The sequence below is a fragment of the Cronobacter sakazakii genome, assembly GCF_000982825.1.
GTDB classification, from domain to species: Bacteria; Pseudomonadota; Gammaproteobacteria; order Enterobacterales; family Enterobacteriaceae; genus Cronobacter; species Cronobacter sakazakii.
Map to the genome: position 1 here is coordinate 284467 of NZ_CP011047.1, position 114701 is coordinate 399167.

The window sequence follows — 114701 nt, forward strand, 5'->3', positions numbered from 1 at the left end:
CGTCAGCCCGCCCCGTTACCTGTGGTAATGGTGGTGGTAGTAATAATGGTAGTCAGGCTGATGCGAATCATGGATGTTGTGTGCTCTGTACTTTTCTGTTTTCTGTCCTGTATCTCTATTGGTTAAAGTAATCGTCAGGTTAAGTCAACGAATATTTCATTTACGCACCGGCCGAAACTTTCCCCACGGATACCGATAAAAGCCGCACTCACGGCCCGAAAAACCGGCAAACGCCCTGCCTATTTAGCATTTAATGCTATTCAATGGAGACATGTCAGCATTTCAGCCCGCCACTTTTTTTTCGATATCATGCAGCAAACGATGCAGCATTGCGGTGTCGCGCTGCTCAAGCAGCCCCAGACGCTGCTGTAACCAGTCGGCCATTTTGAGGTCGTCTGCCACCCCGAGCGTCGCCAGCAAGGCATCAATACGCAGACGTAACGCTTTCAGCTGTTGCTCATCGGCGGCGGGTGCGACGGCAGGCGCGTTTTGCATCAGCGCGGTTAACTGATAGCAGTACACCATCACCGCCTGGCCCAGATTGAGCGACGGATAGTCCGCCACCATCGGCACGCCGGTCAGCACATCGGCCAGCGCCAGCTCGTCATTGGTCAGCCCCGAATCCTCACGGCCAAACACCAGCGCCGTGACCGGCAGCCAGGCCGCTTTCTCTTCAAGCAGCGGCAATAACTGTTGCGGCGTCGCGTAATAGTGAAATTTGGCGCGGCTACGCGCCGTGGTGGCGACAGTAAAATCCACATCTTCCAGCGCGGCGGCGAGCGTGTCGTAATGCCTTGTATTGTCGAGAATATCGCCCGCGCCGTGGGCAACGCGACGGGCAGCCGGGTCGAGATGAGCTTCACTGGCGACGATCCGCAGTTCGGTAAATCCCATGGTTTTCATCGCGCGCGCGGCGGCACCGACGTTTTCAGGTCTGGCGGGAGATACAAGAATAATGGGCAAACGCATAAGGCTTTTAATGATCCTGTTGTGGAGGTAAATATCAGCGCGCTAATTAATACGCGTCGCGAATTTACATTTTATATACAATTACAGCATGAAAGTGACGGTAAAAACGATAAATAATAGTTATGAATAATTCAGAAAAGCGCGGCTTAATTATGCTTTAAAAGCTGTCTTATGCGGCTGTTTAGCATCAAAAAAAGCCATATAAATTCCGCTTGCTTATCGGATTCACCTTGTTTATTAATTAGGATATGAAATTATCCGTATTGTTATTCAAATGTAACCAAAGTTAGTTCTTCGCTGCGACGATCTCATCAAACTGTTAACGTGCTACAATTGAACTTGATATATGTCAACGAAGAGTAGTTTTATTGGGTGTTGGTATCGTATCATCCTGTTATGTTGCTGTTAAAATGGTTAGGATGACTGCCGTTTTTGACACCGTCGGGTCCAGAGGGAAAAGTACCCACGACCGAGCTAATGATGTTGTTGACGTTGATGGAAAGTGCATCAAGAACGCAATTACGTACTTTAGTCATGTTACGCCGGGCATGTTAATTTATGGCATGCAGAAGGCAGGTCAGGGACTTTTGTACTTCCTGTTTCGATTTAGTTGGCAATTTTTAGGTAGCAAACATGCAGACCCCGCACATTCTTATCGTTGAAGACGAGTTGGTTACACGCAACACGTTAAAAAGTATTTTCGAAGCAGAAGGCTATGATGTCTCTGAAGCCACCGATGGCGCCGAGATGCATCAGATCCTGTCTGATAATGATATCAACCTGGTTATCATGGATATCAACCTGCCGGGTAAAAACGGCCTGCTGCTGGCGCGTGAACTGCGCGAGCAGGCGAACGTCGCGCTGATGTTCCTGACCGGCCGTGATAACGAGGTGGATAAAATCTTAGGCCTTGAAATTGGTGCCGACGATTATATCACCAAGCCGTTTAACCCCCGCGAGCTGACTATTCGCGCGCGCAACCTGCTCTCCCGCACCATGAATCTCGGTACGGTGAGCGAAGAGCGCCGCAGCGTGGAAAGCTACAAGTTCAACGGCTGGGAGCTTGATATCAACAGCCGTTCGCTGATTAGCCCTAACGGTGAGCAGTACAAACTGCCGCGCAGCGAATTCCGCGCGATGCTGCATTTCTGCGAAAACCCGGGCAAGATCCAGACCCGCGCGGAACTGCTGAAGAAAATGACCGGTCGCGAGCTCAAGCCACATGACCGTACCGTTGATGTGACCATCCGTCGCATTCGTAAACATTTCGAGTCCACGCCGGACACCCCGGAAATCATCGCCACCATTCATGGCGAAGGTTACCGTTTCTGCGGCGATCTGCAGGAATAAGGCGTTTCGGCGCCACGCAAAAAGGGCGGAATTTCCGCCCTTTTTTATTGCCCGCGTTTTACTTCCAGAGCCGGAACCGCTCCTCCTGCGGCGCAGGCGTCAGGCGCTGATAGCGTGGTTTCGCGGGCGTCAGCGTATACCAGTCGATATGGCGCGTCAGCAGCATCACCGCCGTGAGCGCGACGAACAACAGCCCGCTGCCGAGCAACAGCGCGAAATCCTGCGAGCGCAGCAGTTGCCAGAGCACGCCGTCGAGCGCCAGCAGACCACCGGCGAATATCAGGCTGCGCCGCCACCCTTTCAGTACCGCCTGAAGATAGAGCGCGTTCAGCCCCGCTCCCGCAAGGCTTGCGGCAAGCCAGGCCAGGTTAAAGCCGATGTGTTCTGAAAACGCCAGCAGCAGCAGATAAAACATCACCAGTGAAAGCCCCACCAGCAGATACTGCACCGGGTGCATCGTAATACCGCTGAGCGTTTCGCAGACGAAAAACGCCATATAGGTGAGCGCTATCAGCAGCACGGCGTATTTCACCGCCCGGTCGGTTAGCTGGTACTGATCCACCGGCGTTGCCACCGTCACGCTAAATGCAGGCAAGTTGCGAAGCGTCACGCTCTGCGCGTCATGAAATTCACTGTCGATATTGTTGGCATACCAGCTGCTGCGCCATTTCGCCGCAAAACCGCTGGCGGAAATCTCCCGCGTCGCTGGCAGGAAATTGCCATAAAAACCCGGATGCGGCCAGTTGCTGATAAGCGACAGCTCGCTGTTGCGGCCCAGCGGAACAACGGAAAACGCGCCGGTGCCGTTCAGCTCCAGCGAAAAACTGACCGTGAGCGTCGGGGCATTCAAAAGTGCCGCAGGCACGATGGCATGCAAACCCTGGCCGCCCTCTTCAAGCCCGGAACCGGGCTCCACCGCCAGCGCCTGCCCGTTGATTTTCAGCGCGCCCACGTTACCGATGCCGCGCGCATCGCCCACTGCCATCACCAGCCGCGCCTCGCCCAGCTGATACTGCGCGCCGGGGTTGAGCCCCTGTTCAGGCAAGGTAAAGCGCGCTTCCAGCGCGACATCGCTGCGCCAGATTTGCCCTTCGTAAATGCCGATATGCCGTGGCTCAACCGCCTGCTTTCCCGTGACCACCAGCGATTCCGGCAGCCAGTAGCGAATAAAACTGCGCGTTTTGGTGACGTCTTTGCCCCCTTCCGTCACGGTGGTGATTTCGGTTACCGGAATGGCGATAAGCGGCCCCACCAGCTTTTGCGGCCCGCTGGTGCTCTGCTCAAGCGAGCGGGACACATCGTCGCGGTAGTCGGCGCGCTCGCCGATAACCACGCTCAGAATACGCAGTGGAATTAACAGCAGCGCCATACAGCCCAGCAGCGCCAGCCCTTTTAATATCAGTGGTGATTTCAACATAAGCCTCTCCTCTTCGATGCTGCCGAAGATAGAGGGCTTATGTGGGGTGGAAATGAAGTTATGTGAAGCGTCGGTGAAGTCAGGCGGGCGGTAACGTCAGCCGCGCCTCAACGCCGCCTTCAGGGCGGTTAACAAGCGCTATCTCGCCCTAGTGAAGCCGCGCCACCTCCTGCACGAAAGCAAGGCCGAGGCCGCTGCTCTTCTGCCCGCTTGCGCGCGGCAGCGAATAGAACCGCTCGAAGATACGCGCCAGCGCGTAATCCGGAATACCGCTGCCGGTATCCGTTACGCGCACGATAACGCGCTCGCCCTCCTGCCACGCGCCAAGCGTTATCTCACCACCAGGCGGGGTGAAGTCGAGCGCGTTAACAAGCAGATTGCCGATGGCCTGCAGCAGCTCCTCATCGCCCGCCACGCGCAGGCTGCCAGGAGCGGGGTCGATAGTGAGCCGCACCGATTTTTGCAAAAGCGTCGAGGCATGCAGCTCCGCGAGCGTGGCGAAAAGCGATGCCAACAATACCGGCTCAGGCACGATCTCCAGCCGGTTTTCCAGCTTCGCCTGCTGCAATAGCTTCTCAACCAGCGCCTGCATACGCGCGTTTTGCTCAAGAATATTGTCGCAAAAGCGCTGTGCCACCGCCGGCGGTGGCGATTCACGCAGGATCTCCGCCGCGCCGCGAATACCCGCAAGCGGGCTTTTCAGCTCGTGCGTCAGCGCGTGGACGTACTGCTCGATATAGTTTTTACCCTCCAGCCGCACGCGCATGTTTTCCAGCGCCTGGGCGAGACGCCGCAACTCGCTGCTGCCGGGGTCCGGTAAGGGCAGCGGCGCGGCTTCGGTGACCGAATCGGCGTAACGCACCAGTGTGCCGATGGAGCGGTTGATCCACAGCACCATCACGATGCCGGTCAGCAGCGCGATACCGAGCAGCGCCACGCCCGCCATCATGATCCGGTGTTCGCTGCGCCGTATCACCGGCGCAAGCGCGATATTCGGCTTGCCCACGCTCAGTACGCCGATGATGCGCCCGGCCTCGCGCACAGGGGCCGCGACATACATTACTGTGCTGTCAGGGTCGTCCGGATGCAGCGGCGAACTGCGCGCGCCATACTTGCCGCGAAGCGTCAGCCAGACATCGTTCCAGCGCGAATAGTCCTGCCCGACTGCCGCGTCGCTGGAGTCAAACACCACGCGCCCCTGCGCGTCGGTCAGGTACACGCGGTATTCATTGCGCTCTTTTTTAATGCCGCTGATGTTGGCGTTGACCGGGTAATGATTTAACCGCTCAAAGGCCTGCGCCAGCTGCCCGTCGCGCGGATGGCCCGCCAGCAGATCGTCACGGGCGATTTCCGCCAGCAGCGTGGCGGTGTCATTAAGCGAGCCTTCCGTCGCACGCCGCACGCCGGGTTTGATCTCCTGCACGAAAATCGTGAGAACAAACCAGGCCGCCACGGCGACGATCAGAAAGTAGCCCAGTAGCAGCCGCATGCCGATACGCATCAGTTTACCGCCAGGCTGTAACCCAGCCCCCGATGCGTATTGACAGGCGACACGTCAGGATTGACCGCGCGCAGCTTGGCGCGCAGCGTTTTAATATGGGTATCGACGGTGCGATCGAAACTGTCGTTCGCATCTCCCCAGACGATATCCATCAGTTGCTGGCGCGAATAGACGCGCCCCGGCGCCAGCAGCAGCGTTTTCAGCAGCAGGTATTCATAGCGGGTGAGCGACAGCGGCTGACCACACCAGGCGATGTGCGCGGCCTCGTCATTGAGCTCGAAACGCCCCACCCGCACGACGGTCTGCGCGCCGCGCTGCTGCTTTTGCAGACGCCGCAGGATGGTACGCACGCGGGCGCAAACTTCCCGAGGCGAAAACGGCTTGGCGACATAATCATCCGCGCCGATTTCCAGGCCAATAAGCTTATCGACCTCTTCGCTGCGCGCGGTCAGAAACAGCACCGGCAGCGCAGGATGCGCCGCCAGAAGCTGACGACACAGCTCGAAGCCGCTGATATCCGGCAGGCCCACATCCAGCACGGCGAGATCGGGCAGCGTCTGGCGCGCGGCATCCAGCGCGGGCAGCCCGCGCTCAAACGTCCGCACCGTAAACCCTTCAAGCTGCATCACATATGACAGCGCTTCGCTGATGCTGGTCTCATCCTCCACCAGCCAGACGGTTGTCTGATTCATCCTGAATAGTCCTGTGAATTACCGGGCCTGACCCCACGGCATAATCGGTACGGCGCTCAGCGCGTTTTTCGGCGAGCCTTCGACGACTTTATCGGAATAGGTCAGATAGGCGAGCGTGTTGCGTTTCGCGTCGTAAAAACGCACCACCTGCAATTTTTTAAAGACCAGCGATGTGCGCTTCTGGAACACCACATCGCCCTGCGCTTTCCCGGCTTTGATTTTATCGCTCAGTTCAATGGGCCCGACCTGCTGGCAGGAAATCGCCGCATCGGACGTGTCTTCCGCAAGCCCCAGCCCGCCCTTGATACCGCCGGTTTTGGCGCGGCTCAGGTAGCAGGTCACATTTTTGACATCCGGATCGTCAAACGCTTCCACCACGATTTTGTGATCCGGCCCCAGCCATTTAAACACGGTATCAACCGATCCAATTTCTTCCGCACGTAAACCGCCGGTTAAAGCCATAAACAATGTCGGAATTAATAACAGCTTGTATTTCATATTGTTACCATTCATTAAAGGTTACGTTTAGTGATTATTCACCGTTAAAACAAAAAACCTTACAGATCACATTGTTACTCAAAAATCCTGTTTTGCAGCAGTCCGCTCCGCTTTAACCGCAAAAGAAAACACTGAATGCCAGAAGAACAAAAAATGCTACTATTCGCTACCCACTTTTTCAGGCACTGCGTTTAAGGATGAGGATTAAATATGGATCAGTCTGGGATCATTCGGGATCTGCTCGCCTGGCTGGAAAGCCATCTTGATCACCCCTTGTCTCTGGACAATGTGGCGGCTAAAGCCGGGTATTCCAAGTGGCATTTGCAACGGATGTTCAAAGAGGTGACGGGCCATGCCATCGGGGCTTATATTCGCGCGCGCCGCTTGTCCAAATCCGCCGTTGCGCTGCGTCTCACTGCGCGCCCGATTCTCGACATCGCGCTGCAATACCGTTTCGATTCACAGCAGACGTTTACTCGCGCGTTTAAAAAGCAGTTCTCGCTGACGCCTGCGCTCTATCGCCGCTCGGCGGACTGGAGCGCGCAGGGTATGCGCCCGCCGCTGCGCCTTGAGCCGTTCACGCCACCGCCGCATCAGTTTGTCACGCTCGCGCCGATGCACCTCACCGGCCTCACCCAGAGCTATACCTGCTCGCTTGAGCAAATCTCGGTGTTCCGCCAGCAGATGCGTGTCCAGTTCTGGCGCGAATTTCTCGCGAACTGTCCGACCATTCCACCGGTCTTTTACGGCCTGAATGAATCACGCCCGAGCGTCGAAAAAGATGACGAGCAGGAAGTCTTTTACACCACCGCGCTGCCGGAGCCGCTGGCGGAAGGCTGCGTGGAGCACGCCCATCCGGTGACGCTTGAAGGCGGCGATTATGTGCAGTTTACCTATGAAGGACCAGGCACCGGCGTTCAGGAGTTTATCCTGACCGTCTACGGCACCTGTATGCCCGCACTGGGGCTGACGCGCCGCCGTGGTCAGGATATCGAGCGCTATTTGCTTACGGAGGCGTCCGGTGCCCAGGAGGGCGACATCAACCTGCGCTGCGAGTACCTGATCCCCATCCGCCGTTAACGCTGTAGCTCATCCAGCGCAGGCGCATCGAGATGCGACACATCGCCTGCGGTTTCCACCACCCAGCCGGACGCCAGCCACGGGCTCTGCTGATAATCGACACGAGAGATTGAGCAGTTGCGCAGGCGCAGTCGGCGCTCCGCATACGCGGGCAGGCCAAGAATGGTGCTGACGAGGCAGCCAAGCGCCATACCGTGGCTCACCAGTAACGGGCGGCTTCCCGGCGGCAGATCGAGGCAGGCGTTCAGCGCGCCGTGCATGCGCTCGCTCACTTCCTGCATCGATTCCCCTTGCGGAATACGACCATCCGGCGTGCCGTTCACCAGCTGGCGACGCCAGCCTTCTTCTTCTTCGCTGAGGGTGTCGAGATGACGGCGCTCAAGGATGCCCATATCCAGCTCACGCAGGCGCGGATCGAGTATCACGTCGCAGCCGCAGCCCTGCGCGATAATCTCAGCGGTGCGCTGCGTGCGTCCCAGATCGCTGGTGATAATGTGCGTAATGCCAAGCGCTTTAGCGCGCTGCGCCACCTGCATGGCCTGGCGTTCCCCTTTTTCCGTCAATGGGCTGTCCGATTGCCCCTGGATGCGTCGCTCGGCGTTCCACTGCGTTTCACCGTGGCGAACCAGATATACCTGTAACATGCTTTTTATCCGTTATACTGCTGCGACTTTAAACGTCTGTGAGTGTGAATTGAATTATGTACCATGTTGTCTGCGCCACGACGAATCCAGCCAAAATTCAGGCGATTCTGCGTGCATTTAGCGAGATTTTCGGCGAAGCATCCTGCCATATTGACGCCGTCTCCGTCGATAGCGGCGTGCCGGAACAGCCGCTCGGCAGTGAAGAAACGCGCTCCGGCGCACGCCAGCGCGTCATTAATGCCCGCGCGCTGCGCCCGCAAGCCGATTACTGGGTGGCGATTGAAGCCGGTATTGATGACGACAGCACGTTTAGCTGGGTGGTGATTGAAAGCGCAGACCAGCGTGGCGAAGCGCGCTCGGCGACGCTACCGCTGCCTGCGGCGATCCTTAATGAAGTGCGCGCCGGGAAAGCGCTCGGGCCGGTGATGTCAGCCTGGACAGGCATTGATGAAATCGGGCGTAAAGAAGGGGCTATCGGCATTTTCACCGCCGGTAAGCTGACGCGCAGCAGCGTCTACCATCAGGCTGTGATCCTGGCCTTAAGCCCCTTTCATAACGCGATTTACCGCTGAGCCTGTAACAGCTCCTGTTCAAGCCACTGGCGCAGCTCCGGCGGCGCCGCTTTCAGGCTGTTAGAGCCGCGGGTGATCGTCGCGATCCCCGCGCCCAGTTCGCTTTTCAGCTCGCGCTGGCTCATCTCGCCGCGCAGCAGCTCTTCAATGATCCGCACACGCGTGCCGAGCGCGGCGCGTTCGTCCGGCGTCAGCAGCAGCGTCAGCAGCGGAAGATGCAGGTCTTTGTCGAAAGATTGTTTCAGGAGCGCCACAAAGCGCAGCCACTCCTGATTACTCTGTTCGGCCTGGGCCGCGGAATAGGTTGAATGTTGAGTCATCAGATGCCGCCATACTCGTTCACTAGTACGACAGAATAGCACAACGCCGCCGAATCAGTAACGGCGGCTCCACTCCGCATCGCTCATCAACACCGGCTTACCGCCCATGAAGTAACGGTAATAGGCATCATAAGCCAGCACGTTTTTCACATAACCGCGCGTCTCTGAGAACGGAATACTTTCGACAAACGCGACCGCATCGATACGCCCGGCGCTGTTGCCAAGCCAGGTGCGCACGCGCCCCGGCCCGGCGTTATAGGCGGCAGAGGCGAAAATACGGTTGTTGTCGAACATGCCATAGACATACTGCAAATAGCTGGTGCCTATCTGGATGTTGGTTTCCGGGTCGAGCAGCTGCGCGCTATTGCTGTAGCCTGGCAGATTAAACATCTTCACCGTGTGGGTGGCGGTGCCCGGCATTAATTGCATCAGGCCAGCCGCGCCTACCGGCGAGCGCACTTTCGGGTTCCAGGCGCTCTCCTGACGGGCGATCGCCATCGCGTAGCTCTGCGGAACGGCTTTGTCGCTCACGTAGCGGGCAAAGAGATCTTTATAAGCCAGCGGGAAACGCTCTTCGAGCTGATCCCAGAGCTTACCGGCGATCGTCGCCTGCACGCTCAGATCCCACCAGTTACGATCAAACGCGTAACGCGCCAGCGCCGCCTGCTCCTGCTTGCTGCGACTGGTGACGAGGTTCGCCCATTCGCTGCGCGCGGTGTTATCAAGGCCCCAGTACATCAGCTCGCGCACGCGCGCCATTTCCGGGCCTTCAAACAGCGCGGCGTTTACCGCTGGCGCTTTATCGACACGCAGCGGGTAATCTTCGCCAAGCCGCTGGGCCGCCGCCATCGGGTAGAAACCGCGCTGTTGCATCAGTGAATGCAGAATGGTTTTGGCCTCGTCGTCGCGCCCGCGCTCCATCAGGAGATCGGCCTGCCAGTAGCGCCATTCGTCTTTTTCTTTCGCCTCCATCGGCAGACGCGCAAGCCAGGTGTTCAGCCCGCTGCGATCGCCGGTGCCGAGCGCCATACGCACCCGACGCTCAATGAGCGATGTGGATTCTGAACGCATGATCGCGTCGTCGCGCCAGCGGGCCTGCTCTGCGGTGACATCGCTGCCCATGAGACGCCACGCCACGATATCGCGCAGCTCCTGCGCCTGGGCGTCGTTCAGTTGCTGCGCCTGGATGAGCGACGGGATCATCAGCCGCGCGTTTTCCACATCCTGACGGGCGACGCTTGCAAACGCCACCGCGGCCATCTGGCGCGTGAAATCGGTCGCGCCGACGCTGCGCACAAAAGTCATCACGCTGTTGGGATCGTTCGCCAGGCTCACCAGCGCGCTGCTGATGGTCTGATAATCCGGCGGCAGCTGGTTTGCGAGCGAGCTGACAAGCGACGTGTTGCCCTCTTTCATCGCAAGGCGAATGCGCTCAAGGTAAGCCAGCGGATCCTGCGCGCCGGACGTGCGCCACGCCTGGAAGAGACGCTCGCACGCCGCAGGCAGGTTTTTGCCGGTCTGCCAGAGATCTTTCGCGCCCTGCCAGGCGCCCTGCGCGTCACCGGTGTTCCACTTCGCGTAATAGTAGTTGCACTGCGCCTCGGTGCTGCCAGGCGGTTGCGGGCTGAACGCCAGCAGGCCGCGCCAGTCTTCGCGGCGCGCCAGTTCGTTGACAAACCGGGACGTCAGCGTGCGCGCCGGCGGCAGCGTCGGGTTTGCCTGAATAAACTGCTGTACCGCGATAGTCGGCTCGTTCATGAGATCGTCAGTGAGCTGGCGATACTGCAAATAGGGATAGAGCGGATAGGTTTGCAGGGTGGGCATCAGCTGCTCCACCACGTCCATCTGCCGGTTATCCCACGCTTGTTTGATCTGCGCATAGCGGCTGCGCTGCTCGTCGAGCGAATCGGCGCGTGCGGCCTGGCCGAGCGTCAGCAGGCAGACGCCCGCCGCCAGCCACCGCCAGACGACCTGTCTGGATGTTCCCACAATCCTTCCTCATGTTAATTGACTGACCGGCAGCCTCATGCCGCCTGAAATTCTCAGATACTTCATGCTAACCAGGCGAAGGCCGTTGCGCCATGTCGCGAACATTTTTTTACCATTCGCGCATTAATGCCTCTTACGCCGCATTCACGGCGTTGCTGGCTGGGATTAAGCGTTGAAAACAGCTAAACTCCGCAGCTGAGAAACCCTTAATCATGATAAGAGGCGAAGTCCAACGTGGCTCAATTCGTATACACCATGCATCGCGTCGGCAAAGTCGTTCCGCCGAAGCGACACATTCTGAAGAATATCTCTCTGAGCTTTTTCCCTGGCGCCAAAATCGGTGTGCTGGGCCTGAACGGCGCCGGTAAATCCACCCTGCTGCGCATCATGGCGGGCATCGATAAAGATATCGAAGGTGAAGCCCGTCCGCAGCCTGGCATCAAAATCGGCTACCTGCCGCAGGAGCCGCAGCTCAACCCTGAACATACCGTGCGCGAATCGATCGAAGAAGCGGTCGCGGAAGTCGTTAACGCGCTCAAGCGCCTGGATGAAGTGTACGCGCTGTACGCCGATCCGGATGCCGATTTCGATAAGCTCGCCGCCGAGCAGGGCAAACTGGAAGAGATTATCCAGGCCCATGACGGTCACAACCTGAACGTGCAGCTGGAACGCGCGGCCGACGCCCTGCGTCTGCCGGACTGGGATGCGAAAGTCGCGAATCTCTCCGGTGGTGAACGCCGCCGCGTGGCGCTCTGCCGCCTGCTGCTCGAAAAACCGGACATGCTGCTGCTCGACGAACCGACCAACCACCTGGACGCCGAATCCGTCGCCTGGCTGGAGCGCTTCCTGCACGACTTCGAAGGCACCGTTGTGGCGATTACTCACGACCGTTACTTCCTCGATAATGTGGCAGGCTGGATCCTCGAACTGGACCGCGGCGAAGGTATTCCGTGGGAAGGCAACTACTCTTCCTGGCTTGAGCAGAAAGATCAGCGCCTGGCGCAGGAAGCCTCTCAGGAAGCCGCGCGTCGTAAATCTATCGAGAAAGAGCTGGAGTGGGTGCGTCAGGGCGCGAAAGGCCGTCAGTCCAAGGGCAAAGCCCGTCTGGCGCGCTTTGAAGAGCTTAACAACACCGAATACCAGAAGCGTAACGAAACCAACGAACTCTTTATTCCGCCGGGACCGCGTCTGGGCGATAAAGTGGTGGAAGTCAGCCACCTGCGTAAATCCTACGGCGACCGCGTGCTGATTGACGATCTGAGCTTCTCCGTGCCGAAAGGCGCGATTGTCGGCATCATCGGTCCGAACGGCGCGGGTAAATCCACCCTGTTCCGTATGATGTCTGGCCAGGAACAGCCGGACAGCGGCACCATTACGCTTGGTGAAACCGTGAAACTCGCGTCTGTTGACCAGTTCCGTGACGCCATGGACAACAGCAAAACCGTCTGGGAAGAAGTCTCCGGCGGGCTGGATATCATGAAGATCGGCAACACCGAAATGCCGAGCCGCGCGTACGTTGGCCGCTTTAACTTTAAAGGCGTGGACCAGGGCAAACGCGTGGGCGAGCTGTCCGGTGGTGAGCGCGGTCGTCTGCATCTGGCGAAACTGTTGCAGGTGGGCGGCAACATGCTGCTGCTCGATGAACCGACCAACGACCTGGATATCGAAACCCTGCGCGCGCTGGAAAACGCCCTGCTGGAGTTCCCGGGCTGCGCGATGGTTATCTCGCACGACCGCTGGTTCCTGGACCGTATCGCCACACACATTCTGGATTATCAGGATGAAGGCAAAGTGGAATTCTTCGAAGGTAACTTCACCGAGTACGAAGAGTATAAGAAACGCACGCTGGGCGCCGAAGCGCTGGAGCCGAAGCGTATCAAATACAAACGTATCGCCAAGTAATTCCCGCAACGGCCTTCTTAATGAAGGCCGTTTTATTAGTGATTCCCCTCAGATAAATACCTGCCCTCAACTCCGATTTATTCATGACCAATTGTCCATTCACCCTTGTTATGGTAATTAATAAATCATATCCCTCCATTTTCATATGATGTTTCATGAACGAGGGTTTTTTATTATTAGCGCTATGATTTTCATGGAATGGAAATGTCACGGAATCGTTGTCAGGGTAAGCGGGCCGCCGCCTGCACGTCGTTAACGTCATCTCTCCTCGCTTTTCATCATTTTCAGCGTCAATACATAAAAACAACAGACAGTTTGTAGATTTACTACCGGCACGCGCCGTAGCCTCTCGCTATGCTTGGTTGCTTTCTTTATACCGGCAACGATAGCTCGGGCATATTGACGTTATTAAACGCGCAGGCAGCCGTTAAAACATTTTTTATATAAATATATATCCGTCATTTATTCATTATATTAATGGTCATCACACAGTGCTCACGAAAATAAAACGTTTTTCAGCATGGATGCGGCGTCAGGATTTTTCCCGCCTGCTTATTTTGTTTCAGCGCCACAGCGCGAAAATCGTCATTGGCGCGCCATTTCTGTTGCTGGTGATTTATCTGCTTATTTTCAGCCAGCCGCGTTATGTGAGCGAATCACAGGTCGCCATCAAACGCGCCAGTGATATCGAAAACGGCAGCCTGAATATTGGCCTGCTGATGGGTGCCTCTAACCCTACTTCTGCCGAAGATGCGCTGTACCTGAAAGAGTATCTGCACTCGCCGGATCTCTTAGCCGTACTCGATAAACAGCTCAATTTCAAACAGGCGTTTGGCGACAGCGGGCTGGATCTCTTCTATTACCTTTATGCCAGCGCGAGCGCCGAAGAATTTCTGGATTACTACCGTCACCGCATCACCATCAATTACGACAGCAAAAACGGCCTGCTGACTATCCAGACTCAGGGCTTCACGCCCGAATTCGCCCTGCGTTTCAACCAGGCGGTGCTCAAAGAGTCTGAGCGGTTTATCAACGAGCTTTCGCATCATATTGCGCGCGACCAGCAATCCTTCGCCGAAAGCGAGCTCGACAAAGCGCGCAAGCGCCTCGACGCCAGCAAAAGCGCGCTGCTCGCCTTTCAGAACCGCAACCAGATGCTCGATCCACAAGCTTCCGCCGTGGCCGCGAGCTCAGCGGTCAACAACCTGACCGAGCAAAAGATTCGCCTGGAAACGGAGCTGCGTACTCTGCTGACGTATCTGCGTGAAGATGCGCCGCAGGTCATCACGACGAAAAACACGCTGGCCTCCATTAACGCGCAAATTGAGAAAGAGAAAAACAACATTACCGCACCGGAAGGCGACCGCCTCAACCGTGTGGCGGCGGATTTCGAAGAGCTGAAATCGCGCGTGACGTTCGATACAGACCTGTACCAGCTCGCGCTCACGGCCATTGAAAAAACGCGCGTGGAATCGGCCCGCAAGCTGAAAAGCCTGGCGGTGATCAGTTCTCCCCAGCTTGCCGAGGAAGCCCGCTACCCCGAGACGCTCTACCTGTTAGCCAGCTGCCTGCTGATCTGCTGCCTGCTGTTCGGCACGCTCAGACTGCTGCTGGCCATTATTGACGATCACCGTGCTTAACCTTGCCGCTTTCACACCCGAGAGAGTTATGAAAAACGTTTCATCCGCCTCACTGATCTTTTTCTGTTTATCGGCCTGCGCCAGCGCGCTTGATCTCACCGCCGACCCGGCGCTGACCGGCGCGGCGCCCATTCTGTCATCGTCGTCATCGGCTCCGGTCAGCGCTGATGGCTTTGATAACACGCCGCCGCCCGCGCCCGCCACGGTCATGAGCCGCATGTTCGGCGCACAGCTTTTTACCGCCCAAAACGCGGAAGGCGGGGCTGGCATCGCCTTCAATCCCAATTATGTGATTGGCCTTGGCGACACCATTCAGGTGCGTCTGTGGGGCGCTTTCACGTATGACGGCACATTAACTGTCGACCCGAAAGGCAACATTTTTCTGCCTAACGTCGGCCCGCTTAAAGTTGCAGGTGTGACGAATAGCCAGCTCAACGCACTGGTTATCTCACGAGTGAAAGAGGTGTACCAGGCGAATGTGAATGTCTACGCCTCGCTGGTTCAGGCGCAGCCGGTGAAAGTGTTTGTCACGGGCTATGTCCGCACGCCGGGGTTATATGGCGGCGTGGCGTCCGATTCATTGCTTTCTTATCTCAGCAAAGCAGGCGGCGTGGACAGCGAACGCGGCAGTTATGTCGATATCACCGTCAAACGCGGCCAGAAAACGCGCTCGCATGTGAACCTGTATGATTTTCTGCTCAACGGCAGCCTCAGCCTGTCGCAGTTCGCCGACGGCGACACCATTATTGTCGGTCCGCGCCAGCACACCTTTGGCGTCGAAGGCGATGTCTTTAACAGCTACGACTTTGAATTTACCGATGAGCGTATTCCGGTTTCCGAAGCGCTGCGCTGGGCGCGGCCTAAACCGGGGGCCACGCATGTGACGCTGATGCGCCAGCAAGGCGCGATGAAGCAGAGCGAATATTTCCCGATTAGCGAAACCGCAGGCCGCATGTTGCAGGATGGCGATCGCATGGTGGTCAGCTCCGATCGCTATACCGGCACCATCCAGGTACGCGTGGAAGGCGCACACTCCGGCGAACATGCGATGGTATTGCCTTACGGTGCCACGCTGCGCCAGGTGATGGCGAAACTGCGCCCGAACACGATGTCGCAGTTAAACGCCATCAAACTCTATCGCCGCTCGGTCGCGCTGCGTCAGAAAGAGATGCTGGATCTGTCGCTGCAAAAGCTGGAGCAGGCTTCGCTCTCAGCGCAATCCTCCACACAGGAGGAATCGCGCCTGCGTATGCAGGAGGCGCAACTGGTCAGCCGTTTCGTGGCGAAAGCCCGCACTGTGGTGCCGCAGGGCGAAGTGGTACTGAATGAGAACAACCTTGATTCCGTGCTGCTGGAAGATGGCGACGTTATCACCATCCCGGAGAAAACGTCGCTCGTCATGGTGCATGGCGAGGTGCTGTTCCCCAACGCCGTCACCTGGGAGAAAGGGCTGGAGCCTGAGGATTACATCGCCAAATGCGGCGGCATGACGCAAAAAGCCAGCGGCGCGAAAGTCATCGTGATTCGCCAGAACGGCGAGGCGCTCAATGCCGAAGATGTCGATGACATGCAGCCGGGCGATGAACTGATGGTGCTGCCGAAGTATGAGTCGAAGAATATTGAAGTGACGCGCGGCATTTCGACCATCATGTACCAGCTGGCTGTCGCCGCGAAAGTCATCCTGACGCTGTAATCCCATGAAAAATAGCGTCACCGGCATTTTCTCGAAAGGCATCTGGCGTATTGCGGGCTTACATCACCTGCTGCCGATGCCTTGTCGAAAACTCGCGCCGCGTCGGGCTATCCCGGACGACGTTACCGCTATCGCCGTCTGGGGGAACCGCCCCAGCGCGGCGGCGGCTGTTGCCCGCGCCCGCAAGGCCGGGCTTACGGTGATTCGCCTTGAAGACGGGTTTATCCGCTCTTGCGGCCCGGCGGCGCACGGCCATCCACCGCTCTCGCTGGTTATCGATTACGACGGCATTTACTACGACGCCAGCCAGCCAAGCACGCTGGAGAACCTGATTCAGGACACCGCGGGCAACGCGGCGCTGCGCGAAGCGGCGCAGGAGGCGATGCGCCTTATCGTAGAAGGCGATCTGGCGAAGTATAACCACGCGCCGCCGTTTGACGGCTCGCCCGATGCCCGCGCGGTGCTGGTGGTGGATCAAACGGCGGGCGATATGTCTGTCACCTTCGGCAATGCCAGCGCGGCGTCGTTTCGGCTGATGCTGGAGAGCGCCCTTGCTGAAAACCCGGATGCCGAAATCTGGGTAAAAACGCATCCTGATGTCGTGCACGGCGGCAAGCGTGGCTATTTGCGCGATATCCGCGCGAATACGCGCCTGCGGCTGATAACCGAAGACGCCAGCCCGCAGTCGCTGCTGCGGTGCGTATCTCGGGTTTATACCGTGACGTCTCACTTCGGTTTTGAAGCGCTGATGGCGGGCAAGCCGGTGGTCTGCTTCGGGCAGCCGTGGTATGCCGGATGGGGGCTGACGGACGACAGGCATCCGGCGGCGGCCACGCTTGCCGCACGCCGCGGCGACGCCTCGCTGCTGACGCTTTTCAGCGCCGCCTATTTACGTTACGCCCGCTACCTCAACCCGCAAACCAATCAGCCCGGCACGCTGTTTGATGTGCTGACATGGCTGGCGCTGCAGCGGCGTCATCATCTGGCGCTGCGCGGCACGTTATGGGTACCAGGGCTGACGCTCTGGAAGCGCAGCGTCGTAAAACCTTTTCTTTCAACACCCCGTAACCGGCTGCGCTTTACGCGCCGCGCGCCGCAGGCTGATGCCTGCGTGGTGTGGGGAACCGCGGGTGAAGCGCGCTGGCAATCAACGGCACAGGCGCGTGGCATGCCCGTGTGGCGAATGGAAGATGCGTTTTTGCGCTCGGTGGGGCTCGGCTCCGATCTGTTCGCCCCGCTCTCGCTGGTGCTCGATAAACGCGGTCTCTATTACGACGCCACGCGCGCAAGCGATCTGGAAATAGCCCTGAACCGGGTGCATCTGACGCCAGCCGAAGAAGCGCGCGCCGCAGCACTGCGTCGACAGATTATCGAAAGCCGGGTCAGTAAATACAACGCGGGCGGCGCGTGGCGGCTGCCTGCATCGGCATGGGGGCGGCGTATTCTGCTGGTGCCAGGGCAGGTCAGCGACGATGCCTCGCTTGTCGGCGGCACGCAAGGCATCCGCACGATTGCCGCGCTCCTGCGCATGGTGCGCGCCAGAAATCCCCAGGCGTATATCGTCTTCAAGCCGCACCCGGACGTGGCCTGCGGCAACCGCCAGGGCGAACCCAGCGCGCGAGACGCGCTGCGCTGGGCGGATTGTCTCGCCACGCAGGCGGATATCGTCGATGTGCTCGAACAGGTAGACGAAGTGCATACGCTGACGTCGCTTGCCGGTTTTGAGGCGCTGCTGCGCGGCAAGGCCGTCTTCTGCTACGGCATGCCGTTTTACGCCGGCTGGGGCCTGACACACGACGAATATCCTTGCCCGCGCCGCACCCGGCGGCTCACGCTTAACGCGCTTATCCACACCACGCTTATCGATTACCCCTTCTACCTCCACCCAACGCGCAAAACGCCGATCGCTGCGGAGGAAGCGGTTGCCCTGCTCAGCGCATCGCCCCGACGCAACGTCACGCAACACCGCCGCCGTAAAACACTCACCCGGCTCGCCAATAAAGCCCGCAATCTCTTTCACGCGCTTTTTTATTCCCGGTGACCCAGATGAACTACAGCGCGCTTGATACCCTCCTTTCCGGCCAGAAATATTTGCTGCTGCAAGGGCCAATGGGGCCGTTTTTTCGAGACCTGGGAAACTGGCTTGAGACCAAAGGGCGCGAGGCGAAACAGGTGGTGTTTAACGGAGGCGACTGGTTTTACCGCCGCAAAGGGAAAAGCCTGTCTTATCAGGGCACGCCGGAGGGGTTTGGCGCGTGGTTAGCGGCAACGCGAAGCGCATGGCCGTTTGATACGCTGGTATGCTTTGGCGACTGTCGGCCTCTGCATCAGGCCGCGCGCCGCTGGGCGCAAGCGCAGGGGATACGTTTTCTGGTCTTTGAAGAGGGTTATTTGCGCCCGTGTTTTATCACGCTTGAAGAGAATGGCGTGAACGGGTTTTCCAGCCTGCCGCGGGAGGCTGGGTTTTATCGTGCCCTGCCTTTTCTGCCGGTTCCGGAAGTGCGGCGTATCACACCCTCGCTACTGCGGCGTATCGCTCATGCCGCCTGGTATTATCTGATGGGCTGCTACTATCAGCGCGCATTTCCACGCTACCAGCACCACAAAAGTTTTTCGCCCTGGTATGAAGGCGGCTGCTGGGTACGCGCCGCGATACGCAAAATCTGGTATCGCAATACAGAGCGGGGCATCCGCCGTTCGCTGTCTACAGACTATCACGGACGCTATTTTCTTGCGGTGCTTCAGGTGTTTAACGACAGCCAGCTTCAGCACCACAGCGATTATGGCGATATGCGGGATTTCATTAAGGAGACGGTCAGCTCATTCGCGCGTGGTGCGCCGCCCTCACGCATGTTGGTCATCAAACACCATCCGATGGACAGAGGGCACCGGCAGTATCGTTCACTGATTAAAACCCTCAGCAAACGCTATGGCGTCAGTGGGCGCATTGTTTATGTCCATGACTTGCCGCTACCAGAGCTCCTGAGCAATGCAGCGGGCGTCGTGACGATTAACAGTACAGCGGGAATTTCAGCGCTGATTCATAACAAACCGCTGAAAGTAATGGGAAGAGCGCTCTATGATATCGAAGGGTTAACGTTCCAGGGGCGTCTTGACGACTTCTGGCAAGCGTCCTTTCGCCCCGACCACACCCTGTTTTCAACCTTTCGCTATTATCTGATGCAAAAAACCCAGCTTAATACCGTTTTTTACAGCCGTGAAAACCCGTTCTCCGGGTTATAGACCTGCTTTGCGGGTGACATAAACATTTCCTTCATGACTAAATACTTCCAGCGCTTCACTGACGGCGAGCACGGTGTTTGCTTGCGAGGGCTCAGTTTCGAGCGCTTTACGCGCCCAGCTTTGCTGGCACGTTATATCCAGAAAGATCTGATAAGTGCCTGTGGGTAACGCCTCAAGCGAGAGCCCTTCATAGCGCAATGTGCAAAACCACCCTTTGTCGTAATTAACAAAACCGTCTTCATAAAGCTGACGGCTCAGAATCGAACGATGCGCCTTCGCAATACGAAAGACGTCTTCAAAACCATCGGTTTTGAAAACCATATCAACCTGAATATCCTGATACTCAGCGCAGCTCACGCCTTTTAATACCGCTATGCCTTCCGGGAAGAATACCGATCCTTTGACAGCGATTTTCTTCAATACTGCAAATGGCTGTGGCTTGACCGGACGCGGCAAAAGGCTGTTATCCGCGCTGAGCTCACATTCGCCATAGCGTGGAACCGCACCCTGTGAAAGCAAATAAAAAATCCCAAGCAAAAGTGGCACATGGTAAGAAGTAACCTGATTATGCTCTCTGATGAGCATGGATTGCGCCATAAAAAGATTAAAATTTTGGTATTTCCTGAATTCAGAAATATAGGGCTTTACTTCACTTTCGTACTGTATATCAGCCTCAGAAGTTAACAGATAAATATTTTTATCAAGTGCAGTGTCGCGGGATAATAACTGAGGCAACAAAGCATCCAGTTTTAGTGCGAAAGCGTCGCTGTCGTCACCCGACATATGAGTAAATACGCCAGGCCAGTTTTTTCTGGCGTAACTGCCAATATGAAACTGCGGCACCGTCGAAACAATATTTTTAAACTGATATTTAAGTCCATACCACAGCGCGGCGCTGCCGCCTTTAGAAAATCCGGCCAGCGTACATTGCGTCTTTTCAAGCCCATAGCGAGCGAGCATGGTTTCAATAAAGGTAATTACGGCCTGTTCAACATAGAAATCGTTATTATGGCAGAGGTAATACGTACAGGCATTATGAAAATCATCTTTTATCCACACCACATGCGCAGGGCAATCCTGAAGGGCGTTGGCAAAATCCCATGTGAACATCCCGGCACCGCCAAACCCGCTAAAAATGAAAATCATATGCTGAGTGTCATACTTTCTTTTTTTATAGCGATACTTTATCTGCACGCCATTAATTATTTCTATTTGCTCTGACATATTTACTCCATAAAAACAGGCGCGAGTGATGGTCGCGCCTGTTTTTAACTTATTGACGTTTGGGGTTACGCATCCGATTTAACAGAAAACTCACGCAGCAACCGGAGGTTCTGTAATTTCTCCGCCGCATTGGCAGGCATATTCTGCGGATAATGGCGCAACAGATTCAGCCAGCAATCGTAAGCATCGTCCCAGTCCTCACAAAGCTGGGCGAGTTCACACCGCAGCATCCACGCTTTCTGGTTGTAACGGCTAAGTTTATTGCGAACGACAGAGAGCGCCTGACTAAAGCGTCCGGCCTCTCTCAGCGCTTCTGCATAGATAAGACAGAACTCATCATCCGGTTTATTTTGTGCCTCAAAGAGTGCGATCGCCTCACCGGCTTTTTTCAGTTCCAGACACGCCTGCGCATAGATTTTCAGGAAACGCACATCATTTCTCAGCGCATCACTCAGAGTACCGTATAGCGTATACAGCTCTTTATATTTATCGGTACGCAGCAGCGCGACGCAGTAGTAATAAAGATGCTCATCAGGCAAATGCTCGACATCCGCAGTGGCTTTATTAAGCTGGGTGAGAATTTTCTCCCAGTTCTGACGCAGGAAAGCGAGACGAGCGATTTTCAGACGACACTGCGGATCATTTTCAATATATTTTTCATATTTCACCAGGCACTGATGGGCGTCATTCAGTTTATTCAGCTGCTGATAGCAATAAGAAAGCGTAATCAGAAGCTTATTCTCAAGACTTTCTGATGAAGTCACATCAACGTCCTGCTCTTTTACATAAGCAATCCCATCAGCCCATTTTTGCTTCGCCAGAAGTAAACAGAACCGGGCATAGCTAAAACCAGCCGCAGGCCGTGCTTTCTTGCACAAAGCCTCCAGCACAAATACCTGCCCACTGCGATACAGGCAATAACAGTAGCGCGCGTTATCGATAGTCGCCTCGCCCGCCTCTTGCCAGTGAGCGGCTGCCTGCTGCCAGTGGTGCTCCGCCATTTCTACCAGCGCCAGCCCTGCAGAAAGCGCCGTATGACGCTGTTCAGTATGACGTGCATACCAGTGGTGTATAGCGTTGCGCGCTGCGACGGTTTTCCCCTGTTTACGCAGTGCTTCAGCAAGCCCGGCGCAGCCATGTGCCTCTTCATCCTGAGTGAGTGCCAGCATCAGGTACGCCTGCCAGCGTTTTTCGGCAAGTCCCCAGCGGCGAGCATCCGCAGCCTGCTGTGCGTACTGCTGATGGATATCTTTATCTGCAAATCCTTCCGGCAGCGGCGCATCCAGCGAAGCGATCGCCTGATACGTGCGCTCACAGTTAAGGCCATCGCGGAACGGGAAGGTATCATTAATACGCTTGAGAATCTTCGCAGACGGCACCGCATCATTTTTCAACAGCGTATTTAACTCTTTAAACAGCTCTTTTTCGGTTTCTACCACCGGGCCAAAACCATGCTTACGGTAATCGAAATAGCCTTTAGTATAAACATGTCCTGCAAAAAACTCTTTAGCATCAAACTGATAGTAAATTATTTGTTTATTTTGCACTGCCATTTCAAAAGCTACCGAAGAATAATCAGTAATCATTAGCGCGGCGCGAGAGAATACTTCCTGAATACTCCCAGTGACATGGGTAAGAACTTCAATATATTCTGGAATATCAAAGCTATTTAAATAAGGCAATATATTGAAGTGGGGGAAAAAGGCCACACGGTAATTATATTGCTTAGCACATTTCTCCAGTAAAGGAGAATGTAAAACGCTTTTCCACCGGGTGGCAAATTCACTGTGCATAAACAGAGGATTTATTTCCCTCTCATCACCATTACCTAAAACTTTCCCAACAATAGTTTGCCGCCAGGTAGGCATGATAACAATTAATCTTTCTGCAACATTATTGCTTTTTATTAATCTATCATGCCGTGGAAAACCTGTCAGAAAAACATCTTTTTTTGAATAAAAATATTTTGTTAAATTGTCGCTAATAGAATGATATTCTGCAGGCGAAGAAGTTATAAAACAATTTATTTCATCTTTAGTATTTAACCACGCCGACAGATCATCCTTTGTTACTCCATGCTGTAAAAAAACAAAATGTCTTCCTGCAAGCATTTTAGGGCCAAGGAGATTCGTAATATAGTAATTAGCATGTGAGCTAATGACTTTACTACATGATCCCAAAGCCAGCTTGTGCTCATGAGAACCAAATTCAATTAAATTGAATCCTTCTTTCTGAAGGCGTTCCCAATCATGAGATTCTTTCTTTAACGCAAAATATATATTCCTTTCTGGATAATGCTCGTGAACATAACGATAAAGATGTTCAGCATTATCGTCAGCCTGCGTATCTCGGTCTATAAAAATCCATGCATCTTGATATTCTCTTTTCTTTTCATATTTTGGCATCAAGGCAAGGAAGTGCTTTTTGATATCAGTAGCTTTTAAACCTTCTTTATATTGCTTACCGCCAAGAGAGAGACGAGTCGGCAGGTGGGAAACAGAAATATCGATCTGCTGTGCATCGCCAAGCGCTACCCACAGACGTCGCTCAAGAATCAGCGTCTCATCCATAAAATCATGACGGATCGTTTTGGCATATGCTGGAATAATGTCTTTATCATCCAGTGATATCTGCTCAAGGCTCAACGCGCTGGTAAAATAGCGCAGTTGAACCATGTGCTTGTAGGGATCGTATTTTTCAACATAAACAATCTGGGCATCTGGTTGTAGCCCTTTAAAGAATGAAAGCATGGCGACTTTCTGAAAAAACCACGCCCCCGCCAGCTCAAAATTCATAATCGTATTTTTATCAAGGAAAACAAATATTTCCTTAAGCTTACTGATAAATTCGCGCTTTTCATCTGTCGACAAGAACGCGCTACGCTCGCCGTGATTAGTGAGCCATTTTAAATACCAGACGATTTCATAAATCACCGTCCTTTGAATATTTACAGGGACTGAGCCTTCTGTTTCATGATAGCTTTTCAATACATCCAGATAACCATACTCTGGTACGTTGAGAAACCGTTCTTTTTTAGTCCATGACGTATCCAGCGTCGAAGAACCATCCTCACGCTTACGATAATAATATTTTGAGTGCTGTAAAAAAGCAGCATGACCGAATTTATCGCCTTTTAAGTATCGGGCAACAAAATGCGCATCTTCAAAATTAGGCTTAACCCTGGCGTCAAAGAAAACTTGTTTTGCAAAAATTATATCTGCTCGAAAAAAGGCAGTGCTGGCTGACAGCTGGATTTCCTTTTCCATACTGCCAAGCGGCACAAGTTGATTCCCTTTTTTAAATTTGAAACCAAGAGGATGTGCATCCTTATACTGATTCTTGGCTTCATAAAACATAATAGTATTACAACCCACCATTTTAATATCTTTATCCTGATTTTGATAAAGAAAGTTATCAAGGTTGTAAAAATAATCTGCATCAACAAAATCATCGGGATCGATAAAAGTGACCCATTCGGTAGCGACTTGCTGTAACCCATTATTACGCGCAGCTGATTGCCCCGCATTCTCTTGATAAATTTAAGTAATGTTCTTTGGATACTTCCTCTGCCATCTTTTGATGATCTCGGCGGAAGTATCCGTTGAACCATCATCGATAAGAATGAGCTGTATATTTTTTTTGAAGTTTATCCGTTGCGTCACGAAACTTTTAAAATAATCATCCAGAAAAGCACTCACGTTATACACAGCAGAAACCACAGTATAATTATAGTGCCCATCTTCTTTTTTTAGATGAAGCTTTCTGAGTTTACGCGCCTGATTGGCAGCCATATCGCTGAAGAAAAGTTTTGGGTCCCTTACCAGCTTACGGAGTTTATTATTAAACATTTTTGTACATTCCATTTTCAAAATATGTTTCGAGCATTGCAATCAGTTGTTCCTGATAATCATTGACACTATGGTTACGTGAAGAAAAATCATTGGCGCAAAAAGAGTGCGGAGAACCCCCCTGCCTGCGTGCGTTAATTAGCGCACGATAATGCGTTTTGGCGGCAGGAGAGCGCACGTTAAAGTAATAACAAATATCCCTGGCAGGCACGGCAACGCCTCTGGCATAGGCAAACCAGGGCACCAGAAAGGTAGGCAAATTCAAATCGTGATCGCTTCTGAATTTACAGGGTAAGAAAGCGCTAATCTGTTTACTGTATCGCTGCCGGGCTTCAGTAAAAATACTTTTGCGCAGAGGCACATAAGTGTATGCCAGCGGACTATCCGGCGCAAAATCGATATCCTCAGACAGTAAATTCTTGGCGTTTAATGACGCAGAAAGTGCAGCGGTATGTCTCCCCCGCTGCGCCATTGCCGTCAGGCTTTTACCGGCAATGAAGAGCGAAGCCAGACCATTCCCTTTAAAAAAGTGGCTTGCCGGAAGGGGGCGCGCGGCAAAGACATCATCATTAAAGTAGATAAAGTGTTCGGCAAGATCGGGGATAGCGTCTAAATGCGCTTCGATGACGTGCGAGTTAAATGTCGGCAAATAGCGCGCCGGAATAATCTCATCATGTGAAATGATTTTCACTTTTGCGATCTTTTCGGCCCACGGTAGCGGGTGCCCGTCGACAACAATAAATATCCGGCGAACCCAGGGCATGAACATCAGTACGCTCTGTACCGAATAAAAAATTTCGTTGTGGTTATCGAAGCGCGCAGGGTCATGATCAATGCCCGCCTCTGCTTGTAGATGATGCTTCCGACACTGCTCGAATTTACTGCGCCACTGGCCGTCGCCGTTATCCACCCAGGTAAAAACCACATCTACCGGAAAAGTCACATTATTCATGCTCTCCAGCGCCAGATCAGGTAATGACTCCAACTTATTGATAGTGTTTTATGTTCAGATAATGCCCGATGACTTTGTCATGCAGCTCCACCGATTTTGAGAACGACAGCGACTTCCGTCCCAGCCGTGCCAGGTGCTGCCTCAGATTCAGGTTATGCCGCTCAATTCGCTGCGTATATCGCTTGCTGATTACGTGCAGCTTTCCCTTCAGGCGGGATTCATACAGCGGCCAGCCATCCGTCATCCATATCACCACGTCAAAGGGTGACAGCAGGCTCATAAGACGCCCCAGCGTCGCCATAGTGCGTTCACCGAATACGTGCGCAACAACCGTCTTCCGGAGCCTGTCATACGCGTAAAACAGCCAGCGCTGGCGCGATTTAGCCCCGACGTATCCCCACTGTTCGTCCATTTCCGCGCAGACGATGACGTCACTGCCCGGCTGTATGCGCGAGGTTACCGACTGCGGCCTGAGTTTTTTAAATGGCGGAAAATCGTGTTGAGGCCAACGCCCATAATGCGGGCGGTTGCCCGGCATCCAACGCCATTCATGGCCATATCAATGATTTTCTGGTGCGTACCGGGTTGAGAAGCGGTGTAAGTGAACTGCAGTTGCCATGTTTTACGGCAGTGAGAGCAGAGATAGCGCTGATGTCCGGCGGTGCTTTTGCCGTTACGCACCACCCCGTCAGTAGCTGAACAGGAGGGACAGCTGATAGAAACAGAAGCCACTGGAGCACCTCAAAAACACCATCATACACTAAATCAGTAAGTTGGCAGCATCACCCCAGATCATGCTTAATTAATACGCTCTCCTCGCTCAGCGGGCAGTTTATTTCATTAAGAAAAAGAGGATATTTATTAAGAAGATAGTCCCGTAAAAACAGACCTGGCGACGTCAGTAGCTTCCTGATTTTTCTGTATTGCATGCTTACAGGTTCTCCTGAGCTTTATAAGCATCAATGGCATCATCAACACTTTCGTAAAAATGCACATGATTTTCCCGACCTATAAACAACGCCGCATCGCAATACTGTTTGAGTGAGTGGAGATTGTGCGACACCATTAAAAAGCACGACTCTTGATGGCGAGCTTCAAACAGCGTTTCGCATTTTTTACGAAAACTTGCGTCGCCAACAGCAGTGACTTCGTCCACCAGGTAGTAGTCAAATTTGAACACCATGCTCAGCCCAAACCCGAGACGCGCTTTCATGCCAGAGGAATAGGCCTTCACCGGCATGTCAAAATACTTTCCAAGCTCGGCGAATTCCTCAACGAACGCGACTTTTTGGCGGACTTCTTCTTTAGGCGCGTAAAGCCGCGCCACAAATTTCACATTTTCACGCCCGGTCAGGCTGCCCTGAAAACCCCCTGCCAGCCCGACCGGCCAGGAGATCGTGGCGCTGGAGACGATTCGCCCGCTGTCCGGGTTATCCGTCCCGCCAATCATGCGCAGCAGCGTCGATTTCCCTGCCCCGTTACGCCCTATCAGCGCCACGCTCTTGCCGGACGGCAGCGTCAGAGAGAGATCCTTAAAGACATAATGCCGCCCTGCGGGCGTGCGGTACGATTTGGTGAGATTTTCGATAGCAATCATGACGTCAGCATCGCCTCTTCCTGATGACGATAAAGCGCGAGGCCTGTGAAGAGCACTACCAGCGTGCTGACTGCGAGATACGTCAGGCTGGCTCCGTCGCTTTCATAACTTGCCGCCAGCGATTCGCGGGTCAGTTCCACCACATGCACCAGCGGGTTCCACGCGACCCAGCTTTGATATTCCTGAGGAATAGTATTGAGCGAATACATCACGCAGGAGATGAAATAAAGCGGGCGGGTCAGCAGGGGCAGAAACTTTTCCGACTCCGGAAACGCACTACTGGTCACCATAAAAATCAGCCCGACACCGAAGGAAAACACCACCAGACAACCCCAGACGCCAAACAGAACTAACAAATGAGAGCAGGTAAACGGGTGATGCTGCCAACTTACTGATTTAGTGTATGATGGTGTTTTTGAGGTGCTCCAGTGGCTTCTGTTTCTATCAGCTGTCCCTCCTGTTCAGCTACTGACGGGGTGGTGCGTAACGGCAAAAGCACCGCCGGACATCAGCGCTATCTCTGCTCTCACTGCCGTAAAACATGGCAACTGCAGTTCACTTACACCGCTTCTCAACCCGGTACGCACCAGAAAATCATTGATATGGCCATGAATGGCGTTGGATGCCGGGCAACCGCCCGCATTATGGGCGTTGGCCTCAACACGATTTTCCGCCATTTAAAAAACTCAGGCCGCAGTCGGTAACCTCGCGCATACAGCCGGGCAGTGACGTCATCGTCTGCGCGGAAATGGACGAACAGTGGGGATACGTCGGGGCTAAATCGCGCCAGCGCTGGCTGTTTTACGCGTATGACAGGCTCCGGAAGACGGTTGTTGCGCACGTATTCGGTGAACGCACTATGGCGACGCTGGGGCGTCTTATGAGCCTGCTGTCACCCTTTGACGTGGTGATATGGATGACGGATGGCTGGCCGCTGTATGAATCCCGCCTGAAGGGAAAGCTGCACGTAATCAGCAAGCGATATACGCAGCGAATTGAGCGGCATAACCTGAATCTGAGGCAGCACCTGGCACGGCTGGGACGGAAGTCGCTGTCGTTCTCAAAATCGGTGGAGCTGCATGACAAAGTCATCGGGCATTATCTGAACATAAAACACTATCAATAAGTTGGAGTCATTACCAGGTAAACGCCTCGCCTGTCATGGCCAGCAGCGCGAGCAGCACCAGATAAACGGCAATATAAATTCCGGCTTCCAGTAACGTTCTCGCAATTATTGTGTCAATAGGCTTTACCGGACGGTAATTAAAAAGCCCCTGGTTCGCCTCGATGGCATTAATAGAACGACTCGTAATATGGCTAAAAATAAAATACGGAATAATGCCGCTTAATAAAAAGACAGGAAATGAGATATCCGGCAGCGTTCGCTCCATCACAAAATCCAGAACAAACAGCAGGATGGCAAGATGAAGTAGTGGCTCAAGCAGCGCCCAGCAGTAGCCCAGTCGAAACTTGCCGAAACGCGTTTTAATTTCCCTTAAAAATAACGCCAGCACAGTGGCGCGCTGGACATCCAGCCCATGCCTTTTCATAAACAGTTCCTGGTTATATTATTGTGAACAGGCTACCGCTATGGGGCATTCCCATAACAGCTCGTTGTAAAATGCACTTCCATTGACAGAAAAAAATAACGGCAACACGCGCGTAACCGCTCGCGTGATTATCATTATAAACAATCAAAATTCGTGTTTTATTAGCCGTAATTATCATTACGACAACAGAAGGGCGTTACAATAATTCAGGCGCGTAAAATATCACAATCCATCATCTCCATAAATAACTTATTCTGGCTTTCTTTTTTTGGAAATATTAAGATTTCATACTTTTTATTTATCCGTTTTTATCTGCAAATTTATAAAAGATAGTCATTTTGAGACGAAAGCCGATAAATTATCGTAAAACTGCGTCACACCTTCGTACTCCAGTGCAAAGTTGATATAGCTGACCAGCGCCGGTGCGTTGAGCTTGCGGCCCGGATACACCAGATACAGATCGTTCCCGGTGACGGTCCACTCCGGCAGGACATTGACCAGCGCGCCTTCTGCAAGCGAATCATCAAGCAGAAAGGCGGGCAGCAGCGTGATACCGGCACCTGCCAGCGCGCTTTCACGGGCATAAAGAAGATTATCGGTCTGGTGCATCTGGTTCAGATGGCAGCGGTAAAGCTCGCGGTCGCGCTGGAGCAGCCACTCCGACCAGGCGCGATGAACAATCACGCGGTGATCCATCAGCTGCGACGGATGCGTCAGCGCAGGGTGACGCGCCAGGTACGCTGGCGAAGCGAGCAGATAGCGCGGGCAGTGGCCAATCTTGCGGCCAATCAGTGAGGAATCCTGCGGTTTGCCGGTACGCAGCGCCACGTCAAACCCTTCCATCACCAGATCCCGCACGTCGTCGGAGATAAACACCTCCAGCGTGATATCCGGGTATTTCGCGAGAAACTCGGCGTTCATGCGCGCCAGCAGCGTCGCGCCGATCCCGGCAGGGCTGGTGATGCGCAGCCGACCGCTGGGGTTATCGCGCAGGCGTTGAATGGCGAGATCGGCGCGTTCGCTGGCATCCAGCATTTCACGGCAGTGCACCAGATAATGTTCGCCCGCAAAGGTCAGACTGAGCTTGCGCGTGGTGCGATTAAGCAGCCGCAACCCGACATGCGCCTCAAGCTGGCTAATGCGCTGGCTGACGCTGGACTTTGGCAGCCCCGCTTTTTGCGCTGCCGCCGTGAAGCTGCCCGTCTCCGCCACCAGCGCGAAAAGGGCCATATCCTGCAGTTGTTTAAACATGATTGTTCATCTCTCACGAACACGCCGTTCTGGATTGTCCATCTTATCACCCTCTTTCAGGCTGCATAGACTACAGTCAACACATCCTCCTCTGAATACACGAAAGGAACCTGATATGTCTGTTAAAGCGATTGCTGTGAATCCGAACGCCCCGGAAAGCTTTATTGAAATCACCAAGCCGATGCCGCAGCCCGGCGAGTACGACCTGCTGGTAGAGGTCAAAGCCGTGTCCATCAACCCGGTGGATACCAAAGTACACGCCAGCCTCAAAAAGAATGGCTTGCAGGAGCCGCGCGTGCTGGGCTGGGACGCCAGCGGCGTGGTGACGGCAGTGGGCAGCAAAGTCAGCGGCTTTAAACCGGGCGATGAAGTCTATTACGCTGGCGATATTACCCGCGCTGGCAGCAACGCCAGCCATCAGTTGATCGATTCCCGCATTGTGGGCCATAAGCCGCGCACGCTCTCCTGGGCGGCGGCGGCGGCCATCCCGCTGACGGCGCTGACCGCGTGGGAAGGTTTATTCGAGCGTCTGGCGATTCAGGACGCCGGTGAAGACAAAACCCTGCTGATTATCGGCGGCGCAGGCGGCGTGGGCTCGCTTGCCATTCCGTTCGCGCGTCTGCACAGCAAGGTCAAAATTATCGCCACCGCCTCGCGTGAAGATTCCGCGCAGTGGTGCCGCGATCGCGGCGCGGATCTGGTGGTGAATTATCACGACCTGCCGGGCGAACTCGCAAAGCACGGGCTTCAGTTTGTTGATTATATTTTCATTCTGAATGATACCGACGGTCACTGGGCAGCGGTGAGCCAGCTTATCGCGCCGCAGGGGCATATTTGCAGCATCGTGGAGAATGAGCACCCGCTGGATCAGGATGCGCTGAAATCGAAATCCGCCGCGCTGCACTGGGAGTTTATGTATACCCGCAGCATGTATCAGACCGCCGATATGGCACGTCAGGGCGAGATCCTCAATGAAGTGGCGAAGCTTGTGGATGCGGGCGAAGTGGAGAGCGCGTTGAGCGAAACGTTCCACGGCCTGAGCGTTGAGAGCATCAGCAAGGCGCACGAGAAGGTGCTGGAAGGCCATATGCGCGGCAAGGTAGTGGTAGAGTTTTAATTCCGGCGGGCCACGGCGGGTGCACGTCGTTTACCCGCCCTACATTGCTCTATTTGTAGGGTGGGTAAGCGTAGCCGCACCCACCTTTGAGCATTCACATAAATGGCGGGTGCACTCCGTTTACCCGCCCTACGGGAAACGTGAGCATCTTTGTAGGGTGGGTAAGCGCAGCGCACCCACCAGTAACGCCTTTCCTACCCAACAACAACCGCCCGCTACGCCTGCTCGCCCATCAACTGCTTAACTAACTCCACGCAGCGCAGAAAACGGGAGTCGTAATCCGGCTCCTCGACATGCACATATTCGATGTTGTTCTCTTCAAGCATCGACACCAGCAGCGACTGAAACTCTTTGCGATCCACTGAACTCCCGAGGCTTCGCAACCCGTCCGCCACCCACGGCGTGTTGTTTTCCAGCAGGATCACGAGATCGAAGCGGTATTCATCCACCAGCGCCTGCACAAACGGGTGCTCACGCCCTTCATACTTTTTGCAAAACGCCTGCGTGGTCACGAAATCGGTGTCGATAAACGCCACTTTATTAGCGTATTTCACCGCAAAATCAATATATTGCGCGTGACCGAGCGCGATTTTGTCGTAATCGGAATATTGCAGCGCCATCTCGTCGCCGCCGAGATGCGAAAACACATAATCGCGGCCATATTCCCAGGCGCTGGTCGTATTGAAAATATTGGCGAGCTTATTCACCAGCATCGATTTCCCGCTCGATTCGCCGCCCAGAATCGCCACCGTGCGTACAAAGAACGGCTTCACTTCGGTAGGGATGTACTCCCAGTAGCGGAACGGATTAGCGCGGATCTGCGCGCCGCTGATATTCATAAAGGTGCGTTTCGGGTCGATAATCACGGTCTCGATGCCGAGATGTTCGCGGTACTGCGGCGCGTCGGCCTCCTCGGAGGTATAGATGGAATCCGGCTCGATCCCCTTCTCCTCCATAAACGCTTTAATGCCTTCGCTCCAGACGTCCCAGCCGTGCGGATACGGCTCCATGCCCTCTTCATTAAAGGCGTGAATGCGGATGTTTTTCTGGTATTTAAAGGTCTGCAACAGCCAGCGCAGACGGTCGCTGATGGTCGGCTGCTGCGACATCGCGCTCTCTTCAAACAGCGTGCGGTCGCGCTTTTCGTCATAGCCCATGATGATATGCAGCTCATCGACCTGGCTACAGGCGCGCTGGATCAGATAGATATGGCCGGTATGCAGCGGATAAAATTTGCCAAAGACGACGCCGACGCGCTTCTGACGGCGCGGAAACTCCAGCCCCAGAAAACGGTGCAGCGCTTCGAGCTTTTGCGCGCTCGGGCTTTTGATTTTGGCGTTGAGAAGCTGGCTTAAATAACCCTTGGTCATGCCGCTGGCATCCGCCACCTGCTGCAACGTGCAGCCTTTCTGACGAATCGCGGTTTTGAGATAGTCGAATGATGACACAAGAGCCTCCTGCTGAATGAGCGTGCCGGACAGGTAAAAGATAAAGGGCGGGTCAGCCGTGCGCTACCCGCCAGAAAACAGGGATTTACTGATTATAGGTCGTCAAAAACGGCCAGCGCATCCGCCAGCTTTTTCACGCCGAAAATTTGCATGCCTTCCGGTACCTTTTTCGGCACGTTAGCGGCAGGAACAATCGCGCGGCGAAAACCGTGCTTCGCCGCCTCGGAAATACGCTCCTGGCCGCTCGGCACCGGGCGAATTTCACCCGCGAGGCCCACTTCGCCAAAGACCACCAGATCCTGCGGCAGCGGCCGGTCGCGCAGGCTTGACACCATCGCCAGCAGCAGCGCCAGGTCGGCACTCGTCTCAGTCACTTTTACCCCGCCAACGACGTTGACGAAGACATCCTGATCCGCCATTTGCAGGCCGCCGTGACGGTGCAGCACGGCGAGGAGGATTGCGAGACGGTTCTGCTCAAGGCCCACCGCCACGCGCCGCGGGTTCGCCATCATCGAATGGTCCACCAGCGCCTGAATCTCCACCAGCAGCGGGCGCGTTCCTTCCCAGACCACCATCACCGAGCTGCCAGAGGTGACTTCATCGCCACGGCTTAAGAAGATGGCCGACGGGTTGCTGACTTCACGCAGCCCCTGTTCCGTCATGGCGAAAACGCCGAGCTCATTCACCGCGCCGAAACGGTTTTTATGGCTACGCAGCGTGCGAAAACGGGAATCGGCGTCGCCGTCCAGCAGGACGGAACAGTCGATGCAGTGCTCCAGCACTTTCGGGCCCGCCAGCGAACCGTCTTTGGTCACATGGCCGACCATCACAATCGCCACGCCGCGGGTTTTCGCAAAGCGCGTCAGGTAAGCGGCGGTTTCACGCACCTGCGCGACGCTGCCCGGCGACGACTGCACGTCAGCCATATGCATCACCTGAATGGAGTCGATCACCATCAGTTTCGGCTGCTCTTCTTCCGCAATCAGGCAGATCTGCTCAATGCTGGTTTCCGAAAGCATGTTGAGATTGGTGGTGGGCAGGCCGAGACGATGCGCGCGCATCGCCACCTGTTGCAGCGACTCTTCGCCGGTGACGTAGAGCGTTTTCATCTGCTCGGCGAGCTTGCAGAGCGTTTGCAGCAACAGCGTGGATTTCCCGGCGCCGGGGTTGCCACCAATCAGAATGGCGCTGCCCGGCACGACGCCGCCGCCAAGCACCCGGTCAAACTCTTTAAAACCGGTGGAGAAGCGCGGCAGCGCTTCCAGGCTGATGTCGGAAAGCTTCTGCACTTTCGACACGCCTGCGCTGCCCGCGTAGCCGGAGAGACGTTCATTGCGCGCCGCTTGCGGCGAGGCGGCGAGGCGCACTTCCGTGATGGTATTCCAGGCATGACAGGCGCTGCACTGCCCCTGCCAGCGCGGATAATCCGCACCACACTCGTTACAGACAAATGCGCGTTTTGGAGCTTTCGCCACCTTTTACCTCTTTATTTCTGGTTAAGGCTGCCCGAAAGGATGCAGAAAACCCCCATCAGGTCAGCGTGACGGATAGTGATCTCCGTCTTTTCATTCACTTTCGGTTTAGCGTGATAGGCGATACCCAGCCCCGCCGTCTGGATCATCGGCAGGTCGTTGGCGCCATCGCCAATCGCGACGGTCTGGCCCGTCGGGATCTCATATTTTTCAGCAAGGCGTTGCAGGGTCTGCGCCTTAAACTGGGCGTCGACGATCTGGCCGGTCACTTCACCGGTAAAGACGCCGTTTTCCACCGCCAGTTCATTGGCGACCACATCGTCCAGATGCAGTTTGTCCTGCAAATATTGCGCGAAGAACGTAAAACCGCCGGAGGCGATCGCCACTTTCCAGCCCAGCGCATGCAGCTTCAGCACCAGCGAGGTGAGGCCAGGCATTAACGGGAGCGCGTCGCGCACCTGATGCAGGATCTCCGCGCTCGCGCCCTTCAGCGTGCCGACGCGCGCTTGCAGGCTGGCCGCGAAATCCAGCTCGCCGCGCATGGCGCGCTCGGTGACGTCCGCCACTTCATCGCCCGTACCGGCAAGCTTTGCGATTTCATCGATGCATTCAATCTGAATCGCGGTGGAATCCATATCCATCACCAGCAGGCCAGGCGTTTTCAGGTGCGGAATTTTGCCAAGCGGCGCGACATCTAAGCCTGAATCATGCGCCAGGCGCGTCGCGCGCGGCGTCAGCGAACCCGCAAGGCGGATCACCTGATAATCTTCCACGCACCACGCGTTAACGATAACCATCGCCGCGCCGAGCTTGTGCTGATATTGGGTCAGGCTTTGCTTATTTAAACCCCGTCCGTACAGGAGCCAGCCGCTGCGGCCAGCGTGGTAATCCAGCGGCATCACTTCATCACCGCTTAAAGAAAGGGGCAATCCAGGCCAGAGGGAGACCTCGTTTGGCAGGTCGCACCAGGTAAGACTGTTCGGCATTCAGGCTCCTGTAAATAGTATCGGGGCGGGACAAAACAACGCATGAGGCTACCTTGTCTGCGGCGCTTCTGGCAACATTAAGCTTCAAAATTTAAGCAGGTACTTTATGGCCCGGGCAAAACTCAAATTTCGGCTGCATCGCGCAGTGATTGTACTTATCTGTCTGGCGCTGCTGGTGGCGCTGATGCAGGGCGCGTCCTGGTTTAGCCAGAGCCATCAGCAGTCGCGCAATATCCAGATGGAAGAGCTCGCCCGCACGCTGGCCCGCCAGGTCAGCTACAGCCTCGCGCCGCTGATTAAGGGCGAAAACCCGGATGAAAAACGCGTCGCGGCCATGCTGAATCAGCTGACCGACGAGAGCCGCATTCTGGATGCCAGCGTCTATGACCAGCAGGGCGAACTGATCGCCCGCGCGGGCGAGAGCGTCAACGTGCGCGACCGGCTGGCGCTCGACGGCAAAAAAGCGGGCAGTTACTTCAACCAGCAAATTGTTCAGCCGGTGCAGGATAAGAGCGGCCCGGTGGGCTACCTGCGGCTTACGCTCGACACCCACAGCCTGCCGACCGAGGCGCGTCAGGTGGATAACACCACCAATATTCTGCGTCTGATGATGCTGCTGGCGCTCGCTATCGGCATCGTGCTGACCCGCACGCTGCTTCAGGGCAAACGCACGCGCTGGCAACAGTCGCCGTTCCTGCTCACCGCCAGCAGATCGGTGCCGGAAGAAGAGAGCGAGCCTGAAACGCCCGCGGACGACAAACGCGCCTGACGCCGCGTGATATAATGGGCGTTCTTCAATGCTTTAGGGAAAACGCCTGTGTCCTCTTTACGCCTGCTTATTTCCGATTCTTACGATCCCTGGTTTAACCTGGCGGTGGAAGAGTGCATCTTCCGCCAGATGCCTGCCACCCAGCGCGTGCTGTTTCTCTGGCGCAACGCCGACACCGTCGTGATTGGCCGGGCGCAGAATCCGTGGAAAGAGTGCAACACTCGCCGGATGGAGGAAGATAATGTGCGTCTGGCGCGGCGCAGCAGCGGCGGCGGTGCGGTGTTCCACGATCTCGGCAATACCTGTTTTACCTTTATGGCGGGCAAACCGGAGTATGACAAAAGCGTCTCGACCGCAATTGTGATTAACGCGCTGGCGCAGCTTGGTATTCCGGCGTCGGCCTCCGGGCGCAACGATCTGGTAGTGGAAACCGCCGACGGGCCGCGCAAAATTTCCGGCTCCGCCTACCGCGAGACGATGGATCGCGGCTTCCACCACGGCACGCTCTTGCTGAACGCCGATTTAAGCCGGCTGGCGAATTACCTGAACCCGGATAAGAAAAAGCTCCAGGCGAAAGGGATCACCTCCGTGCGCGGGCGCGTCGCCAATATTCACGATCTCAAACCCGGCGTGACGCATGCGCAGATCTGCGAGGCCGTGATGGAGGCGTTTTTCGCGTATTACGGCGAGCGGGTGGCCGCCGAGGTGATTTCCCCGGACGCGTTCCCGGATCTGCCCGGCTTTGCCGAAACGTTCGCACGCCAGAGCAGCTGGGAGTGGAATTTCGGCCAGGCGCCCGCCTTTACGCATCAACTGGACGAGCGTTTTGTCTGGGGCGGCGTGGAGCTGCATTTCGACGTGGAAAAGGGGCATATCACCCGCACACAGCTTTTTACCGACAGCCTGAACCCCGCGCCGCTGGAGGCGCTGGCGAGCCGGTTGCAGGGCTGCGTGTATCAGGCCGGCGCGTTGCAGGAGGCCTGCGAGGCGTTAGTGAGTGAGTTTCCCGCCCAGGCCGCGGAATTGCGCGAAGTGGGCGCGTGGATGGCGCAGGCGGTGCGTTAACCATTATGCGTTAAAAACCACTGGTGGGTGCGCTGCGCTTACCCACCCTACAAAACATAGCCTTTCCGTGCGTAGGGCGGGTAAGCGAAGCGCACCCGCCGTTTCCTTTGCCTTTTCCCGCCCACTAAAAAAGGGCGCCGCAGCGCCCTCTTCTTTCACTTTAAACACGCGAAAACTTACGCTTTATCGCCCAGCAGCACGGATTCCAGCGCAATCTTGATCATGTCGTTAAACGTGGTCTGACGCTCTGCCGCGGTGGTCTGCTCATGGGTACGGATATGGTCGGACACGGTGCAGATGGTCAGCGCTTTCGCACCGAATTCTGCCGCCACGCCGTAGATACCTGCCGCTTCCATTTCCACGCCCAGGATGCCGTATTTTTCCATCACGTCGAACATTGACGGGTCCGGCGTATAGAACAGGTCTGCGGAGAAAATGTTACCTACGCGCGCTTCCACGCCCAGCGCTTTCGCCGCGTCTACCGCGTTACGCACCATGTCGAAATCCGCGATTGCCGCGAAATCGTGATCTTTAAAACGCAGACGGTTCACTTTGGAATCGGTGCACGCGCCCATGCCGATAACCACATCGCGCAGCTTAACGTCTGCACGCACCGCGCCGCAGGAGCCCACGCGGATGATTTTCTTCACGCCGAAATCGGTGATCAGCTCTTTGGTGTAAATAGAGCAGGACGGGATACCCATGCCGTGGCCCATGACGGAAATCTTACGGCCTTTGTAAGTCCCGGTGAAACCCAGCATGCCGCGTACGTTGTTCACTTCGCGCACGTCTTCCAGGAAGGTTTCTGCAATGTGTTTCGCACGCAGCGGGTCGCCCGGCATCAGCACAACGTCCGCGAAATCGCCCATCTCAGCGTTAATATGTGGGGTTGCCATCTCTGTTTCCTTTTTAGTTTTTTATGTTGCCGGGCGGCGGCGGCACACCCGGCCTGCAACTGACTATCGTCAGTTAAAATAAAGCTTTGCCGTATTCCATGTCAGACAGGCCAAAGTATTTGGCGACGGTCTGGCCGATATCAGCAAAGGTATCGCGGTGGCCAAGCGAGCCCGGTTTCACTTTCGGGCCGTAGACCAGCACCGGAATGTGCTCGCGGGTGTGATCGGTGCCTTTCCAGGTCGGGTCACAGCCGTGGTCAGCGGTAAAGATGATAATGTCATCTTCGCCGACCAGCTCCAGCAGCTCCGGCAGACGGCGGTCAAACAGCTCAAGCCCGGCCGCGTAGCCCGCAACATCGCGGCGATGGCCCCAGGAGGAGTCAAAGTCCACGAAATTGGTGAAGACGATGGTGTTGTCGCCTGCTTCTTTCATCTCTTTGATGGTGGCATCAAACAGCGCGTCAAGGCCGGTGGCTTTCACTTTTTTGGTGATGCCCATGTTGGCGTAGATATCCGCGATTTTACCGACAGACACCACGTGGCCGCCCTTCTCGTCCACCAGCTTTTTCAGCACGACCGGCGACGGCGGCTCGACGGCCAGGTCGTGACGGTTGCCGGTACGCTGGAAGTTGCCCGCTTTGTCGCCGACAAACGGACGCGCGATAACGCGGCCAATGTTGTAGCCGCCTTCGGTCAGCTCTTCACGCGCGATTTCGCACAGCTCATAGAGGCGGTCCAGGCCGAACGTCTCTTCATGGCAGGCAATCTGGAAGACGGAGTCAGCGGAGGTGTAGAAAATCGGCTTGCCGGTTTTCATATGCTCTTCGCCCAGCTCATCCAGAATTACCGTGCCCGAGGAGTGACAGTTACCGAGATAGCCCGGCAGATTCGCGCGCTCCACCAGTTTGTCGAGCAGTTCCTGCGGGAAGCTGTTTTTCTCGTCGGTGAAATAGCCCCAGTCGAACAGCACCGGCACACCGGCGATTTCCCAGTGGCCTGACGGCGTGTCTTTACCGGAGGAAAACTCATGCGCCCAGGCGTACGCGCCGGTGATTTCCGCGTTGCCGTCCATGCCGGCAGGAATAAAGCCCGTCGCGCCTTCATGCGCTTTTGCAAGGCCCAGCTTCGTCAGATTCGGCAGATGCAGCGGGCCTTTACGGCCGATGTCTGCTTCACCTTTGGCGCAGGCCTCGGCAATGTGGCCAAGGGTGTCAGAACCCGCGTCGCCAAAGCGTTCCGCGTCTTCTGTCGCGCCAATACCAAAGGAGTCCAGCACCATAATAAATGCACGTTTCATATTTTCTCCGTACCTATTGCGCTGTAAAAAAGTGATCAGATCAGTATGCCACTTATTCGCTGATTCTGCGATAGACAACCGGTGACGTTTTCGCCGCCGTATCGTCAACGTTGATGGCCGCTTTAACGGCCGCCGCCGCTTCCTGCCAGCTCGCTTCGCTCTTCGCATGGATGATGGCCAGCGGACGCTCGCCGTCAACCTGTTCGCCGAGGCGCGCCATATCGGTCAGGCCGACGCTGTAATCAATGCTGTCGGACGCCTGACGGCGGCCGCCGCCCATGGCCACGACCGCCATGCCGAGCGCGCGGGTATCCATTTGCGTGACAAAGCCGGAACGGTCGGCGTAGACCGCTTTGCTGAGCGTGGCCGCGGGCAGGTAGCGATCGTAGTTATCGACAAAGTCCGCCGGGCCGTTTTGCGCCGCCACCATACGTCCGAAAATCTCCGCCGCCTGGCCGTTGTCCAGCACCTGTTGCAGCTTCGCGCGCGCTTCTGTCTCGTCTTTCGCAAGCCCGCCGGAGAGCAGCATCTCGACGCACAGCGCCATCGTCACTTCCAGCAGACGCGGGTTGCGGTAATCGCCGGTCAGGAACCGCACCGCTTCACGCACTTCCACCGCGTTACCGGCGCTGGAGGCCAGCACTTCGTTCATGTCGGTCAGCAGCGCGGTCGTGCGCACGCCCGCACCGTTCGCCACGCCAACGATCGCCTGCGCCAGCTCTTCAGAGAGCGCATAAGTCGGCATAAATGCCCCGCTGCCCACTTTCACATCCATCACCAGCGCGTCCAGCCCTTCGGCGAGTTTTTTCGCGAGGATCGAGGCGGTGATAAGCGGAATAGAATCGACGGTCGCGGTGATATCACGCGTCGCATAGAAGCGTTTATCCGCCGGTGCCAGCGAGTTGGTCTGGCCAATAATCGCCACGCCCACGTTTTTAATAATGTCGCGAAAGCGATTGTCGTCCGGGAAAATATCAAACCCCGGGATCGCTTCCAGTTTATCGAGGGTGCCGCCGGTGTGGCCCAGCCCGCGCCCGGAAATCATCGGAATGTAACCGCCGCAGGCCGCGACCATCGGGCCCAGCATCAGCGAGGTCACGTCGCCCACGCCGCCGGTGGAGTGTTTATCCACGACCGGGCCATTGAGGTTAAGGCTTTTCCAGTCCAGCACGGTGCCGGAATCGCGCATAGCCATCGTCAGCGAGACTCGCTCCGGCATGGTCATGTCGTGAAAGAAAATCGTCATCGCCAGCGCGGCGATCTGGCCTTCGGACACGGTGTTATCGCGAATGCCGTTAATAAAAAAGCGGATCTCTTCGTCGCTGAGCGCATGGCCGTCGCGCTTTTTACGAATAATTTCTTGAGCGAGGAACACGGTACCCCCCGTGAATAAGGAAGAACGATGGCGGGTCACGCGAAGCTCCCGCCCGGTAATTCAGTCGGCCTGATGGGCGAAGCGCCATCAGGCACAACGTGGCTTAGTAGCTGCTGGCGCTTTTGCCGTCGCCGTGGCCGAGCGCCTGAAGCAGGCTCGCCAGCAGGCTGGACGCGCCAAAGCGGTAGTGACGGGCATCGGCCCAGTCGGCACCCAGAAGCTCATCAGCCACCGCCAGATATTTGGCCGCATCTTCCGCCGTGCGCACGCCGCCTGCCGGTTTAAAGCCCACGGTTTTCGCCACACCCATATCGCGGATCACTTCCAGCATGATGCGGGCGCTTTCCGGCGTCGCGTTCACCGGCACTTTACCGGTTGAGGTTTTGATGAAATCGGCACCCGCTTTGATGGAGATTTCAGACGCCTTGCGGATCAGGGCTTCTTCTTTCAGCTCGCCGGTTTCGATAATCACTTTCAGCAGTACGTTCGCCGCCGCGCAGGCGTCTTTACAGGCTTTCACCAGATCAAAGCCCACCTGCTCGTTGCCCGCCATCAGCGCGCGATACGGGAAAACCACGTCCACTTCGTCTGCGCCATAGGCGATCGCCGCACGGGTTTCCGCCAGCGCGATATCGATATCGTCGTTGCCGTGCGGGAAGTTGGTGACGGTGGCGATACGGATATCCGGCGTCCCCTGCTCGTTCAGCGTCTTACGGGCGATCGGGATAAAGCGCGGGTAAATACAGACTGCGGCGGTGTTACCCACCGGGGTTTTCGCCTGATGACATAAGGCGATCACTTTTTCATTGGTGTCGTCGTCATTCAGGGTGGTGAGGTCCATCAGTTGCAGTGCACGCAGGCTGCTTTTGGTTAAATCAGTCATAACTTTCTCCAACAAAAAATGCATCTCGGGTGAGAAACTCAACACGTTGGAGCGGTCGTGGTTCCGTGAAGAAGAGCGGCGTTGTCCGCCGTCACGCTGAGATCCGTCTCACCGCACATCATTGCCATCAATGTTAAAATTCTAACACCGACAGGCAGGATGTTTTTGTGCCTTGTTTCACAAATTGCAAAGTCATCATTGCATACTTTGCGCCATTATATGTGATTAACACAACATTATGACAGTCGGATTCGTGCGCCGGAAATAAAAAAGGCTGGCGCGACACCAGCCTGAATATCACCGAAAATGTGAAAATAATAACATTCTCACATCCTGCTACAGCGCGAGAAACAGTCCGGCAATCGTCGCGCTCATCAGGTTAGAGAGCGTACCGGCCGCTACGGCCTTAAGCCCGAGCTGCGCGACTTCGTGGCGGCGGTTGGGTGCCATGCTGCCCAGCCCGCCAATCAGGATGGCGATAGAAGAAAGGTTAGCAAATCCGCACAGCGCGAAAGAGATAATCGCTTTGGTGTGATCAGAGAGCACCTGCAAGCCCGCCGCCGCGACTAGCGCGTCCTCTTTCAGGTATTCGCCGAAATTCATATATGCCACGAATTCGTTAATGATGAGCTTCTGGCCAATAAACGAGCCCGCGACCATCGCCTCATCCCACGGCACGCCGATCAGCCACGCCACCGGTGAGAACAGCCAGCCGAGGATCAGCTGCAACGACAGCTCCGGGTGATTAAACCAGCCGCCGATGCCGGAGAGCATGCCATTCAGCAGCGCGATAAGCGCTACAAACGCCAGCAGCATCGCGCCAACGTTAAGCGCCAGCTGCATCCCGGCGGACGCACCGGAGGCGGCGGCGTCCAGCACGTTCGACGGACTGTCGGGATCGCGCTGCGTGGTATCGAGCTGCGGCGCGTCGTGCGGGGTTTCCGTCTCCGGAATAATGATTTTGGCGAACAGCAGGCCGCCAGGGGCTGCCATAAAGGATGCGGCAATCAGGTATTCCAGCGGTACGCCCATCTGGGCATAGCCCGCCAGTACTGAGCCTGCCACCGATGCCAGCCCGCCGCACATCACGGCAAAGAGTTCAGAGCGGGTCATCGTGGCGATATACGGGCGCACCACCAGCGGCGCTTCGGTCTGGCCGACAAAAATATTGGCGGTCGCCGAGAGCGATTCAGTACGGGAGGTTTTCAGCACTTTACGCAGCGCGCCTCCCAGCAGGCGGATCACCAGTTGCATGATGCCGAGATAATAGAGCACCGCGATAAGCGAGGAGAAAAAGACGATAACCGGCAGAACGCGCAGCGCGAAGATAAACCCGCCGCCGCCGAACACCTCAAACATTTTGTCGGACACCAGCCCGCCAAAAAGGAACGAGATGCCGTCATTGCCGTAAGCGATGACATTCGCCACGCCTTCAGACATCGCCAGCAGCACTTTGCGCCCGGCGGGCACGTAGAGCACCAGCGCGCCGATAGCAACCTGAATCAGCCATGCACCCACGACGGTGCGAAGATTAATCGCCTTTCTGTTACTGGAGAGTGCGACCGCGATGAGAAGCAGCGCCAGCATTCCCACCAGGCCCATCAATATTTGCATACAGTATCCCTGAGATATGAGTGAATTATGTTGTCCCGCGCAGGCAGGCGGCGCGATTTAACGACAGGGAATCTGTTGAAATCCAGACGCTTTACGCTTTTTTAAACAAGCGTGGACAGTGGGTCACATTTTGAGGCGCGGAAACAGCGCGCGGGTGTTTTCAAAGAGGGTATGAGCGATAACATCCGGCGGCTCGGGGCGCAGTTCGCAGAGAACGTCAAACACGCCGTTAACGCGCTCGGGCCGGTTTGGTTGCCCCTGCCAGCCGTTCAGCGGCATATCGGGCGCGTCAGTTTCCAGCAGCAGCGCAGACAGCGGCAGCTTCGCGATGACGTCGCGCGTCTTTTGCGCGCGCGGGTAGGTAATCGTGCCGCCGACGCCGATGCGGTAGCCGAGATCCACGAAGCGCTGCGCCTGTTGCAGGCTGCCCGCGAAGCCGTGCACCACGCCGGTACAGGGCAGCGCATGGCGCTTAAGATGCATCGCGAGCTTATCGTGCGTGCGGCGCGAGTGCAGGATCACCGGCAGATCATAGCGTTTCGCAAGCCGCAACTGGGCGTCGAGTATCGCTTCCTGGCGCTCAAACAGCGGGTTTTCCATATAGAGGTCAAGCCCGATCTCGCCTATCGCCACCAGTTTGTCCGCCTGCTGTTGCAGATGATGCTCCAGCAGCGCGAGGCTCGCGTCGTTATGGTTGCCGATGACAATCGGATGCAAACCGATGGCCGCCCACAGCGCCGGATAGCGCGCGGCAAGCTCCAGTACCGTCGCGAAGCGCGCGGCTTCCACCGCAGGCACAATGATGTGCTCAACGCCTGCCGACGCCGCCTGCGCCAGGCTTTCAGCCTCGGTGCCGGTAAACGGCGGGAAATCGAAATGGCAGTGGGTGTCGATGAAGCGCCGCGTCATGCCAGATCCTCATCGCTGAACGTCGCGTCGTTCGCCTGCTCGGTTTTGACCAGCGGCGCGTCCAGCGCGTCGTTGGCAACGGTCGCCGGCGGCACCACGATGGTCGTTTCCGGTATGACAGGCGCCAGCACCTCAGCCGCCGCGGCAACCGCGGCCGGTTCAGCCACCGGCAGCACAGGGCGCGTACCGTAACGGCGCAGCGGCGGTTTGTTCACCAGCAGTTTGCCGACGGTGGCCAGGAAATAGCGCCCGCACAGACGCCCCAGTTTGTAATCTTCCATCAGCGCCGGAAGACGGCTGCCGAGCGCCATGCTGGTCAGCGCGCGGGGCGGCGAGATTTCAAAAACGCGCAGTTTGCCAGGCGGGTTTTCGATAAATTCCTGAATCTCGCGGTAGGTTTTTTCGTGGTGCTGCACCAGATTGAGCAGAGGCTGCAGGCTGCTGTCGGTCAACCAGCGTTCCATACGCTTAAACCACTGCGGCGTGTAGTACATCTGCGACGGTACGGTGCGGATAACGACAAGCGTCGTGGCACCGAGGCGCGCCGCCTCGCGCACCGGGATCGCATCGCTCACGCCGCCGTCAAAATAGTTTACGCCGTCGATATCGACGCCAGGCCGGTAAAAACCCGGAATGGCGCTGGAGGCGCGAACAATCTCCAGCCAGTTGTTCTCCTGCGGCGCGAAATAGCCAGGCGAATAGTCATCACGGCGGCAGGCGCACATATAAAACGCTTTGCCGTCGTCAAACAGCCGCATCGCGTTGCCCATATTGAGCGGCATACGCGCAGACGTGGCCTCGGTCAGCCAGTCGAGATCGATAAGATTACCGCCGCGTACAAAGCGCACCGGGTCAAAGAAATCGCGAGAGGTGGTAAAGCGGGTAATAACGCGCCGGGCGTAACCAGGCTGGTTACAGACGTAGGCTGAGAGGTTTTGCGCCCCGGCAGAGGTGCCGAGAAAGAAGTCGAACGGGTTGAATTGCGCGCGCATGAATTCGTCCAGCACGCCGGCAGTAAAGATCCCGCGCTGACCGCCACCTTCACAGACGATAGCCAGCTTACCGGGACGAAACGGTTTCACCGCCAGCGGCGCTATGCTGCCCGGCGTTACGGGAATACGTTGTCCCACCCTGCTTTCCTGTTGTTATCCGTCGCGCGCCGCGCGAACGTTTTTCGGTGCCATAAACCAGCAAAGCCAGTCACAGGGACTGGCTTTGCCGTCTGTCAGTTATCTTTTTATCACACTATGGGCGTCGACGGCCCATAAAAAGGCTAACCAGGAACAGAATAATACCCACAACAAATACGATTTTCGCTGCGCCTGCTGCGGTACCTGCCAGGCCACCAAAGCCCAGAGCGGCCGCAATCAACGCGATAACCAGAAAGATAATGCCCCAACGAAACATAAGACTCTCCTTTACCATAGTTAATCTTTATACCGCTTCTTAATGAACGCAGCGTCCACTGGCGGTGTCATCCAGCTGATAGTGCTTACCTTCCCTCCCGGCGCAAACCGGGAGAGGGGCTTGCCTGTTACGACTTCACTTTTAGATCGTTTTTGACGCTTTTCACGCCATCAACTGCTTTTGCGATGCTTTCAGCGCGCTGAGACTGTTTTTCAGACTCGACGTGACCGGAAAGCTGCACCACACCGTCGGTGGTTTCGACTTTCACATTACGCGAAGGAACGATGTCATCCGCCAGCAGTTTCGCTTTGATTTCGCTGGTGGTGGCCGCGTCACCCGCATAACCTTTCACCGACTTGTCTTTACCGTCGCGTACGTGCAGCTTGTCGCTGACAGAAGTAACGCCTTCAACGCCTTTGGCGATTTTCACCGCTTCCTCGGCCTGAGCCTGGCTTTCAACAAAGCCGCTCAGCGTTACAACGCTTTTCTCGGTTTTAACAGAGATGTCGGTGCTCTTAATCTGTTCGTCATCTACCAGCGCCGCTTTAACTTTAGCGGTGATGGCGCTATCGTCCATGAAGTTACCGACTTTATTCATAGAGCTATCGATTTTTTGCCCTGCGCTATCCGCGGTAGATTTGGTGCTTTCAACGGCGGAGTTCTCTGCGAATGCAGAAGAGGACGCCATGACAGAACCCAATACAACAGCCAGCAGAGTTTTTGAAATCTTAGTCTTGTTCATCGATTCGTTCCTGTAGTTTGCTCAGAATTTGAGCCGCAAGCCGCCACGTCAGCGGCTTTCCTAACAGCAGGCATAAGCACCGCTGATGAGTTATTCGCGCCGCGCCGGCAAGGCATCGTCAGAGGGTCAGTCAGACAGCCGTCGCGTTGCGAGAACTCAGTTATTAATATGGCAATAATAACGTTTATGATGATGAATCACCGGATGAGAAGCGCTTAGCGGCATTTCATCCCGACGACGTTGTCATCACATTGTTAAATATAGATCAGCTTCGCAAAAACGCCTGGGCAACGGCGGGAAAAATCGCCAAAACAGCTGAGAAAGCAGGAATTTAAGAACATTCCGCATGGCGGAAAAAAGGCGGGGAAACGAGGCAGGACGCGGCTTTGCCGCGTCCTGAAGGGGATTAGTGCTCGCGCGTTTTACGGAAGGTGACGTCCGGGTAACGCTCCTGCGTGAGGTTAAGGTTGACCATGGTCGGGGCGATATACGTCAGGTTGTCGCCGCCATCCAGCGCCAGCTGAACCTCGTTCTTACGCTTGAACTCTTCGAATTTCTTCGCGTCGTCGCATTCCACCCAACGGGCCGTCGCCACGTTGACCGATTCGTAAATCGCCTCAACGCTGTATTCGCTCTTAAGGCGCGACATAACAACATCAAACTGCAGCACACCCACCGCGCCAACGATCAGATCGTTGTTGGAGAGCGGACGGAACACCTGCACCGCGCCCTCTTCTGAGAGCTGAACCAGCCCTTTCAGCAGCTGTTTCTGCTTGAGCGGATCTTTCAGGCGGATACGGCGGAACAGTTCCGGGGCGAAGTTCGGGATACCGGTGAACTTCATGCTTTCACCCTGCGTGAAGGTGTCGCCGATCTGAATCGTGCCGTGGTTGTGCAGGCCGATGATATCGCCAGGATACGCTTCTTCGACATGCGAACGGTCGCCCGCCATAAAGGTCAGCGCGTCGGAGATAACCACATCTTTACCGGTACGCACCTGGCGCAGCTTCATGCCTTTTTCATATTTACCGGACACCACGCGCATAAATGCCACGCGGTCGCGGTGTTTCGGGTCCATGTTGGCCTGAATTTTAAACACGAAACCGGAGAACTTCTCTTCGCTCGCTTCCACCACGCGGCCATCGGTCTGGCGCGGCATCGGCGCAGGTGCCCACTCCACCAGACCATCCAGCATATGGTCAACGCCGAAGTTGCCAAGCGCGGTCCCGAAGAACACCGGCGTGATTTCACCGCTCAGGAACAGCTCGCGGTCAAACTCATGCGAAGCGCCTTTCACCAGCTCCAGCTCGTCGCGCAGCTGCGCGGCCAGCTCGTCGCCCACGGCCTGATCCAGCTCCGGGTTGTCCAGCCCTTTAACGATGCGGACTTCCTGAATGGTATGGCCCTGACCGGTCTGGTACAGGTAGGTTTCGTCATTATAAAGGTGGTAAACGCCTTTAAAGAGTTTGCCGCAGCCAATCGGCCAGGTGATCGGCGCACAGGCGATTTTCAGCTCGTTTTCCACTTCATCCAGCAGCTCCATTGGATCGCGGATGTCACGGTCGAGTTTGTTCATAAAGGTCAGGATCGGCGTGTCGCGCAGACGGGTAACTTCCATCAGCTTACGGGTGCGATCCTCAACGCCTTTCGCGGCGTCTATAACCATCAGGCAGCAGTCCACCGCCGTCAGCGTGCGGTAGGTATCTTCCGAGAAGTCTTCGTGGCCGGGGGTATCCAGCAGGTTAACGAGACAGTCATGGTAAGGGAACTGCATCACGGAGGTGGTAATAGAAATCCCGCGCTGCTTTTCCATCTCCATCCAGTCCGATTTCGCGTGCTGGCTGGAGCCGCGGCCTTTTACCGTACCGGCGACCTGAATCGCCTGTCCGAACAGCAGCACCTTTTCAGTGATCGTCGTTTTACCGGCGTCCGGGTGCGAGATAATGGCAAAAGTGCGGCGCTTGGCCACCTCTTGCAAATAAGGAGACAACGTCATAATCAATCTTCTGTGTAAGCGCGCGGCCAGGCGCCACGCGGCGAGTGAGCGAAAAATGCGGCTATTTTACCCATCTGCCAGGGTCAGACAATCATTGTTTACACAGCAGTTGCTCCAGTTCGCTTAACGAGGTGACCTGCCAGGTCGGGGCGATATCTTCCGGCAGCGTGCGTCCGTGGTGGTTGAGCCAGCAGGTCGCGAGCCCCGCGTTGATGCCGCCCAGAATATCGGATTCCGCCGTGTCGCCCACCATCAGCACGCGGGAGCGATCGGGGTTGCCCATTTTCTCCAGCGCATAGTCGAAGATTTCCGGGGCGGGTTTCGCCACGCCGACCTGTTCGGAGATAACCAGTAAATCAAAATAGTCGCGAAAACCGGTGCGCTCAAGACGGATCTGCTGCAGCGCCGTAAAGCCGTTGGTAATGATGCCCAGTTTGACTTTACCCTTAAGCGACGCCAGCAGCGACGCGGCACCCGGCAGCGGCGCGCAGATCTCCGCCATCGCGTTCAAAAAGGCGCTGTTCAGATCGCCTGCCGGCACGCTCAGACGGTCAGCCCAGCCCTGAAAACGCTGGTGCTGCAACTGTAACGCGCTGATAGCGCCGTTCTGGTAATCGACCCACAGCGGTTTATTCACGGCCTGATATTCGTGAAAATCCTGCTCGGTGAACGTCACGCTGTAGTCCAGGAACATGCGCTGCAGGCCGCCAAAGGCGTCGAAAGTAAACAGCGTTTCGTCAGCGTCAAAAAGAATCCAGTCCCACTTCATTACGTCACCTTTCTTGATTATCAGCCCAACGGTAGCGCCATGATGATGGCGTCTTCGCGCCCGTCGGACGTCGGGTAATAGTTGCGGCGAATCGTCGCCTCGTTAAAGCCCATGCTTTCATAAAGCGCACGCGCCGCGTGGTTGGAGGCGCGCACTTCGAGCCACAGCGTCAGCACGCCGCGCGCCTCAAGCGCCTCGATAAGATGTTCCAGCAGCGCGCGGCCCAGCCCGCGGCGCTGAAACGCCGGGTCGACCGCGATATTAAACAGCGTGGCTTCATCCAGCACGACCTGGGTAATCGCGAACGCGGCCATTTTGCCATCGACATCCAGACGCAGGTTCAGGTAGCGCTCGCCCTGGTTGCTGGCAAAGGTTTTTTCGCTCCAGGGAAAGGCATGCGCCCGCTGTTCAATCGCGAAAGCCGCCGGCAGATCAGCGCTCTGCAGTAAGGAAATCATCTTCGTGCTCGCAAATTTGTTGCCAGAGATCGGCGCGCGCCGGGCCGCTGCGCTGTAACGTTTCCAGCCCCGGCGTCACCAGCCGGGCACCGGGCAGCTCAGGTGGCGCATCCACGCCCAGACACCAGCTGTTGCAGTGGGCGTCATGCAGCATCGCCACGCGATCGGGGGTTAACTGCATCACCTGGTCGGCATCAAGCGCCAGCGCGCGCAGCACATCTTTTATAAAGGGATGCGTGAGCGGCGGCGGCTCGGCGGTCACCATGACCAGGCGAATATGAGAAGGCAGCACAATGGCAATTTCACCCAGCAGCGCGGCGGGGCGACGCAATACCCACTGGGTAATGCCCAGTTGCTGTAATCGCCAGTCTCGTCGGGATGTCATAGGAATGCCTGAATCAGTGCCGAAGGGCCGCAAATATAGCAAATCCGTCGAACATGCGCCAACAAACCACTATAATCGCTCCTCAAGTTTCCGAAGGAGTGTTTCATGTCTGGTTTTTCCCCGGCAAGCGAAGTTCTGCTGCGCCACAGTGATGATTTTACCGAAAGCCGCGTTCTGTTTGCCGGCGATATGCAGGATGACCTGCCGGCGCGTTTTGACACCGCGCAAAGCCGCGCGCATACGCAGCAGTTCCACCACTGGCAGGTGCTGAGCAAGCCGATGGGCGATAACGCGCGCTATGGTCTGGTGGCCGACGCCGAAATCGTGGCGGACAGCGATACCCTGATCTACTACTGGCCGAAAAACAAACCGGAAGCCCAGTTCCAGCTGATGAACCTGCTGTCGCTGCTGCCGGTCGGTACCGATGTTTTCGTGGTCGGCGAAAACCGCAGCGGCGTGCGCAGCGCCGAAGCAATGCTGGAAGCGTACTGCCCGCTTAATAAAGTCGACAGCGCGCGCCGCTGCGGGCTGTATCACGGTCGCCTTGAAAAACAGCCGGAATTCAATGCCGACGGCTGGTGGGGCGAATACCAGGTCGACGATCTGACCATCAAAACCCTGCCGGGCGTCTTCAGCCGCGACGGGCTGGATGTTGGTAGCGATCTGCTGCTCTCTACCCTCTCGCCGCATACCAAAGGCAAAGTGCTGGACGTGGGTTGCGGCGCGGGCGTGCTGGCCGCGGTGCTGGCGAGCCATTCGCCGAAAGTGCGTCTGACCCTGTGCGACGTGAGCGCGCCAGCGGTGGAAGCGAGCCGCGCGACGCTCGCCGCGAACGGCTTTGAAGGTGAAGTGGTTGCAAGCAACGTCTTTTCAGAAATCAAAGGCCGCTTCGATATGATTATCTCCAACCCGCCGTTCCACGATGGCATGGAGACCAGTTTTGAAGCCGCGCAAACGCTGATTCGCAGCGCTGTGCGCCACCTGAATATCGGCGGCGAGCTGCGTATTGTGGCGAACGCGTTTCTGCCGTATCCCAACGTGCTGGACGAAACCTTCGGCAACCACGAAGTGCTGGCGCAGACCGGGCGCTTTAAGGTCTATCGCGCGGTAATGGGTCGCAACGCGAAGCGTTAAGCGTATTCACGCGTCGAATGCCGCTTTTTGCATCATTTGGAAAAGCGGCATGCAATTAAGTGTTGACGAAGTCCAGAAAACATCTAGAATGCGCCTCCGTGGTTGCAATACTTCCCGGTATTGCTGGTATGCGAAGGTGGCGGAATTGGTAGACGCGCTAGCTTCAGGTGTTAGTGTCCTTCGGACGTGGGGGTTCAAGTCCCCCCCCTCGCACCAAAGACCACGCAAGAAAGTATCGCTCGCACTGCGCGAAGGTGGCGGAATTGGTAGACGCGCTAGCTTCAGGTGTTAGTGTCCTTCGGACGTGGGGGTTCAAGTCCCCCCCCTCGCACCAATGCGATGGCGATACGATAAAAGAGACAGTGCGAAGGTGGCGGAATTGGTAGACGCGCTAGCTTCAGGTGTTAGTGTCCTTCGGACGTGGGGGTTCAAGTCCCCCCCCTCGCACCACTTCTTTTATCACTTCTGATTTCCTCTGTTTTTCCTCGTCGTGATTCCCTGTTATTTCTCTACGATTTTTCGTACTGCTTTAATTCAGCGCCAGATGCAAATGCGACACGATCAGCATTAATCCGCTGGCGAAAGCGATGCAGGATGGCAGCAACACATAGTGCCGCAGACGCGGATGATACAGCATGCCGATGGTCGCCAGCAGCGCCAGTACAATAATGACCCGCCACGCTTCCCAGCTCAGCTCCTTCCAGGCCAGCATCGCGACCACCGCACCCGGCAAAATGACGGCCCAACCACTTTCCAGTCGCCTGTACAACATCGTTTCGCCTCTCGTATCGATAATGATAAACAATATCATATGATATTAATTCTCATTTGTCAGCAATTATGAGTTTAGCGCTGCTTTACTTCAGTTAAGAGCTAATGACATATCCGAATGAAGGTGATAAATTAGCCGCCCTGGTTAAGAAAATTCTTACTCCCTGTTTCGCGGTATAATAAGCCTCTGTTTTATCAGGCTTTTATAAAAATCTGATAGCGCTAAATAAGTCACAATGGATATGACTGCAAATAACTGGCGAGCCCTGACGGAAAAAAAATATCAGCTCTCACTGAAATGCTTTCTGTTTCTTAATCTCTTTTCCGCGCTGTTTAATCTCGTGGATCCGCTCTCTCCTTACCCGCATATTCCCTGGGCAGCGTTTAGCATGATTGCGCTCTGCGGTGCCCTTCTGCTGCACGCGTGGACGCGCACATTCAGCCTGAAAGCAATTACGCTGACAGCGCTACTGACAGGCGCGTTATGGTCAGTCAATCTCTGGCTGAAAAGCCCATGGTGCGTGTTTCATGATGGCACGTGCCTGCTTATTTCTTTGCTCGGCGCGCTGTTTATTGCGGCGCTGTCATTTATCAATATGCCCGGGCCAGGTATCGCTTTTTGCCTGCCAATAATCTCGACGATCCTGTGGCTTGATAACGTCCAGCCTCCTGTGTTTTATGCTTTTACGCTGACCGTACCGTTAATGGGACTGGTTATTCAGCATTTCATTGGCAGGCACAACGATATTCTCGCGCGGCAAATGGTGCAGACGCTGATAGACGAAAAAGCGACGCTCAACGATCTCAGTATGATGGACCCACTTACCGGCCTTTGTAACCGCCGCGGCTTTGAAAACCGCTTCGCTAACCTCTCGCCAGACGCCGGGCAGCGGTTTGTTCTGCTGATGGATATCGACCATTTCAAAGCCTATAACGACCACTACGGCCATATGATGGGCGATCAGGCGCTGACACGGGTGTCAGCGGCGATCCGCGATGCCGTGCGCTCGCGGGATATCGTTACCCGCTACGGCGGTGAGGAATTTATGGTGCTCCTGACGCAGGCGGATGAAAAGAGCGCACGACTTACCGCCGAGCGCATTCGCCAGCGGGTGTATGATTTGCGCATTCCTCATATTTTCAACGAGAGTGTGGCAACCAACGTCACGCTGAGCATCGGCATCGCGCCGCTGGAAAACGACGACATCGAAGATGCGCTGCGCCGCGCCGATGAAGCGCTTTACGCCGCCAAAAATCAGGGTCGCAATCACATCCTTTATCACGACGCCCTGCGCGCCGCGTGAATACCGTCGGCGCGCTGCGGTGCGCCGGTTTTCTGGTCAAACTGCTTGCACTCGTTTCTGCCTATAGTTAGGATTGGCAATCATTATCATTTAGATTTGCTATTCACAGACGCTATGGCTTATCGCTCTCTTCATTCTGTTGATGAATTACTCTGGCGCGCCCCGCTGCCTCGTTCGCCATCGACGCTGGCGTTGCGCCTGCGCGACGCGTTTACGACGCACCGCGCGCATTTTCACGACATTATGAAGCTGGATGAAACGCCGCCCTCTGCAGCGCTCTCCTTTCGCGAATGGACGCAGCCCGCGACGCTCGCCACATTAATGGCGCTCTACTCTGATCATATTTATCGCAATCAGCCGCACGCGGTACGTGAAAATAAGCCGCTGAAATCGCTCTGGGCGCAGTGGTATCTCGGGTTACTCGTGCCGCCGCTGATGCTGGCGCTGTTGACGCAGCCGCAGGCGCTGGATTTGAACGAAGAGAATCTCGCCGTTGAGTTTCACGAAACGGGCCGCGCGGCCTGCTTTTATCTGACCGTTAAAGAAGATGCGCGCGCAACCGCGCTTTCCGCGCGCGAGCGGCTGGAAAAGCTGGTGCTGGAGGTCATAACGCCGGTCGTTGAGGCGCTGGAAACCTCCGGTGATATCAACGGCAAGCTTATCTGGAGTAACACCGGTTATCTTATTAACTGGTGTTTTGGCGAATGGCGCGAGTGGCTCGGCGACGAGACCGTCAGCGCGCTGCGCCAGAGCTGTTTTTTCGAAAAGACACTGCTTAATGGCGAGGAAAATCCGCTGTTTCGTACCGTCGTTATGCGCGAAGGGCTACTGGTGCGCCGCACCTGCTGCCAGCGCTACAAGCTGCCTGACGTGCAGCAGTGCGGCAACTGTACGCTGAAATAGTTAACGGCGGGTTTCCCCGCCGTTTTCATCACGCGGCCTGTTCACCCGCGCCCTGCGCCTCCTTCAGCGCCTCTTCCGCTTCCTGTGCCAGCAACTGCTTCTCGTAGACTTTAAAGAACGGGAAGTAAATGATGGCCGAGACCACCGCCAGCACAATCACCAGCAGCGCGGCGCGGAAATCCCAGCCCAGCGCCCAGGCCGCGCCAACCGGCGCTGGTGCGGTCCACGGCACGACAGAAATCACACGGCCAATTAAATCAAATTTCATCGCCGCCCATGCCAGCACCGCGTTCAGCATTGGGGCCAGCAGGAATGGAATAAAGAAAACCGGGTTCATTACTATCGGCGTGCCGAAAATCACCGGTTCATTGATGTTGAAAATACTGGGCACTACGCTGAGCCGTCCTATCGAGCGAAGATGCGCGGAGCGGCTACGCAGATAACAGAACACCAGCCCCATTGTCGCCCCGGAACCGCCAATTACAATAAAGAAGGTCCAGAACGCTTCCATAAAAATATGCGGCAGCGGCGCGCTCTGCGCCAGTGCCGTCTGGTTAAGCCCGAGGTTGGTCAGCCAGAACATCTGCAGCATACCGGAGACAATCGCCGCGCCGTGAATGCCTGCAAACCACAGCAGATGGGCAATCAGCACCGCTAACAGAATGGCGGGCAGCGAATCGGCCGCCGACACCAGCGGTTTAAAGATAGCCATGATCGCCTGTGGGATCAGAAGGTCGAACTGCGACTGAATTAACAGGCTCAGCGGATACAGCGTCAGCACGACGACCAGTACCGGGATCAACAGATCGAAAGAGTTTTTGATCATCGGCGGCACCTGTTCCGGCAGGCGTATGCCGATGTTATGCGCTTTCAGAAAACGCATCATCTCCACGCAGTAAATCGCCACCAGAATCGCCGTGAAAATACCCGTGCCGCCGAGGCTGTCTACCGGTAGCGTCCCTTTGGTTTTCGGCGCAGCCACCAGCATGAATGCCATCAGCGACAGCATCGCACACATGAAAGGATCCAGTTGATGCGACTTCACATAGTGCTTGCCGAGGTTATAGGCGATGGCCGCGCAGATATAAATAGACATGATCCCCATCGTCATATCAAACGGCGTGAGAATCTGCCCCTCAAACTGCTTCGCCAGATCCAGCCACGCACGGGCAAAACCCAGTGTGGTGTCGGGTGAAAACGGCGGATAGGCAAACACCAGTAAAAACGAACCGACAATCATAAACGGCATGGCGGAGATAAACCCGTCGCGGATCGCCATCACGTGGCGCTGCGCGGAAATGCGCGAAGCTATCGGGCTGACATAGTTTTCAACAAAGCGAAATATCACATTAAAGGCAGCATGGTTGGCAGACATGGCGGTCTCCTGTCAGGCAATCAACGTGAATACGCGGCGAGCGGCCGTCGCGCATCATCCCATAATCCATTGAACTGAAAACCGTAACCAGGTGTGTCGCTCTGCTTCCTGCGCAGTGAAATCTTCCGGGCTGCAACAGTGTCTGACTGCCTTGCCAGCGGCGTAACTGAAAAAGAAAGGTTTCATACACGGCTCTTATTATTGGTTACAGAGGGAGGTTACATCACCAGTATTAATCCGCGATGGTCGCTCTGCAACCGGTTACAGTAACCGGTTTCTTTGATTGTGAAGGAGATCCAGAAAACACCGGATGGCCACAGAAAAGCGCTTTTCCGCTAATTTACAAAACCTGGTGCGGTATGCCAGATTAAGACAGCTATTTTCAGGAGAAATAAATGAGTCTGGAATCCGTGCGACAATTTTTTGTCGAAAACGCCCCCGATATTGAAATCATTGAACTTAACCAAAGCACCGCCACCGTCGCGCTGGCCGCCGCTGCCCATCAGGTTGAACCCGGTCAGATAGCCAAAACGCTCTCGCTGAAAGTGAAAGATGAGGTGATTCTGGTGGTCGCCAAAGGCGACGCGCGGCTTGATAACAAGAAGCTAAAAAACACATTCGGTGCGAAAGCGCGAATGCTCAGCAGTGATGAAGTGGTGACCTGGACCGGCCACCCGGTTGGCGGCGTCTGCCCGTTCGGGCTGGAAAACGCGCTGGCAGTCTACTGCGACATCTCACTGCGTCAGTATGACGAAGTGCTGCCCGCAGCAGGCGCGATTCACAGCGCGGTGCGTATTTCGCCCACTCGCCTGGCAGAGCTGACCCAGGCGCAGTGGGTGGATGTGTGTCTGTAAGTGTGCGCGTAACGCGATAACGCCTCTACCGCAGGCTTAAAATAAGCCTGCCCGGTGCAGAAGAATATCCGCCGCATTCAGCAATCCGGCATCGGTATGCACGCCGAGCTTCAGCATGGCGTTAAATTTATGCGCGCGGATGGTTTTGATATTGCGCTCCAGACGGCTGGCAATTTGCGACACCGAATAGCCGTCCGTCAGGTAGCGCAGGATAATCCGCTCGGTCGGGCTCAGCAGTCGCGATCCCTGCGTGGCATACCAGATTTTATTAGGCGATTCGCTCACACGAATGGAGTCGCTCATCGCGGACATCAGTTCATCCGTAAAGCGCGCCAGCGTTTCCGACTTATCAATAATCCCCTGCAGTGGCGTCGGAGAAAGCTGGCTTATCAGTTTTGCCTCATTGACGTTATTTACCATCACAATACGCTTCATACGCGGCCAGGCTTTCGCCATCTCACTGACGAACTGCAGACAGTCGCGCCGGTGCTCGCGCGTACCTTCAAGCGAAAAGATAACGGCGGAAAAATTCCGTTTCGTCAGTGCCTCAATAAACGCATGATGGTCGGAAAATATTTCCAGGCGGCATGACGTCGAATTATTTCCCTGTAGCAGCGAACGTATTCCTTCGCCGCTCATTACGCATTTTTCGATTAGCGCAATGTTTCGTTTTTCGACTCCGTGTTCCATTCAGCCTGTTCCTTATGTAATGAAAGCAAATTTAATTCCTTTAATCCCTGTAAGCTGCTTATCCATGCATACATTTCAGCATTGCCGCGCAGAGATAAGCGTCGCATGGCACTGTTTTTCTGCGCGCTGATGGTTTTATTACTTTTTTTCAGCATCTGGGCGATTTGATTTATTCCCCAGCCTTTACCGAGCAACCGTAATACCTGTTTTTCCGACGTAGTAAGCATCACGCTGGACGCCGGCTCTTTTTCCTGCGCCTGGCGCGGCGTGACTAACATCTGGCTGACCCTCTCGGCTTTTTCACGGCCAAGTCGTACAGCATTAACGACACCTTCCACCGGTTCCGCCGTTGAAAGCAGCGTGGTCTCGGGGCGCATCAGTAACTGCACCGCCATATTGAATGAGGCCGCAGGCACAAGAAAAATCCAGTGTACGCCTGGCGCTTGCGCCACCAGGGAGTAATACGCTTCGCACTCGCGACGGGCATCCTCTGGCGCGCAGGGCAGTTCTGCCAGCACCATGTCGATGGGGTTTAGTAGCGGCAGCGTTATTTCTGCGCTGCTGTTGTAGTGATAAAGTTCGGTTTCCGGAAAATGGTGACGCATAATGGTCTCCAGCCCGGTATGCATCACGGGGGTTTGGCTAATGATAATGCCTAGTTTGCAACGTCCTGGTAACATATTTCCTCCGGTTATATCCTTCCGGCCAAACAAATTTCAAAACCAGCTTATGTAATAACGTAAAAATAAATTTCAAAATCTAAATCAAGAAAAAAACGCAGACTGCGTTAGCAGATAATGTATATAAGTGGACATAAAGAATTTTCTGCCCGACAAAACATCGGCATTCTATGAACCCTTTATTTTACTGTCAACGACAAACAAGGCTAAAAATACGCCACCTCGGTTTAAAGGATATTCTCATAGTAAAAAGATAAAAAATGTCTATTTATAGACACAATATAAATACCTGTTTAATTAATTTGGTGGCTCCGCCAGTACGACATTAATTAACTGTGATAACAGCACCCGCCTCGATTGTTTTCTGCGGAACGAGATTGGCTACCCGCACTCACAAACCGCCTGAAGCCACGCCGAAAAATGCAGCAATCTTGATCTACCGCCACGGCTGCGCCTGGCGGCGCATGGTAATAATGGACATCTGACACCCACGCCTATTCTCACCAGGACCGAATATGGAAGCGGATGCTTTAGCGCAGCGGGACGTGACCCGCTTGTGTATTCAGTGCGGGCTGTTTTTATTGCAGCATGGCGCGGAGAGCGCGCTGATTGAAGAACTCACTACCCGGCTTGGCCGCGCGCTGGGCATGGACAGCGTGGAGAGTTCTATCTCCGCTAACGCCATTGTGCTGACCACGATAAAAGATAATCACTGCCTGACGACGACACGAAAAAACATCGATCGCGGCATCAACATGCACATGGTGACCGAAGTCCAGCACATCGTCATTATGACTGAACATAAGCTGCTGGACCGGCACGACGTCGCGAAACGCTTTTCGCAATTAAAACCGCTGCGTTACCCGCGCTGGCAGGTGGTGCTGATGGTCGGGCTCTCCTGCGCCTGCTTTTGCAAAATGAATAATGGCGGCTGGGACGGCGCGCTGGTGACGTTTATCGCGAGCACCCTGGCGATGTATGTGCGCCAGACGCTGACGCAGCGCCATCTGCACCCGCAAATTAACTTCTGTCTGACGGCCTTTGTGGCGACCACCGTCTCTGGTCTGCTGCTGGCGCTGCCGCCATTCGCAGGCGCGTCCACCGTGGCGATGGCCGCGAGCGTCCTGCTGCTGGTGCCGGGGTTTCCGCTTATCAATGCAGTGGCCGATATGTTTAAAGGCCACGTGAATACCGGCCTTGCCCGCTGGGCGATGGCGAGTATGTTGACGCTCGCCACCTGCATTGGCGTGATTATGGCGATGGCGTTATGGGGGCTGCGGGGATGGATATAATTCGTATCATTACGCTGATGCTGGAAGATATGCTGCTTTCCGCGATTCCGGCGGCGGGCTTTGCAATGGTGTTTAACGTGCCGCGCCGCGCCCTGCCCTGGTGCGCGCTGCTGGGCGCGGTCGGTCACGGTTCGCGCACCGTCATGATAATGATGGGGCTGAATATCGAATGGGGCACGTTTCTCGCGGCAATGCTGGTCGGCTGCATCGGCATTCAATGGTCGCGCTGGTATCTGGCGCACCCGAAAGTATTTACCGTTGCCGCGGTGATCCCGATGTTCCCAGGCATCTCGGCCTATTCGGCCATGATATCCGCCGTGAAGATCAGCCACTTCGGCTATACCGATGCCTTGATGATTTCGCTGGTGACCAACTTCCTTAAAGCCGCGTCCACCGTTGGCGCGCTCTCTATCGGGCTGTCGCTGCCCGGCCTGTGGCTCTATCGAAAACGTCCGCGCGTATAACGACTATCAAAGCAAAAGATAAAACCTGGCTTGCAATTAAATCGTGCACTATCTATATTGAAAGCATGAAGACGACACAACAACACGACGGGCTCTCGCTGGGCTTAGACAATCAGCTCTGCTTCGCGCTTTACTCGACAAACCTGGCGCTACATAAAATTTACCGCCAGCTACTGACACCGCTCGGGCTGACGTACCCGCAATATCTGGTGATGCTGGTGCTGTGGGAGAAGGACGACGTGACCGTTTCTGAGATTGGCGAGCGACTCTATCTGGATTCCGCCACGCTGACGCCGCTGTTAAAGCGGATGGAAACCGCGGGGCTGCTGATGCGCCAGCGTTCGCGTCAGGATGAACGACAAGTGATCGTCACGCTCACCGACGCAGGCCGGCAGCTCAAGGCCGAAGCCCACAACATACCGGGCTCGGTGCTCTGCGCCACCGCGTGCGACAAAGAGACTTTGCTGGATCTGAAAGATCAGCTTGAAGCATTACGCCATAATCTGAATCAGTCGTAAGCGCCATCTTCGGATGGCGTGAAAGCACCAAATAAGTAGCGCACGATTAAATCGCCTAAAACTTAAATAAGGAATATTACATGTCTTTAGAAAACGTCATCTACCGCGCCAAAGCCAAAGCCACCGGAGGCCGCGACGGCCGCGCCACTTCTTCTGACGGCGTGCTGGATGTAAAGCTTGGCGTACCGAAAGAGATGGGCGGCATGGGCGGCGATGTCACCAACCCGGAACAGCTGTTTGCCGCAGGCTACTCCGCCTGCTTCCTGGGCGCGATGAAATTTGTCTCCGCCCGCGACAAAATCGCGATGCCGAAAGACGCGTTTATTGAAGGCGAAGTCGGGATCGGCCCACTGCCGACCGGTTTTGGTATCGAAGCGAAGCTGAATATTCACCTGCCGGGGATGGACGCGGCAGAAGCGCAGAAACTGGTCGATGCGGCGCATATCGTCTGCCCGTACTCTAACGCGACCCGTGGCAACATCGACGTCACTCTGAATATCATTGCCTGACGCTATCCCCGCTAACGGGGAAGCTTAAAATAAAAAACGAAACTGCCCTCACCAGGGGACGCGGAGCGCGCCAGATATCATGGCGCGCTCTTTTTTTTACGTGCGATCCCATGCGCCAATAAGCTCAAACCCCGCCTCTGACTATGCTACTATGAAGGAATTATCGTCTCTGCTGGCGATTTTCGCGCCAGTGTCTGATAACGCTTTGATTGAGAACGTTTTATGTCTTCCAGAATCCTGACCCCTGATGTCGTTGATATTGACGCCTTCCGGCGCAATCCCGGCAGCGCGCTGGCGCACGCCGAACGTGGGGCCGTGGCGGTGTTTGATAACAATGCGCCCGCATTTTATGCCGTGACGCCGGCGCGCATGGCGGAACTGCTGGCGCTGGAAAAACAGCTCGCCGCGCCCCGCTCCGATGTCGCGCTGGAAGCGCAATTTTTCGACGAAGGAAACGACGTCGCCCAGCCCGTGCCGGTGCCGATGGGCAAATTCGCCATGTATCCGGGCTGGCAGCCCGACCCCGAGTTTCAGCGTATGGCCGCGCTCTGGGGCATTCCGCTGGCCCAGCCGGTCACCAGCGAAGAGCTGGCCTCGTTTGTCGCTTACTGGCAGGCGGAAGGCAAAGTCTTCCACCACATCCAATGGCAGCAGAAGCTGGCGCGCAGTATTCAGATGAACCGCGCCACCTTTACGTCATCAACGCGGCGCGATGTAAACGCCATCGCGCAGCCGGACGACCATATTCCTGACGGCTTTCGAGGGTAACAATGAAAAACGTCACTGATCTGATGATGCGCCTGAAGCGGCTGATGCCGCCTGACGTCAAGCCGGCCTTTAAAACCGGCGAAGAGCTTATCGCCTGGCAGCAGGAGCAGGGGCGAATTCGCTCAGAGGCCATCGAGCGCGAAAACCGCGCGATGAAAATGCAGCGCACCTTCAACCGCTCTGGCATTCGCCCGCTGCATCAGAACTGTTCGTTCGATAACTATCGTGTTGAAAACGACGGGCAGATGAACGCCGTCAACAAAGCGCGCCAGTATGTCGACGCTTTTGACGGCAACATCGCGAGCTTTGTTTTCGCCGGTAAACCGGGCACCGGCAAGAACCATCTTGCCGCCGCGATCTGTAATGAACTGCTGCTGCGCGGCAAATCGGTGATGATCATTACCGTCGCCGATATCATGTCCGCCATGAAAGACACGTTCGGCAACCGCGAAACCAGCGAAGAGCAGCTTTTAAAAGATCTGAGCAGCGTCGATCTGCTGGTGATCGACGAGATCGGTATGCAGAGTGAGTCGCGCTACGAGAAAGTGATCATCAACCAGCTGGTGGATCGTCGCTCGTCCTCTAAGCGCCCCACCGGCATGCTGACCAACCAGAACATGGAAGAGATGACCAAGCTTCTCGGCGAGCGCGTGATGGATCGTATGCGCCTTGGCAACAGCCTGTGGGTGAATTTCAACTGGGACAGCTACCGCAGCCGCGTCACGGGTAAAGAGTACTAAACTCCGCACTTTTTACGGGGCGCGTTTTCTGCGCCCCGACACTTCCCCTTCCCTGCCGTCTCGCTTTACTTTTGCGCCTCTGCAGTGAAATCTGCGCCGTCATAAAATTTTCATAAAAGAATCCGCTTTTTAGCGTTTCCGCTCACAGTGTATTACTAAACACCTATTTTCTGGCCTTGCCCGACGCTATCCCCGCGCCACAGGCGATGAGACGCTGCTCATAATTCCGTATATCTAAACCTTATCTGAACTGCTCCATAAAAAGATGACGCTAAAATGGTACCAGTATGACAGTAGCGTTATATTTCGGTGTTAAAAAAGCAGTTTAACCTAACGGGCATGGCGCCTTCGCTGCGAGGATGTAGTGTTGTCAGAGTGGCTTTCCATACTTTTCTTTATCGCCTCCGTGGCGATTTACGCCTTCAAGGCGGGCCGTAACACCTGGTGGTTTATCGCCACTCTGGTGGTGTTAGGGCTGTTTGTTATCCTGAATCTGACGCTGCTTGCCAGCAACTATTTTACCGGCGATGGCATCAATGACGCGGTGCTCTACACGCTGACCAACAGTCTCACCGGCGCGGGCGTCAGCAAATACATCCTGCCTGGTGTCGGGCTGGTCGCAGTGCTGCTCGCGGTCTTTGGCCTGCTGACATGGATTTTGCGCCGTCGCCGCCATCTGCCTTATCACTTCGGCTACAGCTTCGTGGCGCTGCTGCTGGCGCTCGCCTCGGTGGACGCCAGCCCGGCGTTTCGCCAGATAACCGAACTGGTGAAATCCCAGACCGCAGAGGGCGATCCCGACTTTGCGGCGTACTATAAAGAGCCGCAAAAGCGTATCGACAATCCACAGCTCAATCTCGTTTACATCTACGGCGAAAGCCTGGAGCGCACCTATTTTGACGATCAGGCGTTCCCGAACCTGACACCGGAGCTGGGCGCGCTGAAAAACGAAGGCATCGATTTCAGCCATACCGCGCAGTTGCCCGGCACCGATTACACCATCGCGGGTATGGTCGCCTCGCAGTGCGGCATTCCGCTTTTTGCGCCCTTTGAGGGCAACGCGTCTGCCTCGATGTCGAGCTTCTTCCCGCAGAACGTCTGCCTGGGCGATATCCTCAAAAACTCCGGCTATGAGAACTACTTCATCCAGGGTGCTAACCTGCGCTTTGCCGGAAAAGACGTATTCCTCAAATCCCACGGTTTCGATCATCTCTACGGGGCCGAAGAGCTGAAAAACACGGTAGCGGACCCAACCTATCGCAACGACTGGGGCTTTTACGACGACACGGTGCTGGACCAGGCGTGGAAAAAATATGAAGAGCTCTCAAAAGCGGGCAAACGCTTCTCGCTCTTTACGCTGACGGTCGACACGCACCACCCGGACGGTTTCGTCTCGCGCACCTGTACGCGAAAGAGCTACTCGTTTGAAGGCAAACCGAACCAGTCTTTCAGCGCGGTCACCTGTAGCCAGCAGCATATCGCGGCGTTTATTAACAAAATCAAAGCGTCGCCGTATTTCAAAAATACGGTCATCGTTGTGTCGTCGGATCATCTGGCGATGAACAACACCGCCTATAAATATCTCAGCAAGCAGGATCGTAATAACCTGTTCTTTATTCTGCGAGGCGATCAGCCGCAGCAGGACGTGCTGGCGGTGAAACGCAATACAATGGATAACGGCGCGACAGTGCTCGATGTGCTGGGCGGCGACAACTTCCTGGGGCTCGGGCGCAGCAGTCTTTCCGGCCAGTCGCTCTCGACCGTGTTTCTGAACATGAAATCAAAAGTGCTGGCGTGGAAGCCCGATATCATCAGCCTGTGGAAATTCCCGTCGAAAATAGACAACTTCACGGTCGACACGCAAAAACAGACCATCGCCTTCTCCGGAAGCCATTTCCGCCTGCCGCTGCTGCTGCGCGTGTCGGATAAACGTATCGAACCGCTGCCGGAGAGTGAATACTCCGCGCCGCTGCGCTTCCAGCTGGCGGATTTCGCCCCGCGCGATAACTTCCTGTGGGTGGATAACTGCTACAAAATGGCGCGCCTCTGGGCACCTGCGCTGGCGCTCTCCACTGACTACTGCGTCTCGCAGGGGCAGCTCGGCGGCGAGCAAAAAGTGCAGCGGGTGGATAAAGCCACCTGGCAGGGCAAAGCGGCGTTTCGCGATACGGTTATCGACACGGCACGCTACCAGCGTAACGTCGAGACGCTCAAAGTGATGGATAACGACATCCGCTATCAGGCCGACAGTTTTATCTTTAACGTGGCGGGCGCGCCGGAAGAGGTCAAACAGTTCTCCGGCATTTCACGCCCGGAATCCTGGGGCCGCTGGTCCAACGCGCAGCTCGGCGAAGAAGTGAAAATCGAATATAACCAGCCCCTGCCGGAGAAATTCGATTTAGTCATCACCGCCAAAGCGTTTGGCCCGAACGCCGGGAAACCGGTGCCCGTGAAGGTGGGCGAGAGCGAACAGACGCTGACGCTCGGCAACGAGGTCTCCACCACCACGCTGCATTTCGAAAACCCGACGCGCAGCAACACGCTGGTGATTGTGCCGCCGGAGCCGCAGTCAACCAACGAGGGCAACATTCTTGGTCACTCGCCGCGCCGTCTCGGCATCGGCATGGTGTCCATTAAGGTCATTAACGCGAGCGGGTGATCCCGCTCGTTAGCCGATCCGCTTTCTGCGCTTCTCGGAATACATCACGTTGTCGCTCTCTTTGATCATCTCAAGCAAAGAGTCGTAATTGCCCGAATCGCGATGCAGCATTCCGTACGAGTAGTTGATGTTATAAGGCTTACCGGCGCGCTGGTTATGCGCGTCCAGGCTCGCGCGCAGATTGTTCAGAAACGGCTGCGTGTCGCTTTCCCGGGCCAGGAGTACCGCGAACTCATCGCCACCCAGCCGCCCGGCGATATCTTTCGGGCCCAGATGCTCTCGCAACTGGCTGGCGAACACTTTCAGCACCTCATCGCCTTCCGCGTGGCCCCACAAATCGTTAATCGGCTTAAAGCGGTCGAGATCGAAATAGAGAATGCTGAACGGCTCGGGATTCTCCTTCAGGGCACGAAAACGCCGCTCGCCGCTACGGTAAAAGCCGCGGCGGTTCGGAATACCGGTCAGGCTGTCGGTCATCGCCATGCTAATCACGTGAAACTCATCTTCAACGATAAACGCCAGGTCTTTCAGCGTCGCAATATCATCATCGCTGAAATCGCGCGGCGTGCCGTCGATAATACAAAGCGTGCCGACCACCGCGCCATCCGGCAGCCGCACCGGGTAACCTGCATAAAAACGGATAAACGGCTCGCCGGTGACCAACGGATTATCGTGAAAACGCTCATCCAGGCGGGCGTCATTTACGATAAACGGCCCTTCCTGCAAAATCGCGTGCCCGCAAAATGAGACGTCGCGCGTGGTTTCGCGCGTGTTCAGTCCCTGGCAGGCCAGCAGCCACTGACGGTTGCGATCGAGCAGGCTAATCAGCGCCACCGGCACCCGGAACAGTTTTTTCGCCACCCGCGTCAGGCGCTCAAAACGCTCGTCATCCCTGGTATCAAGCAGATCCATCATATACAGCGACTTCAGCCGCGCTTCTTCGTTTTCAGGGATACCAGGAAATTTCATGTTCCGCCTCCGCGTCAGTAGCAGCGCGCCCGCCAGTGTAAGGGAAGCATTCTGCCAGAAAATATATTGAGGTAAACGGATGAGTATAGGAGGAAAAACGGGCGATTTGCGACATGGCAGCCGGTGCCGCTGATGACCAGCCCCCTATTTGCAGCCGTTGCGCCGCCGCGCCGTCAGGCGCTCGGCTTCAGCCGGTTCGCCACCACGATGCGCGAGCGGCCCATCTCTTTGGCAAGATAAAGCGCAATATCGGCATTTTTTATCAGGCTCTCGCGCCGCGCGTGATCGGGCCAGGTGGCGAGGCCGATGGAGACCGACACCGGGCCAATCTCCAGGCCGTTATAGCGCAGCGATAACTCACTGACCTGCGTCAGAATACGCGTGGCCAGCGCATGAGCCTGCGCCTGTGGCATACCGGGCAGCAGCATCAGAAACTCTTCGCCGCCGTAGCGAAACACCTGCGCCGTCTCGCCCGGCACAGCGCGAATCGTCCGCGCCACTTCTTTCAGCACCGCATCGCCCGCGTCATGCCCGTACTGATCGTTAAGCGATTTGAAGTGATCGATATCAATCATCAGGCAGCTTACCGGCGAGCCGGTCATCTCCGCCTGACTGATGCAGGCGTACAGCGCGTCTTCCAGGTGATAGCGGTTGCGCAGGCCCGTCAGCGAATCGAACATCGCTTTTTCGGTCAACTCATCGCGCAGCTTCTGGTTGGCGAGCGCCAGCGCCAGCGTCTCGGCCATCAGTTCCAGATAAACGTAAGGCGGCTCAAGCTCCTCGCTGATTTTTTCAAACGACAGCAGCCCGATGGTTTCATTCTGGGCAATCAGCGGCACGCAGATGGCCCGCAAGGCAGCGGCAGGCGGCAGATGTTTGCAGGGTATATCCACCAGATCACGGTCAGGGCTGTGCATCTGCCCGCGCCGCAGCGCCCAGCATTCGTCCGGCGTAAACGCGCTGTCGCCGCCAGCGTTTTCAGGCCAGCGAGCGGCGCACACCATCAGATGATCGCGCGTATCCAGCACATAGAGCCTGCCCGCGAGCCCCGGCGCAATTTGCGGTGCAAACAGCCGGACCAGCTCGATAATATCGCCGCGTGATTCGCTCCCCTGTAACCGCTGGGTCATGCGTGACAATAATCCCCGGATGGCCCAGTCGGCATCGCGCTCCCGCTCAAGGCGCTGGCGCGCCAGCCCGTTTTCGCGAAATACATGGATAGCCTGCGCCATGTCGCCAATCTCATCCACCTGCTGCAGCAGCGGCGCTTCCACTTCGTAATCCTGCGTCGCCAGCCGGTTGACCACATCGCTCAGCTTTACGACCGGCCGCAAAATACGGCGTTTGAGAATAAACCCGAGGACAAAGAGAAACAGCAGCGCGGTGAGGCCGACCATAATTTCCGACAGCGTGCGCAGCCGCTGTGAGGCCTCGGTCGCAGCCTTAATCGACATGCCGGTCCGATAATCAAGCAGGCTGCGAAATTGCGCGAACTGCAGGTCCACCCGGTCAAGCTCATGCTCATAATTCACGCCAAACAGCAGTTGCAGCGCGTGTGCGTTATCGCCGCGCGCTACGGCGTCCATCGCCTGCTGCTGCTCCTGCTCCTGCTCCAGCGCATGCGCCACCGTCATGCCCTGGCGCAGATGCTCTAACTCCTCAGGCGTAGCGCCCAGATCCCGCAGCCGCGCCAGATGCGCTTCATCTTTATTGTCCTGCGCTCGTTTCGCCTGCCAGGCCGTCAGATCCTGCGTCCTGCGATCCACTACGTAAACGCGCGCCAGCTCAGTAAGCGCGTAAGTCTCCTGTTCTACCGTTTCCGTCAGGCTGTCGTATGCCGCGCTCTGGCGCACAGCCGCCCGCTCCGCCTTGTCGGCGCCGGAGGCCATCATCAGCACGACCCCGGAAATCAGGGTGAGCGCTACCGTTGCGCCATAGGCAATGTTAGTCATCGTTGCGATGCGCACAGAGGATCCCGTTCGTTAAAAAGAGGGCCGAAGATGATATGGCGTGCCTGCGTAAGAAAGACGCCCCGGTTTGGTTATTTTACTGACAGATAAATTATAGAAGCCGTTAACCGATTCTTAATATAAATGCATCAGCGCGGGTGACGGTTTTCAGCCGCCTGTTCGGGGGGTGAACGCTGACCATAAAAAAGCCCCCGCCGCGTGAGCGACGGGGGCTTTTCAGGTGAAAACGAACCGCTTAGAACGTTTCCCAGTTATCGCTGCCCTGGGCCACCACCGGCTTTGCGGTGACGACCGGCGCGACGCTTGCCTGTACCGGGCTTACGCTACGCGGCTTGTCCTGCGCGCTCTGGCTGATGCGGAACACGGCGACGGACTGCGTCAGGCGGCTCGCCTGCTCTTCAAGCGCGGCGGCGGCAGCGGCGGATTGCTCCACCAGCGAGGCGTTCTGCTGGGTCACGCGGTCCATCTCAGCGACGGCCAGGCCCACCTGGTCGATACCGCGGCTCTGCTCGTCAGAGGCCGAGGCGATTTCGCCCATGATGTCGGTCACGCGGGTCACCGCGCTGACAATTTCGCCCATGGTTTCACCGGCGCTTTCTACCAGCGTCGAGCCCACGTCCACTTTGCTGACGGAGTCTTCGATAAGGCCTTTGATCTCTTTCGCGGCCTGGGCGCTACGCTGCGCCAGGTTACGCACTTCACCGGCCACCACGGCGAAGCCGCGGCCCTGTTCGCCCGCACGCGCGGCTTCTACCGCGGCGTTCAGCGCCAGGATGTTGGTCTGGAAGGCGATGCCGTCAATCACGCTTGTGATATCGGCGATTTTCTGGGAGCTGCCGGCGATGTCGCGCATCGTCTGCACTACGTTATCCACCACTTTGCCGCCTTTCTGGGCGGTTTCCGACGCGCTCAGCGCAAGCTGGCTCGCCTGACGGGCGTTTTCGGCGTTCTGTTTCACGGTGGCGGTCAGCTCTTCCATGCTGGCGGCGGTCTCTTCAAGAGATGCGGCCTGCTCTTCGGTACGGGAAGAGAGATCGTTGTTACCGGCGGAGATTTCGCTCGCGCCGCTGTAAATGGCATCGGCACCGTTACGGACTTCACCCACGGTACGCACCAGTTCGCCCTGCATATGTTTAATGCTGGCGGCCAGCTGGCCCATTTCGTTCGTGCCGTCGACGTCAATCTGACGCGCCAGGTCGCCGCTCGCGATATGGCGAATGCTCTCAATAATGCGGTTCAGCGGGGTGATAAGGGTGTTCTGGATACCGAACCAGACGCAAACAATCACGCCCAGCACCACGGCCAGCACGCCAATCAGGATCCAGATAGCCATGCTGTAGGAGCTGTTGCTGCCTTCCACGGCGATGTCATACAGGCGGTCATTCTGCGCCATGTAATCGGTATAGGCTTTCTCGAAACCGTCCTGATATTTCTGGGTCGGCTGGTCGAAGAATTCGTTGATTTTCCCGGCCGCGAGCAGCTGAATCAGCTCCGCCAGCGCACCGTGGTAGATGTCGTAGTTACGCTTAATTTCCTGCGCGTACTCTTCGCTCTGGCGCGGGTCACGCGGCAGCGCCTGATATTCCGCCCAGTGCGTTTCCGCCTGTTTCAGCGAGCTGCTGGCGATTTGCATCAGCTCCTGCACCGTCGCGCCGCTGCCGATGTTGTTCGCATCCATCATGTGACGGATACCGGCGCGGTTTAAGGTGTTACGGGTCTGAATCAGGGCAACCCAGCTGCCGTTCAGCGTGGACTGCTGCTGACGGATGGTTTGCAGAACGGTGAAATTTTCCTTGTCACTTTTGATGGCATTAAAGAACAGGCCACCGGAAGCCATTTGCAACAGACCAAACAGGGCCAGAACAAACAGCAAACTGGTTACAACTTTGATGCGGTTTAACATGGTTTCTCTTCCCGATACGACAGATGGAGAGAGTTTCGGCATTAAACCCAAAAACTTTATAAGGATAAGCCCCGCTCAGGTCCGATTTTTGTACTAACTTTGGTGGGGAAATCGCCATAAATACGCAGTGTGTGACGCAGCTCATATTGTGACTGTCAGGAATACAAATTGAGCGCCGCTTCATTTCTGATTTCAGCATGACAAAATAATGCCTAAGCGCAAAACGTTAGCGGTTTGCTCGAAAGTGGGAGAAGAGAGAAAAACAGAGACGTTCCCTGCTTTCCCTCAAAGGCATTTATTTTTTAATCGCGCCATTCGCGTCAAACAGCGTATCCCACCGGCGGATCTCGCCCGTTTCAAAGACGACACAGCCTTTCATCATCTGGCGGAAATAGCGTACCGAGGCTTCGTTATTGCCGGGGATGAAATTCGCGTAGTCGCGTGCCGTGGCCTGCGCGCGCAGTTTGACAATATAAGCCGGGCAGATGAGATTGACACTGCCGGTGGAAAACAGATTTACGCCGCGGATAAAAAAGGCTTTTTCATCGCGGCCCGGCATTTCCTGCGTCTGCCAGACGGTTTGCGGAAACAGCGCTGGTGAGAATTTTTCGTCATCGACCCGGTAGTAATGCGGCTGCGTATCAACCAGACCAATCGAGACCAGCGAGCCAAAAACAAGCGTACTCCAGAGGGTCGGAAAAAGCAGAACGATAAAGACGACGGCAATAAAGGCCGTCACAAAAAAGTTTTTAATAGCCCCGCTGTTATTTTGAGCGTCACTTTTTTGCGAGTAATGCACGATAGCAGGCAAAAATGCCAGTAAGGAGAACAGGCTGATAAACACCCATGCGAATACCACAGCCCATGAACCTTCACCGCGGCTGGAGTGAATAAGAAAGCCCGCAGGTATCGATATGGATAATCCTGGTAACAGGATAAAAAACGTATTGGCGATCAAGACTCCCGTCCACATTAAAACCAGCCATACTCGTTGCCATTTGCCAGGTTTCAGGGGGCGAAGAAGAAAACCGAAGTTAAAACAGATAACCAGTAAGGTTGCGAAGAGGGCAGTAATGAGCAGTATTTTTTCAACGCTAAAGACATAGTCCCCCGTCAGTTTTTTCACAAGCGTTGTGTGCGGCAGAAAGACAAGCGTCAGATAAAAAAACGAGACAGAAAAGCAGATCCACGGCAATCCTTTATTAAAATAACGCTCAGGATCGCCAGGATTAATTTCGCGGTGTGCCAGTAAAATCGCACTGGGCAGCACCAGCGTAAGTGCCGTCGCCAGTGAAAACACGGCAGCGGAGATCAGAAGCGAGACCAGACCGATATTAAAAGAAAACGCCCCCATCAGAAGATCGAGCCGTCCAATACTCGTCAGATAACTCCAGATAATCGCACCAGATAACAGGGTTGAATAAGGTAATAACGCGACGAAATATTTCCCGACTCGCTTTGCCAGTGATTTTAACTTGTCACTCTCCGTGCTCATCTCTGCGTTCCTTCACTAACCGTATCGTTAGCAGGCAATATACCGGAAAACATCGTCATGCATGTGCATAGTGATTTATCATTGTGCATGTCTTAAACAGTAAAGGCGCCCAGGCAGGCGCCTTTATTTATGACTGCAAAATGACTACACGCGATGCCGGGTTATCAGAAATTCCAGCTAAAGCCCGCGTTGACGCTGTTGTCCTGATAGTTATCGGAAATCAGCCCGCTGTAGCCGAGCGACAGATGCGCGTTGCGGTTCACCGCGACTTCCGCGCTCGCTTTCAGCACCGTGCCGTCGCGTGAGGCTGACACGCTGTTGGTGACAAACGGCGTGCTGCTGCCCCGGAATTTCAGGCCGGTGGCGCGATCGAGCTCGCCATACTGATGCTGCCAGCCCACTTCGCCGCGCAGCGCCACGGTCGTTTCCGCGGTAGCGTCCCACTCAAGCCCGGAGCGCAGACCCAGCGTGGAGAACGTGGCGTCGGTATGCTGCTTGTCGCCATGCAGCGCCGTCGCACCGCCCTGCTCGTTAATGCGGTTGTTCTCAAAGTTCACGTAAGAGACATTCGCAAACGGCTCGACGTTCACCATCCCCGCCGCCAGCTGATAACCCGCTTCGGCGAAGAACTGCTCGGTACGCGCGTTATATTTCGCATCAGCTCGGTCAGACTGCGAACCAAAGCGGACGGAACGGCTGGTGTCAAAACGGTGCCAGGTGTAGCCCGCGCCTGCACGCAGCGCCAGCTCGCCGAGCTGTTTGCCGCCGTAGACCGCCAGATGGTAGTTGTCGCTGTCCGCACTGGAGCCATAACCACCGTCAAGCGACGTGCGGGTGTAGCCGGTCGCCACGCCCATGCGCCAGTCGTCGGCATAAGCGGAATCGAGCCCCAGCAGCACGCCGTAGGTCGAGGCCTGATAGCCCGTCGCGTTTTGATCGCCAGAGGCGTGATCCCATGCGCCTAACAGCTTCGCCCACGCGCCGCCATCATCGGCAGCCACTGGCGAAACGCTGGTCAGCCCTTCTGCCTGACGCAGACGCTCGTTCAGCGTATCGCGCAGGTAGCGGCTGTCGTTGATCTGCGCCGAGGCGATATCCGCGTGGATCTGCCCGCCCAGCTGGCGGAACGCCTGACGCGCCTGCGCTACCGAACCGGTCGAAAGCAGGCTCTCATACAGCGGGTTGCCCGCGCCGAGCGTTTCCAGCGCGCCAGCGACCGCACGGCCATTGGCGGTATCCGCGATGCTCGCGAACGTGGTGTCGTTACGCGCCACATCCAGCGTCACCTGGCCACCCGTATAGCCAAGCGAAGTACCGAGGAACAGATAATCCGGCGCCACGCTGTCGAACTGGCCGGTAATGCCGTCCGCCGCCGACAGGATGTTGTACTGCTGGCCGAGCAGGCTGCGCACTTCCGCCTGGCTTAGCAGATTGCTACTGTTCTCAAGCGATACCGCGACTTCACCGCCGTTCAGCGCAATTGCGCCCGTGGCGTTAATCACATCGCTGCGCCCGTCCGGCGACACTTCCACCGCGTAGCGCGAGCCTGGCTGGAACGTCACGTCGCCATTCACATTCAGCGTGCCGATGGAGTTACCCGGTGCAACCGTACCGCCGCGCGCCGCCGTCAGCGAGCCGACCGTACCGTTACCCGCCAGCACGCCCTGCTGCTGCACGGTGACGTCAGAGGTTACGGAGCCGTTAACCACCAGCAGGCCGTCGTTGACCAGCGTCGGGCCGGAATAGGTGCTGGTGCCGGTGAGCCACAGCGCGCCCGCGCCCTGTTTGGTCAGGCCGCCGTGGCCGGAGATATCGTTCGACCAGACATCCATCGCGCACTGAATATCGCTGCAGGTGCGCGCCAGTTTGGTACCTGCTTCGACTTCCTCGCCAATGCCCGGAATATCGGCGATAAATTGCGAGGATCCGTAGGCAACGCCATCCGGGTCCGGCACGCGGAATTCTTCAGGAATATCTTCCACGGTGTAGAACATGCCCGGCCCGTGGATCGCCTTGCTGAGATCGATCATCCCCCAGCCGTAAAGCGCATCGATGCCCGGATCGCCCATATCCACGGTCGTGGTTTTCAGCACCTGGGCTATCTGCTCGCCCGTCATGTACGGGAAGCGCTCCATCAGCACCGCCACGCTGCCCGCCACGTGCGGGGCGGCCATGGAGGTGCCGCTGTAGTTGGCGTAATCGGTGGTCAGCGTCTCCAGGCTGTTGCCCTCAATCACCGAGCTGTAAATCCGGCTGCCCGGTGCCGAAACGCAGAAACTTGCGGTGTAGCCACAGCGGGAGGAGAACGTACTGATGGTGTACGGCACGCTGTTGGCAGAGGCCGGATCTTTCATCACGCTCGCGACAGAGAGCCAGTTCGGCGCGATATCCGGCACAAAGTAAGCGAGGCCCGCCATCGCGTCCGGGTTGTTGAGGTTGTAGTCGTTACCGGCGGCGAAAATGGTGACGATGCCGCTGCGGGCCGCGTCGATAGCGCCCTGATACGCGCCGCCCGGTTTGGTGCCGAGGATCTGTTTGATCTGATCGAACTGCGCCTGGGCGTCAGACACGGTGAAGTGCGGATAGGCCGGATCTTTCCCGCCCTGATCGAATTTCTCGGTGATGCCGATGCCCCAGCTGTTGTTAATAATGCGCGCGCCGCTGTCCATCAGCGCATGCCAGCCCGCCTCATACACCGCGCCGTCGTTGCCGAGAATAATCCCGTCTTCCGGGCCAGGGTCGCCGTTTTCAGCGCTGATAATTTGGGCGTTAAACGCCACGCCGTGCATCGGCCCGCCATCGCGGCTGCCCGCCGCAATACCGCCAACGTGCGTGCCGTGTGCGCCCAGCTCGCCATCGGAATCCACAGACGGCGTACCGTCATAGCGGAAAGGGTCGCCTTTTTTCACCGGAATATACGGGTCGGTATATTCGCGGATCCCTTCGGTGACGAGGTTAATGACTTTATCGGTGCCGGAGAATTCCGGGTGCTTTGCATAAACCGGCTGATCGAAAATACCGAGCTTAATGCCTTTACCGGTATATCCCGCCGCGTAGGCTTCATCGGCGTGAATAGCGCCAAGCCCCCACTCCGCATTAAATTCGCTGCTGCGCCAGCTGGCGGCATCGCCCGCTTTGCCCTGCTCAATATAATTACTCGCCGCCGCCTGCCCGATACCGGCCAGACCTAACGCTATCGCCACCGCGCTCATGCGAATACGACGCCCGCCCCGCACAGGCGAATATCCCGCCTGAACAGGTTCTGCTGCTCTGCTTCTGTTAATCATCCCAGAGACCGTCCATTGATTGTGAGTTTGCAAGGGGCCAGACGCGCCAGCCCTTATTGTCATAGGTATTGCGCGCGGCCACGGCGGCCGCTGCGAATATCAATGTTAAGCAGAATTTATTTATTTGCGCCAGTGCCAATAAAGAGGGTCAAAATTTAAAAAGGTGAGCTACGTCATACTATTTTTCTATCGGTTTTGTGGTTTCAGACCGTTAAAAAAGCGCGATGCGCATCAACTTACCAAATATCGGCAAGTTTTGCCGCTTCGCTTATTTCTCGGGTTTCCAGAAACCCATGTAAAATTAACCGATTACCAGAAATGAACTATAAGCAGATAAATAGTATTTTGATGAAAATATAAACACCTAAAACTACCAGACATAATATTTACGACGCATTTCTTAATTATGCATAAATAAAAATCAAAAAAGCCTATGGCGCATTTTCAGCGTTTTAGGATGTTTCTTAAAAAAGAGTGAAAAATAACCACCTTGTATTTATTCATATTAATGCCAGCCGTAAGCAATAAAAAAGCGCCCGCAGGCGCTAATGAAATGAAGAGATCGTGACCGGCACTGCCGGGCAGAGATCCTTTTACGCATAATGCAGCGTTTCCGGCTCCCGGCGCAGAATCACCTTGCCGTGGCGCACGGAATAACGCGCCTTCGCCTGGCGACGCACCACTTCGTAATCATCCGGCGCGTCGAGCACCACCAGATTCGCCGGACGCCCTTCATTTAGCCCGTAGTTATCGCCGAGGTTCATGGCACGCGCGCTGTTATCGGTGACAAAATCCAGGCTGCGCTTGAGATCCTCATAGCCCATCATGTGACAGATATGCAGCCCGGCGTCGAGCACGCGCAGAATGTTGCCGTTGCCAAGCGGATACCACGGATCTTTAATCGAATCCTGCCCGAAGCAGACGTTCAGGCCAGCGCGATCCAGCTCCGCCACGCGCGTCACGCCGCGACGCTTCGGCCAGGTATCGAAACGCCCCTGCAGATGAATGCTTTCCGTCGGGCAGGAGACGAAGCTTAAGCCAGCGCGTTTGAGCAGACGGAACAGCTTTGAGCAGTAGGCGTTATCATAAGAGCCCATCGCCACCGTGTGGCTCGCCGTCACCCGCGCGCCCATGCCGCGCACGCGCGTCTCCTCCGCCAGCACTTCCAGAAAGCGCGACTGCGCGTCGTCGGTTTCATCGCAATGCACGTCCACAAGGCAGCCGGTGCGCTCGGCCAGCTCCATCAGGAATTTCACCGAGCTGACGCCCTGCTCGCGGGTGTTCTCAAAATGCGGAATGCCGCCGACCACATCCGCGCCCATCTCCACCGCCTGCTCCATCAGCGCCCTGCCCTGCGGGAAGGACTCAATGCCCTCCTGCGGGAACGCGACGATTTGCAGATCGATAAGATGGCGCGCCTCGTCTTTCACTTCCAGCATCGCTTTCAGCGCGGCGAGCGTCGGGTCGGTCACATCCACATGGGTGCGCACGTGCTGAATGCCGTGGTCGCGCAGCATGCCGATGGTCGCGTGCGCGCGGCGTTTGGTATCCTCATGGGTGATGGTGGCTTTGCGCTGGCCCCAGCGCTCAATGCCTTCAAACAGCGTGCCGCTCATGTTCCACGCAGGCTCGCCCGCCGTCAGGGTGGCGTCCAGATGAATATGCGGCTCCACCAGCGGCGGAATAACCAGCCCGCCCTGCGCGTCCAGGTCGCCTTCATGAGGTGCCAGCATCGCCGCCTGCGGCGTAATGGCTTTAATGATCCCGTCATCCAGCACGAGCGTGAACCAGCCTTCGCGGCGGCGTAAACGGGCATTAACGATATTCATAACGGCTCCTTTGAGTAAGACGGTGAGTGTGGCTCACGGCTGCGGCTGTGCCAGCGCGCGACGCTGTTCCCGCCCGCGCGCCAGGCGCACAAACAGAAGATAGCTCGCCGCCGACACCGCGATGCCCACCAGCGGGGCCACCCACGGTGAAAAGTACGCGGTCAGCGCGCCGAGCGAATAAGCGGCAAGCCCGGCATAGTTAAAGCGCGGCAGGCGGGCCTCGCTGAGCGCCGGGTAACGCCCGCGGCGGTGAAACACATAGTCGGCGATAATCACCCCGCCGACCGGCGGAATAATGCTGCCGAGCAGCACCAGAAACGGGATCAGCAGCTCATACATCCCGCCGATAGCCAGCAAAATGCCGATGCCCGCGCTCGCGACGGTGAGCGTGCGGCGACGCTCGCTGCGCAGTAAATGGCAGGCGGCAGCAGAAACGTTATAAATCGTCGGCCCCTGAATGGTCCACAGATTCAGACACAACATGATAACCGCCGCCACCGACAGCCCCTGCAGCGTCATGACCGCCACGATATCCGCCTGCTGATAGACCACCGCGCACCACGCCCCGGCCACCACCATCAACCCGTTGCCGATGAGAAAGCTAATCAGGCTGCCGGTAATGGCGGTGCCGCTGCTGCGCGCCATGCGCGTCCAGTTGGTGGCCTGGGTCGCGCCGCTCGCAAACGTGCCGAACACCATGGTGATAGCCGCAGACCAGCCCAGGGTTTCGGTGGGTTCAATGCGCTGCATCGCCTGCCAGCCGCCCGCGTGGCGGGTCGCAATCCACATTGAGGCCACCAGCAGAATAAACATCAGCGGCACCGAAACGCGCGAGAGCAGATCCAGCCCGCGATAGCCCACCAGCGCCGTGACGCAAAACGCGAGGCCGAAGAACACCATCAGCGGCGTGGTGAGCCATTCCGGCAGCGCCAGTAATTTAACGAGCGTGATGGCGACCGTGGCGGTGCCCCACGCGTACCAGCCCAGCTCCGCGAAGCCGAGCAGGAAATCGGAGAGCTTGCTGCCCTTCTCACCAAAACAGAAGCGGCCCATCAGCACCGTGTTAAGCCCGCTGCGGGCGGCTATCCAGGCAAGCGCCGCCGCATAGAGCGCCAGCAACAGGTTGCCGATAGTGGCTATCCAGAGCATCTCGACAATCGGAAACGCGACGCCGAGCTTGCCGCCTGCGAACATCGTGCCGGTGAAAAAGGTAAAGCTGAACAGCACCATAGAAATGGAGAGCAGGCCTTTGCGCCCGGCGGCGGGTGCCTCGCTTAACGGGAATTCGGTGTTGGCTGACATAACGGCTCCTCTGCGAAAGATAAAACGCGGGTGGACACAGATTCAGCAAGTTATGTGCCAGGAATCGGCGGGCGAAATGACGGATATATCCGGCATCAGCAGAGAAATAACGCCCTGCGATTGTGCAACGCGGCGCGGTTTGCACTGTTGGCGGGAAGTCGTGCGGGAGCGAAAACAGACGCGCGCCGCCCTGAACGGCGGCGCGCGTTATAACGGATTGCGGGGATCAGTCGAGATCGGCGCCGTTGCTGGCGATCACTTTTTTATACCACCAGAACGATTTCTTACGCTTACGCTCCAGCGTGCCGCGACCCTGGTCGTCGCGATCCACCCAGACGAAGCCGTAGCGCTTGCTCATCTCGCCGGTGGAGGCCGACACCAGATCGATGCAACCCCAGGTGGTGTAACCCATCACCGGAATGCCGTCTTCGATGGCTTCGCGCATCGCGCGGATATGCTCGCGCAGATAACTGATGCGGTAGTCATCTTCGATTTCGCCGTTTTCATTAAACGCGTCTTTCGCGCCGAGGCCGTTCTCCACCAGGAACAGCGGTTTCTGGTAGCGGTCATACATCATGTTCATGGTGATGCGCAGCCCGAGAGGATCGATTCCCCAGCCCCATTCGCTCGCCTCGATATACGGGTTTTTGAGCGATTTCACGATGTTCGCCGCACTCGTCACCTGGCTGTTCATGTCCGCCGAGGCGCAGCGCGAGGCGTAGTAGCTAAAAGAGACGAAATCGACGGTATCTTTAAGGATCTCATCATCTTCCGGCGCTTTTTCAATCACGATGCCTTTTTCACGGAACAGGCGCTGCGTATAGGCCGGGTATGCCCCACGCGCCTGCACGTCGATGAAAAACAGGTTTTCGCGGTCTTTCTCCAGCGCCGCCCAGACATCTTCCGGCTTGCAGGAGTAAGGGTAGAAGTTACCGCCCGCCAGCATACAGCCCACCTGGTTTTGCGGGTTCACTTCATGCGCGATACGGGTGGCGATAGCGCTGGCGATAAGCTCGTGGTGCGCGGCCTGGTATTTCACCTGCTCATGGTTTTCGCCCGGCTCAAACGCCAGGCCCGCGCCGGAGAACGGGCTGTGCAGCAGAATGTTGATTTCGTTGAACGTGAGCCAGTATTTCACCAGCCCGTCGAACGCTTCAAAACAGGTGCGCGCGTAGCGGGTGAAAAACTCCACCATTTTACGGCTGCGCCACGAGCCATATTCGGTCACCAGGTGCATCGGCACGTCGAAGTGGCACAACGTCACCAGCGGCTCGATGTTGTATTTTTTGCACTCGCTGAACAGCGCGCGGTAAAACGCGATGCCCTCTTCGTTCGGCGTGAGCTCATCGCCGTTCGGGTAGAGGCGGCTCCAGGCGATCGACGTGCGAAACACCGTAAAGCCCATCTCGGCCATCAGCGCGATATCTTCTTTATAGCGGTGATAAAAATCGATAGCCTCGTGGCTTGGGTAAAATTCATCGTCGCGCCAGCCGGTGCGCTTATCGAGCCCAAGCTTTACCGCCAGACGATTCGGGCCGTGCGGCAGCATATCGACCGTGGCTGGCCCTTTGCCGCCCTCGCGCCACGCGCCTTCCGCCTGGTTTGCCGCAATCGCGCCGCCCCATAAAAATCCTTCTGGAAAAGTGTTGTTATCCATACGTGTCCTCTGATTAATTCGGTTTTACTGCGGGCGCCTGCGCGGTGAAAGCCGCAGGCTGCGGGTTATCGCGGGCGGGTTCGGGCGTTTCGACGGGAATATCCTCAAAGCCCAGCACCAGCGTCAGGATAAACGACAGCACCACCGCCAGCGCCATCACCCCAAAGACCCAGACAATCGTCATCGGGTTGGCCGGATCGAAAAACTGCACGCTGGTAAACAGCCCCGGCGCGGCCATCGAGTGGCTCGCAAGCCCGGCCAGGCCCGCCACCGCGCCGCAGACGAAGCCGCTAATCAGGCTCGCCACCAGCGGGCGCTTCAGCCGCACCGCCACGCCGTACAGCGCAGGCTCTGAAATGCCTGCCACAATCGCGGATGCCGCCGCGGCCAGCGCCGTCTGGCGCAGTTCCGGGTTGCGGGTGCGCCACGCGACCGCCAGCGACGACCCGCCGAGCGACAGGTTGGCCCCGATCTCCGACGGCATCACCATGCCCTCTTTGCCGGTTTCGGCGATGGTCTGGATGATGGTTGGCGTAAACACGCGGTGCATTCCGGTAATGACTAACAGCGGCCAGAGCGCGCCCATAATCGCTACCGACAGCCAGCCCAGATAGCTGTGGATGGTGTACACCACCGACGAAATGCCGCTGCCAATCCAGATACCAATCGGGCCAATCAGCATGATGGCGATGGGCGCGGCGATCAGCACAATCAGCATCGGTTTCAGGAAGTTCTTGGTCACCGCTGGCGTGATTTTGTCCACCCAGCGTTCAATATAGGAGAGTATCCAGGTCATGCAGAGCGCCGGGATCACGGTATAGGTATATTTTACTGCTGTGACCGGAATACCAATGAAATCCACCGGTTGCCCTTGCGCGGCTTTGGCCATCAGGTCAACGAAGTTCGGGTGCACCAGCACGCCCGCAATGGCTATCGCCAGCGACATATTGGTTTTGAATTTCAACGCGGCCGAGGCGGCCACCATGATCGGCAGGAAGAAAAACGCACCGTCGCCAATCACGTTGAGAAGGGTGAGCGTCGGCGCGCCTTTCTCATAAACGCCCGACATCTCCAGCACCATCGCCAGCAGTTTGACCATCGAACCGCCGATAATCGCCGGGATCAGCGGCGACATGGTGCCAATTAGCGCATCGAGAATGCCCGCGCCGATGCGCCGCAGAGTGATTTTGTCGTTGCGCGGCAGCGCGCGTTCCACCCGCGCGCCTTCCGGCAGCAGTTTCAGGACTTCGGCATACGCCTGCGACACCGTGTTGCCGATGATGACCTGGCACTGGTTCTCATTGCGTACCACGCCGAGCACGCCGGGAATGGCCTTAAGGCGCGTCGCGTCCACGGCGCTGTCATCGTTCAGTACAAAGCGCAGGCGCGTCATGCAGTGTGTGACCGCCGCCACGTTACCGCCACCGCCAATCGCCTCGACGACCGCGCCCGCCAGCGCTACGTAATTCTTTGACATGATGGTGAACTCTCTCGTTATCACACGCCGTGGCACCAGAGCCGCCCCTGCGCGTTTATTATTTTAAATTCAGGTACTTGCCATGCGTTACGGCGCTAAACGCCGCGTCGCGCTGACAGGATGATGTAATAGGTAACCGGTTCCACATTAGAGTGGTTGTGGTCATAAAACAGATCAACTGAAATTTAATCGGGCTTTAAAATCTGTGATGCGGATCGCCATCAGGTGCGCGTAAGCGTGCGCGATCTCCTGCCGCCTTACCGGGAAATGTGTAGAATGTGCGGCAATTAAGCCGAGCCGGAGGGATAACATGTCGACAATGCAGGAAGTGGCCAAAAAAGCGGGCGTCTCTAAGGCCACCGTGTCTCGCGTGCTCTCCGGCAAAGGGTATGTGAGCGAAGAGACGCGCAAGCAGGTGTTCGAAGCTATCGACGCGACCGGCTACCGCCCCAATCTGCTGGCGCGCAATCTCGCGACCAACACCTCCCAGTGCATCGGGATGGTGGTCACCAACACGCTCTACAGCGGCAGCTACTTCAGCGAAATCCTCTCGCGCGCGGCGAAAAAGCTGGAAGAAAATGGCCGCCAGTTGATTCTGGTGGACGGTAAACACAGCGCCCGCGAAGAGCGCGAGGCGATTGAATTTCTGCTCGATTTACGCTGCGACGCCATCATCCTCTATCCGCGTTTTCTCGGCGTTGACGAGATTGACGAGATCATCAGCCAGACCCGCCAGCCGGTGATGGTGGTGAACCGCAAGCTGCGTAAACACCAGAGCCACTGCGTTTGCTGCGACCATAAAACCGCGAGCTTTAACGCCACCCGCGCGCTGCTGGAGCGCGGGCATCGCGACATCGCTTTTATCACCGGATCGCCCGATTCCCCTACCGCGCTGGAGCGTCTGGCAGGCTACAAAGAGGCGCTGCGCCAGCACGGCATTACGCCTGCGGCGTCGCTGATTGTGGAAGGCAAATGGACACCCGCAAGCGGCGCGCAGGCGGTAAACACGCTGCTGGAAAGCGGCACCTCATTCAGCGGGCTTATCGCCAGTAACGACGATATGGCGGTCGGCGCGCTGAAAGCGCTGACGGACGCAGGCATTCCGGTGCCGCAGCGGGTGTCGCTGATAGGCTTTGACAACAGCCCCACCGCGCCCTTTCTAAGCCCGGCGCTCGCCAGCGTGAAAGACCCTGTCACGGATATGGTGCATGACACGATAAACCGCCTGATCGCGATGCTCGACGGCGGCTATCTCTCGCGCGATAACCTGTTCGTTTCAGAGCTTATCCTGCGCGATTCGGTGGGGAATGGGCCTTACTGTGCCCGCTCGTAAGTGGCGCTGATTTTTAACGGGAAAGTCTCCGCCGTCGCGAAATGTGCGGCGAATAAGCGCAGCGGACCGCCTTTAAGGCTCTGGAAATAGTAGTACGCCGAATAGCGGTTGCCGGGGCGGTAACTGAATCCCAAATCGGGTAAACATTGCCCGCGCGCCACGTGGCGTTTCGCCTCGGGCAACTGCGATTCCATTAAGGACTCTCCCCTCTCGCTGTATATCTCAACCGAACGGATGACCTCATCAGGTTGATTCGCCACCAGCAAACAGACCGTATCGCCGCGCGCCATTACCGCGGCGGGCTCTTCAAGAGATATCTTGTCCGCACCGGACGGACACCCCGTCAGTAAACCGGTTAGCATCACGACAAGCAGGCGTTTCATCTTCCCTTTCCTTTCGCATTCCCAGGTATGCGAGAGTATCGCGTTGCTTGCGGGCGCGCCTGTCGACGCGCCGAAAAATGACCGTTTTCAGATTTGCACAAGACGCCCTACGGCTCGCTTTTCACCACGTAACGCGTAGCGGGAAAGCGGTTCAAAATCAGGTGCACTAAAAACACCATTGTCAGCGTGATAAGCAGCGACACGGTGACGGAGCTGATGCGGTAGAGATCGCTGAAAACCAGATCGGTGTCGGGGTGAAGGTTCTGCCCGAACATGATGCCGAGCGTGGTGATACTGGCGAACCCGACGCCCGCGCCGACCTTTTCCATCACGTGCAGGCGGGCGCTGAAGGCGAAACCGAGCGCGATAAGCGGCATCATCAGCACCATATGGCTGCTGTGATCGTAGAGCACCAGCTGCACCAGCAGCACATAGAGACAGCCAATCACCACGCCCACCACGCGCCACAGCGAACTTAACACCGCGCCGCGATAGTGCATGGGAAAGAGGATCAGGATGCCCGCCATCAGCGCCGAGAGCGAATCGCTTAAATCCGCCATCTGAAACACCACGAAATTCAGCGTCGCGACCGTGCCGGAGAGCAAATATTCATGGCGCACCCGCGCGGCGTCTTTTTCAATCAGCGGCGGCGGCTTGCGCGGTTCGACATCCGGCAACAGATAGTGCATCAGCGCGCTTAAGCCCACGGCCATCACGCTCGCTTCCATGTTGGAAAAGAGCAGCGTGTGCCAGTCGCTGGTCGGGTAGCTCATAAAGTTGAGCATCACGCTCTGGCAGACGACGCCCATCGAGCCGAAGAGAAACAGCGGGCCTTTGCTCATAAAGCGAAAACGCATGACGTAGAGCGCAAACACCACGCCGGTCATGATCACCGGCCATTGCGACAGATAACCGACAATAATCACCATTTCGACGCAGTTCAGCGCGGCGCTGAAGATAAACTGCTTCGCGACGTGGCGGTTAAATACCGGCACCAGCGACAGCAGCATGATCGGATAGATAACAAAAAAGACGCCGTAGCTGGTGTTATAGAAACTCGAAATGCTGAGCGCGATAACGCCCGCCAGCATGATGCGTAGTGTCTGGCGGAAATCATTCGCCGTATAGACGATGTTGCCGTGCGGGGTAAAGACCCGCGCCAGTGTATTAATAGACATAGTTAATACACATAGTGCAGCAGGCTTATCAGGTGGATCTGTACGCCTGAGAAGAAGCGGGCGAACGGACCTTCGCTGTTATAGAGCTGCACGGTGGCGCGCGCGCCGGTCGGCAGCGTCGCAGGCAACGGCTCGTCCAGCGCCACGTGAATGCGCATACGCCGCGCGTCGCGCACCCAGCGGTTCGACTCCTCCGGCTGCGAGAGCTGGCCATTCACCGCCTGCTGGCCCGCCAGTATCCCGGCGTCGTGGCTGGTGACGTGCGCGTGGAACACCTGGCCTGGCAGCGCGTCGAACACCACCGCCGCGTCGGTGCCCGCGTGCGTGTGGCGCAGGCTCTTCTCGCGAAAATCAGCCACGATATCGGTGTGCTCGCTCACCAGCGCCAGCGCGGGCGTGCCGGCGGCGGCAAACCAGCCGGGGCTTAATTGCAGGTTGCTGACGGTGCCGTCGGCTTCGGCGCGGATCTGCGTCCAGCCGAGATTAAGCTGCGCGTCCTGTAGCGCGTTGCGGTATTTCTGTAGCGTCACGTTACGGTTGTCGTCACGCTCGCCGCGCTCGATGGTCAGTTCGTTGATTTTCGCCTCCAGCTGCGCCACCGCCTGTTCGCTGGTCTGCCAAGTGGTGCGTACCTTATCGAGATCCTGCTGCGAGACGTTTTGCATCGTGCTCAGGCGCTGGTAGCGATCAAAGGTGACTTTATCGTTGCGGGCCGTCAGGCGGGCGGTGTTGAGATTCGCCCTGGCGGCGACAATCTGCGCGTCCAGCTGCTCGTTGGCAAGCCGCGCCTGGCGCAGCGCGATTTCCGCCGCCTCGACGCGGTTGGTAAACGGCGCGGCATCCAGCTCAAACAGCAGATCGCCCTTTTTCACGTGGCTGTTGTTGGCGACATGCACCGCCGCCACGTAGCCCGACACGCGCGAGGAGACGGGCGTCACCACACGCATCACGGTGGAATCCGGCGTCAGCGGGATCCAGATATCGGCGAGAATGAAGTAAACGAACATCGCCAGGAAAGTGGCAATACTCACCCTTACCCAGCGGGCAAATTTTTGTTCCGGAGTCATCATAGTTATTGTGCGTTGTTAGCGTCTTCGTCGCGGATCGTGCGCAGATTACGCGCGATCTGGTTTAAGATGTCGCTGAAGATGTCCATATCCTGCGCGGGAATATTGTGTGACACGCGCGCCTGGTAGCGCGCAATCACCGTGTTAAGCGTGGCGAGCATCGCCCGGCCGTCGTCGGTGAGCGAAACCAGGCGAATGCGTTTGTCCCAGGGTGACGTAGTGCGCACCAGCAAACCTTTACTTTCAAGGCACGCCAGCGTGCGCATCAGCGGCGGCAGTTCAATGCCCTGCACCTGCGCCAGTTCGCTGACCGAAAGATTATCCCCCTGCTGATCGAGCTGCATCAGCACCGTCCAGCCAGACTGCGTCAGGCCGGTGTCGGTAATCGCACTATCAATAATGGCGCGCCACTGACGCACTATCATCGCCATGCGCATGCCCATCGGACGGCGGGCGAACCGTTCATCTTCAGTCACTGGAGGCTCCCTTCAGTTAGCGGGAGGGCAAATTAATACTTATCAGGGTAAGTATCAAGAAACAGGCGGCAGAAAAGCATGGATTGCGAAAGGCGCGGGCCGCGGCATAGGCTTCGCGGCCCGTGATGGTCAGGCGTGATTACTGGCTGAGACGGCTTGCGATAAGCCGCAGCTCATCGGCGATTTTGCGCATATCCGGCGTGTCGTCTTCACGCGGGCCGGTGGAGTGGCGGATCACCAGCCGCGCCGGGAGAATGGAAGAAAGCCGTGAGGCGTCGCTTTCGCTCGCTTCCAGCAACCGCCGCACCGCCTCTTTGCCCTGCATGTCGAGATCGAGCGAGACAGTGGTCAGCGCCGGATAGAAAAACGAGCTTTCGTAGGTGTCGTCATAGCCAATCACCGATTTCTGCCCCGGAATGGAGAGCTGCTGCTGATGAAACGCGCTCAGCACGCCAAGCGCCATCTGGTCGTTCGCCACCAGCGCGGCGGTGAAATGCGGCGCTTCACGCAACATTTGCAGCGCGCCCGCGTAACCGCTCTGCGCGTCCCAGTTGCCATGCAGCACCGTCACCGGCGTTAAGCCGTAGCTCTCCAGCGTCTCAAGCCAGCTTTTGAGGCGCAACCGGGCGGACACCGAGCGCTCCGGCCCCGCCAGCAGCGCGATATCGCGATGCCCGAGCTCGTATAAATACTTCACGCTCGCGCGCGTGCCGTCCGCTGGATTAAAAGAGACGTTAAACACCGAGCTGTACGGGTCTACATCAAGGAACAGGCACAGGATGTCGTCGTTATCGGCGGCGATTTTCTCCGCTTCCTGGGTCTCCAGCGGTACGTTGATGATAACCTTATCCACCAGCTGGGACTTGAGTTCGTTGATAGAATCCTGAATCCCCTGGCTGACGTTCTCATCGATCATTGAGATCAATACCTGGTAGCCATCCAGATTTGCGTAACGTTTCACCGCCGCCGCCACCTGTGACGGCGCATGGAGCGCAAGCGACGTGGTGACCAGGCCAAGCGTCATGCTCTGCTTGCCGACCAGCTGCTGCGCCAGCCGGTTAGGCACATAACGCAGATGCGCGATCGCCTCTTCCACCTTGCGGCGCGTGGCTTCAGAGACATTCGCGGACTTATTCAAAACACGAGACACCGTCTGGTAGGAAACCCCCGCATGGCGGGCGACGTCTTCCAGTGTGGCGCTTTTAGACTTCATGTTCCGGTTCCTTTTTCATGGGCTGCGCTGATTGTAACAGGCACCAGCCGGAAAAGCCTTTTCTGCCTAAATCCCCGTTATCCGCTCGCTTAACCAAGTATTACGTTCACAATACATAAAACTCGTGAGAAACATCACCGTTCGTTACAAAAATGCCTGATTTATTTGCACTGAGTCACAATTAATTAAGATCAAAATTGCCTGAAATTCTGCAAAGGCGTTTTATGGCCTCGGTTATGTGAACGTAATACAAAACAATAAAAGAGGTTACTATGAACACTACGCTACGCACAGTGGCCGTTGCGTTAGCTGCCGCGCTGACTTCACCTTGTCTGCTGGCCGCTTCATCTTCTGTACCTATTGATTTTCATGGCTATTTGCGTGGCGGCGTGGGCGTCTCGCAGGATGGTGGCCAGGAAGAGTGGCAGAAAAACAAGCTGGGGCGTCTGGGTAACGAAACCGACACCTATGGCGAAGTGGAGCTGGGCTCTGAAGTCTACAAAAAAGACGAAGTCAGCTTTTATGTCGACAGCATGGTCAGCATGGTGTCCGACGGCTCTAACGATAACGAAAGCACGCTTAACGACGATGCCCAGTTCGGCCTGCGCCAGTTAAACCTGCAAATTAAAGGGTTGATCCCGGGCGATCCGAACGCGGTTATCTGGGGCGGCAAGCGCTACTACCAGCGCCACGATCTGCACATCATCGATACCAAATACTGGAACATCTCCGGCTCTGGTGCCGGGATCGAAAACTACACCTTAGGCCCGGGCGCGATCTCCTTCGCGTGGATCCGCGGCGACGCCAACGATCTCGACTACCGCGTCGATGGCGATAACGATGTGAACATCAACTATCTGGATCTGCGTTACGCAGGCTGGAAGCCGTGGACAGGCGCCTGGACGGAATTTGGCATCGATTACGCCATGCCAAACCCAACCGACAAACAGAAAGAGTACGGCGGGCTGTATGAAGCCGACAACGGCGTGATGCTGACCGGTGAAATCAGCCAGGACATGCTCGGCGGCTATAACAAACTGGTATTGCAGTACGCCAACAAGGGCCTCGCGCAGAACATGGTGTCGCAGGGCGGCGGCTGGTATGACATGTGGAACTACGTTAACGACGCCACCGGCTATCGCGTGATCAACACCGGTCTGATTCCGATCACCGACAAGTTCTCGTTTAACCATGTGCTGACCTGGGGCTCGGCGGAAGACATCACCGCCACGACCGATAAATCGCGCCTGCTCTCGCTGGTAGGCCGTGGTCAGTACCAGTTCACGCAGTATGTGCGCCTCATCGGGGAAGTGGGCGGATTCTGGCAGAAGGACACCTATAACAACGGCACGGATTACAAGCAGAGCGGCGAAAAATACACTATCGCACTCGGCCTCGCCGATGGCCCGGAATTTATGTCACGCCCGGAACTGCGCGTGTTTGCCTCTTATCTGAACGATTCACAGAACGGTAAATCCCTGCAGGACGGCACGGCGGACGACACCTGGAACTTCGGTGTTCAGGTCGAAGCCTGGTGGTAAGAAGCAGTCCCTGGCGCTAACACGCGTCAGGCTGTGCGGGCGGCGGCCCGAAACCGCTGCCCGCAGCGTTGTCTGATGCAGACACGCAGAGTAAGCGTTGTATCTCTGAGTGATGGCACTGCCATCAAGGCGTCACTGCCGCTGATGCACCCTCGTTGCCTTTTGCGGGATAACCTTTTATGCAGGGTTATCCCGCTTTTTTATCACGCGTTTCTGAAACGCTCATCCAGCAGTTTGCGCAGCGCGTCGGATTGCTTGCCGAAAATCGCATGGACTTCCTGGCCGAGAATAATCACGCCTAATGCCCCTTCCGACTGCAACGCCTCGGTATCAACGCGGGTCAGCTCTTTGACTTTGACGCGCAGACGCGTCATGCAGGCGTCCACGCTCTCAATATTCTCCTGCCCGCCGAAATCCGCCACCAGACGCGCGATCTGCTCGCGCTCCTCTTCGGTTAACGTCTGGGTAGTGGCGGGCTGCGGGCGGGTGACGTGGTGCAGAAACGATTTCAGGCTAACCATAGCGGCTCCTTTTTCAGACCAGATAATAAAAAAGCGCCCGTTCGGGTGAACGGGCGCGCAGGGAACAACTCAGGCGAGGCGGCGGCGCAGAATGCGACAGCCCCAGGGGGCGAGCGACAGCCTGCCGCTCAGCGCGTCGCCGGTCAGCATATCGGCGCAGCCCTCCGGCAGCGTCACCGACTGCGGCGCGCCGGTGTAGTTTTCAACGAAGATAAACGCGGATTCGCCATCGTGGCGGGCATGCGCGGTGACGCCCGGCGGGAAATCCGCCGCCAGCGCGCGCGCAAGCGCCAGCTCGTTAATGATGTTGCCGAAGAAATCGCGCTGGAAGGCGAGATCGTTACGCGAGGCCACATACCAGGCTTTGCCCGCGCCAAACGCGTTCACCGTCACCGCCGCGCGTCCGGCATAGAAATCGTCGCGATAGGTGGCGAGCGCCGTCGCGCCTTCGGTGTGGATGAGATCGCACAGATGGCGCACCTGATACGGTCCCTGCAAGCCCGCCTCGTTGCCCGCGAGCCCCTGAATCAGGTTGCGTTCGCCGTCGGCAAGGCAGTCAATCTCTTCCGCCCAGATGCCCAGCAGCTTACGCAGCGGGCCGGGGAAACCGCCGAGATGGCAAAGATCGGTCTCGTTGACGATGCCGCTCCAGTAGGTGGTCACGAAGTGGCCGCCCTGTTCGACAAAGGCTTCGGCGCGCTGCGCAAACCCGTCGCGCACCATGTAGAGCATCGGCGCGATAACCAGTTTATAGCCGCTCAGATCGGCGTCGGCGTTAATGATATCGACCGCGATCCCCTGCTCCCAGAACGGCCGGTAGTGCTCGGCGACGGTCTTTTCATACTCCAGCCCCAGGTTGCGCGGCCCCTGCGCGTCATCCATCGCCCAGCGGCTTTCCCAGTCGAAAATCACCGCCACCTGCGCGTCCACGCGCGCGCCGACCACCGGATCAAGCTGGCTTAAGATATCGCCAAGCTGCGCCACTTCGCGCCCGATGCGGGTGTCGATATGACCGACGTGATCCACCACCGCGCCGTGGAATTTCTCCACCGAGCCGCGGCTCTTGCGCCACTGGAAGTACTGCACCGAATCCGCGCCGTGCGCCACCGCCTGGAGCGAAGAGAGAATATGCATGCCCGGCTTTTTCAGCTTGCTGGTGGGCTGCCAGTTGGTGGTTCCCGGCGTTGATTCCATCAGCACAAACGGTTTGCCGTGCTTTAAGGTGCGCATCAGGTCGTGGTACATCGCGGTGTAGCAGGCAAGCTCGGTTTCGTCTTTATCGCGGTGCCACATCGGGTAGCTGTCCCAGGAGATAAAGTCGAGCGGTTCGGCGAGCTGCCAGTAGTCGTAATCGTAGAAATACTCCATGAAGTTGGTGGTGGCCGGTAATTCCGGGTTCACCGCCTTCAGCGGGGCCAGTTCGTGACGGCAGAAATCAGTGACCTGCGCGGTATTAAAGCGCCGCCAGTCGAGATTCAGACCGTGAATAGAGTTTTCGCCCTGCGGCGCCGGGGATTCAATCTGCGACCAGTCGGTAAAGGTATGGCTCCAGAAGGTGCTCCACCACGCCTCGTTGAGTTTATCGAGCGTGCCGTAGCGCGCTTTCAGCCAGCCGCGGAAATTCTCCTGGCACAAATCGCAATGACACTCGCCGCCATATTCGTTGGAGATATGCCAGCCGAGCACCGCCGGATGGTGCGCGTAACGCTCCGCCAGCAGGCGATTGATGGTGGCGGTTTTGTCGCGATAGACCGGCGAACTCATGCAGTGGTTGTGGCGGCCGCCATGCAGCGCCGGAACGCGGTCGCGCCCGACGCGCAGCACCTGCGGATACTTCTGCGACATCCAGGCCGGACGCGCGCCGCTCGGCGTGGCGAGAAACACGTGAATGCCGCCCTGATACAGCTTGTCGATAATCTCGTCTAGCCACTCGAAGCGAAACACGCCCTCTTCAGGCTCCAGTTTCGCCCAGCTAAAAATGCCCACCGACATCACGTTGCATTTCGCCTGCTGCATCATGGCGATATCGCTCTCTACCGTGCCGGGGTAGTTCTCCCACTGCTCCGGGTTATAGTCCGCACCGTGCAAAAGGGCGCTGACCTTCGGACTTAAAGGCGCAAATTTGTTCATTTACAGGCTTCCTGATACGGCATACCCGTCCGGCGTCACCCGGCGGGCGCGCGGCCTGCCAGGTGAAAGCATCAGGGTATAAATGGAATAAAAGGATTAATTAAAGACTTTTACCGATGGCAGCACGTTGCCGTGGCAATCGAAAAACGCCTGGTTTTCGCGGGCGTTGCCGGTTTTCCATTCGTCATGGATATATTTCATGCCCGCAGGCGTCGCCCAGGTGTTCCCCGGTACGGCAATCCAGGCCGGCTCCCAGTAAAAAATGCCTTTGCCGCGATGGTTTTCGACGTTCGCCACGCTCTGCATCAGGTCATGCACGTAGTCGTACTGGCCCTGCACCGTCGCCGGGTAGCCGCCCTCTTTTTCCTCTTTCTGCTGGAAGCTGTTTTCGGCGTTGTCGCAGTTCTCCAGCGTGTACGCATAGGCGGCTTCCACCACAATCACATCTTTGTTGTAGCGCTTGCTAATGTCGTCCATGTTGGCTTTCAGCGCGCTGATGGGGCCGTTCCAGTAGGTGTACATGGAAAGACCAATGACATCGAACGGCACCTGGCGTTTGGTGATTTCATCGAACCACCAGCGGAAGGTGTCGTTTTTGGTGCCTTCGGCCAGATGCAGCATGATTTTCACCTGCTCGCCCTGGGTCAGGTTTTCGCGCAGGCCGCTGATAGCAGCGTTCAGCAGCCCGGCGAGACGATCAAACTCGCCGCCGCCCTGCCCCCAGCTTTTGCCTTCCGGCCACAGAATGCCGCCGTTAATTTCATTGCCGATCTGCACCATATCCGGCAGCACGCCCGCCTTTTTGAATTCGGCGATGGTGTCGCGGGTGTAGTCGTGGATCGTGGTTTTGAGCTGGTCGTAGTTCTGGTTTTCCCAGGCTTTCGGCTTGAACTGCTTGCCGGGGTCGGTCCAGAAATCGCTGTAGTGGAAATCGAGCAGCAGGCGCATCCCCTGCGCTTTCACGCGTTTTGCCAGCGCAAGCGTGGTGGCGAGATCGTTGGTGCCGCCGCCGTAAGGCGCGCCCGCGCTGTCTTTCGGGTCAACCCACAGGCGCAGGCGCACGTAGTTCACGCCGTTCTCGCGCAAAATGGTCAGCGCGTCCTGTTGCTTGTGGTCAGCGTCGTAGAACTTCGCGCCCTGGCGCTCCAGCTCCGGCAGTGTGGAGATATCCGCACCTTTGATAAAATTCGCCGGGAGGTTAAGCGGCTTTGGCGTTATCTGCGTCATGTTGGCGGCGAAAGCGGAAAAACAGCAGGCCAGCGAGACAGCAAGCAGTGCGGGTTTACACAGTTTCATCAGATTATCCTTTGGTACTGCCGGAGGTCAGACCGGAGACGAAGTATTTTTGTAAGGCCAGATAGAGAATCGCGACCGGCACCGCAATCAGCACCGCGCCCGCGGCGTAGGTGGTGTAGCTCGCGCCCATCTTCTGCGCGACCAGGTTATAAAGCCCAATCGGCAGCGTGTATTTATCCGGCGTGCGCAGAATGGTGCTGGAGAGAATGAAATCCCCGAGCGGCCCGGTAAAAGAGAACAGCGCCACCACCGCCACAATCGGTTTAGAGAGCGGCATGATGATTTCGATGAAAATCCGGAAGTTGCTGGCGCCGTCCATGCGCGCGGATTCGTCGAGGTCTTTCGGAATAGCGTCCAGATAGCCTTTCATCAGGTACGTGTTCATCGGGATCATCCCGGCGACGTAAATCAGCACCAGCGCCAGGTGGCTGTTAATCAGCCCGAGCAGCTGCGAGAGCACGAAAATGGCGATCAGCGCGGAAAACTGCGGGATCATCTGCAACAGCAGGAACAGCATCAGCCCGTTCTGGCGGCCCTTAAAGCGAAAGCGCGAGAACGCATAGGCGGTGAAGCTGACGCTGATTAACGTCAGCACCATCGTCAGGAAGCTGATTTTCATCGAGTTCCAGTACCAGGTGACGTAATTCACCTGGCCGTTGAAGAGATCGGCGTAGTGCTGGAACGAGAGGTTTTCCGGAATTATCGAGCTGCTGAGCAGGCTGTTGCCCGCGTTCAGCGACGCGCCTACCGTCCAGATCAGCGGATAAATAATGATCGTGCTGACCGTCAGGATCAGCAGCCACGACAGCGAGAGCCGCAGCCACTTTTCCTGTTTCATGCTTTGTCTTTTAGCCATGGTGTCTCCTTATGCCGTCTCGTCATTTTTGAACGACTTCGTGGCGCGGAACTGCCACAGCGCCAGCCCCACCACAAAAATGGAGAGCAGAATGGTTATCGTCGCGGCGATGGCGTACTGGGACGAAGACATCGTCAGCTTGTAGATCCACGAGACCAGAATATCGGTGCCGCCCGCGTTGGAGCCGGCCACCGCAGGCCCGCCGTTGTTAAACAGGTAGATGATGTTGAAGTTGTTAAAGTTGAACGTGTATTGCGTGATGATGATGGGCGCAATCGCGTAGAGCACCAGCGGCAGCGTAATGGTGCGCAGGCGCGTCCAGGTGCTGGCCCCATCCATTTTCGCGGCCTCATACAAATCATCCGGGATCGCCTGCAGCACGCCGGTGGTCATCGCGAAGACAAACGGGAAGCCAAGCCACGTCTGCATCACGATGAGCGCGGTTTTGGTCCAGAACGGATCGGTCATCCAGGGTTTCGGCGCGATGTTGAAGAACGCCAGGATCGCGTTGTTAATCACCCCGAAGCTGTCGTTAAACATCCCGGCGAACACCAGAATGGTGACAAAGCCCGGCACCGCCCACGGCAGAATGAAAATGGTGCGGATAAGCGGCTTAAAGCGCAGATCTTTCTGGTTCACCAGAATCGCCAGCAGCACGCCCACGGTGCACTGGAATGTGGTGGCGAGCAGGGTCCAGACCACCGTCCACTGCAACACGTCAAAGAATGTCGAGCGCCAGATGGAGAGCGTGAAAATATTGACGAAATTCTTAAGCCCCACCCAGTCCACTAGCTTCGCAGGCGGCGTGTGGTAGAGGTTGTAGTTGGTGAACGCGATGGCGAAACCAAAAAGGATCGGGAATACGACCAGGAACACCAGCAGAATAAAGCCGGGCGCAATCATCAGATACGGAAAGCCGTCCGAGAGCAGCAGCTGGTACTGTTTACGCACGCTGTTAAGCGTCAGCCCTTCGTCGCGGCGCTTGCCGTTCACCCACGCGTCGCGCAGCGAGAAGTAATAGACCGTCAGCCCAAAGCCCACCACCAGCAGGCTCAGAATCCCTTCTGCCAGCAGGAAGATGGAGTTGTCGCGCGGCACCTCTTCACCGAGCGTATAAAGCCCCCACAGCCCCACACGCAGGAAATCGTGAAACACCCCGAGAAAGCTTGCGAGCAACACCAGAAAGGTGACGCCTTTTAGCCACTGACGGTTATAAAACTGGCCCACGCCCGGCAACAGAGCGCAGAGCAGCGCGCACCAGGCGTGTCGGCCCGCCCCTCGGGCAACGGGCATCTTTTCGCTGGGACTGATAATCACACACGGCTCCTTCTGAAAACGGGAGGCGCCCCTCCCGCTTTTAACGGTTCATCCGGCGACGCCCGCAGACGCCGCCGGGTACGGCTTACTGATTACTGGCCTGCATCGCTTCGATCTGCATGGTTATCTGTTTCACCGCGTTATCGAGCGCGGTTTTCGGCTCCTGCTTGCCGGTGACGCTCAGCTCCAGCGCCGCGTTGGCAGGCGCCCACACTTCGCCCATTTCAGGAATGCCCGGCATCGCGCTGGCGCGTGCCGCCTGTACGGCCACCGCACTCGCTTTCTGGTCGCCTTTAATTACCGGATCGTCCATCAGCGCCACCAGCGGCGGGATCTCGCGGGTCGCGATGTAGCGCGTTTTCACATACTGCGGCTGGTTGATGAACTCAATAAACTGCTGCGCCAGGGCTTTGTCTTTGCTCCAGGTGGAAACCACGTAGCCTTTCACGCCGAGGAACGAGCTCATCGGTTTGCCGTCCGGCAGCGTCGGCAGCGGCGCCACGCCGTAGTTAATGCCTGCGGCTTCGTAAGGCTGGAACGCCCACGGGCCGTTAATCACCGCCGCCGCTTTTTTCTCGGTAAACAGCGAATCGATGGCGTTCAGGCCGTTATCGCCGATGATCCCGGCCGGGAAGACGCCGTCGGCATAGAATTTTTTCAGGAAGGTGACGGCTTCCACCGCGCCGGGCTTGTTGAGGCCGACATCCAGCGGGTTAAAGCCGCCTTTGTCGTTTTTCCCGAAGATGTAGCCGCCCATCGGGCCGATAGCGCCCCAGCTGTAGTAAATCTGGTCAAACTTGGCGAGCAGGCCGTACTGGTTTTTCGCGCGCTGCGCTTTGGAGAAGTCATACCAGGCCTGCAGGCTGTCGAACGGCTTTTCCACCAGATCTTTGTTGTAGATAAGCACCAGCGTTTCAACGGCTTTCGGCACGCCGTACTGGGCGTTATCCATGCGGAACGCCGCAATGGAAGATGGCGTAAAGGCGTCGGTCTGCGCTTTATCAAGCGTCAGCGGCGATAGCAGCCCCTGCACCACCGCGCCGCCCAGCTGATCGTTTGGGATCACCAGCACATCCGGGCCGATCCCCGCCGGGCCGTCGAGACGCAGTTTTTCCAGCTGTTGGGCGAACGGCATCTCCTGCATGTTCACTTTCACGTCGTACTGCTTTTCAAAAGCCGCCACGGCATCCTTAATTCCGGCGGATTTTTTAATGTCTTCCCACACGTTAAGCTGTCGGGTCGCCGCGCTGGCACCAGCGCTGACCATCAGGGCGGAGAGAACCAGGGCGGTAAGGATGTTCTTTTTCATTATCAACCTCATGTGAAGGTATAACAATTAAGTCGTTTTTATTTGGTGCTTCGCTTCTGTTTTAAAACTCAACCGCTGTAACCACGCAGCCTGCGAAAGCCCACTCAGCGCGTTTCCATTTTGTTATACGCTACGCTGCCAACCCTGATAACTCTACAAAAAACTGTGCGTTGTGTGATCGTCGTTACAGAAATGAAAACCGGCGATAGGGGGCGAAATCCGGGGAAGTTATAGTCATGACACTGATTTAAAGCCGTTGCGTATCACTCCGCTGAATTGTTACACGTAATACAAAATAAGGTTCAGCGCCCGTCAGAAACGCCCGCGGCCACCACGGCTTACACTTTCGAGGAACCCTGATGTCCAGCATAAGACTGAGGAATGTCACCAAACGGTTCGGGAAAACCGAAACCCTGCACAATATCAATCTCGATATTGCCGACGGCGAATTTGCGGTGTTCGTCGGGCCGTCCGGCTGCGGAAAGTCCACGCTGCTGCGCATGATCGCGGGCCTTGAAGAGGTGAGCGACGGCGAGGTGCTGATTGGCGATGAGGTGATGAACGATGTCGCGCCCGCGCACCGCGGCGTGGCGATGGTTTTTCAGTCCTACGCGCTCTACCCGCACATGACGGTGGCGGAGAACATGGGCTACGGGCTGAAGGTCAATAAAGTGCCGAAAGATCAGATCCGTCATCAGGTGGAGATGGTGGCGAAAACGCTGCAACTCTCGCACCTGCTGGACCGCAAACCCAAACAGCTCTCCGGCGGCCAGCGCCAGCGCGTGGCGATTGGCCGCGCGATTGTGCGTAACCCGCAGGTGTTTATGTTCGACGAGCCGCTCTCGAACCTTGACGCTGAACTGCGCGTTGAGATGCGTCTGCATATCGCGAGGCTCCACCAGGAGCTGAAAACCACGATGGTGTATGTCACGCACGATCAGGTCGAGGCGATGACGCTCGCCGATAAAATCGTGGTGATGAATTACGGCAAGGTGGAGCAGATGGGCTCACCGATGGCGCTTTACTACAACCCGGTGAATAAATTCGTGGCCGGGTTTATCGGCTCGCCGAAGATGAATTTCCTGCCAGCCACCGTGGCGCGCTGGGAAGAAGGCGCGCTGGACGTCACGCTCTCGCAGGGCAAAACGCTGCGGCTCGCCATTCACACCGCGCCGCTGAAGCAAGGCGATGCGGTGACGCTGGGTATTCGCCCGGAGCATCTCTCCACCGGCGCGCAGACGGAAGCCTCGTTAACCTTTAACTGCGAAGTGGTGGAGCGCCTTGGCAACAACACGTACCTGTTTGGCCAGTGTTACGGGCATGACAACGTGAAAATTCTGCTACCGGGCGACGTGCATTTCAGCCCGTGGCAGGCGGTGGAAGTGGGCTTTAACCCGCGCGACTGTATGGTGTTTGACGCCGACGGCCTGCGCATCAGCGCCGAAACGGACGTCCCGCACGCGCATTAATGTTCTCCTGCGTCGGTCCAGGGCGGGCCGACGATTTTCCCGCCGCTTTTCGGATTTCACAAAGGTTCCTTCCCCTAATCGCTGTATATAATACCAGTATTTTGCAGGCTGGCTTTGCTGCCGTTTAAGGAGGAACTATGTCGACATTATCCGTGCTCCCTGAAGTTTTACCCGAGGCGCTGGCGTTACCCGCGCCCGCCGCGCTGACCGAGCTGCGCCGCATCCGCGTGAGCTACGCCAGCCGCTTTCATGACGGCGTGAGCCTTGCCGCGCTGACGCTTCGCGGCAAATGGCTGGAGGAAGCCGGTTTCCCTACCGGCACCGATGCAGATGTGCGGGTGATGCCCGGCTGTATTGTCATTACGGCGCGCGCGCCGGAGCCGGAAGATCCGCCGCTGTTGAGATCCCTGCGCCGCGTCTGCAAGCTGTCGGTGCGCAAGCAACAACAGGTGCAGGAGTTCATCGAGGTCATCGCCGGCAAGCGTAAAAAGAAAGTGTGAATGCGCGCGGGCAACACGCCGCCCGCGCCGGGGTTTAATACGTATCGTCGCGTCGCAGCCCGACGTCGCGCAGCTGCGCCTCGTTCATTCTGCTGAGCACTTTTCGGGTCTGCGCGCGCAGCCGCCAGGCTTTCCAGGCGCGCCAGATCAGTATGAAGCCGATAAATGGTCTGCGGGGTCGGTTCTCGTGAAATTCCATCGTCGCTCTCCTGTATCAGGCTGAGCCTTATGATGGCCGGGATCGCCGGTAACAATACAGATTCACAAAATCTATTTGTTAACCATACAGAAGCGCGACAGATGCGGCTGAAAGGCGTATTGTGCCGTTATCTGTACCGGTTTTGTGATCTGTACTGTATTAATGGAGCATACAGCATGACGCGTTATCAGCACCTCGCCTGCCTGCTGGCGGAGCGTATCGAACAGGGCCTTTATCGCCACGGTGAAAGACTGCCGTCGGTGCGCAGCCTGAGCCAGGAGCATGGCGTCAGCATCAGCACCGTGCAGCAGGCGTATCTGGTGCTGGAGAATCAGCAGCTTATTGTGCCGCGCCCGCGCTCGGGGTATTTTGTCGCGCCGCGTAAAATGCAGCCGCCGGTGCCTGCGATGACGCGCCCGGTACAGCGCCCGGTCGAGGTGACGCAGTGGGATGAAGTGATGACGCTCCTCGACGGGCGCGGCAATAAAAGCCTGACCACATTCGGCGGCGGCGCGCCGGATATCAACCACCCTACGCTTAAGCCGCTCTGGCGCGAGATGAGCCGCGTGGTGCAACACAATCAGCTAGATGTCTTTAGCTATGACGACCTGGCGGGCCGCCCGGAACTGCGCCAGCAGGTAGCCCGCCTGATGCTGGATGGCGGCGCGAACATCAGCGCCGACGAGCTCATCATCACCAGCGGCTGCCACAATGCGCTCTCTGTCGCTCTGCTGGCCGTCTGCAAGCCCGGCGATATCGTCGCTGTGGAATCGCCCTGTTACTACGGCACCATGCAGCTGCTGCGAAGCCTCGATATCAAAGCCATTGAGATCCCGACCGATTCGCAGACCGGCATCAGCGTCGAAGCGCTTGAGCTGGCGCTGGAGCAGTGGCCGATTAAAGGCGTGATCCTGGTGCCGAACTGCAATAACCCGCTCGGCTTTATCATGCCCGATGCTCGCAAGCGCGCGGTGCTGGCGCTGGCCCAGCGCCACGACATTATCCTTTTTGAAGACGATATCTATGGCGAGCTGGCAACCGAATACCCGCGTCCCCGCACCATCAAATCCTGGGATATCGACGGGCGCGTCATACTGTGCAGCTCGGTGACGAAAACGCTCGCCCCCGGCCTGCGGGTGGGCTGGATAGCGCCGGGGCGTTATCACGAGCGTGTGCTGCAGATGAAATACGCCGCCAGCGGCACCAACGTGCCTGCCACGCAGCTCGCGGTAGCGGCGTTTATCCGCGACGGCCACTATCACCGTCACCTGCGCCGGATGCGCCAGCACTATCAGCGCCAGATGGAGACCTACACCTGCTGGGTGCGTGAATATTTCCCGCGCGGCATCTGCGTCACGCGCCCTAAAGGCGGGTTTATGCTCTGGATAGAACTGCCGGAGAGCGTCGATATTGTCTGTGTGGCGCGTCAGTTAACGCGCCTTGAAATTCGTGTCGCCCCCGGCTCGCTCTTTTCCGCCTCGGGCAAATACCGCAACTGCCTGCGCATCAACTGCGCGTTGCCTGCCAGCGAGCATTACCGTGAGGCGCTGCAACAGATTGGCGAAGCGCTGCATCACGCCATGGAAGAGAGCTGAGACTCCGGAGTTATCCCCTGTCGCAACCGCCGCATGGGTTATATGCTTAACGCATGGAAAAATTAGCTGAATTAAAGCGCGCCAAGCGTCTGGCGCTAGGCCTGCTGCTGACGGCGGCGGCGACATTTGTCACCACGTTATTTTTGCCGCCCGGTTTCTGGGTCAGCGGCGTTAAGGCTATCGCGGAAGCCGCGATGGTGGGCGCGCTGGCGGACTGGTTCGCCGTGGTGGCGCTGTTTCGCCGTGTGCCTATTCCTTTTATCTCGCGCCACACCGCGATTATTCCCCGTAAAAAAGACCGCATCGGCGAAAACCTCGGGCAGTTTGTGCAGGAGAAATTCCTCGATACCAACTCGCTGATCGCGCTGATCCGCCGCCACGAACCGGCGCAACTGCTCGGCCAGTGGCTCAGTCAGCCCGCCAACGCGCAGCGCGTGGGCCAGAACCTGGTGCAGGTGATGAGCGGTTTTTTGGAACTCACCGACGACAGCCGTATTCAGGGGTTATTAAAACGCGCCGTACACAAGGCGATTGATAAGGTCGATCTCACCCAGACCAGCGCGCTGATGCTGGAGAGCATGACCAAAAACAACCGTCATCAGGTGCTGCTGGATGCGCTTATCGGCAGACTGATTCGCCTGGTGCAGAAGCAGAGCACGCGTGATTTTATCGCCCGCCAGATTGTCCACTGGCTGAAGACCGAGCACCCGCGTAAAGCGAAAATCCTGCCTACCGAGTGGCTTGGCGAACACAGCGCCGAGTTGGTCTCCAGCGCCGTCAATTCCATGCTTGATGACATCAGCCACGACCAGGCGCACCAGTTGCGTCTGGCCTTTGACCGCATTACCGTGGATTTCATCGAGAAGCTGAAAAGCGACCCGGAGATGGCCGAGCGCGCCGACGGCATTAAGGCGTATCTGAAAGAGGACGAGGCGTTTAACCGCTACCTGGCGGAGCTGTGGGGCGATGTGCGCGGCTGGCTGAAGAACGACATGCAGGCGGAGGATTCCCGCACCCGCCAGCGGATCGCCGATGCCGGGCAGTGGTTCGGCGAATCGCTGATGGCCGACAGCGCCCTGCGCGCCTCGTTCAACGAACATCTCGAACAGGCCGCGACCACCGTCGCGCCCGAGTTCGCCACGTTCCTGACGCGCCATATCAGCGACACGGTAAAAAGCTGGGACGCGCGCGAGATGTCGCAGCAGATAGAGCTCAACATCGGCAAAGACTTACAGTTTATCCGCATCAACGGCACGCTGGTCGGCGGCACCATCGGGCTGGTGCTGTATCTGTTGTCGCAGATACCCCGCCTGCTCTGAGCCGTTATTACCGTACAAACACCTGCGCGATGCGCCGGGATTTTAAAAAGTACGGAAGCCAGCATGTGACGCCGATAAACGCTGACAGGACGCTGCGAATGCTGCTGTTATCCCAGCTCGCGCCAAACAGGCTCACCGGCAGCACAGCGAACCACAGCGCGCTTACCACCCCCGCCAGATAGTAGATAACCATCGCGCGGGGCGTGTGCCGCTTACGCCGAAAGAAATGCCAGCTTGCATACGCCGTGATGCCAATAAGCGCCACTAACAGCACCACCGCGCCTGCGGCATACCACGTAATAATGCCCGAGCGGCTGAAGTACGCGCTTATCGCACTGACCAGATCAAAAAACTCTACCGGCAGAAAGATCAGGCTGAAAATAAGCCCGGCGGCTGGCAAGTACAGTAACCCGTTAATTTTACTGGCTTCCGCTTTTTCGCAAGCGTGACATAACCCCGACTCTTTGTTCGGCTCGTTTTCATTGCACTGGATGCACTTCATTTTCTTTCCCTGTTAATTTCACTTAAATTAAAAATTGCGAAGTAATGATGAAATATCACAGGCAGCATAACGCAAGCGGAGGGCGTGGCGAAGGGAATTGATTCATGGTCTGACGTCGCGCAGTGTTAAAAGAGCGTGTTTAATTCCATCCGGGCGCACTGAAATGAAAATAACCAATACGGAATTTAATGTCCTGAGAGTCATGGCTGAAAAAGAGACCGACTGGACGTGGATAATGCTGGATCGCACGCTTGCCATTCGTGGCATTGAAGGGTTTAGCAATGTTGCGAATATTGTTACCGGCCTTGTGAATAATGGAATGGTTGAGGCTGTGTATATCGAAAACGCTTCGAAGCCCCGTTACCGCGTATCAGAACAAGGTCACCAGTTATTAAGGGAAAACAATAATAATTAACGAGGCTGAATTCAGCATTCTGACGCTATTAGCGTCCAGAGCCGAAGTGAAATGGACCTGGTATAGTCTCTATTGCGCCTCCTATAGATATAGCGCAATAAATGCGCACGCCCCCGGCAGTAGAGTCAGAGATTGAGAAGTCTGAGCAAGACAAGGAAACACAGCAGGTTAACTCACTCTTGAAGGAGGAATGTTATGGATCGCATTATTCAGTCACCCGGTAAATACATTCAGGGCGCGGGCGTGCTCTCCCGCATCGGCGACTATTTAAAGCCGCTGGCTGAACGCTGGCTGGTCGTCGGGGATAAATTCGTGCTCGGTTTTGCAGAGGAGACGCTGCGCCAGAGCTTTAAACAGGCGGAGCTTAGCGTCGAAATCGCGCCGTTTGGCGGCGAATGCTCGCAAAATGAAATCGACCGCCTGCGTAAGCTCGCCGACAGCGCCAGCTGTACCGCTGTGCTGGGCATCGGCGGCGGTAAAACGCTCGATACCGCAAAAGCGCTGGCGCACTTTATGGCGGTGCCGGTCGCTATCGCGCCGACCATCGCTTCCACCGACGCGCCGTGCAGCGCGCTTTCGGTGATTTATACCGACAGCGGCGAGTTCGACCGCTACCTGATGCTGCCGCACAACCCGAATATTGTTATCGTCGACACGCAGGTTGTCGCGGGGGCCCCGGCGCGCCTGCTGGCGTCCGGCATTGGCGATGCGCTGGCCACCTGGTTTGAAGCGCGCGCCTGCTCGCGTAGCGGTGCCACCACCATGGCGGGCGGCAAATGCACCCAGGCCGCGCTGGCGCTTGCCGAGCTGTGCTACAACACGCTGCTTGAGCAGGGAGAAAAAGCGATGCTGGCCGCCGAACAGCACGTCGTCACCCCGGCGCTTGAGCGCATTATCGAAGCCAACACGTACCTGAGCGGCGTGGGCTTTGAGAGCGGCGGCCTGGCCGCGGCCCATGCCATCCACAACGGGCTGACCGCCATTCCGGATGCGCATCATTACTATCATGGCGAGAAAGTCGCCTTCGGCACGCTCACCCAGTTGGTGCTGGAAAATGCGCCGTCAGAAGAGATCGAAACGGTTGCCGCGCTTTGCCACAGCGTCGGGCTGCCCATCACGCTCGCGCAACTGGATATTAAAGAGGATGTGCAAACCAAAATGCGCCTGGTGGCGCAGGCGGCGTGCGCAGAGGGCGAAACCATTCACAGGTGATGCTGCCAACTTACTGATTTAGTGTATGATGGTGTTTTTGAGGTGCTCCAGTGGCTTCTGTTTCTATCAGCTGTCCCTCCTGTTCAGCTACTGACGGGGTGGTGCGTAACGGCAAAAGCACCGCCGGACATCAGCGCTATCTCTGCTCTCACTGCCGTAAAACATGGCAACTGCAGTTCACTTACACCGCTTCTCAACCCGGTACGCACCAGAAAATCATTGATATGGCCATGAATGGCGTTGGATGCCGGGCAACCGCCCGCATTATGGGCGTTGGCCTCAACACGATTTTCCGCCATTTAAAAAACTCAGGCCGCAGTCGGTAACCTCGCGCATACAGCCGGGCAGTGACGTCATCGTCTGCGCGGAAATGGACGAACAGTGGGGATACGTCGGGGCTAAATCGCGCCAGCGCTGGCTGTTTTACGCGTATGACAGGCTCCGGAAGACGGTTGTTGCGCACGTATTCGGTGAACGCACTATGGCGACGCTGGGGCGTCTTATGAGCCTGCTGTCACCCTTTGACGTGGTGATATGGATGACGGATGGCTGGCCGCTGTATGAATCCCGCCTGAAGGGAAAGCTGCACGTAATCAGCAAGCGATATACGCAGCGAATTGAGCGGCATAACCTGAATCTGAGGCAGCACCTGGCACGGCTGGGACGGAAGTCGCTGTCGTTCTCAAAATCGGTGGAGCTGCATGACAAAGTCATCGGGCATTATCTGAACATAAAACACTATCAATAAGTTGGAGTCATTACCGTATCCAGCATGCTGTTATGGATAATCAACAATGCCGTCTGGGCAAAAACGCCATTGCGACCGGAAACCTGATCGCGTAAATGGGAAATATAGTTTTCCGTAAATGCAGGCGTAGTATTACCGTGCAATACCGGAATAAGCTGGATACCATTACATGATACGTAAGAAAGATGCTGTTCCGGCGCAATCTCTATCGTATTTCCATCAGCCAATGAGTCGAAAGCCTTCCAGAGTTTTAAGGCGTTGTCAGGATCTGGAGATTTGAACTGGTAGCGTTCACCAGGCTGGATGATGCCACCAACCCATTCAATGAAAGTTTCCGCCAGATAGGTTTCATACTGTTTTACGGACATATACGGCGTCTCCACTGTCACTCATTCGCTCCACATTCCCCATGCGTTCATAAAACGCTACCAACATTTGTGTAGACTGATTATCCAGATAAAATCCGCGTTGCTTAAAACCGCTCAGTAGTTCATGCAACCGGAGTTTTTTGCTTTTACCTATGGTTAGGTTGGTCAGTAACAATAACCGATCCTGATTCAGCACCAGCACTTTCCCCGCCCGGCCACGTACCTGGATGAAGTCGGTACAAATCTGGTTTTCAAGTTCGTTGATATATTTTCGGTTTACCGATGCACGTTCGGATTTCTTACCCTGAAATTGTTCAACGGCAACAGATAACAACTGTTTGAAAGCATCTTCAAGATTTGTCGCGCGATCGCGGGAAGGGAGTTGGCGATCCTCAATAAATTCCTGCAAATAATTGTTAAGTTTATTTAATGTCTGTGAAGTAGGATCGGACTCATTCAGGGCATCCTGATAGACCTGCCACAGTGGACGTTTTTTCGAACCTTTGCCCCATTGCAAAACCTCCAGCGCGGACAGTATTGGAAAAAGCTTTTCACTTTGGCTGGCAAACCACTTATAGCCGAAGCGTTTTATCTGGTCCCGTTCAGAGCTGGCTTTTTCGGTATCAAGTATAAAAAAAAGCGACTTACTTTGCGGCTCGCCGTCCTTCCAATTGTCCACATTGAGCGCCAGTTGAGCACACCAGCTAAAAGCATACAAACGCAGGGTATTGGTCAACTCCTGCAAAAGATACTGGGGATGATCGGCCAGAAAGGCCAGATCGGACTGGAAGCAGGTTACCATATAGGGCAGGTAAGGTTGTTCTTCGGCAAACGGACCTTCTCCTAGCACCTTTACCTTCTCATTAAGCTTGTTCAACATTTGCTGTTCGATAAAGTTAAGCTTGTCCTGTATCGGGTAAGTTAAGCTAAACCCCCTCATCAGGTTAGCAAACAGCGTTCCAAGACGTTTATCTGCCATGGAGCCTGCGTTTATCTTTTCCGCATCAAATTGAGCATGGAACAACAAAAAAAGTGGAGAGACTCGAAAGATGTCCTGACTGGAGAAATACATTCGCTCTAGCACCGGCCAGAAAGCTGGCTCATCGATTAATGATTGCAGGTGAGTTTTACAGTCCTCACGAAATTGCTCAATATTATAAGCATCGATTTTGCGCTTCAGGGCATAACTCAGTACCAGACCAGTTACAATTTGCCAGTTAATATTATTGTTTTTATTACGTACTGGTAAATAACTATCAAGTTGGTTATTACCCACTTTTAACTTTTCTGCAATAGAATTCATGATGTTATCCCTCCATGCCACTAATAGTGATCATGTCGTCGTCCGCCCTCGCGCTGTATACCCGCTGTACGCCATCATAAAATTTGATTTCACTACTGGATTTAGCCTTTTCAACGATCAGTTCAACAATTTCATCCAATAGTACAATTGCACTTTTATCATATTTATTCGGACGATACCCGTTATTCAGTTTGTGCAATAACTCAAATAAATTAAGGCCGATACGAACAGGCTCCAGTGATTTTTGGCCCACCTTTAAATAAATGTCAAAACAGGTCGGATGGGCTGTATTTTTCTTGAAAATGGCATCCCAATCAGGTTTCAGTGCAACTGGCGCGGTGATTTTAACACCTCCAAATTCGCCCAAAAAGAATTCTTCTTTTTGTGTGCTCAATTCAGGAGCTCTGCGGTTCGCGTAGCGCTGTATACCCGCTATAAGTTCTAAAGAATAGAACCGGTTAAGTAATCTTTTCTGTTCCAGATCTGCTGTATAGTTTTTATGCAGATGCCAAATCTCTGAATAATGTTCGAATAATGATTCTTTAAAAAACGCCAAGAATTTATGGTGATAATTATTTCCCAATGACTCGTGTTGCAAAAGCCAGAAGAGTCGGATTAATGAGGCTGCATCTCCCGGCTTAACGCTTTGGCGATCAAAAGTAAGATGTAACTGCTTAAGTGTTCCCAGAAAAGCATCCAGCTCCGGATCAACTAATCCAAGCTCATAGCGCAAAATAAATTGATCGATTTCGTATGTATGCAGTCTGGCAGGATCGAAATCAGAAATTTTTTTTATTAAATCATTTTCAAAGCTATTAAAAAGATTATCAAAAAGATACCCAGGCCCGGTCAATAAGTGATGTAAAAAATCCAATAATGCTCTTGTTGTAACAAATTGATCTTTTATTAACCGGGCTTTAAAAAGCTGAGTAATTAAAACATGCTGAACGCCGGGCATACATAGCATTTTAAAGTTAGCAATAATTTTCAAATCATTACCAAGCGTTTCATCACGTTGATAAATCGTGTAAAACAGATTTTTATCATCATTATTCGTTAAGTTATTTAATAATTTTTTGATAAAAGGAGAATATTCCCGCTCTGCGTCAAACTTGAATTTTTGATAATGTTCGAAATCAAAAAACGTGCAATCACCAATACAAATAGGTCCACTACACTCCTGCTGTTTCGCCAGGAATGCGTCGATCACTAAACGCAGCGCCTGATGGCACTCAGCGCCTTCTCTGGCAAAATTAGCAAGCGGTGATGCTGCCAACTTACTGATTTAGTGTATGATGGTGTTTTTGAGGTGCTCCAGTGGCTTCTGTTTCTATCAGCTGTCCCTCCTGTTCAGCTACTGACGGGGTGGTGCGTAACGGCAAAAGCACCGCCGGACATCAGCGCTATCTCTGCTCTCACTGCCGTAAAACATGGCAACTGCAGTTCACTTACACCGCTTCTCAACCCGGTACGCACCAGAAAATCATTGATATGGCCATGAATGGCGTTGGATGCCGGGCAACCGCCCGCATTATGGGCGTTGGCCTCAACACGATTTTCCGCCATTTAAAAAACTCAGGCCGCAGTCGGTAACCTCGCGCATACAGCCGGGCAGTGACGTCATCGTCTGCGCGGAAATGGACGAACAGTGGGGATACGTCGGGGCTAAATCGCGCCAGCGCTGGCTGTTTTACGCGTATGACAGGCTCCGGAAGACGGTTGTTGCGCACGTATTCGGTGAACGCACTATGGCGACGCTGGGGCGTCTTATGAGCCTGCTGTCACCCTTTGACGTGGTGATATGGATGACGGATGGCTGGCCGCTGTATGAATCCCGCCTGAAGGGAAAGCTGCACGTAATCAGCAAGCGATATACGCAGCGAATTGAGCGGCATAACCTGAATCTGAGGCAGCACCTGGCACGGCTGGGACGGAAGTCGCTGTCGTTCTCAAAATCGGTGGAGCTGCATGACAAAGTCATCGGGCATTATCTGAACATAAAACACTATCAATAAGTTGGAGTCATTACCAGCTCGGGCTACAAGATATTTCAGAATGGCTGGAGCACGAATTAAACGGTTATCCACGGTTAGATCAAGTTCCAGATTATCGAATAATCACCAATGCGCCAGTAAAAGCCTTCAACCCTTATGTAGGTTGGATCCCCTATCAACTTGGAAACGTTGAAGACAAAGAGCTTTACAAATCACTTACGACTATACGCATAAGCAATCCTGTATCAATGTTAATTGAATATGCAAAAAAGGAAGACACGCTTTACAGTGAGCTACCAGCTTTTATGGCAGATTTTTTACAAAAAATGGCGGGTTGCGAGTACAGCATGTCTTGGGTTATCAACCCAGCACAAATAACAAAAATACTCTCTCACATTAAATCAAAAGTCCTTGACTGGGCGTTACTACTTGAAAGTAAAAATATTTTAGGTGAGGGATTGTTGTTTTCTCCTGAAGAAAAACAAGAGGCGGTAGGCATGACGGTAAACAATATCAATAACTTCAATGGACATGTTAATAACTCAGGCGCAATCGGAGCTGGGAATACTGGCGATATTCATCAGCAAAATACCATCACAGCAGGTGATTTCAACTCCCTTGAGCGCCAGCTTAAAGAATACGGCATCGAAGATAATGATATTCGGGATTTGAAACTAGCAATAGATCAATCCTCAGCTCCAACATCATCAAATAACCTTGGTGGGAAGATTGGTAACTGGGTCGGGTCAATGATAGGTAAGGCGTACTCTGGCAGCCTCAAAATTGCAGGTACAGCAGCCCCGGCTCTGCTGACGAATGCAATTTGCGCTTACTTTAATATCCCTGTCTGACCGAGACTCCCGCAGGTTAAAACATGGGGCATAATTGCCCCGTTATTTCGGATAAATAATGCCGAGGCCTTTGTAATGTTCCCTATAACAACTTAGCATCATATCCATACTGGCAGGTGGTAGTCCGCACCAACGCCCAACGTGATAGCCTCCCTCAGCAGCATTCGCGGAACGATGCACCACAGCACGCACGCGCCCGGTTCGGTGGCAGTGATCTAGCACGGCAGACGTAAGGCGCAGCGGCTTACCTGTCACCGCACAGCGTCGGTATTGATAATTCCAGAGGAAGACACGAACAGCGGCCACATCAGCGCGGCGCAACCCCAGCCGCCCGGAACCATTCAACAGAAAGCGATAAACATCTTCGAATGTAGCAGCATTTGTAATCCGTTCTGCCAACGGCATGTTGCCGAGGTGTTCCAAATAGCCCCGCATCATTTTTCTTAGTAGTTGGTCTGTCCGTGTAACCATGATTCAAAGTCTCCATTGTCAGAGGCAGCCCTCTTGCAGGCTTCGTATTCTTCGCGCTGACGTTGGCATACCAGAGCATAAAGCTCGACGGCCATCGCATTAACACGTTCGTCACTGATACCATTGCGGCGCATCAGCCCCAGCAGCATACGAAATTCAGCTTCAAGCTCAGGCTCTCCGGTATCCATTATCCACTGTTTCAGGTCAGCGAGTGCGCCAGCCATTGGCGGTGGCTCGATGTACCGCCACCTTAATTTAATCGTGTTTATCATCTTCTTTATTCTCTCTGTAAGCCGGGTGCATTGCCCGGTGTTGCTCAATGGTCAAACCCTCGCTGGCCGCTGTAAGCCGTTCCTTTTGCTTACCCGCCAATCGCAAGGCGCTGTCTCTCCAGCAAAGCAGAAAGAAGACGGTCAGCACCTGCTTACTCAAGTCATCCAGAAGATCACCAAGTCCTTGCTCCAGAAGACAGGCTCGCCATACAGCGGCATGCTCCGTCATAGCGCCGACTATCGGGACAGGTGCGCCAAGCATCGTCGCAAGTTGGCTCATAACACTGTTAGCATCGCCCGGATGCAGCCGGGGAATAGTCATGCGGTCAGCTTGCGCCAAAAGTTCGGCGTACCGCTGGCGGCGTGGGTCATCACATGCCAGCGGTTTAATCGGCTTTTCATCAGCCATTAATGGAACCTCCGGGGATTAGGCAGCCTGCAACAAATCGGCTGGTGTTGAGGGATGGTATCTGGCTTTAGCTTTCAGGTACGCAGCACGCGCCGCCGCTTCGGATGTGAATAAGCCAAGGTGATGGCGTACACCGTCAACGCGTATGTAAGCCTCCCATTTGCTACAGCCCTTATTCCAGCCATACCCCCTTGCCTTGCGTCGGTTCTGGTCGTTTTCCCGCTGCGTAACCAAACGCAGATTGCATAGACGGTTGTCCTCACGGATACCATTGATGTGGTCAACTTGCAGACCATCAGGAATAGCGCCATGCTCCAGAATCCAAGCCACGCGATGGGCTTTAAGCTGATACTGTTTACCATCGAGCCGCAGGGCAACTTGACGATAGCCATCAGCTCGCCGGGTGGAGTCAGCATAGGAGCCAGCCTTAACCCGGCGTCGGTTAGCTTTATGGCACAAGCGACCTGTCACCGGGTCATACAGGAAAAGGGATCGCAACAGCTCAGGGGCGTAAGCATCATTAACCATGACTCAGCCCCTCCAGTTATGCAGCTTGTCGGAAATTGATAACGCAGTCCGGGCGGCGCAGCCCAACATTGAACAGGCGATATGAGTCCATCACCATTGTCATTTCGCGTTCATCATCCCACTGGCGATTGATGACACTCTGCGCTTCGACCGTCAGCAGCACAGAGGAAGGTTTAAACAGCGTCGCCCTCGTCATAGCTTCCTCTGCGGTAACATCATAATCAGCGCCCAGTTCATGCCCGGTAATGGCTTCCTGCGGGTAACTATTCAGCTCAATGACTCGTACCCCAGCGACATAGCCAACTCGACGCCATGCGTAATCGTTGCCACTATCCCGGCTGTAACGGACGTTCATCAGCTTCTTATGTTCCATCAGGATGCTGAACCAAGCCGGGTCGATAAGCAGTACCAGCTCGGCCACCGGAATATCTTTCTCAGTGAGAAAGCGATTAGCAGCCGCTTTTACGGCGTGAGCCAATTCGTTTGCGGCGTCCTCTTCGCTCCCCGCTGTCAGGTCGAGCGATACAACGTTATCCGTTAGTGGGTTAAACGTTGGTTGCAGTGTCGGCGGCGGTACAAAGTCAGTCGCTTTGATTAGCTGGATGGTGTGCGCTTCGTCGTAGAATTTAGCGTGAGCAGTACCCATATTGCGGCTCAGCTCTGCGCGAAAGGTGGGCGCTGTCCAGTCGTCCTGATAGTCAATCGGAATGCGGATATAGCTCAGCGTATCCACAGAGATAATCAGCTTATCCGACTTAACAGCGGTAGGCTCCAGCGATTGCCCTGCGGTTCTGCCCTTCACCTCCAGATCACCACTCAGGCGATCAATGCGGTATTGGTTGCTGGCTTTCAGCGGCCTGTATGTAGACAGCCCCTCTGCCAGAAATACGGATTTGGACTCTAAACGAGTCTGAACGTCCCGGTCATAAGCCTCGATGTGAATATCATTGTCGGATTCCACCCCGCCATAATGTGGGCGAAACAGATCGGGACTGTACGAAGTATCAGCCATAAACAAAACTCCTACGTAGGTTGATGAAGCCCGCGCCATCGTCATGATGCAGGCGTGCGTAATCCTCCCGCAGTGGCAGGATTCAAGGGATAAAATCAGGGGGAACGAAAATCAGGGCAGAGACTGCTAATTTTGCAGCGCTGAGAACCGCGCCAGCTCCGGCCTCAGAAGGGATATGGTCCAAGCGTTCTAGACAAGGGTACAGGGTGCGTGGACCAAGCCCCCGCACAGCCCAGTATTTACAGGGATGCTTTGATACGCTGGACAGTGCCTTTAGCCACTCCCAGCTTATCCATGATATAGCGCTGGGTCTGGCCTTTCAGCAGGCGCTCACGCACCTCGTCTTTGACAGCCTCGGTCAGCTCAGCCTTAGCTTTACGTGCAGCACTTTCGCGCTTCTCCTTGGCTCGAAGAAAAGCCTCGCGTGCGTCGCCAGCACCAGCCTTTGGTTTGTACCCTTTGGACTTAGCCACGCGCAACAGCACTTCCAGTTGCTCCACAGACGGAACATTCCTGGCCAGCATGTCAGCCAGACGTTGCGCAGCTTTCACGTTGTTTGCAGGATGACAATCTGGCGCGAGAAGGATCTCATATGCTCTCCACGGGAACGGGTCAACATAACCCGCTGCGGCCACGTACTGGCGAGCGGCGTCACGGTCAACCTCTTCACAAGCGGCAACCAGTGCAGGATGATATTGCTCAGGAGCACTCATAACTTCCTGTGCATACCCGAATGAAATGTTGACTAGCTCGGCCTCACGACGCTCAGAATTCAGCGGAAGGGCAAACTCCAGGCGCACGTCAGCGACACGCTCAACGGCGTGGTACTTCTCAGTGGTCATGATATTAGTCTCGGATAGGTATAAATTGGATTCTGGAAGCCGCACCAGCAACGGGCTGGCGAGGGGTCTGATACAAAGGGGTGGTACTACCCTACTGGGTATGTGTATCAGGCGTTAGCGGCCAGCTCTTTTCCCGGCAGATCGTTGAGAGACCAGAGCGCGGTATTGTTCATCGTACTGGCGATGGCCGGGACCATACCCTGATTGCTGCGCCCACTGCGAAAGCTGGTCATACGCTGCTATAAACTCAGCATGTGACATTCCGACAGGTTGCGCGGCAGTCTGGCCGTTCGGGACGTAACCAGTAATGGAACCGCCAGCCATACGCTCTTGCAGATACTGAACCGCCCGCTGCATCTGCGCAGGGTCGCCAGACATAACCATCCGTTCAAGAGTCGATTGCGTCCCGGCGTCGAGCGTGCCAGCGTACTGCAACATAGCGTCAACTGAACCCTGCCCTAGCTGGCTTTCAACAGACTGGTGAAATTGCCCCATCAGCCCATGAAGTTCAGGAGTCAACTCAACAGTGGTGCCATCCTGTAATTGCAGTGTGTCGCCCACTTGCGCCCCAGCGCTGTCAGCGTTCTGGTCTTGCTGATTTGCGATATTGCCATTATTCCATTGTCCGCCATCATTGCCGTTAACGGGTTGGGTACGGAGGAAATCAGCATCAGCAGGCGCAGAGCTAAAGCGGGATGCTCCATTGTCAGCTCCAACAGGTGCAGCCATGTATGGCGATTGCTGCGATGCAGCATCAGCACCGGAAAGGTACGGATTAACATTCTGGTCAGACATAAATTACTCTCCTGATAATGCTCTAAAGTCGTGTACCTGCGCTAACAACAGCATATGAACAGGCACACAACGTTCCGGCAGTTTGCGCACACCGTGATACGCTTTACCCATATCTCGACGATCAACCTGATAGGCGTGTGCGAGGTCTGCCTGACTCACCTCAAGCGATTCAGAAATCAGCTTTAATTGCGCAGCCCAGTCTGTATTCTTGCGTGGCGGCAGCAATACGATAGTTTTGCTCATGGTAATTCCTCGTTAAAGTAATCCACGTTTACGAAGCCAACGACGCTCACCAACGGAGCCGCGCGGGCGTTGTTTCGGATTCTGGTTAAGCATTTGGCCGGGGTCAGTTCGCCCTTCCCCGGACAGGTTCTTTGTCAGTACATCCCAGCCGCGTGATTCAAACGGGGCGTATCCTTCACGTTGTTCGTCAAGGTTCACGTAGAGATCAGGGTTAACGGCGGGGTGCAGAGGTTCGTTCTCTGCCATCATTCAGCCTCGCTGAATTTGGAGTTAACAGACTCCAGAGTATCCGGGTACGACCAACGATTTCTCAGGCAGCGTTGCACATGCGCGACGACCTCAACAGGGACGCCCAGCTTCCCGGCGATATCCGCAGCAGGCCAACCGAAGCGCTCTAACTTGTGGATTTCATCTAAATCAGTAGGCACTAACTTGCGCACTGCTTTCGGCTTAGCTGGCTTCACCTTCACGGTTTTCTCTGCCGGGTGCGTGTGAGCATTGCTAAAGCGGGAATGTGCGATAGCCAACACAGTTTCAGGGCGAATCAGCATATCGCGAGCGATGGCATACTCAGTGTCCCGATGCAACTTGCCGGGCTGATAGCGACGGCGGATAGTGTCGTATTCTTGCAGGGTAATATCAGCGTCATCCTTCCACTGGTCGGCGAGATCGTCCACGTAAACACCACGGATTACGGCGTCGATATCTGCCAGACTGAAACCAGTGGCATCAGCAATCTGCGCGTTGTTCATGTGCTCAACAATGCACAAACGGTTAATGTGCTGGATGTCGGCAATGGTCAGGGTTGCGTTACTGGTGGTTGTCATGCTGGAACTCTCCATCAAAGTTAATCGAATCTTCTACAAGGTCTTTAATCAAGGCGAGGCTAGATGCGGTGTGTGTTCCCGTCTTGCGGGCGTCGTCGTACATGGAACGGGCTACGCGCTGGTATTTTTCAGGCAGCGAGGAAAACCAGTGCCGGAACTGTTCGGGGGTCATTGGTTGTCATCCTCCGGGAATACATTGTTAAAGGTTGTATCAGGCGAGTCGGCGGCGTTCTGCTTGAGGAAATTCACGCAGGATGACAACTCGGCAGCAGCCATGCGTGACTCTCCCGCCTCATCCTCCTTAAGCCTGCGCGTCAACGCACCCAGCAGCAGGGTTTTTAATTCCCATGCTCCGGCTTCAAATTCAGATTTCGTCATTGGTGGTTATCTCCAACTGGTAACAAGCCAAGCGCACGGATGTGCTGTATCACTTCTTGATGCACAGGCTTCGGCAGGAACAAGTGGCGGGCAATGGCGGCGTAAACTTCATCAGGCGTTTTGCGCACTGGATGCACTCGGCCATTGAAAACCCGGTCGGACAAACGGACGGCTTTCCAGCGACGCGAGCCATCCGGCCTTTTCATGCGGTTCAGCACAGCGGCCAGACACTCCCACGGCTCGCAATCATTCAGCAGGCAATATCGCTCCAGCGGTGTAGATACCTCGCGAAGGATGGCTTCACGGTGAATAGTCTTGCGATGACGTTCGGCCAATCCATCAAAGGAATAGCCGTTCAAAGCAAATGCAAGTTGGGCATTAAGCAGGGCGTCAGAACGCCCCGCGCGATGCAGCACGGTTTCATCAGGCATAAGGATTCTCCAGAAGGGGAATTAAACAGGCGAGCTGGTCAGCTCAGAGGAAGCGGGAGATGTAATCCCAGTTGCAGTTTTCAGCGCGGTAAAAGTAAGCAAGCTCATCAGGCGCAGCATCCAGCGCCAGCGATGACCACAGCAGAAACGCGCGGGCAGGTTGACCATCGCGCCCGGTTCGTCCAATCATCTGAATGAGGTCAGGCAGGTCATCAGGAATATATGTAACGATGACGTTGCGAATGTCTGGCACATCAGCCCCCAGCCCGAAGGCTTTAGTAGCAATCAGAATTGCGCCCGGCGTAGTGGCAAACCACTCAGCGTTTGCGTGGCGTTCTTCGTTACTCAAGTGCATCGTCTTCGAGTGATATGGCCGCGCCCGGTCGCCTAAGAGTTTCAGGTACGCCCGCAACGTCTTAAGGTCATTGACGAGAATGAGCGTCTTCTCTTCTTTCGGCAGAGCCTCGACCAGACCAATAGCCGCTCGGAAACGTTCGCGGCACTGTCTGACTGTCGTCAACTGGATATTTTCGCGAGCAACATCAGCACGGAATGTTACGTAATCACCACGGCAGCCAAGCGACGCCATTAAACTGCGCTCATTTTCGCGTAGCAGCGTAGCCGTAAATACGCAGCGTTGAGCCGAAAGAAAGGCATGTTGTAGCGAGTGCTGCATGGCCTCGTAAGCGGGTCGGAAATCCCAGTCTTTAACCGTGTGCGCTTCGTCGATGATAAAACGATCAACGCCGTAAGCCATCAGCGCCGCGAAGACCTGACTCGACGGAACAAGATGCTCAGGTGAAACGACAGCAACACGGAACGCCCCGGCAGCCAGCCCCGCGAGTTGTTGAGCGTTGCGGTGCCTCGGCAACTTGTCACCGAATGCCACTGCGTGAACGCCAGCATCCCGCAACTGGCGGAGAATCTGGCGCTTTAGGGTATTAGTGGGAACCACGATTACAGACAGGCCAACGCCAGCGCGGGACTCATAAATCAATGGATAAGCGAAGGCGGCGGTCTTGCCATAACCCGTAGGCAGAACGGCCAGCACATCACTACCACGGGAGAAGATCGCATCAGCAACAGACAACTGCCCCGGCCTCCACTCCAGCCCATCGGGTGGCAACAGGCTAACGCGTGCGTTTCGGTCACAGCGAACCAGCGGGCGAAACTCATAAGAGGCTGTATTCAGTGACGGCACAGACGGCGACACTGCCAAGCCGTTTGGGTCACAATGATGATTTGTACTGTTAAATTTATCCTCGGTAGGTTTCGACTCTCCACACCACAATTGACGAAACTCCGCTGAGTCTCCGTAGCGTTTGAAA

Annotated in this window: 104 protein-coding genes, 3 tRNA genes, 7 pseudogenes and 1 other annotated feature (2 of these 115 only partly in view); of the genes and pseudogenes, 37 read left to right on the top strand and 77 right to left on the bottom strand. The window is 56.0% G+C overall.

Going from position 1 to position 114701, the window contains the following annotated elements:
- Positions 1–64 (bottom strand) — a sequence feature (Thr leader region); it reaches 54 nt to the left of the window's first position.
- The 3 genes and pseudogenes from thrL to yjjY all read right to left on the bottom strand — a co-directional run bounded on the left by thrL (position 3) and on the right by yjjY (position 1505).
- Positions 3–71, bottom strand: coding sequence for a thr operon leader peptide (gene thrL / locus CSK29544_RS22215; protein WP_071601047.1), 69 nt, complete (start codon positions 69–71; stop codon positions 3–5). It overlaps the preceding feature by 62 nt.
- Positions 72–282: 211 nt before the next feature.
- On the bottom strand, positions 283–969 hold the full coding sequence (locus tag CSK29544_RS01315) for a tRNA/rRNA methyltransferase (RefSeq protein WP_007847088.1): 687 nt from the start codon (positions 967–969) through the stop codon (positions 283–285).
- A gap of 394 nt (positions 970–1363) precedes the next feature.
- Positions 1364–1505, bottom strand: a pseudogene (gene yjjY, locus CSK29544_RS24125) (YjjY family protein).
- A gap of 97 nt (positions 1506–1602) precedes the next feature.
- Between yjjY and arcA the strand changes: the two are divergent.
- Positions 1603–2319, top strand: a complete 717-nt coding sequence (arcA, locus tag CSK29544_RS01320; protein ID WP_007675752.1) for a two-component system response regulator ArcA — start codon at positions 1603–1605, stop codon at positions 2317–2319.
- A gap of 58 nt (positions 2320–2377) precedes the next feature.
- Here the strand turns inward: arcA and creD are convergent, their stop codons facing one another.
- The 4 genes from creD to creA all read right to left on the bottom strand — a co-directional run bounded on the left by creD (position 2378) and on the right by creA (position 6427).
- Positions 2378–3736: a cell envelope integrity protein CreD gene (creD, locus tag CSK29544_RS01325; RefSeq protein ID WP_007889164.1), complete on the bottom strand. Its 1359-nt coding sequence runs from the start codon at positions 3734–3736 to the stop codon at positions 2378–2380.
- Positions 3737–3884: 148 nt separating this feature from the next.
- Positions 3885–5237 (bottom strand): two-component system sensor histidine kinase CreC, encoded by a 1353-nt coding sequence (gene creC / locus CSK29544_RS01330; RefSeq protein ID WP_275664079.1) that lies wholly within the window; start codon positions 5235–5237, stop codon positions 3885–3887.
- A complete protein-coding gene (gene creB / locus CSK29544_RS01335; RefSeq protein ID WP_007889168.1) occupies positions 5237–5929 on the bottom strand; it encodes a two-component system response regulator CreB in 693 nt (230 codons plus the stop codon). Before creB ends, creC begins: the two co-directional genes overlap by 1 nt.
- Before the next feature lie 18 nt (positions 5930–5947).
- Positions 5948–6427: a protein CreA gene (gene creA / locus CSK29544_RS01340; RefSeq protein ID WP_007889171.1), complete on the bottom strand. Its 480-nt coding sequence runs from the start codon at positions 6425–6427 to the stop codon at positions 5948–5950.
- A 210-nt stretch (positions 6428–6637) separates the two neighbouring features.
- Between creA and robA the strand changes: the two genes are divergently transcribed.
- Complete coding sequence (robA, locus tag CSK29544_RS01345) at positions 6638–7507, top strand: MDR efflux pump AcrAB transcriptional activator RobA (RefSeq protein WP_004386284.1); 870 nt, start codon at positions 6638–6640, stop codon at positions 7505–7507.
- Here the strand turns inward: robA and gpmB are convergent.
- Complete coding sequence (gpmB, locus tag CSK29544_RS01350) at positions 7504–8151, bottom strand: 2,3-diphosphoglycerate-dependent phosphoglycerate mutase GpmB (RefSeq protein ID WP_004386285.1); 648 nt, start codon at positions 8149–8151, stop codon at positions 7504–7506. The genes robA and gpmB overlap by 4 nt on opposite strands.
- A 56-nt stretch (positions 8152–8207) precedes the next feature.
- On the opposite strand from gpmB, the gene yjjX reads away from it, so the two are divergent.
- Positions 8208–8723, top strand: a complete 516-nt coding sequence (gene yjjX, locus CSK29544_RS01355) for an inosine/xanthosine triphosphatase (protein WP_007889173.1) — start codon at positions 8208–8210, stop codon at positions 8721–8723.
- On the opposite strand, the gene trpR is transcribed toward yjjX, so the two are convergent.
- Both trpR and sltY read right to left on the bottom strand, forming a co-directional pair.
- The gene (trpR, locus tag CSK29544_RS01360; protein WP_004386287.1) at positions 8714–9043 is read right to left on the bottom strand and encodes a trp operon repressor; all 330 of its coding nucleotides are present in this window, start codon (positions 9041–9043) and stop codon (positions 8714–8716) included. The genes yjjX and trpR overlap by 10 nt on opposite strands.
- Positions 9044–9097: 54 nt before the next feature.
- Positions 9098–11032, bottom strand: coding sequence for a murein transglycosylase (gene sltY / locus CSK29544_RS01365; protein WP_007889182.1), 1935 nt, complete (start codon positions 11030–11032; stop codon positions 9098–9100).
- Between the two features lie 234 nt (positions 11033–11266).
- Here sltY and ettA point away from each other — a divergent pair, with 234 nt between their 5' ends.
- The 5 genes from ettA (at position 11267) to CSK29544_RS01390 (ending at position 19510) form a co-directional block, all read left to right on the top strand.
- The gene (ettA, locus tag CSK29544_RS01370; protein WP_004386289.1) at positions 11267–12934 is read left to right on the top strand and encodes an energy-dependent translational throttle protein EttA; all 1668 of its coding nucleotides are present in this window, start codon (positions 11267–11269) and stop codon (positions 12932–12934) included.
- A 491-nt stretch (positions 12935–13425) separates the two neighbouring features.
- Entirely contained in the window at positions 13426–14574 is a 1149-nt protein-coding gene (locus CSK29544_RS01375; protein ID WP_174428847.1) for a KpsE/RkpR family capsule polysaccharide export protein, read from the top strand.
- A gap of 28 nt (positions 14575–14602) precedes the next feature.
- A complete protein-coding gene (locus CSK29544_RS01380; RefSeq protein ID WP_007889189.1) occupies positions 14603–16267 on the top strand; it encodes a polysaccharide biosynthesis/export family protein in 1665 nt (554 codons plus the stop codon).
- A 4-nt stretch (positions 16268–16271) separates the two neighbouring features.
- On the top strand, positions 16272–18308 hold the full coding sequence (locus CSK29544_RS01385; RefSeq protein WP_029039397.1) for a capsule polysaccharide biogenesis protein: 2037 nt from the start codon (positions 16272–16274) through the stop codon (positions 18306–18308).
- 5 nt (positions 18309–18313) lie between these two features.
- A complete protein-coding gene (locus tag CSK29544_RS01390) occupies positions 18314–19510 on the top strand; it encodes a capsule polysaccharide biogenesis protein (RefSeq protein ID WP_029039398.1) in 1197 nt (398 codons plus the stop codon).
- On the opposite strand, the gene CSK29544_RS01395 is transcribed toward CSK29544_RS01390, so the two are convergent.
- The 7 genes and pseudogenes from CSK29544_RS01395 to CSK29544_RS01420 form a co-directional block, all read right to left on the bottom strand.
- Complete coding sequence (locus CSK29544_RS01395; protein WP_029039399.1) at positions 19505–20734, bottom strand: alpha/beta hydrolase; 1230 nt, start codon at positions 20732–20734, stop codon at positions 19505–19507. The two genes, CSK29544_RS01390 and CSK29544_RS01395, sit on opposite strands and share 6 nt — an antisense overlap.
- Positions 20735–20799: 65 nt before the next feature.
- Complete coding sequence (locus CSK29544_RS01400; RefSeq protein ID WP_242463462.1) at positions 20800–24090, bottom strand: CDP-glycerol glycerophosphotransferase family protein; 3291 nt, start codon at positions 24088–24090, stop codon at positions 20800–20802.
- Positions 24070–24597, bottom strand: a pseudogene (locus tag CSK29544_RS24790) (glycosyltransferase); the annotation flags it as partial. The pseudogene CSK29544_RS24790 and the gene CSK29544_RS01400, both read right to left, overlap by 21 nt.
- The gene (locus CSK29544_RS01405) at positions 24575–25534 is read right to left on the bottom strand and encodes a stealth family protein (protein ID WP_007889206.1); all 960 of its coding nucleotides are present in this window, start codon (positions 25532–25534) and stop codon (positions 24575–24577) included. The pseudogene CSK29544_RS24790 and the gene CSK29544_RS01405, both read right to left, overlap by 23 nt.
- 34 nt (positions 25535–25568) lie before the next feature.
- Positions 25569–26266, bottom strand: a protein-coding gene (locus tag CSK29544_RS01410) for an IS1-like element IS1B family transposase (RefSeq protein ID WP_095033700.1) whose coding sequence is annotated in 2 segments (ribosomal slippage) — positions 25569–26017 and positions 26017–26266 — 699 coding nt in all. Because the reading frame shifts where the segments join, the coding sequence is not laid out codon by codon here.
- A 199-nt stretch (positions 26267–26465) separates the two neighbouring features.
- Positions 26466–27131, bottom strand: coding sequence for an ABC transporter ATP-binding protein (locus CSK29544_RS01415; protein WP_007898503.1), 666 nt, complete (start codon positions 27129–27131; stop codon positions 26466–26468).
- Positions 27128–27502, bottom strand: a pseudogene (locus CSK29544_RS01420) (ABC transporter permease); the annotation flags it as partial. The gene CSK29544_RS01415 and the pseudogene CSK29544_RS01420, both read right to left, overlap by 4 nt.
- Positions 27503–27559: 57 nt before the next feature.
- Here CSK29544_RS01420 and CSK29544_RS01425 point away from each other — a divergent pair.
- Positions 27560–28257, top strand: a protein-coding gene (locus CSK29544_RS01425; RefSeq protein ID WP_095033700.1) for an IS1-like element IS1B family transposase whose coding sequence is annotated in 2 segments (ribosomal slippage) — positions 27560–27809 and positions 27809–28257 — 699 coding nt in all. Because the reading frame shifts where the segments join, the coding sequence is not laid out codon by codon here.
- Positions 28258–28273: 16 nt separating this feature from the next.
- On the opposite strand, the pseudogene CSK29544_RS01430 reads toward CSK29544_RS01425, so the two are convergent.
- Positions 28274–28681: pseudogene (locus tag CSK29544_RS01430) on the bottom strand (ABC transporter permease); the annotation flags it as partial.
- A gap of 333 nt (positions 28682–29014) precedes the next feature.
- Complete coding sequence (locus tag CSK29544_RS01435) at positions 29015–29932, bottom strand: LysR family transcriptional regulator (protein ID WP_007898230.1); 918 nt, start codon at positions 29930–29932, stop codon at positions 29015–29017.
- Between the two features lie 115 nt (positions 29933–30047).
- Here CSK29544_RS01435 and CSK29544_RS01440 point away from each other — a divergent pair, with 115 nt between their 5' ends.
- Positions 30048–31049 (top strand): zinc-binding alcohol dehydrogenase family protein, encoded by a 1002-nt coding sequence (locus tag CSK29544_RS01440; RefSeq protein ID WP_007898233.1) that lies wholly within the window; start codon positions 30048–30050, stop codon positions 31047–31049.
- Between the two features lie 215 nt (positions 31050–31264).
- Here the strand turns inward: CSK29544_RS01440 and nadR are convergent, their stop codons facing one another.
- The 3 genes from nadR to serB form a co-directional block, all read right to left on the bottom strand.
- Positions 31265–32497 carry a multifunctional transcriptional regulator/nicotinamide-nucleotide adenylyltransferase/ribosylnicotinamide kinase NadR gene (nadR, locus tag CSK29544_RS01445; RefSeq protein WP_004385876.1) on the bottom strand — a complete coding sequence of 411 codons (1233 nt, stop codon included), beginning with the start codon at positions 32495–32497 and terminating at the stop codon, positions 31265–31267.
- A gap of 92 nt (positions 32498–32589) precedes the next feature.
- A complete protein-coding gene (radA, locus tag CSK29544_RS01450) occupies positions 32590–33972 on the bottom strand; it encodes a DNA repair protein RadA (protein WP_004385877.1) in 1383 nt (460 codons plus the stop codon).
- A gap of 11 nt (positions 33973–33983) precedes the next feature.
- The gene (gene serB / locus CSK29544_RS01455) at positions 33984–34955 is read right to left on the bottom strand and encodes a phosphoserine phosphatase (protein ID WP_029039371.1); all 972 of its coding nucleotides are present in this window, start codon (positions 34953–34955) and stop codon (positions 33984–33986) included.
- Positions 34956–35061: 106 nt separating this feature from the next.
- Here serB and CSK29544_RS01460 point away from each other — a divergent pair, with 106 nt between their 5' ends.
- Positions 35062–35724, top strand: a complete 663-nt coding sequence (locus CSK29544_RS01460) for a YtjB family periplasmic protein (protein WP_004385879.1) — start codon at positions 35062–35064, stop codon at positions 35722–35724.
- A gap of 48 nt (positions 35725–35772) precedes the next feature.
- Positions 35773–36789 carry a lipoate--protein ligase gene (gene lplA / locus CSK29544_RS01465; RefSeq protein WP_007898240.1) on the top strand — a complete coding sequence of 339 codons (1017 nt, stop codon included), beginning with the start codon at positions 35773–35775 and terminating at the stop codon, positions 36787–36789.
- A 176-nt stretch (positions 36790–36965) separates the two neighbouring features.
- Here the strand turns inward: lplA and deoD are convergent, their stop codons facing one another.
- The 13 genes from deoD to CSK29544_RS01525 form a co-directional block, all read right to left on the bottom strand.
- A complete protein-coding gene (deoD, locus tag CSK29544_RS01470) occupies positions 36966–37685 on the bottom strand; it encodes a purine-nucleoside phosphorylase (protein ID WP_007671027.1) in 720 nt (239 codons plus the stop codon).
- A gap of 73 nt (positions 37686–37758) precedes the next feature.
- Positions 37759–38982 carry a phosphopentomutase gene (gene deoB / locus CSK29544_RS01475; protein ID WP_007898244.1) on the bottom strand — a complete coding sequence of 408 codons (1224 nt, stop codon included), beginning with the start codon at positions 38980–38982 and terminating at the stop codon, positions 37759–37761.
- Between the two features lie 52 nt (positions 38983–39034).
- Entirely contained in the window at positions 39035–40357 is a 1323-nt protein-coding gene (gene deoA, locus CSK29544_RS01480; protein ID WP_007779616.1) for a thymidine phosphorylase, read from the bottom strand.
- Between the two features lie 103 nt (positions 40358–40460).
- Positions 40461–41240 (bottom strand): deoxyribose-phosphate aldolase, encoded by a 780-nt coding sequence (gene deoC, locus CSK29544_RS01485; protein ID WP_007767250.1) that lies wholly within the window; start codon positions 41238–41240, stop codon positions 40461–40463.
- 336 nt (positions 41241–41576) lie between these two features.
- Positions 41577–42854 (bottom strand): NupC/NupG family nucleoside CNT transporter, encoded by a 1278-nt coding sequence (locus tag CSK29544_RS01490; protein WP_007847044.1) that lies wholly within the window; start codon positions 42852–42854, stop codon positions 41577–41579.
- Between the two features lie 123 nt (positions 42855–42977).
- A complete protein-coding gene (locus tag CSK29544_RS01495; protein ID WP_004386474.1) occupies positions 42978–43763 on the bottom strand; it encodes a metal-dependent hydrolase in 786 nt (261 codons plus the stop codon).
- Positions 43760–44893, bottom strand: a complete 1134-nt coding sequence (locus CSK29544_RS01500) for a patatin-like phospholipase family protein (protein WP_007898255.1) — start codon at positions 44891–44893, stop codon at positions 43760–43762. The genes CSK29544_RS01495 and CSK29544_RS01500 overlap by 4 nt, the downstream gene beginning before the upstream one ends.
- A gap of 115 nt (positions 44894–45008) precedes the next feature.
- Positions 45009–45170, bottom strand: a complete 162-nt coding sequence (locus CSK29544_RS22230) for a DUF1328 domain-containing protein (protein ID WP_002437547.1) — start codon at positions 45168–45170, stop codon at positions 45009–45011.
- Positions 45171–45297: 127 nt separating this feature from the next.
- Complete coding sequence (gene osmY / locus CSK29544_RS01505; protein WP_004386476.1) at positions 45298–45912, bottom strand: molecular chaperone OsmY; 615 nt, start codon at positions 45910–45912, stop codon at positions 45298–45300.
- Between the two features lie 406 nt (positions 45913–46318).
- Positions 46319–47908, bottom strand: coding sequence for a peptide chain release factor 3 (gene prfC, locus CSK29544_RS01510; RefSeq protein ID WP_004386477.1), 1590 nt, complete (start codon positions 47906–47908; stop codon positions 46319–46321).
- Between the two features lie 91 nt (positions 47909–47999).
- Positions 48000–48677 (bottom strand): pyrimidine 5'-nucleotidase, encoded by a 678-nt coding sequence (yjjG, locus tag CSK29544_RS01515; RefSeq protein ID WP_007866037.1) that lies wholly within the window; start codon positions 48675–48677, stop codon positions 48000–48002.
- A 20-nt stretch (positions 48678–48697) separates the two neighbouring features.
- Positions 48698–49135, bottom strand: coding sequence for a ribosomal protein S18-alanine N-acetyltransferase (gene rimI, locus CSK29544_RS01520; RefSeq protein ID WP_007898270.1), 438 nt, complete (start codon positions 49133–49135; stop codon positions 48698–48700).
- Positions 49110–49520, bottom strand: a complete 411-nt coding sequence (locus tag CSK29544_RS01525; protein ID WP_007898273.1) for a DNA polymerase III subunit psi — start codon at positions 49518–49520, stop codon at positions 49110–49112. Before CSK29544_RS01525 ends, rimI begins: the two co-directional genes overlap by 26 nt.
- 105 nt (positions 49521–49625) lie before the next feature.
- Between CSK29544_RS01525 and rsmC the strand changes: the two genes are divergently transcribed.
- The 4 genes from rsmC to CSK29544_RS01545 all read left to right on the top strand — a co-directional run bounded on the left by rsmC (position 49626) and on the right by CSK29544_RS01545 (position 51104).
- On the top strand, positions 49626–50654 hold the full coding sequence (rsmC, locus tag CSK29544_RS01530) for a 16S rRNA (guanine(1207)-N(2))-methyltransferase RsmC (RefSeq protein ID WP_007866053.1): 1029 nt from the start codon (positions 49626–49628) through the stop codon (positions 50652–50654).
- A gap of 130 nt (positions 50655–50784) precedes the next feature.
- Positions 50785–50870, top strand: a tRNA-Leu gene (locus CSK29544_RS01535).
- Positions 50871–50902: 32 nt separating this feature from the next.
- A tRNA-Leu gene (locus CSK29544_RS01540) sits at positions 50903–50988 on the top strand.
- 30 nt (positions 50989–51018) lie between these two features.
- Positions 51019–51104, top strand: a tRNA-Leu gene (locus CSK29544_RS01545).
- Positions 51105–51183: 79 nt separating this feature from the next.
- On the opposite strand, the gene CSK29544_RS01550 is transcribed toward CSK29544_RS01545, so the two are convergent.
- Positions 51184–51465, bottom strand: coding sequence for a DUF1435 domain-containing protein (locus CSK29544_RS01550; RefSeq protein ID WP_007776369.1), 282 nt, complete (start codon positions 51463–51465; stop codon positions 51184–51186).
- Between the two features lie 196 nt (positions 51466–51661).
- Between CSK29544_RS01550 and CSK29544_RS01555 the strand changes: the two genes are divergently transcribed.
- Together CSK29544_RS01555 and fhuF are read left to right on the top strand one after the other, a co-directional pair.
- On the top strand, positions 51662–52729 hold the full coding sequence (locus tag CSK29544_RS01555; protein ID WP_007889278.1) for a diguanylate cyclase: 1068 nt from the start codon (positions 51662–51664) through the stop codon (positions 52727–52729).
- A gap of 114 nt (positions 52730–52843) precedes the next feature.
- Entirely contained in the window at positions 52844–53632 is a 789-nt protein-coding gene (gene fhuF, locus CSK29544_RS01560) for a siderophore-iron reductase FhuF (protein ID WP_007889279.1), read from the top strand.
- A 28-nt stretch (positions 53633–53660) separates the two neighbouring features.
- On the opposite strand, the gene CSK29544_RS01565 is transcribed toward fhuF, so the two are convergent.
- The gene (locus tag CSK29544_RS01565; protein ID WP_007889287.1) at positions 53661–55007 is read right to left on the bottom strand and encodes a PTS sugar transporter subunit IIC; all 1347 of its coding nucleotides are present in this window, start codon (positions 55005–55007) and stop codon (positions 53661–53663) included.
- A 395-nt stretch (positions 55008–55402) separates the two neighbouring features.
- Here CSK29544_RS01565 and CSK29544_RS01570 point away from each other — a divergent pair, with 395 nt between their 5' ends.
- Positions 55403–55861, top strand: coding sequence for a YbaK/EbsC family protein (locus CSK29544_RS01570; RefSeq protein WP_007866066.1), 459 nt, complete (start codon positions 55403–55405; stop codon positions 55859–55861).
- A 36-nt stretch (positions 55862–55897) separates the two neighbouring features.
- On the opposite strand, the gene bglJ is transcribed toward CSK29544_RS01570, so the two are convergent.
- Together bglJ and CSK29544_RS01580 are read right to left on the bottom strand one after the other, a co-directional pair.
- Positions 55898–56551: a DNA-binding transcriptional activator BglJ gene (gene bglJ / locus CSK29544_RS01575; RefSeq protein ID WP_004386486.1), complete on the bottom strand. Its 654-nt coding sequence runs from the start codon at positions 56549–56551 to the stop codon at positions 55898–55900.
- Positions 56515–57231, bottom strand: coding sequence for a helix-turn-helix transcriptional regulator (locus CSK29544_RS01580; protein WP_198248874.1), 717 nt, complete (start codon positions 57229–57231; stop codon positions 56515–56517). The genes bglJ and CSK29544_RS01580 overlap by 37 nt, the downstream gene beginning before the upstream one ends.
- Positions 57232–57746: 515 nt before the next feature.
- Here CSK29544_RS01580 and CSK29544_RS01585 point away from each other — a divergent pair.
- The 7 genes from CSK29544_RS01585 to opgB all read left to right on the top strand — a co-directional run bounded on the left by CSK29544_RS01585 (position 57747) and on the right by opgB (position 64181).
- Positions 57747–58523: a threonine/serine exporter family protein gene (locus tag CSK29544_RS01585; RefSeq protein ID WP_007889296.1), complete on the top strand. Its 777-nt coding sequence runs from the start codon at positions 57747–57749 to the stop codon at positions 58521–58523.
- Positions 58514–58987, top strand: a complete 474-nt coding sequence (locus CSK29544_RS01590) for a threonine/serine exporter (protein ID WP_007889299.1) — start codon at positions 58514–58516, stop codon at positions 58985–58987. Before CSK29544_RS01585 ends, CSK29544_RS01590 begins: the two co-directional genes overlap by 10 nt.
- A 65-nt stretch (positions 58988–59052) precedes the next feature.
- A complete protein-coding gene (locus CSK29544_RS01595; RefSeq protein ID WP_029039374.1) occupies positions 59053–59505 on the top strand; it encodes a MarR family winged helix-turn-helix transcriptional regulator in 453 nt (150 codons plus the stop codon).
- An 80-nt stretch (positions 59506–59585) separates the two neighbouring features.
- Positions 59586–60014 (top strand): organic hydroperoxide resistance protein, encoded by a 429-nt coding sequence (locus CSK29544_RS01600; protein WP_004386492.1) that lies wholly within the window; start codon positions 59586–59588, stop codon positions 60012–60014.
- 222 nt (positions 60015–60236) lie between these two features.
- The gene (gene dnaT, locus CSK29544_RS01605) at positions 60237–60782 is read left to right on the top strand and encodes a primosomal protein DnaT (RefSeq protein WP_004386493.1); all 546 of its coding nucleotides are present in this window, start codon (positions 60237–60239) and stop codon (positions 60780–60782) included.
- Positions 60783–60784: 2 nt separating this feature from the next.
- On the top strand, positions 60785–61522 hold the full coding sequence (dnaC, locus tag CSK29544_RS01610) for a replicative helicase loader DnaC (protein WP_004386494.1): 738 nt from the start codon (positions 60785–60787) through the stop codon (positions 61520–61522).
- 367 nt (positions 61523–61889) lie between these two features.
- Complete coding sequence (gene opgB / locus CSK29544_RS01615; RefSeq protein ID WP_029039375.1) at positions 61890–64181, top strand: phosphatidylglycerol--membrane-oligosaccharide glycerophosphotransferase; 2292 nt, start codon at positions 61890–61892, stop codon at positions 64179–64181.
- 9 nt (positions 64182–64190) lie between these two features.
- On the opposite strand, the gene CSK29544_RS01620 is transcribed toward opgB, so the two are convergent.
- The 9 genes from CSK29544_RS01620 to ascF all read right to left on the bottom strand — a co-directional run bounded on the left by CSK29544_RS01620 (position 64191) and on the right by ascF (position 80070).
- Positions 64191–65150 (bottom strand): GGDEF domain-containing protein, encoded by a 960-nt coding sequence (locus CSK29544_RS01620; RefSeq protein WP_007889311.1) that lies wholly within the window; start codon positions 65148–65150, stop codon positions 64191–64193.
- Between the two features lie 173 nt (positions 65151–65323).
- Positions 65324–67117 carry a sensor domain-containing diguanylate cyclase gene (locus tag CSK29544_RS01625; protein ID WP_007889313.1) on the bottom strand — a complete coding sequence of 598 codons (1794 nt, stop codon included), beginning with the start codon at positions 67115–67117 and terminating at the stop codon, positions 65324–65326.
- A gap of 238 nt (positions 67118–67355) precedes the next feature.
- Complete coding sequence (gene tsr, locus CSK29544_RS01630) at positions 67356–69023, bottom strand: methyl-accepting chemotaxis protein (protein WP_007889315.1); 1668 nt, start codon at positions 69021–69023, stop codon at positions 67356–67358.
- Between the two features lie 295 nt (positions 69024–69318).
- Positions 69319–70518: a hypothetical protein gene (locus CSK29544_RS01635; RefSeq protein WP_029039376.1), complete on the bottom strand. Its 1200-nt coding sequence runs from the start codon at positions 70516–70518 to the stop codon at positions 69319–69321.
- A 164-nt stretch (positions 70519–70682) separates the two neighbouring features.
- Complete coding sequence (locus tag CSK29544_RS01640; RefSeq protein WP_007889324.1) at positions 70683–73730, bottom strand: autotransporter serine protease; 3048 nt, start codon at positions 73728–73730, stop codon at positions 70683–70685.
- 668 nt (positions 73731–74398) lie between these two features.
- Positions 74399–75634: a cytosine deaminase gene (gene codA, locus CSK29544_RS01645; protein ID WP_007889330.1), complete on the bottom strand. Its 1236-nt coding sequence runs from the start codon at positions 75632–75634 to the stop codon at positions 74399–74401.
- Between the two features lie 33 nt (positions 75635–75667).
- Positions 75668–76936 (bottom strand): cytosine permease, encoded by a 1269-nt coding sequence (gene codB, locus CSK29544_RS01650; RefSeq protein WP_007889341.1) that lies wholly within the window; start codon positions 76934–76936, stop codon positions 75668–75670.
- Positions 76937–77162: 226 nt separating this feature from the next.
- Positions 77163–78593 carry a 6-phospho-beta-glucosidase gene (locus CSK29544_RS01655; protein ID WP_007889342.1) on the bottom strand — a complete coding sequence of 477 codons (1431 nt, stop codon included), beginning with the start codon at positions 78591–78593 and terminating at the stop codon, positions 77163–77165.
- A gap of 13 nt (positions 78594–78606) precedes the next feature.
- Positions 78607–80070, bottom strand: coding sequence for a PTS cellobiose/arbutin/salicin transporter subunit IIBC (ascF, locus tag CSK29544_RS01660; RefSeq protein ID WP_007889344.1), 1464 nt, complete (start codon positions 80068–80070; stop codon positions 78607–78609).
- A gap of 310 nt (positions 80071–80380) precedes the next feature.
- Here ascF and CSK29544_RS01665 point away from each other — a divergent pair, with 310 nt between their 5' ends.
- Positions 80381–81403, top strand: coding sequence for a LacI family DNA-binding transcriptional regulator (locus CSK29544_RS01665; protein WP_007889346.1), 1023 nt, complete (start codon positions 80381–80383; stop codon positions 81401–81403).
- On the opposite strand, the gene CSK29544_RS01670 is transcribed toward CSK29544_RS01665, so the two are convergent.
- The 5 genes from CSK29544_RS01670 to CSK29544_RS01690 form a co-directional block, all read right to left on the bottom strand.
- Positions 81385–81786: a putative T6SS immunity periplasmic lipoprotein gene (locus CSK29544_RS01670; protein WP_007889350.1), complete on the bottom strand. Its 402-nt coding sequence runs from the start codon at positions 81784–81786 to the stop codon at positions 81385–81387. The two genes, CSK29544_RS01665 and CSK29544_RS01670, sit on opposite strands and share 19 nt — an antisense overlap.
- A 107-nt stretch (positions 81787–81893) precedes the next feature.
- On the bottom strand, positions 81894–82964 hold the full coding sequence (locus CSK29544_RS01675) for a DUF2955 domain-containing protein (RefSeq protein WP_029039378.1): 1071 nt from the start codon (positions 82962–82964) through the stop codon (positions 81894–81896).
- 2 nt (positions 82965–82966) lie between these two features.
- Positions 82967–84034, bottom strand: a complete 1068-nt coding sequence (locus tag CSK29544_RS01680; RefSeq protein ID WP_007889362.1) for an HlyD family secretion protein — start codon at positions 84032–84034, stop codon at positions 82967–82969.
- A 2-nt stretch (positions 84035–84036) separates the two neighbouring features.
- A complete protein-coding gene (locus CSK29544_RS01685) occupies positions 84037–84507 on the bottom strand; it encodes a MarR family winged helix-turn-helix transcriptional regulator (RefSeq protein WP_007889371.1) in 471 nt (156 codons plus the stop codon).
- Positions 84508–84646: 139 nt separating this feature from the next.
- Positions 84647–85720, bottom strand: coding sequence for a LacI family DNA-binding transcriptional regulator (locus CSK29544_RS01690; protein ID WP_007889375.1), 1074 nt, complete (start codon positions 85718–85720; stop codon positions 84647–84649).
- Between the two features lie 272 nt (positions 85721–85992).
- Between CSK29544_RS01690 and CSK29544_RS01695 the strand changes: the two genes are divergently transcribed.
- Positions 85993–87261 (top strand): maltoporin, encoded by a 1269-nt coding sequence (locus tag CSK29544_RS01695; protein ID WP_007889378.1) that lies wholly within the window; start codon positions 85993–85995, stop codon positions 87259–87261.
- A gap of 203 nt (positions 87262–87464) precedes the next feature.
- On the opposite strand, the gene CSK29544_RS01700 is transcribed toward CSK29544_RS01695, so the two are convergent.
- From CSK29544_RS01700 to CSK29544_RS01725, 6 genes are all read right to left on the bottom strand, one after another.
- On the bottom strand, positions 87465–87782 hold the full coding sequence (locus tag CSK29544_RS01700; RefSeq protein WP_007780949.1) for a PTS sugar transporter subunit IIB: 318 nt from the start codon (positions 87780–87782) through the stop codon (positions 87465–87467).
- Positions 87783–87851: 69 nt separating this feature from the next.
- Entirely contained in the window at positions 87852–89912 is a 2061-nt protein-coding gene (locus CSK29544_RS01705; RefSeq protein ID WP_007889379.1) for a beta-galactosidase, read from the bottom strand.
- Between the two features lie 96 nt (positions 89913–90008).
- The gene (locus CSK29544_RS01710; protein ID WP_007889380.1) at positions 90009–91208 is read right to left on the bottom strand and encodes a glycoside hydrolase family 53 protein; all 1200 of its coding nucleotides are present in this window, start codon (positions 91206–91208) and stop codon (positions 90009–90011) included.
- Positions 91209–91212: 4 nt separating this feature from the next.
- Entirely contained in the window at positions 91213–92064 is an 852-nt protein-coding gene (locus tag CSK29544_RS01715) for a sugar ABC transporter permease (protein WP_004387103.1), read from the bottom strand.
- Between the two features lie 9 nt (positions 92065–92073).
- On the bottom strand, positions 92074–93357 hold the full coding sequence (locus CSK29544_RS01720) for a carbohydrate ABC transporter permease (RefSeq protein ID WP_085958989.1): 1284 nt from the start codon (positions 93355–93357) through the stop codon (positions 92074–92076).
- A 109-nt stretch (positions 93358–93466) separates the two neighbouring features.
- Complete coding sequence (locus tag CSK29544_RS01725) at positions 93467–94690, bottom strand: extracellular solute-binding protein (RefSeq protein ID WP_007889385.1); 1224 nt, start codon at positions 94688–94690, stop codon at positions 93467–93469.
- 359 nt (positions 94691–95049) lie between these two features.
- On the opposite strand from CSK29544_RS01725, the gene CSK29544_RS01730 reads away from it, so the two are divergent.
- The gene (locus CSK29544_RS01730; RefSeq protein ID WP_007889389.1) at positions 95050–96159 is read left to right on the top strand and encodes an ABC transporter ATP-binding protein; all 1110 of its coding nucleotides are present in this window, start codon (positions 95050–95052) and stop codon (positions 96157–96159) included.
- A 137-nt stretch (positions 96160–96296) separates the two neighbouring features.
- Positions 96297–96659 (top strand): endoribonuclease SymE, encoded by a 363-nt coding sequence (gene symE, locus CSK29544_RS01735; RefSeq protein ID WP_007889390.1) that lies wholly within the window; start codon positions 96297–96299, stop codon positions 96657–96659.
- Positions 96660–96693: 34 nt separating this feature from the next.
- Here the strand turns inward: symE and CSK29544_RS22235 are convergent, their stop codons facing one another.
- Entirely contained in the window at positions 96694–96858 is a 165-nt protein-coding gene (locus CSK29544_RS22235; RefSeq protein WP_004387107.1) for a DUF1127 domain-containing protein, read from the bottom strand.
- 176 nt (positions 96859–97034) lie between these two features.
- Between CSK29544_RS22235 and CSK29544_RS01740 the strand changes: the two genes are divergently transcribed.
- Positions 97035–98453, top strand: coding sequence for an aminotransferase-like domain-containing protein (locus CSK29544_RS01740; RefSeq protein WP_007889391.1), 1419 nt, complete (start codon positions 97035–97037; stop codon positions 98451–98453).
- A gap of 53 nt (positions 98454–98506) precedes the next feature.
- Positions 98507–99772 (top strand): DUF445 domain-containing protein, encoded by a 1266-nt coding sequence (locus CSK29544_RS01745; RefSeq protein WP_007889392.1) that lies wholly within the window; start codon positions 98507–98509, stop codon positions 99770–99772.
- Between the two features lie 7 nt (positions 99773–99779).
- Here the strand turns inward: CSK29544_RS01745 and CSK29544_RS01750 are convergent, their stop codons facing one another.
- Positions 99780–100274, bottom strand: coding sequence for a DUF2569 domain-containing protein (locus CSK29544_RS01750; RefSeq protein WP_007889395.1), 495 nt, complete (start codon positions 100272–100274; stop codon positions 99780–99782).
- 163 nt (positions 100275–100437) lie between these two features.
- Between CSK29544_RS01750 and CSK29544_RS01755 the strand changes: the two genes are divergently transcribed.
- The 3 genes and pseudogenes from CSK29544_RS01755 (at position 100438) to CSK29544_RS01765 (ending at position 102649) form a co-directional block, all read left to right on the top strand.
- A complete protein-coding gene (locus CSK29544_RS01755; RefSeq protein WP_007889397.1) occupies positions 100438–100689 on the top strand; it encodes a hypothetical protein in 252 nt (83 codons plus the stop codon).
- 195 nt (positions 100690–100884) lie between these two features.
- Positions 100885–101895: pseudogene (locus tag CSK29544_RS01760) on the top strand (glycerol dehydrogenase); the annotation flags it as partial.
- Positions 101896–101951: 56 nt separating this feature from the next.
- Positions 101952–102649, top strand: a protein-coding gene (locus CSK29544_RS01765) for an IS1-like element IS1B family transposase (RefSeq protein WP_095033700.1) whose coding sequence is annotated in 2 segments (ribosomal slippage) — positions 101952–102201 and positions 102201–102649 — 699 coding nt in all. Because the reading frame shifts where the segments join, the coding sequence is not laid out codon by codon here.
- Here the strand turns inward: CSK29544_RS01765 and CSK29544_RS01770 are convergent.
- The 3 genes and pseudogenes from CSK29544_RS01770 to dptF form a co-directional block, all read right to left on the bottom strand.
- Positions 102649–103017: pseudogene (locus CSK29544_RS01770) on the bottom strand (hypothetical protein); the annotation flags it as partial. The gene CSK29544_RS01765 and the pseudogene CSK29544_RS01770 overlap by 1 nt on opposite strands.
- Positions 102998–104320 carry a DNA phosphorothioation-dependent restriction protein DptG gene (dptG, locus tag CSK29544_RS01775; protein WP_029039766.1) on the bottom strand — a complete coding sequence of 441 codons (1323 nt, stop codon included), beginning with the start codon at positions 104318–104320 and terminating at the stop codon, positions 102998–103000. The pseudogene CSK29544_RS01770 and the gene dptG, both read right to left, overlap by 20 nt.
- A 4-nt stretch (positions 104321–104324) precedes the next feature.
- Positions 104325–105581 (bottom strand): annotated as a pseudogene (dptF, locus tag CSK29544_RS01780) (DNA phosphorothioation-dependent restriction protein DptF); the annotation flags it as partial.
- Between the two features lie 56 nt (positions 105582–105637).
- Between dptF and CSK29544_RS01785 the strand changes: the two are divergent.
- Positions 105638–106335, top strand: a protein-coding gene (locus tag CSK29544_RS01785) for an IS1-like element IS1B family transposase (RefSeq protein ID WP_095033700.1) whose coding sequence is annotated in 2 segments (ribosomal slippage) — positions 105638–105887 and positions 105887–106335 — 699 coding nt in all. Because the reading frame shifts where the segments join, the coding sequence is not laid out codon by codon here.
- Positions 106336–106379: 44 nt separating this feature from the next.
- Entirely contained in the window at positions 106380–107165 is a 786-nt protein-coding gene (locus CSK29544_RS01790; RefSeq protein WP_242463461.1) for an AbiTii domain-containing protein, read from the top strand.
- A gap of 42 nt (positions 107166–107207) precedes the next feature.
- Here CSK29544_RS01790 and CSK29544_RS22250 read toward each other — a convergent pair whose 3' ends face one another.
- The 13 genes from CSK29544_RS22250 to CSK29544_RS01860 all read right to left on the bottom strand — a co-directional run.
- Positions 107208–107636, bottom strand: coding sequence for an endonuclease domain-containing protein (locus CSK29544_RS22250; RefSeq protein WP_029039476.1), 429 nt, complete (start codon positions 107634–107636; stop codon positions 107208–107210).
- A complete protein-coding gene (locus CSK29544_RS01800) occupies positions 107609–107908 on the bottom strand; it encodes a hypothetical protein (RefSeq protein WP_029039477.1) in 300 nt (99 codons plus the stop codon). Before CSK29544_RS01800 ends, CSK29544_RS22250 begins: the two co-directional genes overlap by 28 nt.
- Positions 107892–108317 (bottom strand): hypothetical protein, encoded by a 426-nt coding sequence (locus CSK29544_RS01805; protein ID WP_029039478.1) that lies wholly within the window; start codon positions 108315–108317, stop codon positions 107892–107894. The genes CSK29544_RS01800 and CSK29544_RS01805 overlap by 17 nt, the downstream gene beginning before the upstream one ends.
- A gap of 18 nt (positions 108318–108335) precedes the next feature.
- Positions 108336–108845, bottom strand: a complete 510-nt coding sequence (locus tag CSK29544_RS01810) for an HNH endonuclease signature motif containing protein (RefSeq protein ID WP_029039479.1) — start codon at positions 108843–108845, stop codon at positions 108336–108338.
- Between the two features lie 16 nt (positions 108846–108861).
- Positions 108862–109857, bottom strand: a complete 996-nt coding sequence (locus CSK29544_RS01815) for a phage capsid protein (RefSeq protein ID WP_029039480.1) — start codon at positions 109855–109857, stop codon at positions 108862–108864.
- 239 nt (positions 109858–110096) lie between these two features.
- A complete protein-coding gene (locus CSK29544_RS01820) occupies positions 110097–110699 on the bottom strand; it encodes a hypothetical protein (protein ID WP_029039481.1) in 603 nt (200 codons plus the stop codon).
- 114 nt (positions 110700–110813) lie between these two features.
- Complete coding sequence (locus tag CSK29544_RS01825) at positions 110814–111494, bottom strand: hypothetical protein (RefSeq protein ID WP_007891250.1); 681 nt, start codon at positions 111492–111494, stop codon at positions 110814–110816.
- Positions 111495–111497: 3 nt separating this feature from the next.
- A complete protein-coding gene (locus tag CSK29544_RS01830) occupies positions 111498–111737 on the bottom strand; it encodes a hypothetical protein (RefSeq protein WP_000047581.1) in 240 nt (79 codons plus the stop codon).
- Positions 111738–111982: 245 nt separating this feature from the next.
- Positions 111983–112564, bottom strand: coding sequence for a hypothetical protein (locus tag CSK29544_RS01840; protein WP_007891251.1), 582 nt, complete (start codon positions 112562–112564; stop codon positions 111983–111985).
- Positions 112548–112736, bottom strand: coding sequence for a hypothetical protein (locus CSK29544_RS01845; RefSeq protein ID WP_001676744.1), 189 nt, complete (start codon positions 112734–112736; stop codon positions 112548–112550). The genes CSK29544_RS01840 and CSK29544_RS01845 overlap by 17 nt, the downstream gene beginning before the upstream one ends.
- The gene (locus CSK29544_RS01850) at positions 112733–112942 is read right to left on the bottom strand and encodes a hypothetical protein (RefSeq protein WP_001676745.1); all 210 of its coding nucleotides are present in this window, start codon (positions 112940–112942) and stop codon (positions 112733–112735) included. Before CSK29544_RS01850 ends, CSK29544_RS01845 begins: the two co-directional genes overlap by 4 nt.
- On the bottom strand, positions 112939–113373 hold the full coding sequence (locus CSK29544_RS01855; RefSeq protein ID WP_029039482.1) for a hypothetical protein: 435 nt from the start codon (positions 113371–113373) through the stop codon (positions 112939–112941). The genes CSK29544_RS01850 and CSK29544_RS01855 overlap by 4 nt, the downstream gene beginning before the upstream one ends.
- A 43-nt stretch (positions 113374–113416) precedes the next feature.
- Positions 113417–114701, bottom strand: partial view of a DEAD/DEAH box helicase gene (locus tag CSK29544_RS01860; protein ID WP_007891252.1) — the 3' portion only. It continues 560 nt past the right edge of the window; only the last 1285 of its 1845 coding nucleotides appear in the window; its start codon lies off the right edge, out of view — the gene reads right to left on this strand; its stop codon occupies positions 113417–113419.

Coding starts and splice junctions, on each gene's coding strand:
- CSK29544_RS01315 (WP_007847088.1), bottom strand. CDS start 969: ATGCGTTTGCCCATTATTCTTGTATCTCCCGCCAGACCTGAAAACGTC.
- arcA (WP_007675752.1), top strand. CDS start 1,603: ATGCAGACCCCGCACATTCTTATCGTTGAAGACGAGTTGGTTACACGC.
- creD (WP_007889164.1), bottom strand. CDS start 3,736: ATGTTGAAATCACCACTGATATTAAAAGGGCTGGCGCTGCTGGGCTGT.
- creC (WP_275664079.1), bottom strand. CDS start 5,237: ATGCGTATCGGCATGCGGCTGCTACTGGGCTACTTTCTGATCGTCGCC.
- creB (WP_007889168.1), bottom strand. CDS start 5,929: ATGAATCAGACAACCGTCTGGCTGGTGGAGGATGAGACCAGCATCAGC.
- creA (WP_007889171.1), bottom strand. CDS start 6,427: ATGAAATACAAGCTGTTATTAATTCCGACATTGTTTATGGCTTTAACC.
- robA (WP_004386284.1), top strand. CDS start 6,638: ATGGATCAGTCTGGGATCATTCGGGATCTGCTCGCCTGGCTGGAAAGC.
- gpmB (WP_004386285.1), bottom strand. CDS start 8,151: ATGTTACAGGTATATCTGGTTCGCCACGGTGAAACGCAGTGGAACGCC.
- yjjX (WP_007889173.1), top strand. CDS start 8,208: ATGTACCATGTTGTCTGCGCCACGACGAATCCAGCCAAAATTCAGGCG.
- trpR (WP_004386287.1), bottom strand. CDS start 9,043: ATGACTCAACATTCAACCTATTCCGCGGCCCAGGCCGAACAGAGTAAT.
- CSK29544_RS01380 (WP_007889189.1), top strand. CDS start 14,603: ATGAAAAACGTTTCATCCGCCTCACTGATCTTTTTCTGTTTATCGGCC.
- CSK29544_RS01385 (WP_029039397.1), top strand. CDS start 16,272: ATGAAAAATAGCGTCACCGGCATTTTCTCGAAAGGCATCTGGCGTATT.
- CSK29544_RS01390 (WP_029039398.1), top strand. CDS start 18,314: ATGAACTACAGCGCGCTTGATACCCTCCTTTCCGGCCAGAAATATTTG.
- CSK29544_RS01395 (WP_029039399.1), bottom strand. CDS start 20,734: ATGTCAGAGCAAATAGAAATAATTAATGGCGTGCAGATAAAGTATCGC.
- CSK29544_RS01400 (WP_242463462.1), bottom strand. CDS start 24,090: ATGTTTTATGAAGCCAAGAATCAGTATAAGGATGCACATCCTCTTGGT.
- CSK29544_RS01405 (WP_007889206.1), bottom strand. CDS start 25,534: ATGAATAATGTGACTTTTCCGGTAGATGTGGTTTTTACCTGGGTGGAT.
- CSK29544_RS01415 (WP_007898503.1), bottom strand. CDS start 27,131: ATGATTGCTATCGAAAATCTCACCAAATCGTACCGCACGCCCGCAGGG.
- CSK29544_RS01435 (WP_007898230.1), bottom strand. CDS start 29,932: ATGTTTAAACAACTGCAGGATATGGCCCTTTTCGCGCTGGTGGCGGAG.
- CSK29544_RS01440 (WP_007898233.1), top strand. CDS start 30,048: ATGTCTGTTAAAGCGATTGCTGTGAATCCGAACGCCCCGGAAAGCTTT.
- serB (WP_029039371.1), bottom strand. CDS start 34,955: ATGCCGAACAGTCTTACCTGGTGCGACCTGCCAAACGAGGTCTCCCTC.
- CSK29544_RS01460 (WP_004385879.1), top strand. CDS start 35,062: ATGGCCCGGGCAAAACTCAAATTTCGGCTGCATCGCGCAGTGATTGTA.
- deoD (WP_007671027.1), bottom strand. CDS start 37,685: ATGGCAACCCCACATATTAACGCTGAGATGGGCGATTTCGCGGACGTT.
- deoB (WP_007898244.1), bottom strand. CDS start 38,982: ATGAAACGTGCATTTATTATGGTGCTGGACTCCTTTGGTATTGGCGCG.
- deoC (WP_007767250.1), bottom strand. CDS start 41,240: ATGACTGATTTAACCAAAAGCAGCCTGCGTGCACTGCAACTGATGGAC.
- CSK29544_RS01490 (WP_007847044.1), bottom strand. CDS start 42,854: ATGCAAATATTGATGGGCCTGGTGGGAATGCTGGCGCTGCTTCTCATC.
- CSK29544_RS01495 (WP_004386474.1), bottom strand. CDS start 43,763: ATGACGCGGCGCTTCATCGACACCCACTGCCATTTCGATTTCCCGCCG.
- CSK29544_RS22230 (WP_002437547.1), bottom strand. CDS start 45,170: ATGTTTCGTTGGGGCATTATCTTTCTGGTTATCGCGTTGATTGCGGCC.
- osmY (WP_004386476.1), bottom strand. CDS start 45,912: ATGAACAAGACTAAGATTTCAAAAACTCTGCTGGCTGTTGTATTGGGT.
- prfC (WP_004386477.1), bottom strand. CDS start 47,908: ATGACGTTGTCTCCTTATTTGCAAGAGGTGGCCAAGCGCCGCACTTTT.
- yjjG (WP_007866037.1), bottom strand. CDS start 48,677: ATGAAGTGGGACTGGATTCTTTTTGACGCTGACGAAACGCTGTTTACT.
- rimI (WP_007898270.1), bottom strand. CDS start 49,135: ATGATTTCCTTACTGCAGAGCGCTGATCTGCCGGCGGCTTTCGCGATT.
- CSK29544_RS01525 (WP_007898273.1), bottom strand. CDS start 49,520: ATGACATCCCGACGAGACTGGCGATTACAGCAACTGGGCATTACCCAG.
- rsmC (WP_007866053.1), top strand. CDS start 49,626: ATGTCTGGTTTTTCCCCGGCAAGCGAAGTTCTGCTGCGCCACAGTGAT.
- CSK29544_RS01550 (WP_007776369.1), bottom strand. CDS start 51,465: ATGATATTGTTTATCATTATCGATACGAGAGGCGAAACGATGTTGTAC.
- CSK29544_RS01555 (WP_007889278.1), top strand. CDS start 51,662: ATGGATATGACTGCAAATAACTGGCGAGCCCTGACGGAAAAAAAATAT.
- fhuF (WP_007889279.1), top strand. CDS start 52,844: ATGGCTTATCGCTCTCTTCATTCTGTTGATGAATTACTCTGGCGCGCC.
- CSK29544_RS01565 (WP_007889287.1), bottom strand. CDS start 55,007: ATGTCTGCCAACCATGCTGCCTTTAATGTGATATTTCGCTTTGTTGAA.
- CSK29544_RS01570 (WP_007866066.1), top strand. CDS start 55,403: ATGAGTCTGGAATCCGTGCGACAATTTTTTGTCGAAAACGCCCCCGAT.
- bglJ (WP_004386486.1), bottom strand. CDS start 56,551: ATGGAACACGGAGTCGAAAAACGAAACATTGCGCTAATCGAAAAATGC.
- CSK29544_RS01580 (WP_198248874.1), bottom strand. CDS start 57,231: ATGTTACCAGGACGTTGCAAACTAGGCATTATCATTAGCCAAACCCCC.
- CSK29544_RS01585 (WP_007889296.1), top strand. CDS start 57,747: ATGGAAGCGGATGCTTTAGCGCAGCGGGACGTGACCCGCTTGTGTATT.
- CSK29544_RS01590 (WP_007889299.1), top strand. CDS start 58,514: ATGGATATAATTCGTATCATTACGCTGATGCTGGAAGATATGCTGCTT.
- CSK29544_RS01595 (WP_029039374.1), top strand. CDS start 59,053: ATGAAGACGACACAACAACACGACGGGCTCTCGCTGGGCTTAGACAAT.
- CSK29544_RS01600 (WP_004386492.1), top strand. CDS start 59,586: ATGTCTTTAGAAAACGTCATCTACCGCGCCAAAGCCAAAGCCACCGGA.
- dnaT (WP_004386493.1), top strand. CDS start 60,237: ATGTCTTCCAGAATCCTGACCCCTGATGTCGTTGATATTGACGCCTTC.
- dnaC (WP_004386494.1), top strand. CDS start 60,785: ATGAAAAACGTCACTGATCTGATGATGCGCCTGAAGCGGCTGATGCCG.
- CSK29544_RS01620 (WP_007889311.1), bottom strand. CDS start 65,150: ATGAAATTTCCTGGTATCCCTGAAAACGAAGAAGCGCGGCTGAAGTCG.
- tsr (WP_007889315.1), bottom strand. CDS start 69,023: ATGTTAAACCGCATCAAAGTTGTAACCAGTTTGCTGTTTGTTCTGGCC.
- CSK29544_RS01635 (WP_029039376.1), bottom strand. CDS start 70,518: ATGAGCACGGAGAGTGACAAGTTAAAATCACTGGCAAAGCGAGTCGGG.
- CSK29544_RS01640 (WP_007889324.1), bottom strand. CDS start 73,730: ATGAGCGCGGTGGCGATAGCGTTAGGTCTGGCCGGTATCGGGCAGGCG.
- codA (WP_007889330.1), bottom strand. CDS start 75,634: ATGAATATCGTTAATGCCCGTTTACGCCGCCGCGAAGGCTGGTTCACG.
- codB (WP_007889341.1), bottom strand. CDS start 76,936: ATGTCAGCCAACACCGAATTCCCGTTAAGCGAGGCACCCGCCGCCGGG.
- CSK29544_RS01655 (WP_007889342.1), bottom strand. CDS start 78,593: ATGGATAACAACACTTTTCCAGAAGGATTTTTATGGGGCGGCGCGATT.
- ascF (WP_007889344.1), bottom strand. CDS start 80,070: ATGTCAAAGAATTACGTAGCGCTGGCGGGCGCGGTCGTCGAGGCGATT.
- CSK29544_RS01665 (WP_007889346.1), top strand. CDS start 80,381: ATGTCGACAATGCAGGAAGTGGCCAAAAAAGCGGGCGTCTCTAAGGCC.
- CSK29544_RS01670 (WP_007889350.1), bottom strand. CDS start 81,786: ATGAAACGCCTGCTTGTCGTGATGCTAACCGGTTTACTGACGGGGTGT.
- CSK29544_RS01675 (WP_029039378.1), bottom strand. CDS start 82,964: ATGTCTATTAATACACTGGCGCGGGTCTTTACCCCGCACGGCAACATC.
- CSK29544_RS01680 (WP_007889362.1), bottom strand. CDS start 84,034: ATGATGACTCCGGAACAAAAATTTGCCCGCTGGGTAAGGGTGAGTATT.
- CSK29544_RS01690 (WP_007889375.1), bottom strand. CDS start 85,720: ATGAAGTCTAAAAGCGCCACACTGGAAGACGTCGCCCGCCATGCGGGG.
- CSK29544_RS01695 (WP_007889378.1), top strand. CDS start 85,993: ATGAACACTACGCTACGCACAGTGGCCGTTGCGTTAGCTGCCGCGCTG.
- CSK29544_RS01700 (WP_007780949.1), bottom strand. CDS start 87,782: ATGGTTAGCCTGAAATCGTTTCTGCACCACGTCACCCGCCCGCAGCCC.
- CSK29544_RS01705 (WP_007889379.1), bottom strand. CDS start 89,912: ATGAACAAATTTGCGCCTTTAAGTCCGAAGGTCAGCGCCCTTTTGCAC.
- CSK29544_RS01710 (WP_007889380.1), bottom strand. CDS start 91,208: ATGAAACTGTGTAAACCCGCACTGCTTGCTGTCTCGCTGGCCTGCTGT.
- CSK29544_RS01715 (WP_004387103.1), bottom strand. CDS start 92,064: ATGGCTAAAAGACAAAGCATGAAACAGGAAAAGTGGCTGCGGCTCTCG.
- CSK29544_RS01720 (WP_085958989.1), bottom strand. CDS start 93,357: ATGCCCGTTGCCCGAGGGGCGGGCCGACACGCCTGGTGCGCGCTGCTC.
- CSK29544_RS01725 (WP_007889385.1), bottom strand. CDS start 94,690: ATGAAAAAGAACATCCTTACCGCCCTGGTTCTCTCCGCCCTGATGGTC.
- CSK29544_RS01730 (WP_007889389.1), top strand. CDS start 95,050: ATGTCCAGCATAAGACTGAGGAATGTCACCAAACGGTTCGGGAAAACC.
- symE (WP_007889390.1), top strand. CDS start 96,297: ATGTCGACATTATCCGTGCTCCCTGAAGTTTTACCCGAGGCGCTGGCG.
- CSK29544_RS22235 (WP_004387107.1), bottom strand. CDS start 96,858: ATGGAATTTCACGAGAACCGACCCCGCAGACCATTTATCGGCTTCATA.
- CSK29544_RS01740 (WP_007889391.1), top strand. CDS start 97,035: ATGACGCGTTATCAGCACCTCGCCTGCCTGCTGGCGGAGCGTATCGAA.
- CSK29544_RS01745 (WP_007889392.1), top strand. CDS start 98,507: ATGGAAAAATTAGCTGAATTAAAGCGCGCCAAGCGTCTGGCGCTAGGC.
- CSK29544_RS01750 (WP_007889395.1), bottom strand. CDS start 100,274: ATGAAGTGCATCCAGTGCAATGAAAACGAGCCGAACAAAGAGTCGGGG.
- CSK29544_RS01755 (WP_007889397.1), top strand. CDS start 100,438: ATGAAAATAACCAATACGGAATTTAATGTCCTGAGAGTCATGGCTGAA.
- dptG (WP_029039766.1), bottom strand. CDS start 104,320: ATGAATTCTATTGCAGAAAAGTTAAAAGTGGGTAATAACCAACTTGAT.
- CSK29544_RS22250 (WP_029039476.1), bottom strand. CDS start 107,636: ATGGTTACACGGACAGACCAACTACTAAGAAAAATGATGCGGGGCTAT.
- CSK29544_RS01800 (WP_029039477.1), bottom strand. CDS start 107,908: ATGATAAACACGATTAAATTAAGGTGGCGGTACATCGAGCCACCGCCA.
- CSK29544_RS01805 (WP_029039478.1), bottom strand. CDS start 108,317: ATGGCTGATGAAAAGCCGATTAAACCGCTGGCATGTGATGACCCACGC.
- CSK29544_RS01810 (WP_029039479.1), bottom strand. CDS start 108,845: ATGGTTAATGATGCTTACGCCCCTGAGCTGTTGCGATCCCTTTTCCTG.
- CSK29544_RS01815 (WP_029039480.1), bottom strand. CDS start 109,857: ATGGCTGATACTTCGTACAGTCCCGATCTGTTTCGCCCACATTATGGC.
- CSK29544_RS01820 (WP_029039481.1), bottom strand. CDS start 110,699: ATGACCACTGAGAAGTACCACGCCGTTGAGCGTGTCGCTGACGTGCGC.
- CSK29544_RS01825 (WP_007891250.1), bottom strand. CDS start 111,494: ATGTCTGACCAGAATGTTAATCCGTACCTTTCCGGTGCTGATGCTGCA.
- CSK29544_RS01830 (WP_000047581.1), bottom strand. CDS start 111,737: ATGAGCAAAACTATCGTATTGCTGCCGCCACGCAAGAATACAGACTGG.
- CSK29544_RS01840 (WP_007891251.1), bottom strand. CDS start 112,564: ATGACAACCACCAGTAACGCAACCCTGACCATTGCCGACATCCAGCAC.
- CSK29544_RS01845 (WP_001676744.1), bottom strand. CDS start 112,736: ATGACCCCCGAACAGTTCCGGCACTGGTTTTCCTCGCTGCCTGAAAAA.
- CSK29544_RS01850 (WP_001676745.1), bottom strand. CDS start 112,942: ATGACGAAATCTGAATTTGAAGCCGGAGCATGGGAATTAAAAACCCTG.
- CSK29544_RS01855 (WP_029039482.1), bottom strand. CDS start 113,373: ATGCCTGATGAAACCGTGCTGCATCGCGCGGGGCGTTCTGACGCCCTG.